The sequence below is a fragment of the Sphingomonas sp. S2-65 genome, assembly GCF_021513175.1.
GTDB lineage: Bacteria > Pseudomonadota > Alphaproteobacteria > Sphingomonadales > Sphingomonadaceae > Sphingomonas.
The window spans coordinates 3514767-3623751 of record NZ_CP090953.1 but is presented as its reverse complement, the minus strand read 5'-3'; the positions used below and the strand labels follow the sequence as shown (position 1 = coordinate 3623751).

117 protein-coding genes, 2 tRNA genes and 1 pseudogene (2 of these 120 only partly in view) are annotated in these 108985 nt (G+C 67.0%); 75 read left to right on the top strand and 45 right to left on the bottom strand.

Going from position 1 to position 108985, the window contains the following annotated elements:
* The 7 genes from LZ586_RS17095 to LZ586_RS17065 form a co-directional block, all read left to right on the top strand.
* A protein-coding gene (locus LZ586_RS17095) for an ABC transporter ATP-binding protein (RefSeq protein WP_235077512.1) crosses the window boundary here: on the top strand, positions 1-692 show its 3' portion. 85 nt of this gene lie to the left of the window's left edge; the window shows 692 of its 777 coding nt (coding positions 86-777); its start codon lies beyond the left edge, outside the window; it ends in the stop codon at positions 690-692.
* Between the two features lie 175 nt (positions 693-867).
* Positions 868-2400, top strand: coding sequence for a CoA-acylating methylmalonate-semialdehyde dehydrogenase (locus tag LZ586_RS17090; RefSeq protein ID WP_235077511.1), 1533 nt, complete (start codon positions 868-870; stop codon positions 2398-2400).
* A 4-nt stretch (positions 2401-2404) separates the two neighbouring features.
* Entirely contained in the window at positions 2405-3550 is a 1146-nt protein-coding gene (locus tag LZ586_RS17085) for an acyl-CoA dehydrogenase family protein (protein ID WP_235077510.1), read from the top strand.
* Between the two features lie 232 nt (positions 3551-3782).
* Positions 3783-4823, top strand: coding sequence for an enoyl-CoA hydratase/isomerase family protein (locus LZ586_RS17080; RefSeq protein WP_235077509.1), 1041 nt, complete (start codon positions 3783-3785; stop codon positions 4821-4823).
* 14 nt (positions 4824-4837) lie between these two features.
* Positions 4838-5614, top strand: a complete 777-nt coding sequence (locus tag LZ586_RS17075; RefSeq protein WP_235077508.1) for an enoyl-CoA hydratase — start codon at positions 4838-4840, stop codon at positions 5612-5614.
* A gap of 27 nt (positions 5615-5641) precedes the next feature.
* A complete protein-coding gene (gene mmsB / locus LZ586_RS17070) occupies positions 5642-6517 on the top strand; it encodes a 3-hydroxyisobutyrate dehydrogenase (protein WP_235077507.1) in 876 nt (291 codons plus the stop codon).
* Positions 6518-6581: 64 nt separating this feature from the next.
* On the top strand, positions 6582-7511 hold the full coding sequence (locus tag LZ586_RS17065; RefSeq protein ID WP_235077506.1) for a right-handed parallel beta-helix repeat-containing protein: 930 nt from the start codon (positions 6582-6584) through the stop codon (positions 7509-7511).
* A gap of 66 nt (positions 7512-7577) precedes the next feature.
* Here the strand turns inward: LZ586_RS17065 and LZ586_RS17060 are convergent, their stop codons facing one another.
* On the bottom strand, positions 7578-9230 hold the full coding sequence (locus LZ586_RS17060; RefSeq protein WP_235077505.1) for an alkaline phosphatase family protein: 1653 nt from the start codon (positions 9228-9230) through the stop codon (positions 7578-7580).
* A gap of 74 nt (positions 9231-9304) precedes the next feature.
* On the opposite strand from LZ586_RS17060, the gene LZ586_RS17055 reads away from it, so the two are divergent.
* The 4 genes from LZ586_RS17055 (at position 9305) to LZ586_RS17040 (ending at position 14614) form a co-directional block, all read left to right on the top strand.
* A complete protein-coding gene (locus LZ586_RS17055) occupies positions 9305-11317 on the top strand; it encodes a protein-disulfide reductase DsbD family protein (protein WP_235077504.1) in 2013 nt (670 codons plus the stop codon).
* A 69-nt stretch (positions 11318-11386) separates the two neighbouring features.
* On the top strand, positions 11387-12856 hold the full coding sequence (locus tag LZ586_RS17050; RefSeq protein ID WP_235077503.1) for a circularly permuted type 2 ATP-grasp protein: 1470 nt from the start codon (positions 11387-11389) through the stop codon (positions 12854-12856).
* A 13-nt stretch (positions 12857-12869) separates the two neighbouring features.
* Complete coding sequence (locus LZ586_RS17045; RefSeq protein WP_235079841.1) at positions 12870-13805, top strand: alpha-E domain-containing protein; 936 nt, start codon at positions 12870-12872, stop codon at positions 13803-13805.
* Positions 13805-14614: a transglutaminase family protein gene (locus tag LZ586_RS17040; protein WP_235077502.1), complete on the top strand. Its 810-nt coding sequence runs from the start codon at positions 13805-13807 to the stop codon at positions 14612-14614. The genes LZ586_RS17045 and LZ586_RS17040 overlap by 1 nt, the downstream gene beginning before the upstream one ends.
* Positions 14615-14622: 8 nt before the next feature.
* Here LZ586_RS17040 and LZ586_RS17035 read toward each other — a convergent pair whose 3' ends face one another.
* A complete protein-coding gene (locus tag LZ586_RS17035) occupies positions 14623-15405 on the bottom strand; it encodes an arginyltransferase (protein WP_235077501.1) in 783 nt (260 codons plus the stop codon).
* A gap of 312 nt (positions 15406-15717) precedes the next feature.
* Complete coding sequence (locus LZ586_RS17030) at positions 15718-16962, bottom strand: threonine ammonia-lyase (protein WP_235077500.1); 1245 nt, start codon at positions 16960-16962, stop codon at positions 15718-15720.
* A gap of 55 nt (positions 16963-17017) precedes the next feature.
* Here LZ586_RS17030 and LZ586_RS17025 point away from each other — a divergent pair, with 55 nt between their 5' ends.
* Entirely contained in the window at positions 17018-18688 is a 1671-nt protein-coding gene (locus LZ586_RS17025; RefSeq protein WP_235077499.1) for an amidohydrolase, read from the top strand.
* On the top strand, positions 18673-19329 hold the full coding sequence (locus LZ586_RS17020; RefSeq protein ID WP_235077498.1) for an HPP family protein: 657 nt from the start codon (positions 18673-18675) through the stop codon (positions 19327-19329). Before LZ586_RS17025 ends, LZ586_RS17020 begins: the two co-directional genes overlap by 16 nt.
* 150 nt (positions 19330-19479) lie before the next feature.
* Here the strand turns inward: LZ586_RS17020 and ctrA are convergent, their stop codons facing one another.
* The gene (gene ctrA, locus LZ586_RS17015) at positions 19480-20187 is read right to left on the bottom strand and encodes a response regulator transcription factor CtrA (RefSeq protein WP_235077497.1); all 708 of its coding nucleotides are present in this window, start codon (positions 20185-20187) and stop codon (positions 19480-19482) included.
* 172 nt (positions 20188-20359) lie between these two features.
* Positions 20360-21280 (bottom strand): LysR family transcriptional regulator, encoded by a 921-nt coding sequence (locus LZ586_RS17010; protein WP_235077496.1) that lies wholly within the window; start codon positions 21278-21280, stop codon positions 20360-20362.
* 98 nt (positions 21281-21378) lie between these two features.
* Between LZ586_RS17010 and LZ586_RS17005 the strand changes: the two genes are divergently transcribed.
* From LZ586_RS17005 to LZ586_RS16985, 5 genes are all read left to right on the top strand, one after another.
* Complete coding sequence (locus LZ586_RS17005) at positions 21379-22077, top strand: pirin family protein (RefSeq protein ID WP_235077495.1); 699 nt, start codon at positions 21379-21381, stop codon at positions 22075-22077.
* Between the two features lie 29 nt (positions 22078-22106).
* The gene (wrbA, locus tag LZ586_RS17000) at positions 22107-22709 is read left to right on the top strand and encodes an NAD(P)H:quinone oxidoreductase (protein WP_235077494.1); all 603 of its coding nucleotides are present in this window, start codon (positions 22107-22109) and stop codon (positions 22707-22709) included.
* A 120-nt stretch (positions 22710-22829) separates the two neighbouring features.
* Positions 22830-23480: an RluA family pseudouridine synthase gene (locus LZ586_RS16995; RefSeq protein WP_235077493.1), complete on the top strand. Its 651-nt coding sequence runs from the start codon at positions 22830-22832 to the stop codon at positions 23478-23480.
* Positions 23431-23874, top strand: a complete 444-nt coding sequence (gene arfB, locus LZ586_RS16990) for an alternative ribosome rescue aminoacyl-tRNA hydrolase ArfB (protein ID WP_413777302.1) — start codon at positions 23431-23433, stop codon at positions 23872-23874. The genes LZ586_RS16995 and arfB overlap by 50 nt, the downstream gene beginning before the upstream one ends.
* A 116-nt stretch (positions 23875-23990) precedes the next feature.
* Positions 23991-24869 (top strand): hypothetical protein, encoded by an 879-nt coding sequence (locus LZ586_RS16985; protein ID WP_235077491.1) that lies wholly within the window; start codon positions 23991-23993, stop codon positions 24867-24869.
* 61 nt (positions 24870-24930) lie between these two features.
* On the opposite strand, the gene LZ586_RS16980 is transcribed toward LZ586_RS16985, so the two are convergent.
* Positions 24931-25833, bottom strand: coding sequence for a LysR family transcriptional regulator (locus LZ586_RS16980; RefSeq protein WP_235077490.1), 903 nt, complete (start codon positions 25831-25833; stop codon positions 24931-24933).
* Between the two features lie 94 nt (positions 25834-25927).
* On the opposite strand from LZ586_RS16980, the gene LZ586_RS16975 reads away from it, so the two are divergent.
* The 3 genes from LZ586_RS16975 to LZ586_RS16965 all read left to right on the top strand — a co-directional run bounded on the left by LZ586_RS16975 (position 25928) and on the right by LZ586_RS16965 (position 28355).
* Complete coding sequence (locus LZ586_RS16975) at positions 25928-26791, top strand: aldo/keto reductase family oxidoreductase (RefSeq protein WP_235077489.1); 864 nt, start codon at positions 25928-25930, stop codon at positions 26789-26791.
* 56 nt (positions 26792-26847) lie between these two features.
* Positions 26848-27336, top strand: a complete 489-nt coding sequence (locus tag LZ586_RS16970) for a GAF domain-containing protein (RefSeq protein ID WP_235079840.1) — start codon at positions 26848-26850, stop codon at positions 27334-27336.
* Positions 27337-27446: 110 nt separating this feature from the next.
* Positions 27447-28355, top strand: a complete 909-nt coding sequence (locus LZ586_RS16965; protein WP_235077488.1) for an RcnB family protein — start codon at positions 27447-27449, stop codon at positions 28353-28355.
* A gap of 54 nt (positions 28356-28409) precedes the next feature.
* Here LZ586_RS16965 and LZ586_RS16960 read toward each other — a convergent pair whose 3' ends face one another.
* Positions 28410-29696 carry a M20/M25/M40 family metallo-hydrolase gene (locus LZ586_RS16960; protein ID WP_235077487.1) on the bottom strand — a complete coding sequence of 429 codons (1287 nt, stop codon included), beginning with the start codon at positions 29694-29696 and terminating at the stop codon, positions 28410-28412.
* A gap of 9 nt (positions 29697-29705) precedes the next feature.
* Positions 29706-30161 carry a universal stress protein gene (locus tag LZ586_RS16955; protein WP_235077486.1) on the bottom strand — a complete coding sequence of 152 codons (456 nt, stop codon included), beginning with the start codon at positions 30159-30161 and terminating at the stop codon, positions 29706-29708.
* Positions 30162-30295: 134 nt separating this feature from the next.
* Here LZ586_RS16955 and LZ586_RS16950 point away from each other — a divergent pair, with 134 nt between their 5' ends.
* From LZ586_RS16950 to LZ586_RS16915, 7 genes and pseudogenes are all read left to right on the top strand, one after another.
* Positions 30296-31621, top strand: coding sequence for a pyruvate dehydrogenase complex dihydrolipoamide acetyltransferase (locus tag LZ586_RS16950; protein WP_235077485.1), 1326 nt, complete (start codon positions 30296-30298; stop codon positions 31619-31621).
* Positions 31622-31633: 12 nt separating this feature from the next.
* A complete protein-coding gene (locus LZ586_RS16945; RefSeq protein WP_235077484.1) occupies positions 31634-31861 on the top strand; it encodes a hypothetical protein in 228 nt (75 codons plus the stop codon).
* Between the two features lie 43 nt (positions 31862-31904).
* Positions 31905-32246, top strand: coding sequence for an acyl-CoA thioesterase (locus LZ586_RS16940; protein ID WP_235079839.1), 342 nt, complete (start codon positions 31905-31907; stop codon positions 32244-32246).
* On the top strand, positions 32236-32715 hold the full coding sequence (locus tag LZ586_RS16935; protein ID WP_319938014.1) for an endonuclease domain-containing protein: 480 nt from the start codon (positions 32236-32238) through the stop codon (positions 32713-32715). Before LZ586_RS16940 ends, LZ586_RS16935 begins: the two co-directional genes overlap by 11 nt.
* A gap of 12 nt (positions 32716-32727) precedes the next feature.
* Positions 32728-34128, top strand: a complete 1401-nt coding sequence (lpdA, locus tag LZ586_RS16930; protein WP_235077482.1) for a dihydrolipoyl dehydrogenase — start codon at positions 32728-32730, stop codon at positions 34126-34128.
* A gap of 72 nt (positions 34129-34200) precedes the next feature.
* A pseudogene (locus LZ586_RS18325) lies at positions 34201-34541 on the top strand (DUF3140 domain-containing protein).
* 72 nt (positions 34542-34613) lie between these two features.
* A complete protein-coding gene (locus tag LZ586_RS16915) occupies positions 34614-34856 on the top strand; it encodes a hypothetical protein (RefSeq protein WP_235077480.1) in 243 nt (80 codons plus the stop codon).
* 14 nt (positions 34857-34870) lie between these two features.
* On the opposite strand, the gene LZ586_RS16910 is transcribed toward LZ586_RS16915, so the two are convergent.
* The 3 genes from LZ586_RS16910 to cpdR all read right to left on the bottom strand — a co-directional run bounded on the left by LZ586_RS16910 (position 34871) and on the right by cpdR (position 36418).
* Positions 34871-35803, bottom strand: a complete 933-nt coding sequence (locus LZ586_RS16910; protein WP_235077479.1) for a methyltransferase — start codon at positions 35801-35803, stop codon at positions 34871-34873.
* A gap of 103 nt (positions 35804-35906) precedes the next feature.
* Positions 35907-35981: transfer RNA gene (locus LZ586_RS16905), tRNA-Val, on the bottom strand.
* 62 nt (positions 35982-36043) lie between these two features.
* Positions 36044-36418 carry a cell cycle two-component system response regulator CpdR gene (gene cpdR / locus LZ586_RS16900; protein ID WP_319938013.1) on the bottom strand — a complete coding sequence of 125 codons (375 nt, stop codon included), beginning with the start codon at positions 36416-36418 and terminating at the stop codon, positions 36044-36046.
* A gap of 110 nt (positions 36419-36528) precedes the next feature.
* Here cpdR and LZ586_RS16895 point away from each other — a divergent pair, with 110 nt between their 5' ends.
* Complete coding sequence (locus LZ586_RS16895) at positions 36529-37374, top strand: N-formylglutamate amidohydrolase (RefSeq protein WP_235077477.1); 846 nt, start codon at positions 36529-36531, stop codon at positions 37372-37374.
* 305 nt (positions 37375-37679) lie between these two features.
* On the opposite strand, the gene LZ586_RS16890 is transcribed toward LZ586_RS16895, so the two are convergent.
* Both LZ586_RS16890 and LZ586_RS16885 read right to left on the bottom strand, forming a co-directional pair.
* Complete coding sequence (locus LZ586_RS16890) at positions 37680-38459, bottom strand: SapC family protein (RefSeq protein ID WP_235077476.1); 780 nt, start codon at positions 38457-38459, stop codon at positions 37680-37682.
* Between the two features lie 46 nt (positions 38460-38505).
* Positions 38506-39954, bottom strand: a complete 1449-nt coding sequence (locus tag LZ586_RS16885) for an FAD-binding oxidoreductase (protein WP_235077475.1) — start codon at positions 39952-39954, stop codon at positions 38506-38508.
* 69 nt (positions 39955-40023) lie between these two features.
* On the opposite strand from LZ586_RS16885, the gene LZ586_RS16880 reads away from it, so the two are divergent.
* Both LZ586_RS16880 and LZ586_RS16875 read left to right on the top strand, forming a co-directional pair.
* Entirely contained in the window at positions 40024-40476 is a 453-nt protein-coding gene (locus LZ586_RS16880) for a hypothetical protein (protein WP_235077474.1), read from the top strand.
* A gap of 314 nt (positions 40477-40790) precedes the next feature.
* On the top strand, positions 40791-41615 hold the full coding sequence (locus LZ586_RS16875; RefSeq protein ID WP_235077473.1) for an acyl-CoA thioester hydrolase/BAAT C-terminal domain-containing protein: 825 nt from the start codon (positions 40791-40793) through the stop codon (positions 41613-41615).
* Between the two features lie 210 nt (positions 41616-41825).
* Here LZ586_RS16875 and LZ586_RS16870 read toward each other — a convergent pair whose 3' ends face one another.
* On the bottom strand, positions 41826-42632 hold the full coding sequence (locus tag LZ586_RS16870; RefSeq protein ID WP_235077472.1) for a hypothetical protein: 807 nt from the start codon (positions 42630-42632) through the stop codon (positions 41826-41828).
* Between the two features lie 383 nt (positions 42633-43015).
* On the opposite strand from LZ586_RS16870, the gene LZ586_RS16865 reads away from it, so the two are divergent.
* Entirely contained in the window at positions 43016-44617 is a 1602-nt protein-coding gene (locus LZ586_RS16865; protein WP_235077471.1) for a DEAD/DEAH box helicase, read from the top strand.
* A gap of 143 nt (positions 44618-44760) precedes the next feature.
* On the opposite strand, the gene LZ586_RS16860 is transcribed toward LZ586_RS16865, so the two are convergent.
* The 7 genes from LZ586_RS16860 to LZ586_RS16830 all read right to left on the bottom strand — a co-directional run bounded on the left by LZ586_RS16860 (position 44761) and on the right by LZ586_RS16830 (position 50896).
* Positions 44761-45381: a glutathione S-transferase family protein gene (locus LZ586_RS16860; RefSeq protein ID WP_235077470.1), complete on the bottom strand. Its 621-nt coding sequence runs from the start codon at positions 45379-45381 to the stop codon at positions 44761-44763.
* Positions 45382-45463: 82 nt separating this feature from the next.
* Entirely contained in the window at positions 45464-46330 is an 867-nt protein-coding gene (locus LZ586_RS16855) for a dienelactone hydrolase family protein (RefSeq protein ID WP_235077469.1), read from the bottom strand.
* 110 nt (positions 46331-46440) lie between these two features.
* On the bottom strand, positions 46441-47100 hold the full coding sequence (locus LZ586_RS16850) for a DUF1013 domain-containing protein (protein WP_235079838.1): 660 nt from the start codon (positions 47098-47100) through the stop codon (positions 46441-46443).
* 151 nt (positions 47101-47251) lie between these two features.
* Positions 47252-48274: a glycosyltransferase family 4 protein gene (locus tag LZ586_RS16845; protein ID WP_235079837.1), complete on the bottom strand. Its 1023-nt coding sequence runs from the start codon at positions 48272-48274 to the stop codon at positions 47252-47254.
* A 23-nt stretch (positions 48275-48297) separates the two neighbouring features.
* Positions 48298-49173: a UDP-2,3-diacylglucosamine diphosphatase gene (locus LZ586_RS16840; protein WP_235077468.1), complete on the bottom strand. Its 876-nt coding sequence runs from the start codon at positions 49171-49173 to the stop codon at positions 48298-48300.
* A gap of 68 nt (positions 49174-49241) precedes the next feature.
* Positions 49242-49859, bottom strand: coding sequence for a glutathione S-transferase family protein (locus tag LZ586_RS16835; RefSeq protein WP_235077467.1), 618 nt, complete (start codon positions 49857-49859; stop codon positions 49242-49244).
* Between the two features lie 29 nt (positions 49860-49888).
* A complete protein-coding gene (locus tag LZ586_RS16830; protein WP_235077466.1) occupies positions 49889-50896 on the bottom strand; it encodes an NAD(P)H-quinone oxidoreductase in 1008 nt (335 codons plus the stop codon).
* 76 nt (positions 50897-50972) lie between these two features.
* Between LZ586_RS16830 and LZ586_RS16825 the strand changes: the two genes are divergently transcribed.
* Positions 50973-51170 carry a DUF1192 domain-containing protein gene (locus tag LZ586_RS16825; RefSeq protein WP_235077465.1) on the top strand — a complete coding sequence of 66 codons (198 nt, stop codon included), beginning with the start codon at positions 50973-50975 and terminating at the stop codon, positions 51168-51170.
* A 138-nt stretch (positions 51171-51308) separates the two neighbouring features.
* Positions 51309-53633, top strand: a complete 2325-nt coding sequence (gene clpA / locus LZ586_RS16820) for an ATP-dependent Clp protease ATP-binding subunit ClpA (RefSeq protein WP_235077464.1) — start codon at positions 51309-51311, stop codon at positions 53631-53633.
* A 193-nt stretch (positions 53634-53826) separates the two neighbouring features.
* On the opposite strand, the gene LZ586_RS16815 is transcribed toward clpA, so the two are convergent.
* On the bottom strand, positions 53827-55041 hold the full coding sequence (locus tag LZ586_RS16815) for a DUF418 domain-containing protein (RefSeq protein ID WP_235077463.1): 1215 nt from the start codon (positions 55039-55041) through the stop codon (positions 53827-53829).
* Positions 55042-55273: 232 nt separating this feature from the next.
* On the opposite strand from LZ586_RS16815, the gene LZ586_RS16810 reads away from it, so the two are divergent.
* Complete coding sequence (locus LZ586_RS16810; RefSeq protein ID WP_235077462.1) at positions 55274-55480, top strand: hypothetical protein; 207 nt, start codon at positions 55274-55276, stop codon at positions 55478-55480.
* A 33-nt stretch (positions 55481-55513) separates the two neighbouring features.
* A complete protein-coding gene (locus LZ586_RS16805) occupies positions 55514-57190 on the top strand; it encodes a long-chain-fatty-acid--CoA ligase (RefSeq protein WP_235079836.1) in 1677 nt (558 codons plus the stop codon).
* A gap of 135 nt (positions 57191-57325) precedes the next feature.
* Here LZ586_RS16805 and LZ586_RS16800 read toward each other — a convergent pair whose 3' ends face one another.
* The gene (locus LZ586_RS16800; protein ID WP_235077461.1) at positions 57326-58723 is read right to left on the bottom strand and encodes an NAD-dependent succinate-semialdehyde dehydrogenase; all 1398 of its coding nucleotides are present in this window, start codon (positions 58721-58723) and stop codon (positions 57326-57328) included.
* 83 nt (positions 58724-58806) lie between these two features.
* Here LZ586_RS16800 and LZ586_RS16795 point away from each other — a divergent pair, with 83 nt between their 5' ends.
* The 5 genes from LZ586_RS16795 (at position 58807) to queA (ending at position 62299) form a co-directional block, all read left to right on the top strand.
* On the top strand, positions 58807-59052 hold the full coding sequence (locus tag LZ586_RS16795; protein ID WP_235077460.1) for an exodeoxyribonuclease VII small subunit: 246 nt from the start codon (positions 58807-58809) through the stop codon (positions 59050-59052).
* Between the two features lies 1 nt (position 59053).
* Complete coding sequence (locus LZ586_RS16790) at positions 59054-59959, top strand: polyprenyl synthetase family protein (RefSeq protein ID WP_235077459.1); 906 nt, start codon at positions 59054-59056, stop codon at positions 59957-59959.
* A 3-nt stretch (positions 59960-59962) separates the two neighbouring features.
* Entirely contained in the window at positions 59963-60469 is a 507-nt protein-coding gene (coaD, locus tag LZ586_RS16785; RefSeq protein ID WP_235077458.1) for a pantetheine-phosphate adenylyltransferase, read from the top strand.
* Between the two features lie 81 nt (positions 60470-60550).
* Positions 60551-61243 (top strand): peptidylprolyl isomerase, encoded by a 693-nt coding sequence (locus tag LZ586_RS16780; protein ID WP_319938012.1) that lies wholly within the window; start codon positions 60551-60553, stop codon positions 61241-61243.
* A gap of 30 nt (positions 61244-61273) precedes the next feature.
* Positions 61274-62299, top strand: coding sequence for a tRNA preQ1(34) S-adenosylmethionine ribosyltransferase-isomerase QueA (gene queA, locus LZ586_RS16775; RefSeq protein WP_235077457.1), 1026 nt, complete (start codon positions 61274-61276; stop codon positions 62297-62299).
* A 7-nt stretch (positions 62300-62306) separates the two neighbouring features.
* Here queA and LZ586_RS16770 read toward each other — a convergent pair whose 3' ends face one another.
* The 4 genes from LZ586_RS16770 to LZ586_RS16755 form a co-directional block, all read right to left on the bottom strand.
* Positions 62307-63059, bottom strand: a complete 753-nt coding sequence (locus LZ586_RS16770; protein ID WP_235077456.1) for a hypothetical protein — start codon at positions 63057-63059, stop codon at positions 62307-62309.
* Positions 63060-63242 (bottom strand): hypothetical protein, encoded by a 183-nt coding sequence (locus tag LZ586_RS16765; protein ID WP_235077455.1) that lies wholly within the window; start codon positions 63240-63242, stop codon positions 63060-63062.
* Between the two features lie 406 nt (positions 63243-63648).
* A complete protein-coding gene (locus LZ586_RS16760) occupies positions 63649-65331 on the bottom strand; it encodes a TPM domain-containing protein (RefSeq protein ID WP_235077454.1) in 1683 nt (560 codons plus the stop codon).
* The gene (locus LZ586_RS16755; protein ID WP_235077453.1) at positions 65313-66026 is read right to left on the bottom strand and encodes a DUF3667 domain-containing protein; all 714 of its coding nucleotides are present in this window, start codon (positions 66024-66026) and stop codon (positions 65313-65315) included. Before LZ586_RS16755 ends, LZ586_RS16760 begins: the two co-directional genes overlap by 19 nt.
* A gap of 461 nt (positions 66027-66487) precedes the next feature.
* Here LZ586_RS16755 and LZ586_RS16750 point away from each other — a divergent pair, with 461 nt between their 5' ends.
* The 3 genes from LZ586_RS16750 to LZ586_RS16740 all read left to right on the top strand — a co-directional run bounded on the left by LZ586_RS16750 (position 66488) and on the right by LZ586_RS16740 (position 68549).
* Positions 66488-67000 (top strand): EF-hand domain-containing protein, encoded by a 513-nt coding sequence (locus LZ586_RS16750; RefSeq protein ID WP_235077452.1) that lies wholly within the window; start codon positions 66488-66490, stop codon positions 66998-67000.
* Positions 67001-67102: 102 nt separating this feature from the next.
* Positions 67103-68119 (top strand): cation diffusion facilitator family transporter, encoded by a 1017-nt coding sequence (locus LZ586_RS16745; RefSeq protein WP_235077451.1) that lies wholly within the window; start codon positions 67103-67105, stop codon positions 68117-68119.
* The gene (locus LZ586_RS16740) at positions 68112-68549 is read left to right on the top strand and encodes an HAD hydrolase-like protein (RefSeq protein ID WP_235077450.1); all 438 of its coding nucleotides are present in this window, start codon (positions 68112-68114) and stop codon (positions 68547-68549) included. The genes LZ586_RS16745 and LZ586_RS16740 overlap by 8 nt, the downstream gene beginning before the upstream one ends.
* A gap of 5 nt (positions 68550-68554) precedes the next feature.
* On the opposite strand, the gene LZ586_RS16735 is transcribed toward LZ586_RS16740, so the two are convergent.
* Entirely contained in the window at positions 68555-68710 is a 156-nt protein-coding gene (locus tag LZ586_RS16735; RefSeq protein WP_235077449.1) for a hypothetical protein, read from the bottom strand.
* Positions 68711-68721: 11 nt separating this feature from the next.
* Complete coding sequence (locus LZ586_RS16730; RefSeq protein WP_235077448.1) at positions 68722-69336, bottom strand: cupin domain-containing protein; 615 nt, start codon at positions 69334-69336, stop codon at positions 68722-68724.
* Between the two features lie 43 nt (positions 69337-69379).
* Between LZ586_RS16730 and tgt the strand changes: the two genes are divergently transcribed.
* The gene (gene tgt / locus LZ586_RS16725) at positions 69380-70519 is read left to right on the top strand and encodes a tRNA guanosine(34) transglycosylase Tgt (protein ID WP_235077447.1); all 1140 of its coding nucleotides are present in this window, start codon (positions 69380-69382) and stop codon (positions 70517-70519) included.
* Positions 70520-70541: 22 nt separating this feature from the next.
* On the opposite strand, the gene LZ586_RS16720 is transcribed toward tgt, so the two are convergent.
* The gene (locus tag LZ586_RS16720) at positions 70542-71342 is read right to left on the bottom strand and encodes a class I SAM-dependent methyltransferase (RefSeq protein ID WP_235077446.1); all 801 of its coding nucleotides are present in this window, start codon (positions 71340-71342) and stop codon (positions 70542-70544) included.
* 449 nt (positions 71343-71791) lie between these two features.
* On the opposite strand from LZ586_RS16720, the gene LZ586_RS16715 reads away from it, so the two are divergent.
* On the top strand, positions 71792-73768 hold the full coding sequence (locus LZ586_RS16715; RefSeq protein ID WP_235077445.1) for a sulfatase-like hydrolase/transferase: 1977 nt from the start codon (positions 71792-71794) through the stop codon (positions 73766-73768).
* A gap of 155 nt (positions 73769-73923) precedes the next feature.
* Complete coding sequence (locus LZ586_RS16710) at positions 73924-74907, top strand: cell wall hydrolase (protein ID WP_235077444.1); 984 nt, start codon at positions 73924-73926, stop codon at positions 74905-74907.
* Between the two features lie 100 nt (positions 74908-75007).
* On the opposite strand, the gene LZ586_RS16705 is transcribed toward LZ586_RS16710, so the two are convergent.
* The 4 genes from LZ586_RS16705 to LZ586_RS16690 form a co-directional block, all read right to left on the bottom strand.
* Complete coding sequence (locus LZ586_RS16705; protein WP_235077443.1) at positions 75008-75367, bottom strand: hypothetical protein; 360 nt, start codon at positions 75365-75367, stop codon at positions 75008-75010.
* Positions 75368-75516: 149 nt separating this feature from the next.
* Complete coding sequence (locus LZ586_RS16700) at positions 75517-75798, bottom strand: hypothetical protein (RefSeq protein ID WP_235077442.1); 282 nt, start codon at positions 75796-75798, stop codon at positions 75517-75519.
* 64 nt (positions 75799-75862) lie between these two features.
* Entirely contained in the window at positions 75863-77524 is a 1662-nt protein-coding gene (recN, locus tag LZ586_RS16695; RefSeq protein ID WP_235077441.1) for a DNA repair protein RecN, read from the bottom strand.
* Positions 77525-77578: 54 nt separating this feature from the next.
* A complete protein-coding gene (locus LZ586_RS16690) occupies positions 77579-78463 on the bottom strand; it encodes an outer membrane protein assembly factor BamD (RefSeq protein ID WP_235077440.1) in 885 nt (294 codons plus the stop codon).
* 122 nt (positions 78464-78585) lie between these two features.
* On the opposite strand from LZ586_RS16690, the gene LZ586_RS16685 reads away from it, so the two are divergent.
* Both LZ586_RS16685 and LZ586_RS16680 read left to right on the top strand, forming a co-directional pair.
* On the top strand, positions 78586-79410 hold the full coding sequence (locus LZ586_RS16685; protein WP_235077439.1) for a class I mannose-6-phosphate isomerase: 825 nt from the start codon (positions 78586-78588) through the stop codon (positions 79408-79410).
* A 98-nt stretch (positions 79411-79508) separates the two neighbouring features.
* Complete coding sequence (locus tag LZ586_RS16680) at positions 79509-80030, top strand: glycine zipper 2TM domain-containing protein (RefSeq protein WP_235077438.1); 522 nt, start codon at positions 79509-79511, stop codon at positions 80028-80030.
* 168 nt (positions 80031-80198) lie between these two features.
* Here the strand turns inward: LZ586_RS16680 and LZ586_RS16675 are convergent, their stop codons facing one another.
* Positions 80199-80426, bottom strand: coding sequence for a hypothetical protein (locus tag LZ586_RS16675; RefSeq protein WP_235077437.1), 228 nt, complete (start codon positions 80424-80426; stop codon positions 80199-80201).
* 147 nt (positions 80427-80573) lie between these two features.
* Here LZ586_RS16675 and LZ586_RS16670 point away from each other — a divergent pair, with 147 nt between their 5' ends.
* From LZ586_RS16670 to LZ586_RS16625, 10 genes are all read left to right on the top strand, one after another.
* Complete coding sequence (locus LZ586_RS16670; protein WP_235077436.1) at positions 80574-81956, top strand: DUF4139 domain-containing protein; 1383 nt, start codon at positions 80574-80576, stop codon at positions 81954-81956.
* A complete protein-coding gene (locus tag LZ586_RS16665) occupies positions 81890-83461 on the top strand; it encodes a DUF4139 domain-containing protein (protein WP_235077435.1) in 1572 nt (523 codons plus the stop codon). Before LZ586_RS16670 ends, LZ586_RS16665 begins: the two co-directional genes overlap by 67 nt.
* A gap of 49 nt (positions 83462-83510) precedes the next feature.
* Complete coding sequence (locus tag LZ586_RS16660; protein ID WP_235077434.1) at positions 83511-85376, top strand: ABC-F family ATP-binding cassette domain-containing protein; 1866 nt, start codon at positions 83511-83513, stop codon at positions 85374-85376.
* Between the two features lie 90 nt (positions 85377-85466).
* Positions 85467-86237 carry an EAL domain-containing protein gene (locus LZ586_RS16655; protein ID WP_235077433.1) on the top strand — a complete coding sequence of 257 codons (771 nt, stop codon included), beginning with the start codon at positions 85467-85469 and terminating at the stop codon, positions 86235-86237.
* 79 nt (positions 86238-86316) lie between these two features.
* On the top strand, positions 86317-87045 hold the full coding sequence (locus LZ586_RS16650) for a hypothetical protein (protein ID WP_235077432.1): 729 nt from the start codon (positions 86317-86319) through the stop codon (positions 87043-87045).
* Between the two features lie 258 nt (positions 87046-87303).
* Positions 87304-87681 carry a fluoride efflux transporter CrcB gene (gene crcB / locus LZ586_RS16645; RefSeq protein ID WP_235077431.1) on the top strand — a complete coding sequence of 126 codons (378 nt, stop codon included), beginning with the start codon at positions 87304-87306 and terminating at the stop codon, positions 87679-87681.
* A complete protein-coding gene (locus LZ586_RS16640; protein ID WP_235077430.1) occupies positions 87678-89066 on the top strand; it encodes an RluA family pseudouridine synthase in 1389 nt (462 codons plus the stop codon). The genes crcB and LZ586_RS16640 overlap by 4 nt, the downstream gene beginning before the upstream one ends.
* A gap of 49 nt (positions 89067-89115) precedes the next feature.
* Entirely contained in the window at positions 89116-89775 is a 660-nt protein-coding gene (locus tag LZ586_RS16635) for an HAD-IA family hydrolase (protein ID WP_235079835.1), read from the top strand.
* Entirely contained in the window at positions 89772-89990 is a 219-nt protein-coding gene (locus tag LZ586_RS16630; protein WP_235077429.1) for a hypothetical protein, read from the top strand. Before LZ586_RS16635 ends, LZ586_RS16630 begins: the two co-directional genes overlap by 4 nt.
* Positions 89987-90664 carry an ATP12 family chaperone protein gene (locus LZ586_RS16625; RefSeq protein ID WP_235077428.1) on the top strand — a complete coding sequence of 226 codons (678 nt, stop codon included), beginning with the start codon at positions 89987-89989 and terminating at the stop codon, positions 90662-90664. Before LZ586_RS16630 ends, LZ586_RS16625 begins: the two co-directional genes overlap by 4 nt.
* 36 nt (positions 90665-90700) lie before the next feature.
* Here LZ586_RS16625 and gmk read toward each other — a convergent pair whose 3' ends face one another.
* The 4 genes from gmk to fumC form a co-directional block, all read right to left on the bottom strand.
* Positions 90701-91351, bottom strand: coding sequence for a guanylate kinase (gene gmk / locus LZ586_RS16620; RefSeq protein WP_235077427.1), 651 nt, complete (start codon positions 91349-91351; stop codon positions 90701-90703).
* A 35-nt stretch (positions 91352-91386) separates the two neighbouring features.
* Positions 91387-91581 carry a hypothetical protein gene (locus LZ586_RS16615; protein WP_235077426.1) on the bottom strand — a complete coding sequence of 65 codons (195 nt, stop codon included), beginning with the start codon at positions 91579-91581 and terminating at the stop codon, positions 91387-91389.
* The gene (locus LZ586_RS16610; RefSeq protein WP_235077425.1) at positions 91578-91769 is read right to left on the bottom strand and encodes a hypothetical protein; all 192 of its coding nucleotides are present in this window, start codon (positions 91767-91769) and stop codon (positions 91578-91580) included. Before LZ586_RS16610 ends, LZ586_RS16615 begins: the two co-directional genes overlap by 4 nt.
* A gap of 190 nt (positions 91770-91959) precedes the next feature.
* Positions 91960-93348, bottom strand: coding sequence for a class II fumarate hydratase (gene fumC / locus LZ586_RS16605; RefSeq protein WP_235077424.1), 1389 nt, complete (start codon positions 93346-93348; stop codon positions 91960-91962).
* Between the two features lie 180 nt (positions 93349-93528).
* Here fumC and LZ586_RS16600 point away from each other — a divergent pair, with 180 nt between their 5' ends.
* A complete protein-coding gene (locus LZ586_RS16600; protein ID WP_235077423.1) occupies positions 93529-94206 on the top strand; it encodes a PilZ domain-containing protein in 678 nt (225 codons plus the stop codon).
* A gap of 35 nt (positions 94207-94241) precedes the next feature.
* Here the strand turns inward: LZ586_RS16600 and LZ586_RS16595 are convergent.
* Together LZ586_RS16595 and LZ586_RS16590 are read right to left on the bottom strand one after the other, a co-directional pair.
* Positions 94242-94316, bottom strand: a tRNA-Asn gene (locus LZ586_RS16595).
* 37 nt (positions 94317-94353) lie between these two features.
* Positions 94354-94842 carry an SspB family protein gene (locus tag LZ586_RS16590; protein ID WP_235077422.1) on the bottom strand — a complete coding sequence of 163 codons (489 nt, stop codon included), beginning with the start codon at positions 94840-94842 and terminating at the stop codon, positions 94354-94356.
* A 72-nt stretch (positions 94843-94914) separates the two neighbouring features.
* Between LZ586_RS16590 and hisB the strand changes: the two genes are divergently transcribed.
* The 9 genes from hisB to LZ586_RS16545 all read left to right on the top strand — a co-directional run bounded on the left by hisB (position 94915) and on the right by LZ586_RS16545 (position 100743).
* On the top strand, positions 94915-95502 hold the full coding sequence (gene hisB / locus LZ586_RS16585) for an imidazoleglycerol-phosphate dehydratase HisB (protein ID WP_235077421.1): 588 nt from the start codon (positions 94915-94917) through the stop codon (positions 95500-95502).
* Positions 95502-95786: a YciI family protein gene (locus LZ586_RS16580; RefSeq protein ID WP_235077420.1), complete on the top strand. Its 285-nt coding sequence runs from the start codon at positions 95502-95504 to the stop codon at positions 95784-95786. Before hisB ends, LZ586_RS16580 begins: the two co-directional genes overlap by 1 nt.
* Positions 95783-96385: an imidazole glycerol phosphate synthase subunit HisH gene (gene hisH / locus LZ586_RS16575; protein ID WP_235077419.1), complete on the top strand. Its 603-nt coding sequence runs from the start codon at positions 95783-95785 to the stop codon at positions 96383-96385. Before LZ586_RS16580 ends, hisH begins: the two co-directional genes overlap by 4 nt.
* A gap of 34 nt (positions 96386-96419) precedes the next feature.
* On the top strand, positions 96420-97175 hold the full coding sequence (gene hisA, locus LZ586_RS16570; protein WP_235077418.1) for a 1-(5-phosphoribosyl)-5-[(5-phosphoribosylamino)methylideneamino]imidazole-4-carboxamide isomerase: 756 nt from the start codon (positions 96420-96422) through the stop codon (positions 97173-97175).
* A complete protein-coding gene (hisF, locus tag LZ586_RS16565) occupies positions 97172-97933 on the top strand; it encodes an imidazole glycerol phosphate synthase subunit HisF (protein WP_235077417.1) in 762 nt (253 codons plus the stop codon). The genes hisA and hisF overlap by 4 nt, the downstream gene beginning before the upstream one ends.
* A gap of 146 nt (positions 97934-98079) precedes the next feature.
* Entirely contained in the window at positions 98080-98262 is a 183-nt protein-coding gene (locus LZ586_RS16560; RefSeq protein ID WP_235077416.1) for a hypothetical protein, read from the top strand.
* A 31-nt stretch (positions 98263-98293) separates the two neighbouring features.
* Positions 98294-98608 carry a phosphoribosyl-ATP diphosphatase gene (locus LZ586_RS16555; protein WP_235077415.1) on the top strand — a complete coding sequence of 105 codons (315 nt, stop codon included), beginning with the start codon at positions 98294-98296 and terminating at the stop codon, positions 98606-98608.
* A gap of 52 nt (positions 98609-98660) precedes the next feature.
* Positions 98661-99038, top strand: coding sequence for a histidine triad nucleotide-binding protein (locus tag LZ586_RS16550; RefSeq protein ID WP_235077414.1), 378 nt, complete (start codon positions 98661-98663; stop codon positions 99036-99038).
* A gap of 136 nt (positions 99039-99174) precedes the next feature.
* Positions 99175-100743, top strand: coding sequence for an amino acid permease (locus tag LZ586_RS16545; protein WP_235077413.1), 1569 nt, complete (start codon positions 99175-99177; stop codon positions 100741-100743).
* Between the two features lie 249 nt (positions 100744-100992).
* Here the strand turns inward: LZ586_RS16545 and LZ586_RS16540 are convergent, their stop codons facing one another.
* On the bottom strand, positions 100993-101991 hold the full coding sequence (locus LZ586_RS16540; RefSeq protein ID WP_235077412.1) for an adenosine kinase: 999 nt from the start codon (positions 101989-101991) through the stop codon (positions 100993-100995).
* A gap of 56 nt (positions 101992-102047) precedes the next feature.
* On the opposite strand from LZ586_RS16540, the gene LZ586_RS16535 reads away from it, so the two are divergent.
* Together LZ586_RS16535 and LZ586_RS16530 are read left to right on the top strand one after the other, a co-directional pair.
* Positions 102048-102737: an EI24 domain-containing protein gene (locus tag LZ586_RS16535; RefSeq protein WP_235077411.1), complete on the top strand. Its 690-nt coding sequence runs from the start codon at positions 102048-102050 to the stop codon at positions 102735-102737.
* Entirely contained in the window at positions 102734-103102 is a 369-nt protein-coding gene (locus LZ586_RS16530) for a hypothetical protein (RefSeq protein ID WP_235077410.1), read from the top strand. Before LZ586_RS16535 ends, LZ586_RS16530 begins: the two co-directional genes overlap by 4 nt.
* An 89-nt stretch (positions 103103-103191) precedes the next feature.
* Here the strand turns inward: LZ586_RS16530 and queG are convergent, their stop codons facing one another.
* Complete coding sequence (gene queG, locus LZ586_RS16525) at positions 103192-104358, bottom strand: tRNA epoxyqueuosine(34) reductase QueG (protein ID WP_235077409.1); 1167 nt, start codon at positions 104356-104358, stop codon at positions 103192-103194.
* A gap of 41 nt (positions 104359-104399) precedes the next feature.
* Here queG and LZ586_RS16520 point away from each other — a divergent pair, with 41 nt between their 5' ends.
* The 3 genes from LZ586_RS16520 to msrB are packed head-to-tail and all read left to right on the top strand — an operon-like array spanning position 104400 to position 107078.
* Complete coding sequence (locus tag LZ586_RS16520; protein WP_235077408.1) at positions 104400-105320, top strand: ABC transporter ATP-binding protein; 921 nt, start codon at positions 104400-104402, stop codon at positions 105318-105320.
* On the top strand, positions 105317-106537 hold the full coding sequence (locus tag LZ586_RS16515) for an ABC transporter permease (protein WP_235077407.1): 1221 nt from the start codon (positions 105317-105319) through the stop codon (positions 106535-106537). Before LZ586_RS16520 ends, LZ586_RS16515 begins: the two co-directional genes overlap by 4 nt.
* Before the next feature lie 55 nt (positions 106538-106592).
* Positions 106593-107078 (top strand): peptide-methionine (R)-S-oxide reductase MsrB, encoded by a 486-nt coding sequence (gene msrB / locus LZ586_RS16510; protein ID WP_235077406.1) that lies wholly within the window; start codon positions 106593-106595, stop codon positions 107076-107078.
* Positions 107079-107085: 7 nt separating this feature from the next.
* Here the strand turns inward: msrB and LZ586_RS16505 are convergent, their stop codons facing one another.
* On the bottom strand, positions 107086-107658 hold the full coding sequence (locus LZ586_RS16505) for a CHAP domain-containing protein (protein ID WP_413777301.1): 573 nt from the start codon (positions 107656-107658) through the stop codon (positions 107086-107088).
* Positions 107659-108040: 382 nt separating this feature from the next.
* On the opposite strand from LZ586_RS16505, the gene LZ586_RS16500 reads away from it, so the two are divergent.
* The gene (locus LZ586_RS16500) at positions 108041-108592 is read left to right on the top strand and encodes a hypothetical protein (RefSeq protein WP_235077404.1); all 552 of its coding nucleotides are present in this window, start codon (positions 108041-108043) and stop codon (positions 108590-108592) included.
* 36 nt (positions 108593-108628) lie between these two features.
* Here LZ586_RS16500 and LZ586_RS16495 read toward each other — a convergent pair whose 3' ends face one another.
* Positions 108629-108985, bottom strand: partial view of an extensin family protein gene (locus LZ586_RS16495; RefSeq protein ID WP_235077403.1) — the 3' portion only. 375 nt of this gene lie beyond the right edge of the window; the window shows 357 of its 732 coding nt (coding positions 376-732); its start codon lies beyond the right edge, outside the window; the stop codon is at positions 108629-108631.

Sequence of the window (108985 nt, the reverse complement as noted above, 5' to 3'; positions counted from 1 at the left end):
GGGTGACCGCGATCCTGGGTCCCAACGGTTCGGGCAAGAGCACGCTCATCCGTTCCATGGCCGGTCTGCTCGAGGCCGACCGCGGCCATGTCCGCCTCGGCCAGCGCTACCTGAACCGGGTCTCGGCGCGCGAACGTGCCCAACTGCTCGGCTATCTACCCCAGGATGCGAGCGTCCACTGGAACGTCGCCGTCCGCGAACTCGTCACGCTAGGTCGCCTGCCCCACCGCTCGCCCTTTGCGGGACCTTCGCAAGCCGACGCCATCGCCGTCGGCGCCGCCTTGGGCGCCACCGACACCCTGCACCTGGCCGAACGCGACACGCACGCGCTGTCCGGCGGCGAACGCGCCCGCGTCCTCCTCGCGCGCGTGCTCGCCGGCGAACCGCGCTGGCTGCTCGCCGACGAACCCCTCGCCAGTCTCGACCCGGTGCACCAGCTCGGCCTGCTCGACCAGCTTCGTGCGCTGGCGGCCGGCGGCATGGGCGTGGTTATCGTCCTGCACGACCTCATCCAGGCAGCCCGCGCCGCCGACGACGTGCTGCTCCTCAAGGACGGAAAGGTCGTCGCCTTCGGCACCGCCCGCGACTCGCTGGCCCACCAGCCGCTGCGCGAAGCCTTTGGAGTGGAGGTCATGGTCGTCCCAGACGAGCAAGGCCGCCTTCTCCCCGTTCCCATCGGGCGAACTCCGTGAATCTGTCCTCGCTCGACCCGGGGGAGTGCCACGCAAAGCGTGACGGAAGCGGCGCTTCCACAGCGACATCGCCCGAGGCTCTGTCCCCCAACTTGAGAACAGAAACGCCCTGTGCCATTGCGCAATAAAATTACATGACGAGTCGGGTCATCGAGCCCGCCGCAGGAGAGTTTTGATGCGCACGATCGAGCACTTCATCGTCGGCAACCCAGGCGGCGCCGCTGCCCGTACCGGCGACGTCTTCGACCCCAATACCGGCCAGGTCCAGGCCCGCGTCCGCCTTGGCACCCAGGCCGATCTCGACCGCGCCATTGCCGCCGCCCAGGCCGCGCAGCCTGGCTGGGCCGCCACCAACCCGCAGCGCCGCGCCCGCGTCATGTTCCGCTTCAAGGAACTGGTGGAGGCGAACATGGACGCGCTCGCTCACACCCTTTCCTCCGAGCATGGCAAGGTGATCGCCGACTCCAAGGGCGACATCCAGCGCGGCCTCGAAGTCATCGAATTCGCGTGCGGCATCCCCCACGTCCTGAAGGGCGAGTACACGCAAGGCGCGGGCCCGGGCATCGACGTCTATTCGATGCGCCAGCCGCTGGGCATCGGCGCGGGGATCACGCCGTTCAACTTTCCCGCGATGATCCCGATGTGGATGTTCGGCGTCGCCATCGCCTGCGGCAACGCCTTCATCCTCAAGCCGTCCGAGCGCGACCCCAGCGTTCCCGTCCGCCTCGCCGAGCTGATGCTGGAGGCCGGCGCACCCGAGGGGATCCTCCAGGTCGTAAACGGCGACAAGGAGATGGTCGACGCGATCCTCGATCATCCCGCGATCAGCGCGGTCAGCTTCGTCGGCTCTTCCGACATCGCGCATTATGTCTATCGTCGCGGCGTCGACGCCGGGAAGCGCGTCCAGGCCATGGGCGGCGCCAAGAACCACGGCATCGTCATGCCCGACGCCGATCTCGACCAGGTCGTCGCCGATCTCTCCGGCGCAGCCTTCGGCTCGGCCGGCGAGCGCTGCATGGCGCTGCCCGTCGTGGTGCCGGTCGGGGAAAAGACTGCCGACGCACTGCGCGAAAAGCTCCTTCCGGCGATCGACGCGCTCCGCGTCGGGGTCTCCACCGACGCCGAGGCGCATTACGGCCCGGTCGTGAACGCCGCGCACAAGCAGCGGGTCGAGAACTGGATCCAGACCGGTGTCGACGAAGGCGCCGAACTCGTCGTCGACGGCCGCGGTTTCCAGCTTCAGGGGCATGAGCAGGGCTTCTTCATCGGCCCCTCGCTGTTCGATCGCGTGACCCCGAGCATGCAGTCCTACAAGGAAGAGATCTTCGGCCCGGTCCTCCAGATCGTCCGCGCGCCCGATTTCGAGACCGCCGTACGCCTGCCTTCAGAGCATCAGTACGGCAACGGCGTCGCCATCTTCACCCGCAACGGCCATGCCGCGCGCGAATTCGCCGCGCGCGTCAATGTCGGCATGGTCGGCATCAACGTGCCGATCCCGGTGCCGGTCGCCTATCACAGCTTCGGCGGCTGGAAGCGCTCGGCGTTCGGCGACATCAACCAGCACGGCATGGAGGGCATCCGCTTCTGGACCAAGACCAAGACCGTCACCCAACGCTGGCCCGACGGCTCGGTCGACTTGCCCGGCGGCTCCGAAGATGGCGGGCCCAGTCGCATCCAGGATGCCTTCGTAATCCCGACAATGGGCTGAAGCGATGACTCACCAGTTCGACCTCACCGACGAGCAGCGCCAGATCCAGGAGATGGCGCAGCAATTCACCGCCGACCGCATCACCCCGCATGCCGGCGAGTGGGACGAGAAGCACATCTTCCCGCGCGACACGATCAAGGCGGCGGCCGAACTCGGCTTCGCCTCGATCTACGTGTCCGAAGAGTCCGGCGGCATCGGCCTGGGCCGGCTGGAATCCGCATTGATCTTCGAGGCGATGGCCTATGGCTGCCCCTCCACCAGCGCGTTCATTTCGATCCACAACATGGCGAGCTGGATGATCGACCGCTTCGGCAGCCAGACCGTGAAGGACAAGTACCTCCCCAGCCTGGTCACCATGGACCGGCTCGCGAGCTACTGCCTGACAGAGCCGTCCTCGGGTTCCGACGCCGCCGCGCTCAAGACCCGGGCGGTCAAGGATGGCGACCATTATGTCGTCACCGGCACCAAGCAGTTCATCTCCGGCGGCGGCGAGAACGAGATCTACGTCACCATGGTCCGCACCGGCGAGGAAGGCCCCAAGGGCATTTCCGCGCTGGTGATCGAAAAGGACATGCCCGGAGTCAGCTTCGGCGCGCAGGAACGTAAGCTCGGCTGGCACTCGCAGCCGACGGCGGCGGTGATCCTCGAGGAGGTCCGCGTTCCGGTGGAGAACCTGGTCGGCGGCGAAGGCGAAGGCTTCCGCATCGCGATGATGGGCCTCGACGGCGGCCGGCTCAACATCGGCGCCTGCAGCCTCGGCGGCGCCCAGCGCTGCCTCGATGAGGCGGTCAACTACACCAAGGACCGCAAGCAGTTCGGCACCGCCATCGCCGACTTCCAGAATACCCAGTTCACCCTGGCCGACATGGCGACCGAACTCGAGGCAGCCCGCGCCTTGCTCTACCTCGCCGCCGCCAAGGTGACCGACAACGCGCCCGACAAGACCCGCTTCGCCGCGATGGCCAAGCGCTTCGCCACCGACACCGGCAGCTCTGTCGTCGACCGCGCGCTCCAGCTGCACGGCGGCTATGGCTATCTCCAGGACTATCCGATCGAGCGCTTCTGGCGCGACCTGCGCGTCCACTCGATCCTGGAGGGCACCAATCAGGTCATGCGCATGATCGTCGGCCGCGACCTGGTGCGGCAGTGAGGTTGTTCACGCGAAGGCGCGAAGACGCGAAGAAGAGGTTCGCGCAGAGGCGCAGAGGCGCAGAGAGTGTTGCTCGCCGCGCCAGCGGCCTTCAAAACACACCCATCGCTACGGTGCTCGCCGATCGAGGGGCGGCTGACGCCGCCAAGCCGCCTGCCTCTGCGCCTCCGCGCCTCTCCGCGAACCTCTTCCCTTCTTCTCTTTGCGCCTTCGCGCCTTCGCGTGAACCAAGATGACCGACCTTCTCACCTCCACCGACGCCGCGGTAGGCCGCATCCGCCTGAACCGCCCCAAGGCACTGCACGCCCTCAACACCGCCATGGGCCAGGCGATGCTGGACGCGCTCGGCGCCTGGGAGCAGGACCCCGCCGTCGAAGCGATCCTCATCGACCACGCCGAAGGCCGCGGCTTCTGCGCGGGCGGCGACATCCGCATGATCGCCGAGAGCGGTGCTGGCGATGGCAAGCAAGCCGCCGACTTCTTCCGTGTCGAATACCGCATGAACCACCGGCTGTTCACCTACCCCAAGCCAGTCGCCACCTTCATGGACGGCATCACCATGGGCGGCGGCGTCGGCATCTCGCTTCCCGCCAGGTTCCGCGTCGCGACGCAGAATACCAAGTTCGCCATGCCCGAAACCGGCATCGGCCTGTTCCCCGACGTCGGCGGCGGCTGGTATTTGTCGCGGCTCCCCGGCCGCATCGGCGAATACATCGCCCTGACTGGCCACCGCCTCGACGGCGCGGAGTGCGTCGCCCTTGGTCTCGCGACGCACTATCTCCACGCCGAGCATCTGGACGAGGCCAAGGCGCGCATTGCCGCGGACCCAGGTGACATCCAGGCCATCCTCGACGGACTCGCCGCTCCGACTCCCGAAGCCCGCATCCTCGAACACTGCAGCGCAATCGATCGGCTGTTCGCTGCCGACACCCTCGAGGGCATCCTCGCCGCGCTCGAAGCAGACGGCGGCGAATGGGCTCAGCAACAACGCGCCACTCTCCGCACCAAGTCTCCCCAGGCGATGAAGGTCTCGCTCCGCCTGCTCGCGGAAGGCCGCACCATGCCCAGCTTCGCCGATGAGATGCGCCAGGAATATGCCGTCGCCACTCGCGTCGGCCGCCTCCCCGACTTTGCCGAGGGCGTGCGTGCGGTGATCCTCGACAAGGACAACGCGCCCAAATGGAACCCGGCCACGCCCGAGGCAGTAACGCAGGACCAGATCGACGCCATCTTCGCGCCGCTGCCCGCGCACGAAGCCTGGACGCCCGCCTGAACAAGGAACACCCCATGCCCCAGTACGAAGCCATCCTGGTCGAGCAGCGCGGCGCCGTCACGCTCGTCACGCTCAACCGGCCCAAGGCGCTCAATGCGCTCAACAGCCAGATCCTGTCCGAACTGCTCGACGCTTGCCAAGCCTTCGACGCCGACCCGAGCCAAGGCTGCGCCGTCCTGACCGGCAGCGAAAAGGCTTTCGCCGCGGGCGCCGACATCAAGGAGATGCAGGCGCAGGGCTTCGCCGACATGTACGGCCACGACTTCTTCGCCGGCTGGGATGCCTTCACCCGCACCCGCAAGCCGATCATCGCCGCGGTTGCCGGCTATGCGCTGGGTGGCGGCTGCGAGCTGGCGATGATGTGCGACTTCATCCTCGCCGCCGATACCGCCAAGTTCGGCCAGCCCGAGATCAAGCTCGCCGTCTCCCCCGGCATGGGCGGCTCGCAACGCCTCACCCGCGCCGTCGGCAAGGCCAAGGCTATGGAAATGTGCCTCACCGGCCGGATGATGGACGCCGAGGAAGCCGAGCGCGCCGGCCTCGTCAGCCGCATCCTCCCCGCCGCCGATCTGCTCGATGACGCGCTCAAGACCGCCGCGACAATCGCCGCGATGGCGCCGCTTGCGGTAAAGGCCAACAAGGAGATGGTCGATATGGCCTATGAGACCACACTGGCTCAGGGCGTCCAGTTCGAGCGCCGCCTGTTCCACGCGCTCTTCGGAACGCAGGACCAGAAGGAAGGCATGGCAGCCTTTGTCGAAAAGCGGCCCGGCGCCTGGACCGGCAAATAAGCAGAACAAGCTCCTGGAGAGGACAACATGGCACGCATCGCATTCATCGGTCTCGGCAACATGGGCGGCGGCATGGCGGCAAACCTCGCCAAGGCCGGGCATGACGTCCGCGCCTTCGACTTGAGCCAGGACGCGCTCGACAAGGCGAAAAAGGCCGGCTGTCTTCCCGCGCCGGACGCCATCGCGGCGATCGAAGGCGCCGAGGCGATCGTCACCATGCTCCCGGCCGGCAAGCATGTGGAGAGCGTCTACACCGACAGCATCTTCGAGCATGCCGAGCCTGGCACGATCCTGATCGACTGCTCGACCATCGACGTCGACACCGCCCGCCGCGTTGCCGCTGCAGCAGCCGATCACGGCCTCAGCGCCGTGGACGCGCCTGTCTCTGGCGGCATCGCCGCGGCCAGCGCGGGTACCCTCACCTTCATGGTCGGCGGCAGCACCACGGCGTTCGACAAGGCCGAGCCCTTCCTGTCGGACATGGGCAAGTCGGTGATCCACGCCGGCGCAAACGGCGCGGGCCAGGCCGCCAAGATCTGCAACAACATGATCCTGGGCGCGACGATGATCGCCACCTGCGAAGCATTCGTGCTCGCCGAGAAGCTGGGCCTCGACCCGCAGAAATTCTACGACGTCGCCTCGGTCAGCTCCGGCCAGAGCTGGTCGGTCACCAGCTATTGCCCGGTTCCCGGCGTCGGCCCCGAAACTCCCGCGGACCGCGGCTATCAGGGCGGCTTCGCCGCGCCGCTGATGCTCAAGGACCTCCGGCTCGCCATGGAGGCCGCGGCGAGCGTGGATGCCGACACCCCGATGGGGCGCCGCGCCGCCGAGCTCTACGAGGCCTTCGTCGCCGGCGAGGGTGCTGCGCTCGACTTCTCCGGGATCATCAAGACGCTGCGCTGACCGCCCGTTCGCCGCGTCCGGCGTCTTAACCCGCTGTTTGCCGGTCTGCGTGCATAGCCCTGGCATGCGCACGCTTCTTCTGCTCGCCTCGGTCGCCGCTCTCGCCGCTCCTGCCACCGCGCAGCAGCGTGGCCCCTTCGTCATTGCCGAGACCGGCCGAGGCTTCGGCACGATCGGAGAAGCGGTGGAGGCAGTCGGCGACGGCACTGCCACCATCCTGATCGCGCCAGGCACGTACCGCCAGTGCGCGGTTCAGAATGCTGGGCGCATCACCTTCAAGGCGACCGTGCCCGGTAAGGCGATCTTCGAGCATGAAATCTGCGAGGACAAGGCCGCGCTGGTCCTTGATGGCCGCGGTTCGGTCGTCGATGGCATCGTCTTCCGCGGCTATGAAGTGAACGACGGCAACGGCGCCGGCATCCGCATCGAGACCGGCGACCTGACCGTCACCAATTCGATGTTCCTCGACAGTCAGGAAGGGATATTGGGCGGCGGCGACGGCGTGCCGCGCATCACCATCGACCGCTCGACCTTCGCCGGCCTGGGCCAGTGCGAGACCGAAAATTGCAGCCACTCGGTCTATCTTCAGGTCGACGGGCCGGTCACCGTGACGCGCACGCGCTTCGAGCGGGGCACCGGCGGCCATTATCTCAAGCTGCGCGCCCGTCAGGTCCAGATCACCGGCAACAGCTTCGACGACAGCCGCGGGTCCAAGACCAACTACATGATCGACTTGTCCGAAGGCGGCGGCGGACTGATCGCCAACAACACCTTCGTCCAGGGCCGCAACAAGGAAAACCATTCCGGCCTGATCGTCGTTGCCGCGGAGGAAAAGACCTACTCGTCGGCAGGGCTGCGGGTCGAAAACAACACCGCCACGCTTGCCCCGGGCGCACCGACTGACCCGGCGTTCGTAGCCGATTTGAGCGGCCAGCAGATCCATCTCAGCGGCAACAAGCTGGGACCGGGCATCCGCGCCTTCGAACGCCGATAGTTCCACCTCCCCGCGGAGCGACTCCACCGCCCCGCGGCCATCCCCTTCACGCGCGGCGGCGTACGCTTACCGGCAGCTGTCGCCCGGTCCTGCATCCAGATCCAGGCAGCGCCCGTCGATCTCCACCGGCACCGGCACCTTGATCAGCGCGGCCAGCGTCGGCGCGATGTCCACCGTCTCGATCGACAGCGGTTGCTCGAACCCGGTCATGCCCTTGCGCCAGAACAGGATCGGCACCCGCCGGTCATAGTCCCAGAAGCTGCCATGCGTCGCCACCGATCCACGCGTCGGATCCGCGATCGGCGTCACCCGCGGCTTCAGCGCGACCACGAAGTCGCCTGACCGCGACGGCTCGTACGACTCCCGCGCACGCTCCAGCATCGTCCAGGTCTCAGGCGGCGTCTTCGGGTGCGGCGTCGCCAGGATCTGGGCACGGGTGTAGACGCCATAGACCTGCGGGTGCGCGGCATAGCGCCTGATCGCCTCGGCAAGCACGGCGTCGCGCTTCGCCTTGGCAAGCTTGGGATCGACATAGATGTCGCCCGCCGCGCTCCCGGCCAGCGGATTGGCCGCCAGCCCCATCTTCGCCGCGATCTCCGCGCCGACCGCCTTGGGGTTCAACTGCGCGTCGATCCGCGCCGCCATCGGTGCGGCATGCTCGTCATTGCGCTCGGGAAGGTCATGCCCGCCATGATCCGCGGTCAGCGCCACCGCATAATCGACGCCCGACTGGTCGAGCACCGCGAACAGCTTACCCAGCGTCCGGTCGAGTGCGAACATCTGCAGGCACATCTCGCTGCCCTCGGTGCCGAATGTGTGCCCGACATAATCGGTCGCCGACGCGCCCAGGATCAGCAGGTCGGTGTGCCCGCCCTGCCCAAGCTTCATGTCGGTGGCGACGCCGGCGGCCAGCGCCAGGATCGCCTCGTCGAACTCGGGCGACGCCCGAAAGGCCGAGGCGTTGCCCGCAGCCCGCGCGAAGCGGCCGTCGCCCACGGTCTTGCTCGCGCCCAGCGCGATCGCGCGGCTGCGTGCCTGGCAAAAGGCCGGCAGCGTCATCGGGGCCTGCGCCTGCGCGATACGCGCTGCCACGTTCGCGTTCATCTTGGTCACCATCGCGGGGGCCGCGCGATCGGCATAGGAGACGAACGCCTTGCCGTTCCACCACCAGAGTTCGTCGACCTTGTGCCCGCCCATCATCACCGCGGCGCGGTCCTTGCCTGCCACCGATACGACGCGGCTCGCCGGGTCGACGCGCTTCATCCACTCGCCGAGCGTGGGCACCTTCAGATGCTTGTCGGACACGGTGTAGCTGTCCGACGTGCTGCCCGGCACGCTTTCATCCTCGGCGCAGTAGACCGTCTTGTCCTCGCGCGGCGCGTTGAAGTCGGTCCAGTCATTCGCGACGATCCCGGTCCGCGCCGGACGCGCGCCGCTCAGGATCGTCGAGTGGCCCGGGCAGGTCTCGGTCGCGGCATGGCTCTGATAGCCCGATGGGAACACCGCGCCCGTCATCAGCCGCGCCAGCCCGCCGGTGAACTGCGCACGGTATTCGGCGAACAGGTCGGCCGAGAACTGGTCCACCGAGATCACCACCAGCAGCTTGGGCGCTGGCCGCGACGCAGGCGCGGCGGCAGGGGCTGGCGCAGCCTGTTGCGCGGCGATCGGCGACGCGGCGAACAGCGCCAGAACGGCGGCAACGGGAGGTGCGAACTTCATGGGGCCGGCTCCGGCAAAGGAAAACAGTGTCGCGCAGCTATTGTCCAAGGACGCGTACTGGGCAAGGACGGGCAATGGCCTGGCTTCGTTTCGGATTGATGTCACTGCTGCTCGCGCTCGTCGCGCTGCCCGCGGCCGCCCAGCCGATTGGCAAGGGCCCCCATGTCAGGATCACCCTGGTCGCCGAGGCAGAGCGCCCGGCGCCGGGCAGCGAGGTCACTCTCGCCTTTGTCTCGATCCCGGAGAAGGGCTGGCATGCTTATTGGCAGAACCCCGGCGATGCCGGCCTGCCGGCGCGGTACGATTGGTCGCTTCCCGAAGGCGTGACCGCAGGCGACGTGCGTTACCCCGTGCCGCAGCGGCTGATGATCTCCGGACTGATGAACTATGTCTATGAGAAGCCGTTCGCGCCGCTGGTGACGTTGAAGCTGCCCGCGGGCGCCAGCGGCACGCTGCCGATCCGCGTGAAGCTGGACTATCTCGTCTGCACCGACGCGATCTGCGTGCCCGAGCGCGCCCAACTGGAGACCGCGCTCACCATCGGCGACGGCAGCATCGCAGCCGACCGGCGCGCGCAGTTCGACGCGTGGCGCGCCAGCTTGCCCAAGCCGCTCGGCAGCCCCGCGCGCTTCCAGGTGGAAGGCGGCAAGCTCCGCCTCGCCGTCCCCTACCCGGCTTCGGCGCAAGCCGGTGAGGCGTACTTCTATGCGCTGACGCAGAACGCCATCGATTATGCGGCGCCCCAGATCGTCTCGCGCGACGGCGACCGGCTGGTGATCGAGACGGCGGCGAAAGGCGCGCCGGCCAGGCTCCAAGGGGTTCTCCAGGCGGACGGGCGCGGCTTGGCCGTGTCCGCCGCGCCTGGAGCAGTACCGCCACCTGCCCGACACACCGTCGCCAGCACCATCCTCCCGGCGCTCCTGGCATTCTTCGCCGCCATAGTCGGCGGGCTCATCCTCAACATCATGCCGTGCGTCTTCCCGATCCTGAGCCTCAAGGCGCTCAGCCTGGCCAAAGGCCAGGGCGCCGACGCGCGTGGCGAGGCGCTGGCCTATACCGCCGGCGTGGTGCTGGTCTGCCTCGCATTGGGCGGCGTGCTGTTGGCGCTGCGCGCCGGCGGCGCCGCGGCGGGCTGGGCCTTTCAGCTTCAGGATCCTCGCGTGATCGTGCTGCTGCTGCTGCTGACCACAGCCATCGCCCTGAACCTCGCCGGCCTGTTCGAAGTGAACGCGCCCGGGATCGCCAACCGCGCGGCAGCGAGCGGACGCGGCGGCGCCTTTGCTACCGGCGCGCTTGCCGCCTTTGTCGCGACGCCGTGCGCGGGCCCCTTCATGGCCTCGGCACTGGGCGCCGCGCTGATCCTCCCCTGGCCAGCCGCGCTTGCGGTGTTTGCCGGGCTCGGGCTGGGTATCGCGCTTCCCTTCCTGCTGCTCGGCTTCATCCCTGCGCTGCGCCGGCGCCTGCCCCGGCCCGGCGCGTGGATGGCGACGCTTCGCCACTTGCTGTCCCTGCCCATGTTCCTGACTGCGCTTGCCTTGGCCTGGGTTCTGGGCCGTCAGGCTGGCGTGGACGGCATGACGATCGGTCTTGCCGCCGCGCTGCTTGCTGCCGTGGCGCTGTGGTGGGCCGGCACTCGCCAGCATCGTGGCGCCACACGCGCCTGGCTCCCCGCGCTCCCGCTGCTGCTTCTTGCCTGCGCATCGGCGGCTCTGGTCCACCCGGCGCAAGCCGAGCACAGCGCGCCTTCGGGTGCGGAGACCTTCAGCGAGGCCCGGCTCGCCCAGCTTCGCGCCGAAGGACGGCCGGTCTTCGCCTATTTCACCGCAGACTGGTGCCTCACCTGCAAGGTGAATGAGAAGGCGGTGATCGAGACCGCGGCGGTCCGTACCGCTCTGGCGCAGGGCAAGGTCGCGGTGCTGGTCGGCGATTGGACCAACGGCGATCCGGTGCTCGGCCGCTTCATCGAACGCCACAACCGCGCCGGCGTCCCGCTCTATCTTTGGTACGCCCCGGGCGAGGCCGAACCGCGCGTCCTGCCCCAGATTTTGCGCCCGTCCACCCTGACCGATCTCGCCCGCTCCCGCTGAAGCCGCTTGTGCGGCGTAAACATGCGTTGCAGCATGGAACCCGAAGTCATTTCGGCACTTGGAGCGTGAATGGGAACAGGCGGGGCGTTCGACGAAATCTGGGGGCATGGCGGACCGGAGTCGCCGCGCCCCGAATTCCAGGCGCTGTCGCGCTGGGTAGCCGGCACGGCGGCCGAGGAGCTGCACCGCCGCCAGCAATCGGCCGAAGCCGCCTTTCGCCAGCTCGGCATCACCTTCGCGGTCTATGGCGACAACGACGCCGCCGAACGGATCATCCCGTTCGACATCGTCCCGCGCATCTTCCTGCACCACGAATGGTCCAGGCTCTGCGAAGGGCTGATGCAGCGGGTGCAGGCGATCAACGCCTTTCTCGAGGATATCTACGGTGAGCGCCGCATCCTCGCCGAAGGGCTGATCCCGCCCGAACTCATCTACCGCAACGACCAGTTCCGTCCCGAAGTCGCCGGCATCCGCCCGCCGCACGGCATCTGGGCGCATATCTGCGGCATCGATCTGGTGCGCACCGGGGCGGATGAATTCTTCGTGCTGGAGGACAATGCCCGCACCCCATCCGGCGTGTCCTACATGCTCGAAAATCGCGAGGCGATGCTGCGCCTGTGCCCCGAGCTGTTCCGCGAGTTCCGCGTCGCCCCGGTCGACAGCTATCCCGACCGGCTGCTGGAAACGATGCGATCGGTCGCGCCCGGCAACAACGCCGACCCGGTCTGCGTCGTGCTGACCCCGGGCCACTTCAACTCGGCCTATTACGAACACAGCTTCCTCGCCGATTCGATGGGCGTCGAACTGGTCGAGGCGGCCGATCTGGTGGTCGACGACGACATCGTCTGGGTGCAGACCATCGCCGGCCGCGTGCGGGTGGACGTCATCTACCGCCGGATCGACGACGACTATCTCGATCCGCTCACCTTCCGCGCCGATTCGATGCTCGGCGTTCCCGGGCTGATCGCCGCCTATCGCGCCGGCAACGTCGCGCTGATCAACGCGCCGGGCAACGGCATCGCCGACGACAAGGCAATCTATAGCTACATGCCCGAGATCGTCCGCTTCTACACCGGGCAGGACGCCAAGCTGCCCAATGTCGAAACCTGGCGGTGCCGCGAGCCCCAGGCGCTCAAATACGTCCTCGACCATCTGCCCGAACTGGTGGTGAAGCTCGTCGACGGCTCGGGCGGATACGGCATGCTGGTCGGCCCCACCGCCAGCCGCCAGGAAATCGCCGACTTCCGCGCAGCCCTGATCGCCGAGCCACACCGCTACATCGCTCAGCCCACCTTGGCGCTGTCCACCGTGCCGACGCTGGTCGAACAGGGCCTCGCCCCCCGTCATGTCGACTTCCGCCCCTTCGTGCTCACCGGCAGCGACGGCGTGCGCGTCGTCCCCGGCGGCCTCACGCGCGTGGCGCTGCGAGAAGGCTCGCTGGTGGTGAACTCCAGCCAGGGCGGCGGCACCAAGGACAGCTTCGTGCTGCTGGAGGATGCGCCTCCCGGCCAAAGCCAGTCGCAGCGGCAGAGCCGGTGAGCCCGTCATGCTGATGCTCTCCCGCACCGCCGCCGCGCTCTACTGGCTGGGCCGCTATGTCGAGCGTGCCGATTTCATCGCCCGGCTGGTCGAAGCGACGATCCGCCTCGACGCGCTTTCCGCCCGCCCGGCAGGCGAAGCCGCTTGGCAAAGCGCCCTCGCCGTCAGCTACACCGACGACGCCTTCGCCGCGACCGGCCGCAGCCTCACCCAGGCGGATGTCGCGCACTTCCTGACGCTCGACGCCGCCAACCCAGGCTCGATCATCCGCTGCCTGGAGCGGGCGCGCAACAATGCCCGCGCCGTGCGCACCGCGCTGACCCGCGACGCCTGGACCGCGATCAACCGCGCCTGGCTGATGTTCCAGACCCGCGCGAACACCCGAAGCGCCACCGAAACGCTGAACCTGGTCGAACAGGTCAAGGGCGAGACGCGCGGCTTCGAAGGCTCGATCCATCGCATGATGCGCAACGAGGCGACTTGGCTCATCCAGCTCGGCGCCGCGGTGGAGCGCGCCGACAACACCGCGCGGCTGGTCGACGTCAAATACCATCTGCTGCTGCCCGCCGGCGAGGCGGTCGGCGGCGTGGTCGACCGCGACCAGTGGACCACCATCCTCCAGACCGTGTCGGCGGTGAACGCCTATCGCTGGCTCTACAAGGAAGGCCTGCAGCCCGCCAAGGTGATCGACCTGCTGATCAGCCGGATCGAGCTGCCGCGCAGCCTGGCCGCCTGCGCCGACGAGGCCGTCGGGATCCTCAGCCAGCTCGCCAAGCGCACCGGCCTTCAGGGCGAGGCCGACCGCATGGCGCGGGCGCGCCTGGCCCGCGTCCAGAAAACCCGCACCTCCGATGTGATCGTCAGCGGCCTGCACGAACATCTGAATGCGTTCATCCGGGAGAATGCGATGCTCGACGCCGCGATCAGCCGCCAGTTCCGGTTCATCTGATGCGTATCGCGGTCGATCACCACACCCGCTACCGCTTCTCCAGGCCGCAGGACCGCATCGTCCAGCTGCTGCGCCTGACGCCTGGAGATACCCAGGACCAGACGGTGGTGAGCTGGATGGTCAGCGTCGATTGCGACGCCCGGCTGCGCGACGCGGTCGATGGCTTCGGCAACGCCGTCACCATGCTCTACGCCGATGGCCCGATCCAGGCGCTCGACATCCATGTCACCGGCGAGATCCTGACCACCGACACCCACGGGGTCATCCGGGGTTCGGCGGAGCCCCTGCCCCCGCTGGTCTATCTGCGCGAGACGCCGCGCACGGCGGCGGGAGACGGACTTCCCGATTTCGCCGCCGAGAGCGCGTCGGGCGCGAACGACCGGCTGGACATGCTCCACCGCCTCAACCGCGCGCTGCATCAACGCTTCCCCTGCGCCCCCGACGCGCCCGACACCGGCGCCCCCGCTGCCGAGGCGTTCGCCGCCGGATCCGCGACGTCGCGCGACGTGGCCCAGATGTTCATCGCCGCCGCGCGCAGCCTGGATATTCCCGCGCGCTATGTCTCGGGCTACCGCAGCGACAGTGTCGCGCATTGCGCACCCCATGCCTGGGCCGAAGGCTATGTCGAGGGGATCGGCTGGGTCGGGTTCGACCCGGTCGCCGGGGTCTCACCCGACGAGCGCTATGTCCGCGTCGCCATCGGCCTGGACGCCGCCGGCGCGGCGGCGGTTGCCGGCACGCGCATCGGCCATGGCCAGGAACAGATGGACGTCGACCTGCACGTGGAGCAGCTCGGCACCGACGGCTAGCGCAGGGTTCAGGCCAGCGCGCGCACCTTGGACGGCAGCGGCATCGCGAACGTCTCGTCCTCGTCGGTCAGCAGCGACCAGCCATTGGGGCCGAGCACTTCGATCGGCCGATAGCGCGTCTTGTACGCCATCCGCTCCGACCCCTTCACCCAATAGCCGAGATACACATAAGGCAGCCCGGCGCTGCGGGCGCGCAGGATGTGGTCCAGGATGATGTAATTGCCCATGCTCGAGCGCACGTCGTCCGCGACGAAGAAGCTGTAGATCATCGACAGGCCATCCGCCTGGCGATCGGTGATGCACGCACCCACCAGCCGCCCGGGAACGCCACCGACCGAAGGCTCGCGATACTCGATCACGAACGAGCTGACCGGCGACTGCTCGACCATGTCGGCATAGTCGTTCTCGTCCATCGCCGCCATGCCGCCGCCCGGGTGCCGCGCATGCAGATAGTCGTGCAGCAACGCATATTGTTCCTCGGTCGCCCAGGGCTTGCACGGAGTGACTTCCAGGTCGCCATAGCGCTTCAACAGCTTGCGCTGGGTCGCATTCGGCTGGAACTCGTTCGCCACCACGCGGACCGAGACGCAGGCGGTGCAGTTGGCGCAGCTCGGGCGATAGGCGACCGACTGGCTGCGGCGAAAGCCGATCCGTCCGAGCGCATCGTTGAGCTCGCCGGCATGCTGGCCGGTCAGTTCGGTGAAGATCTTCCGCTCCTGCCGACCCGGAAGATAGGGGCATGGCGACGGGCTGGTCACGAAAAATCGGGGGAAACGGGAAAGTGCAGTCACCGCCTGTTGGTCCTCGTTCCGGCCTCGACATCGGCCTTGCAAGCACGACTATGAAGCGCGCGAAGCGTGATGAAAAGCGCCTTTACCATGAAAGAAAGTTAACGCTACCGGGTTGAGGAATGGCTATAAACCAACAGCTTAGCGCCCTGCAAAACGCAGGTACCGCACCCCGGTTAACCAGGATAGGCGCCGAAACGGCACATCCAACCCAAAGCTGAGCCGAAGTCTATACGAAAACTTTACCCATGTGAATCGCAGCGCCGGCTCGGTTGGCCGCACCCACGATTCGTTTCATCGATTGTCCGGGAACAATCAGGCGAGCTCGACCTGGCTCACTTCATACTGCGCCCGGCGCAGCGCGGTGATCAGCCGGTCGAGATGGTTGCGGTCCCGCGTCTCGCATTCGATGTCGGTGATCAGGCCCTTGGCGGGCAACGTCGTGAACACCCGCTGGTGATACACTTCGATGATGTTCACGCCCTGGTCGTGGAAGATGCGCGCGACGTTGAACAGCGCGCCCGGCCGATCCTGCAGCCGCACGCGCAGCCGGGCCAGCCGGCCCGATCGCGCCAGGTCGCGCAGCAGCACGTTGGCGAGCAGCCGCGTATCGATATTGCCGCCGCACAGGATCGTGCCCACCGTCCGCCCCTTGAAGCGCTCGGGCTCGGACAACAGCGCGGCGAGCCCGGCCGCACCGGCTCCCTCGACCACGGTTTTCTCGATCTGGAGCAGCAGGCTCACCGATTCTTCCAGCCGCCGCTCGCCCACCAGCACGATGTCGTCGACCAGCGCCTCGACCATCTTCGAGGTGATCTTGCCCGGCTCCTTGACCGCAATGCCCTCGGCCAGCGTGTCGCCGGCGCACGGCATGTCGGTGTGGTGGATGCGGTTGTACATCGACGGGTAGAGTTCCGCCTCGACGCCGATCACGTCGATCTGGCGGTCGGCGGCCTTGGCCACGACGCCGGTGCCAGAGATCAGCCCGCCGCCGCCGATCGGGATCACCAGCGTGTCGATCTGCGGCACATCCTCGAGCATCTCGAGCGCCGCCGTCCCCTGCCCGGCGATGACGCGCGGGTCGTCGAAGGGATGGACGAAGGTGTAGCCGCACTCGGCTTCCAGCTCGCGCGAATGGGCGTAGGCCGCGTCGAAGGTTTCGCCGTGCAGGATCACGGTGGCGCCATGCCCTTCGGTCTGGGTGACCTTCACCGTCGGGGTGTTCTTGGGCATGACGATCGTGCTCGGAATGCCCAGCCGCGTCGCGTGATAGGCCAGCCCCTGGGCATGGTTGCCCGCGGAGGCGGCGATCACGCCCTTGGCGCGGGCGTCGGCATCCAGCTGCAGGAGCGTATTGAGCGCGCCGCGCTCCTTGTACGCCGCGGTGAACTGCAGGTTCTCGAACTTCAGATACACCGTCGCCCCGGTCAGCTCCGAAAGCGTCCGGCTGATCAGCGTCGGCGTCCGCACGATCGACCCGGAAATACGCGCCTGCGCCGCATGGACATCGTCGATCGATACGGGGAGCGGCGCGACCGCCGGAACTGATTTCGTGGCCATGCAAGGAGGCGTAGACCATCTGGCGCAGCGGGGGAACAGGCCCTATGCGCGGGCTATGCTCAAGACGCCTCGCTTCGCCCGCATCCTCACGCCCCTCCTTGCCGCCGGCGCACTGCTCGCCGCTCCCGCAGCCTGGGCCGACGGTGTCGTCGACAATGTCAATGGCATGACGCTCGGCGCACGCGGCGAGGTGGTCCGCTTCCGCGCGATCCAGATCGACCGCAACGGCAAGGTCGTTCGGCTGTTCTCGGCCAAGGAAAAGCCGCCGAAGAGAGTCGATTGGCGCACCGACATGCAGGGCCGCACGCTGGTGCCCGGCATGATCGATGCGCACGGCCATGTCATGGGGCTCGGGTCGCAGCTCCTGCTGCTCGACCTTTCCCAGACCCGCTCGCTCGACGAAGCGCTCGACAAGATCCGCAGCTACGCCGCCGCCAATCCCAACAAGTGGATCGTCGGCAGCGGCTGGAACCAGGAGCGCTGGGGCCTGGGCCGCTTCCCCACCGCCGCCGAACTCGATCGCGCGGTCGGCGACCGCCCCGTCTACCTGGAACGGGTCGACGGCCATGCCGGCTGGGCGAACAGCCGCGCGCTCGCCGCTGCCGGCATCACCGCCGCCACCAAGGACCCGAGCGGCGGCCGGATCGAGCGTGCCGCCGGTGGCGCGCCCGCCGGGGTGCTCGTCGATTCCGCGCGTACGCTGGTGGAAAAGGTGATCCCGCAGGGCACCCCGCGCGAGCGCAACGCCGCCTTCCTCGCGGCGCAGGACAAGCTGCTGTCGCTCGGCGTCACCGCCACCGCGGACATGGGCACCACCATCGAGGACTGGCTGACGTATCGCCGCATCGGCGACCTCAACCTGCTCAAGGTGCGCATCATGAGCTACGCGCACGGTGTCGACACCGCGCTGACCGTGGCCGGCCAGGGCCCCACGCCGTGGCTGTATGGCGACCGCCTGCGCATGGGCGGCATCAAGATCTATTCCGACGGCGCGCTGGGCAGCCGTGGCGCCTGGCTAAAGGCGCCCTATTCGGACGCGCCGGGCGAAAAGGGCCTGGGCTTCCTGAGCGACGATCAGTTGCTCAACATGATGACTCGCGGATCGATGGACGGCTTTCAGATCGCGATTCACGCGATCGGCGATCGCGCCAACCAGCAGGCACTCGACGCCATCGAGGTCCTGTCGGACACCTATAAGGACGACCGCCGCTGGCGCATCGAACACGCCCAGATCGTCGATCCCAAGGACCTGCCCCGCTTCGGCAAGTTCGGCATCATCGCCTCGATGCAGCCGGTCCACCAGACTTCTGACCGCACTATGGCCGAGGCCCGGCTCGGCGAGGCCCGGCTCGCGGGTGCCTATGCCTGGCGCTCGATGTTGCAGAATGGCGCAAAGCTGGCGTTCGGCTCCGACTTCCCTGTCGAGAGCCCCGATCCGTGGGCGGGCTGGGCGGCGTCGTTCACGCGCCAGGACGCACAGGGGCAGCCTGCCGGCGGCTGGCGCATGCAGGAAGCGGTGACGCGCGAACAGGGCTGGGCCGGCTTCACCACCGGCGCCGCTTATGCCGGCTTCGCCGAGGGCAAGATCGGCCGCCTGGCGCCGGGCATGCTCGCCGACTTCCTGATTATCGACCGCGACCCCTTGACCGCGCAGCCCAGCGAACTGCGCACCACCAAGGTGCTGGAGACCTGGGTCGGAGGATATAAGGCATGGCCGGCCAAATAGGCCGATTGCTGCTGGCCGGCGCCAACTGGCCAGACCGGCTGCTCGCCTGTGCCGGCGCGTTGTGCGGCATCGCCGTCACCGCGGCGATCGGAGGGCTTGTGCCGGCATCGGCCGCACCGTTCCTGATAGCGCCGATGGGTGCGTCGGCGGTGCTGGTCTATGCCGTGCCCGCCAGCCCGCTTGCCCAGCCCTGGCCGGTGATCGGCGGCAGCGTGCTGTCGGTGTTGGTCGGGCTCGCCTGCGCGGTGCTGTTCGGCCACGGCGCGCTGGTCGCCGGGCTTGCCGTCGCCCTCGCCATCCTGCTGATGTCGCTGCTCCGCTGCCTGCACCCGCCCGGCGGCGCCTGCGCGCTGCTGCCGGTGCTCGGTGGCCCCGCAATCGTCGCCAAGGGCCTCGCCTTCGCCTTCGTGCCGGTGGCCCTCAACGCGGTCGTGCTGGTCTGCGTCGGCCTGGCCTTCCACCGTCTCTCGCGCCACAGCTACCCGCATCGCCCGGCGAAGCCCGCCCCGGTCACCAGCCTGCAGCGCCAGGACATCGACGCGGCGCTGGCGGAAGCCCATGAAAGCTTCGACATCGACAGCGAAGACCTGGCAGCCCTGCTCGACCGAGCCGAAGCCCACGCCCAGGCGCGAGCCCGCTAACCCACAACCTTTCCTTGTCACCCCGGCCTTGAGCCGGGGTCCCGCTTCTTCTGCCGGCCTTAGGCAGCGGGACCCCGGCTCAAGCCCGAAACGACAAGGGCCGCGGTCCTTGCGAACCGCGGCCCCAACAGCCCCCGCTGTGTCCCTGCCTCAGGCGACCGCCGAGACGTCCACTTCGGCACCGTCCAGCTCGCGCAGCACATAGCCGCGGCCCCAGACCGTCTCGATGTAGTTCTCGCCGTCGGTCGCCATGCTCAGCTTCTTGCGCAGCTTGCAGATGAACACGTCGATGATCTTGAGTTCGGGCTCGTCCATCCCGCCATAGAGATGATTGAGGAACATCTCCTTGGTCAGCGTCGTGCCCTTGCGGAGCGACAGAAGCTCCAGCATCGCATATTCCTTGCCGGTCAGGTGCACGCGCGCGCCATCGACTTCGACGGTCTTGGCGTCCAGGTTCACCGCCAGCTTGCCGGTGCGAATGACCGACTGCGAGTGCCCCTTCGAGCGGCGGACGACGGCGTGGATACGCGCGACCAGCTCTTCGCGATGGAAAGGCTTGGTGACGTAATCGTCGGCACCGAAGCCGAACGAGCGCACCTTGGAGTCCATTTCGTTGACGCCCGACAGGATCAGCACCGGCGTCTGCACGCGGGCGACGCGGACCTTCTTCAGCACGTCATAGCCGTGCATGTCGGGCAGGTTCAGGTCGAGCAGGATGATGTCGTAATCATAGAGCTTGGCCAGGTCCAAGCCCTCTTCGCCCAGATCGGTCGTGTAGACGTTGAAGCCTTCCGCGCCGAGCATCAGCTCGATTGCCTTTGCAGTGCTAGGCTCGTCTTCGATCAGCAGCACGCGCATCGCCGTTTCCCCTGTCCTCAGACGCGTGGAGCCCCGCTGGCCGACGCGTTGGACGAATTCATTAACCTAAGCACCTCTGAAGGCAAAAGGTTAATTTCCGACTAACCGGCCTCGTTCCACGAGTCGTAGGGAATCTACTTACCTGCTGCACGGCCCCACCGAACGGTCGGCTTCACGCCGGCGGCGATGCTTCGACGCAGATCCGCTTGAGACGTGCCGACAGGAATTCGATCAGCGCTTCCACTCGCGCCGGCCGCAGCGTGCCGGGTGGCGTCAGCAGGTGCAGTCCGGTCGCCCAGCCCGACCAGTCGTCCAGCACCGTCTCCAGCCGCCCCGCCGCGATATGCTCCGACACCAGGAAGTCCGGCAGCCGCGCGACCCCCAGCCCCGCGCACAGCGCCGGCAGCATCGCGTCGCCATTGTCGGTCCGCATCGGCCCGTCGACCCGCACCGCCGCCTCCTCGCCCCCGGCTTTGCGAAAGCGCCACACCTCGGGCATCGCCATGTTGGTGTAGATGAAGCACGCATGCGTCGCGAGGTCGGCGGGGTGCTGCGGCCTTCCGACCCGATCGAAATAGGCCGGCGCCCCCACGACATAGCCCATCACCGGCGCCAGCCTGCGCGCGCGCAGCGAACTGTCGGGCAGTTCGGCGATGCGGATCGCCACGTCGATCCCCTCGCCGACGATGTCGACGAACGCGTCGGACAGCCGCAGGTCGATGCGGATGCCCGGGTGCATCGTCATGAAGTCGGCCAGCGCGGGAGCGAGATGGCTGATCCCGAACGTCAGCGGCGCCGCGACGCGCACCACTCCCGCCGGGGCGCTCGCCGACTCGAACGCCGCCTCCTCGGCGGCCTCGCCTTCCGACAGGATCCGCTGCGCCCGCTCGGCCAGGCCGCGTCCGCTGTCGGTCAGCGTCAGCCGCCGCGAGGTCCGATGGAACAGCGCGGTTCCCAGCCGCTGCTCCAGCCGCGTGATCGCCTTGGAGATCGTCGCCTTGGACACCCCCAGCGCATCCGCCGCGCTGCTGAACGAGCGATGCTCCACCACCGCGGCGAAGATCGCCCAGGCCTCGAAATCCGGCAGCTTCATGGGCGATATCGATAGCTCAGAAACGATCGGTTTCCAACGTTTCCATTTCGGGCACTTACCCGCGGACCTATGTCTTGGGCGTCAACTGGATGCTCAACATGATCGACAAACGCCCCTTCGAAACCCTCGGCCAGGCCGACCACGGATGGCTCAAGGCGCGTCACCACTTCACCTTCGCCAGCTACTATGACCCGTCCCGCATGGGCTGGGGCGCGCTGCGCGTCTGGAACGACGATGAGATCGCCGCCAATTCCGGCTTCCCGCCGCACCCGCACCAGGACATGGAGATCATCACCTATGTCCGCTCGGGCGCGATCACGCACCAGGACTCGATGGGCAACAAGGGCCGCACCGCGGCGGGCGACGTGCAGGTCATGAGCGCCGGCAGCGGCGTGCGTCACGCCGAATATAATCTCGAGCCCGAGGCGACGCGCATCTTCCAGATCTGGATCCAGCCCCGCACCCGCGGCGGCCAGCCGAGCTGGGGCGCCAAGCCCTTTCCGAAGGGCGACCGCTCGGGCGGGTTCGTCACGCTCGCCTCGGGCTTCGCCGAAGACCGCGACGCACTGCCGATCCGCGCCGAAGCGCGCGTGCTCGGCGCGACGCTCAAGACCGGCGAGACCGTGCGGCACACCGTTGGGGAGGGCCGTCACGCCTATCTGGTCCCCGCAGCGGGCACGGTCGAGATCGACGGCGAGCGTATCGAGACCCGCGACGGAGCCGCGCTCGCCGGCGGCCAGACCGTCACCATCACTGCGCTGGACGACGCCGAGCTCGTGCTCGTCGACAGCGAATGAACCCCAATACGCACAAGGGAGCCTCCACCATGTCCAAGATCCTGGTCCTCTATTACTCGTCCTACGGCCACCTCGCGAAGATGGCCGACGCCGTCGCCGAAGGCGCGCGCAGCGCCGGCGCGCAAGTCGATGTCCGCCGCGTCGCCGAAACGGCGCCAGCCGAAGTCGCCGCCGCCGCGGGCTTCGTCGCCGACACCTCGCACCCCGTGCTCGACGACGTGAACGAGCTCGCCAATTATGACGGCATCATCGTCGGCTCGCCCACGCGCTTCGGCCGCATGTCGAGCCAGATGGCCAGCTTCTGGGACAAGGCCGGCGGGCTCTGGTTCCAGGGCAAGCTCAACGGCAAGGTCGGCGGCGCCTTCACCTCCACCGCCAGCCAGCATGGTGGGCAGGAGACGACGCTCTTCTCGATCATCACCAACCTGCTCCACTTCGGCATGACCATCGTCGGCCTCGATTATGGGTTCCAGGGCCAGGGCGGTGTCGACGAAGTGAAGGGCGGCGCACCCTATGGCGCAACCACCATCGCCGGTGCCGACGGCAGCCGCCTGCCGAGCGAAACCGACCTGGATGGCGCCCGCTACCAGGGACGCCGCATCGCCGAGGTCGCCAACAAGCTCGCCGCGTAACCCCGACGCGCGCGACCGGGGCCGCGTCCCCCCTCCTCCACGCGGCTCCTTGAGAGGCGGCGGCCGGTCCCCCCACCGGCCGCCGCTTTTCGTTTGAGCGCAGTGCGCTATATGCCCCCCATGTTCCAGGACCGCGTACTCTTCATCGACGGCGAAGCCATCGTGATCGACAAGCCCGCCGGCTTGCCCGTCGACCGCCCGCGCGACCGCTCGCTCAGCCTTGAGGATCAGCTGCACCATCTGACCTTCGGCTTTCGCCGCGATCCCGTGCCGATGCACCGGCTCGACCGCGACACCAGCGGCTGCCTGCTCCTCGCCCGCAATCCCAAGGCGATGAAGCGCTTCGCACAGGCGTTCGAGACCGGCAGCGTCGGCAAGCGCTACCTCGCCATCCTCGAGGGCGTGCCCGAGGGGCAGGAAGGGATGATCGACTTGCCGCTCGCGAAGATCTCCAGCGCCGAAGAAGGCTGGCGCATGCGCGGCGATCCCAAGGGCAAGGCCGCCCGCACCCGCTGGGAACTGCTGGAAACCCGTGGCGCGCGCGCGCTGCTCGCCTTTTATCCCGAAACCGGCCGTACCCACCAGATCCGCATCCACGCCGCCGAAGGGCTCGGCATCCCGATCGTCGGGGATCCGGTCTACGGCGCCGGTGGTCCTGCCGTGATGCTCCATGCCGAAGGACTGACCATTCCTCGGGAAGGCAAGCCCCCGGTCGAGGCACATGCCCCCATCCCGGTGCGCTTCCACAATCTCGGCTTCGGCCGTGACTGACATCCCCGAGGAAGCGATCGTCGAGGAACGCTTCCTCGCCGCTTCCGGTCCGGGCGGCCAGAACGTCAACAAGGTCGCGACCGCAGTCCAGCTGCGCGTCGACGTGTTCAAGCTCGGCCTGCCGCTCTACGCCTATCAAAAGCTCAAACAGCTCGCCGGGTCGAAGATGACCCTGAACGGCGAACTCGTCATCACCGCCCGCAAATTCCGCACCCAGGACGCCAACCGCACCGACGCCCGCGAGCGCCTGGGCGAGCTGGTCACCGAGTCCTTCAAGCGCGACGCCCGCCGCATCAAGACCAAGCCCAGCAAATCCGCGAAGGCGCGCAGAGTGGACGAGAAAAAAGGCCGCAGCACGGTAAAAGCCGGCCGCGGCAAGGTACGGATCGACTAGGCGGGACCCGCATACGGCTCCAATTCGCCGGTTGTAGCCTGACTATGAAGGCTGGAGTTGCGCACGCGTCAGATAGCTAGTTTGATGCATGGGCTTGGCTCTAGGGAATATCGTCGATGCGCGTTCCTGCCTGCCTCTTGCCGGCATTGCTGCTCGGCGCTGCGCCGCCGCAAACGCTGCCGACGGTGCCGCTTGGCGCGTTCCAGACCTGGGGCGTCCATCCCAAGGAGCCGCTTTCCTTTGTCGCAGGCGGGGCCACGGTGGAGGTCGCTGCCACTCCCTGCGAGCAGCCGACGCAGAATGAAGCGTGTCGCTTTGACGGCGTCAGCAATCAGGCGATCGTCACCGTCAGACAGCGCGGACTGCCACCCTTCCGGATGACCAGCGATAGCCAGGCCTCGTTCGTGCGTGTCGCGGTTGTCCGCCTCGCGCCCGAGCAGGAATATCTGGGCGTAGTCGTCGACAACCAGTGGGGCGGTTCGGGCGGTATCGCTGCCGTGACCGTAATCGAGCCGATTGGCGGCGGTTACCGCGCCGTGCCGCTGGAGCATCACGGCCGCAGGGAGTTGACCGGCGAGGTGGCCATGGTTCCTCGCAATCTACTTAAGGACGGCCGCTCTGGCTTCGTGCTCGAGGCGCCTGGCTTTAACTACTCGAAGGAGTGCAACGCGTGCGTACCTCGGCCGCCGCTTGTGCTGACCATTCGCGCCGGTCGTAGCGTAGACATCTCAGCCGACCCTACCTTCCGGCCGCTGTTCGCCCAGGACCTGCGGGCGCATCGCCGCGTCTGTATGTCGAAAACCGTGGAGCGCAATGGCAACTGTGCCGCCTATGTCGCCGATGCTGCCCGGCTCGGGCAAGCAGCGTCCGCTTGGCGGGTGATGCTCTCCCACTACCGCCGCGACCCGGCCGGCTACCCCGCCGCTTTGCGCGCATTCCTGGTCGCGCAGGGCTATATCACGCCGGCGTCAGCGCGCTCGCTACCGCTTTCTTAGCTGCTGCCTGTCGAACTCTCTCGCTATCGAACGTGCCACCTCAAATCCGAATAATGCCCGTTCATACCCTCATCGCCCGCACATAATCCACGAACGCCCGCAGCGGTGCCGGCACCAGCCGCCGCCCCGGATAGTAGAGGAAGGGCCCCGAGAACGCGTCCCACCAAGGCTCCAGCAACGGCTCCAGCGCACCGCTGTCGAGCAGCGGCCGCAGCCATTCCTCGAACAGATAGACAATGCCGCTTCCCGCCACGGCCGCGGCGACGGCCAGGTCCACCGTGCTTCCCAGCTGCACGATCAGCGGCCCGCTGGGTTCGACCCGCACCATCTCCCCGTCGCGCTCGAACTCCCAGACCGGCATCGTCCCGCTGGCGAAGCGCCCGCGCAGGCATGCATGCCCCAGGAGGTCGCGGGGATGCTCCGGCCGCCCACGCGCGTCGAGATAGGCCGGCGACGCGGCGGCCGCGAACCGCTGCACTCGCGGCCCGATCGGCACGGCTATCATGTCCTGCTCCAGCCGCTCGCCATAGCGGATGCCGGCATCGCACCCGGCCGCCAGCACGTCGACGAAGCTGTCCTCGGCGATCACTTCCAGCCGGATGTCGGGATAGGCGGTAAGGAACCCCGGCACGATGTCCGGCAGCACGAGCCGCGCGACGGTCACCGGCACGTTCAGCCGCAGCGTCCCCGCGGGCCGGTCGCGAAAGCCGTTCACTACGTCCATCGCCGCCTCGACTTCGCTCAGCGCCGGCTCCAGCCGTTCCAGCAGCCGCTCCCCCGCCTCGGTCGGCACGACGCTGCGAGTGGTGCGGTTCAGCAGGCGCACGCCCATCTGCGCTTCCAGCCGCCGCACCGCGTCGCTCAGCCCGGACGCACTCGCGCCGCGCCCGCGTGCCGCATCGCGAAATCCCCTGGCCCGTGCCACTGCGACAAAGGCATTCAGGTCGCCGAGTTCGTACTTCATTGTTCGTTATCCCGCACAGCCCGTGCGGATCATGCCGGATTATCGCGCGAGCCACCAAGGCCTATCTGAGTGGGACAGCAAGCGGAGAACGCCCATGAGCACCAATCCCCAGTCCGACACCTACCTCCTCGGCGACCGCCCGGTCCGCCGCCTCGGCTATGGCGCGATGCAGCTCGCCGGCCCCGGCGTGTTCGGCCCGCCCAAGGACCGCGACGCTGCCCTTGCGGTGTTACGCGAAGCGATCGCGCAGGGTGTGAACCACATCGACACCAGCGACTTTTACGGCCCGCACATCACCAACCAGCTCATCCGCGAGGCGCTCGCCCCCTATCCCGCCGACCTGGTGCTCGTCACCAAGATCGGCGCCAGGCGCGGTGCCGACGCGTCCTGGCTCCCCGCGGAGTCGCCCGACGAACTCCGCCAGGCAGTGCACGACAATCTCCGCAACCTGGGGCTCGATGTGCTGGATGTCGTGAACCTGCGCATCATGGGCAACATTCACGGCCCTAGCGAAGGCTCGATCGAGGATCGCCTTGCCACCCTCGCGGAACTCCAGCGGCAGGGTCTGGTACGCCATATCGGCCTCAGCAACGTCACTGCCGCGCAGGTCGCGGAGGCACGCGGCATCTGTAAGATCGTCTGCGTCCAGAACCACTATAACCTCGTCCACCGTCAGGACGACGCGCTGATCGACAATCTGGCAAAAGACGGCATCGCCTATGTCCCCTTCTTCCCACTGGGCGGTTTTACGCCGCTCCAGTCCTCGGCATTGTCGGATGTCGCTGGGCAGCTCGGCGCCACGCCGATGCAGGTCGCGCTTGCCTGGCTCCTGCGCCGCGCGCCCAACATCCTGCTGATCCCCGGCACGTCCTCGGTCGGTCACCTGCGCGAGAACCTCGCCGCCGGAGCGCTGGAACTGCCCGCCAACGCGGTGGCGGCGCTCGAACAGGTCGCGTGAAGTCCACCGATGCGCCGGCCCTCGCGCCGGCGCATCGGATCGCCTACATCCGCGCCATGTACGCCTTCGACATCGCCGCCGACTCCAAGTCGGAACTCTACCGCGACCTCGCCGCCGCGCTCGACTCGCTCACCGCCGACGAGCCCGACGCCATTGCCAACATGGCGAACGTCTCCGCGCTGATCGGCCAGTATCTTCCCGATCTCAACTGGGCCGGGTTCTACCGCAACGTCGCCGACGAACTCGTGCTCGGCCCGTTTCAGGGCAAGGCCGCCTGCATCCGCATTCCGTTCGGCAAGGGCGTGTGCGGGGCCGCCGCCAGCACCCGCGAAACCCAGCTGGTCGAGGATGTCCACGCCTTTCCCGGGCACATTGCCTGCGACGCCGCCAGCCGCTCGGAGCTGGTCGTCCCCATCGTCCACCAGGGCGAACTGCTCGGGGTGCTCGACCTGGACAGCCCGCTCCCGTCGCGTTTCGACGCCGGCGACGCGGCGGGTTGCGAAGCCCTGATGCGGATACTCGCGCCGCGTCTTGCGGGACGCTGACCCGCATTGGGACATTGTTAACCAAGTCTCGCGGATTTCTTCACGGAAGCGTAAGGGTTACTTGAACGTTAAGCGAGTCCCCACGGCTTGCATGCGAAGGAGTGACCCAGGTGCGGAATCTTTGGTTGGTGACGGCGGCGGTCGCGGGTCTGGCGTGCGCTACCCCCGCCACGGCGCAGCGCGTGTGGCAGAACGGCCGCTGGGTGGTGATGCCCAAGGGTCCGGGAACGCAGGTCGGCCGAGTCAATCCGCATCGCTGGGGCGCGCCCGTCAATGGCCGCTGGAGCGCCGGCTGGCAGGCGCCGGGCGGCTGGAACGGCTATCGCCGCCTCCACCGCGGCGCCGCGCTGCCCTCCTATTGGATGGGCTCGGGCTTCCGCGTCCCCGACTATCTCAGCTTCGGCCTCGCCGCCCCGCCCCAGGGCTATAGCTGGGTCCGCTATTATGACGACGCGGTGCTGATCGACGGCCGCGGCCAGGTCTGGGACTCGCGCGACGGTATCGCCTGGGGCGACGGCAGCAGCTATTCCGAAAGCTATGCCTATGCCGACAGCTATGCCGGTGCAGGCGCCGCCTACGCCGCGCCTTCGATCCAGCCGGTAGAGCCCGACGCCTATTACGACGTGCCCGAAGCGCCGGATGGTCCTCCGCCGCCGCCGGGTGCCGGCTATGACGCGCCGATCCCCGCCCCCTATGGCGCGTATCCGCCCGCCCCGCCGGTCCACGTTCAGGCCTATCCGGCACCCGTGCAAGTCCAGACCTATGGCACCCCGCCCTGCGTGCAGGTCTGCGGCGGCGGCTATCAGGGCGGCGCCTATTATGGCGGCAGCACCTATGCGTCGGGCTATTATGCCGGCGGAACCACCACCACCGTGGTGATCACGCCCGCGCCGATCGTCACCACCACCACCGTGGTGGAAGAGCGCATCCTCGAGGACCGCATCGTCGTCGCGCCCAAGCGCGTGCTGCGCACCAAGACGCTGCGCCGCTACAAGGCGAAGCCGCGCTGCGGCTGCTGAGCCGCCACGCCTGAACCGTCGCCCCGCAACCAAGGCGGGGCGACACTCGGTTGGTCAGCGCCGCTCGCGCCCGCCAAAGGTCACCAGGCTCTCCGCGCCGTCGGCGCTCAGCGACGACACGCCGACGAAGCTGTCGTCGACGATCACTCCCTTCAGCACTGCCTCCGGCGCCTGCACATCTAGATGGTCGGTCCAGTCCTGCGCGTCCGCCCGGCGCCAGTGCACGCGGTACCCCGCCGCTCCCGGTACCGCCGCCCACTTCACCGTGGTATCGGTCGCCAATGCTCCGATCAGCGTCACGCTTGCCGGAGCCGCCGGCGCCTTGGCCAGCCGGCGCAGCGTCGCCACGTTGATCGCCGTCACCTTGGCCAGATACGGGAAGTCCATCTTGTCGACGGTATCGCCATAGACCTTGCCGCCTTCGCTGCGCAGGTCCTGGTGCTGCTGGTCGTAATTCTCGACACCCACTGAGAAGCGCACCGCCGGATAGCCGAGCTTGAGGAACGGGGTATGATCCCCGCCGCGCCCGAACCGGTCGAACCGCCGCACCACGAACGTGTCGAGCCCGCCGGGAATGCCCTTGGCCACGCCGTCCACCGCCTTGGCGAGCGCCCGCGACGGCCCGTCATCCTCGCCGCCATCCGCCGCCCGCGCCATCTGCGCGTCGAGCGGTTCGGCCTGGCGGATACCCTCGGAGAACACCCGCACCCGGTCCGCCACGCGCCGCCCGTCCTGGCCCACCGTGTTGCCGACTATGTCGTTGTTGAGCACCGCGCTGACGGTCCAGCCGCGCTCCTTGGCGGTGTCGGCCAGCAGCGTGCCGCCATACAGCCCCTGCTCCTCGCCCGACAGCGCGGCATAGACCACCGTCGCGTTCAGCTTCTCCTTCGACAGGATCCGCGCCGCCTCCAGCACCAGCGCCACGCCCGACGCGTCGTCATTCGCCCCCGGCGCGTCGGCGGTGGCGTTCATCACGTCGGTGACGCGGCTGTCGATATGCCCCATCACGATCACCACCCGCTTGGGATCGGTGCCTGCCTGGAAGCCGAGCACGTCGACGATCTCGACGCCGTTCGGCGCCCGCGGCCCGGTAAAGGTCCGCGCGACATTCGCCACCTGGATGCAGCCGCCGCACCCCTTGCCGATCCGCTCCATCTCGCTCGCGAACCAGCGCCGCGCCGCACCGATGCCGCGCTTGGGATCGGTCGGCGAGGACAGCGTGTGCCGTGTCCCGAAGCTTACCAGCTTCTCGACATCGGCTTTCAGCCGGGCGGTACTCGGCTGCTCCTGCGCGGCGGCAGGCAGGGCAACGAACAACAGCGGCAGGGCAAGGATACGCATGGGATTCCTTCAGCTGAGCCGGTCGATCGCGGCGATGTCCAGTGAACCGGGGATGATCATCACCGGCACGGAGAATGTCCCCGCGTCGGCGCCGGTGAAATGCGTGACCAGCGGCCCGGGCGCACCGCTCGGCGCGGCGCCCAGCACCAGCGCGGCGATTTCGGGATTGGCGGCGATCATCTCGCGCACCACCTTGGCGCCGTCGCCTTCCTGGACGGTGATCGCCGGTTTCAGCCCCGACTCGGTCAGCAGCGTGCCCGCCGCGCGCATCACCAGCGCCTCGGCCCGCTCGCGCGCTTCCTCCTCGATCGCCGCCATTACCCCGCCCCATTGGACGAATTCGGGCTGCGGCACGAGCGCGAGGATCTCGACATTGCCGCCGGTCTTCACCGCCCGGCGCGCGGCAAAGCGCAGCGCGATCTCGGACTCCGGGCTGTCGTCGATCACGACCAGATAGGTACGCATGCTTGTTTCCCCGTATCTTGGGACGTTTACGTGCCGTGCGATTGCAGCTTGTGCAAGCCCGAGGGCTTGACCCTAGGGAACGTCGCGGCAAAGGAAGGCGCCAACACCTACAGGTCCAAACGACGGGAACCTCCATGTCGATCGAAATCAAAATGCCGGCGCTTTCCCCCACCATGGAAGAGGGCACCCTCGCCAAGTGGCTGGTCAAGGAGGGCGACACGGTGAAGTCGGGCGACCTCCTCGCCGAGATCGAGACCGACAAGGCGACGATGGAGTTCGAAGCCGTCGACGAAGGCACGATCGGCAAGATCCTGGTCGCCGAGGGCACCGATAACGTAAAGGTCGGCACCGTGATCGCAGTCGTCCTCGCCGAGGGCGAAGACGCGTCGGCAACCCCCACCCCCTCTCCCTCTCCCACTTCAGGGGGAGAGGGTGCCCAAGGCGAAGCCGAGGGCGGGAGAGGGGGAAGTGCGACGAACGCGCCCACGCCCGCACCTGCACCCACCCCGGCTCCCGCCCCCGCCTCGGGCGATCGCGTAAAAGCCAGCCCGCTCGCCAAGCGCATCGCCGCCGACAAGGGCGTCGACCTTTCCGCGGTCACCGGCTCCGGCCCGAACGGCCGCATCGTCAAGGCCGACGTCGAGAGCGCCAAGCCTGGTGCCGCCCCCGCCGCCCAGCAGGCCGCACCCGCCGCTGCCGCTCCGGCACCCAGCGCAGCGCCGGCCCCCGCCGCCTCGCAGGAGACCAAGGCCGTCTGGTACGACGACTCGATCCCGCACGAGGAAGAAAAGCTCTCCAACATCCGCAAGACGATCGCGCGCCGCCTCACCGAGTCGAAGCAGACCGTCCCGCACATCTACTTGACCGTCGACATCCGCCTCGACGCGCTGCTCAAGCTGCGCGGCGAGCTCAACAAGGCGCTCGAGGCGCGCGGCGTGAAGCTCTCGGTCAACGATCTGCTGATCAAGGCGCTCGGCGTCGCGCTCGAGCAGACGCCCAAGTGCAACGTCACCTACACCGGCGACAAGCTGATCAAATATAGCCGCGCCGACGTCTCGGTCGCGGTCTCCACCCCCACCGGGCTGATCACCCCGATCATCCGCGATGCCGCCGGCGCCAGCGTCTCGTCGATCTCGACGCAGATGAAGGACCTCGCCGGCCGCGCCAAGGAAGGCAAGCTCAAGCCCGAGGAATATCAGGGCGGCACCGCCAGCCTCTCGAACATGGGCATGTACGGCATCAAGCAGTTCGAAGCGGTGATCAATCCGCCCCAGGGCATGATCATGGCGATCGGCGCGGGCGAAAAGCGCCCGTACGTGATCGACGACGCGCTCCAGATCGCGACCATCATGAGCGCGACCGGCAGCTTCGATCACCGCGCGATCGACGGTGCGGACGGTGCCGAGCTGATGCAGACGTTCAAGGCGCTGGTCGAAGCGCCGATGGGCATGATCGCGTAAGGCCCGCCGGCCATGCGCGTCCTCATCGAAACCGCCTTCATCGTCTCCGGCCTGATCGCGAGCTGCGTCATCGCCTGGCTCGCGGCCTGGTCCTACCCGCTCGGCAAGGACGACATCTGGCTGGTCGCGTACGGCGCGATGGTCATCATCGTGCTGATGGGCATCGGCCCGCTGCGCCGCGCCTATGCCCAGGATCGCGCGCGGCTGGACGGCACCACCAAAGGAACGCCCCGTGGCTGACCAGACCCCGCCCAACCGCCAGCCGGCGATCCGCGTCACTACCATGCCCGCCGATGCAAACCCCTATGGCGACATCTTCGGCGGCTGGCTGATGAGCCAGATGGACATGGCCGCCGGCCTGGTAGCCTCGCGCTATTCGCGCGGCCGCGCCGTCACGATCGCGGTCGAGGGCATGAAGTTCCACGCCCCGGTCGCGGTCGGCGACGAAGTCTCCGTCTTCGCCGACATGGCAAAGGTCGGCCGCACCTCGATGACCATCGACGTCCAGGCCTGGCGCCGCGCCCGCCACTCGGAGGATAGCTGCCTCGTAACCCAGGCCCAGTTCGTCTTCGTCGCGATCGACGCCGAGCGGAAGCCGCGGGTGGTATCGGAAAGTGCCGCCTGAATTCTCTTCTTTCCCCTCCCCCCTCGTGGGGGAGGGAGGGGCCCGCCGCGCAGCCGTGGGAGGGAGAGGGCGCGCGCTCGCCAGAGCGCGCGAAATGCGCACCCACCCCACCGAAGCCGAACGCAAACTCTGGCGCCTGCTCCGCAATCATCGCCTTGCCCACACCAAATGGAAGCGCCAGCAACCGATCGGCCGCTACATCGCCGACTTCGTGTGCCTAGGCGCGCGCCTCATCGTCGAAGCCGATGGCGCCCAGCACATCGACAGCGCGTATGATGCCACCCGTGACGCCTGGCTGCGTGAACAAGGCTTTCGCCTGCTGCGCTTCCACAACAACGCCATCTTGGCGGAACCCGATTCCGTCCTAACTGCCATCTTGACTGCACTCGAAGCGCCCGCCGGGGCATCGAGCCCCGCCGAGCGCAACCCCTCTCCCCAGCCCTCCCCCACAAGGGGGAGGGAGTTCTAAATGGAACCATCCATGGCTGAATCCTACGATCTCATCGTCCTCGGCTCGGGACCCGGCGGCTATGTCGCTGCGATCCGCGGCGCGCAGCTCGGCCTCAAGGTCGCGATCGTCGAGCGCGAGCTGCTCGGCGGCATCTGCCTCAACTGGGGCTGCATTCCCACCAAGGCGCTGCTCCGCTCGGCCGAGATCTTCCACTACATGCAGCATGCCAAGGATTACGGCCTGGTCGCCGATGGCATCAGCGCCGATCTGGACGCAGTGGTGAAGCGCTCGCGCGGCGTCGCCAAGCAGCTCAACCAGGGCGTCACGCACCTGATGAAGAAGAACAAGATCGCCGTGCACATGGGCACCGGCAAGCTGACCGGCAAAGGCAAGCTCAGCGTCACCGCGCAGGACGGCAAGACCACCGAGCTCGAAGCCAAGAACATCATCGTCGCCACTGGTGCCCGCGCCCGCGACCTCCCCCACCTGCCCGCCGACGGCAAGCGCGTCTGGACCTATCGCCACGCGATGACGCCGGCGGAAATGCCCACCAAGCTGCTGGTCATCGGCTCGGGCGCGATCGGCATCGAGTTCGCCAGCTTCTACAACGACATGGGCTCCGACGTGACCGTGGTCGAGATGATGGACCGCATCGTCCCCGTCGAGGATGCCGATGTTTCCACCTTCCTGGAAAAGTCGCTCAAGAAGCAGGGCATGACCATCCTGACCAAGGCTGCGGTCGAGAAGATCGAAGCCAATGACGCCGGCGTGAAGGCGACGATCAAGGACAAGGACGGCAAGCTCATCCAGGGCGACTATAGCCACGTCATCGTCGCGATCGGCATCATCCCCAACACCGCCGATATCGGCCTCAAGGAACTCGGCGTCGCGATCGACGACCGCGGCTTCCTCAAGACCGACGCGACCTGCAAGACCAATGTCGACGGCCTCTACGCGATCGGCGACATCACCGCCCCGCCCTGGCTGGCGCACAAGGCCAGCCATGAGGGCGTGATCGCCGTCGAGGCGATCACCGGCGGTCACCCGCACGCGATGGACCCCAAGAACATCCCGGGCTGCACCTATTGCCACCCCCAGATCGCCAGCGTCGGCCTGACCGAGGCCAAGGCCAAGGAAGCGGGCTATGACGTGAAGGTCGGCAACTTCCCCTTCATCGGCAACGGCAAGGCGATCGCGCTGGGCGAGGCCGAAGGCTTCATCAAGACCGTGTTCGACTCCAAGACCGGCGAGTTGCTCGGCGCCCACATGATCGGCGCCGAGGTTACCGAGCTGATCCAGGGCTACACCATCGGCAAGACGCTCGAGACCACCGAAGCCGAGCTCATGGAAACCGTCTTCCCGCACCCGACACTCAGCGAAATGATGCACGAAAGCGTGCTCGGCGCCTATGGCAAGGCGCTGCATATCTGACGCGCCACGTTCCGTGGTCCCGGGTCGCCGGGATCACGGAACGCCCGAGGCCGACCGTCGGTTTTGGCCAGCATGAGCGACGACCCCGAACAGACCTATCGTGACTTCCACGACGCAGTGAACATGGCGCCCGCGGCGTTAGAGCGCTGGCTCGACACCGAGGAAAGCCGCTCGGTCGGCATCACGCATGACGGCGACAGCGAAAGCGTCGGCCATCATTCCGGCGAGCGCATCGTCGAGATCCTGCGCACCAGCAAGGCCGACCTGCGCGACGCCGACCATGCCACATGGCCAAGGTCGTGGGCTATGTGCACCGCCATCTGGCCCAAGGCCCCGACGAAAAGGCCGACATCCCCGGCTCGCGCTGGCGCTACTCGCTGATGAACTGGGGCCATGATCCGCTGAAGGACTGACACTTTCCAAAGCGGGTGCAGCGGAACACCCTCGCCTGACCCGGCGTTAGCCCGGGAAACAGGAGAAGTCCGATGAAGCGCCTGCTGATCGCCTCGACCCTACCCGTCCTCGCCCTGCTAAGCGCCTGCGGCGGCGGCAACGACATCACCACCACGAACGACAACAACGTGGTGCTGAACGACGCCCAGGCGAACTACGCCTTCACCAATGACGGCGACATGACCGCCAACGACGCCGCGACGATGTCGAACGACACGATGGCCACGACGTCGAACGACGCGATGGCAAACGGAACCACGTCCAACGCCATGTGAGCCCGCGGGGCGCCTCACCCCCGGGTGAGGATCGCCCCGACCACCGCCATGCGCTCGATCTCCGCATAAGGCGGCTGGTCGAGCTCTTCGCCGAACACGTCCGGATCGAGTTCGCGGTAGCTGAAGTCCAGCGCGTTCTCGTCCGCCAGCCCTTGCAGCGCGTCGCGCAACACGTCCTCGCCCCGCGCGATCGCGCTGCCGGTATACAGCACCAGCCGTCCGCCAGGCGCCAGCTTCGCCACCGCCATCCGCGCCATGTCGAACGACACCTTGCCGCCGCGCATCTCGCCGCCGTCGCGATAGGCCCGGCTGCCTTCGTCCATGATGTAGGGCGGGTTGGCCAGCGCCAGGTGGATACCGTCCTCCACGCCGCTCAGGTCGCTGCCCTCGACGCACGCCGCCTCGACACCCGCGGCGGCGGCGTTGATCCGCGCGAACCGCAGCGCCTTGGGGTTGATGTCGGTGAGCACCACCGACGCGTCCGCGCACAGCCCCGCCGCGACGATGCCGCCCACGCCGCTGCCGGTGCCGATATCGACGATCCGCGCGCCTGCCGGGCAATGCCGCGTCAACTCGGCTTCGATCAGGTCGGCAAAGCGATAGCTGTCGGGGCCGAAGAACACCGCGTCCTCATCCTGAGTGGGATAGGCCGAATGCACGAACAGACGCCCTTTGAGCCACGATACCCGAACCGCGCTGCGGACCAGCCCTTCGCCGGCATCCTCCAGCACCCCCGCTGCGTCGAGCAGTTCGAGCAGTTCCGCGTCGAGCAGCCCGCGCGCGAACGGCAGGCTCCATCCCAGCACATCGGCCAGATCGCCGGCCCGCTCGCGCCCGGGCCGCGCGACCACGCGGGCATGCGTCGCCGGGGTCGGCGTGATGAAATGGTATCCGCGTTCCCGCAGCGTTTCCAGCAGGCGCAGCAGCGCGGTATCAGGCTCGTTCATCCGCGCCATGGGCCCGAAAAAACCCGGCTTGTCAAAGTCCTGGAGCAAGTACCCACGAAACAAAAAGGCCCGCCAAGCTAATGCCTGGCGAGCCTTTTTCGCGTGGTGGGCGTGGCAAGGATTGAACTTGCGACCCCTGCGATGTCAACACAGTGCTCTACCACTGAGCTACACGCCCCCCGGGGAGACGGCGCTTTAGCGGCGGTTTTTCGGCCGCGCAAGCACCCGCACGTGAAATTTTCAGCTCAGCCCGACATTCTCCGCTTCGAACATGCGGTCGACCTCCAGAACCAGGTCGCGCAGGTGGAACGGCTTTGACAGCACCCGCGCCTGCGGGACCTGCTTGCCGGCCTTCAGCGTCACCGCGGCGAAGCCGGTGATGAACATCACCCGCATGTCGGGGGCGATCTCCGCGGCGCGCTGGGCCAGCTCGATCCCGTCCATTTCAGGCATGACGATGTCGCTCAGCAGCAGGTCGAATCGCTCGGTCTGCAGCAGCGGCAGTGCCGCGGTGCCGCGATCCACGGCGCTGACGGCATAGCCCGACCGCTCGAGCGCGCGGGCGAGGTATTCCCGCATCACGCGGTCGTCCTCGGCCAGCAAAATCCGGATCATCGTCATTCCCTAAAGCGTGGGCGACACCTTATGCATCAACGCCTTAAGATTTTCCAGCCGGCACCGCTGCGCCATTGCCCGATCGCCCGCGCGTGCCTAGTCAGGGAAGCGTGACGTCGTCGCTTTCCTTCGCGCGGCACGGGCCGCCGACCCCCTCGAGCCCGCTCGTGCTCGCGGTGCCGCACGCCGGCCGCGACTATCCGCAGGCGCTACAGTCCGCCATCCGGCTGCCGCTCGCGGCGCTGAAAGGCCTGGAGGACCGCTGCGCCGACGCCCTCGCGCTCGAAGCCTGGCGCGGCGAAACGCTGTTCGTCGCCCATCGCGCCCGCGCCTGGATCGACTTGAACCGCGGCGAGCAGGAGCGCGATCCGAAGCTCGACGACGGCGCCGGCATGCTCGGCGTGCCCCTTTCCGCGAAGCTGCGCAGCGGGCTGGGCCTGGTGCCGCGCCGGATCGGCAACGCCGGCGACATCTGGAGCCGCCGCCTCTCCGCGGCCGAAGTGACCGCACGCATCGCCGAGGACCATCGCCCCTACCACGCCGCGCTCGCGGAGGCGCTGCAGGCGGCACGCGACCGCTTCGGCGTCGCGGTGCTGGTCGACATCCATTCCATGCCTCCGCTCGCCGCCGCGAACGAGCCTCCCCGCCTGGTGATCGGCGACCGTTTCGGCAAATCCGCCGATGCGCGCTTCGTTTCCCGGATCGAGGAAACCGCGCGCGCCCTCCACGTGCCGGCGGTCAACAATGTCCCCTATGCGGGCGGCCACACGCTGGAGCGCCACGGCAATCCCCGCGGCGGCATCCACGCCGTGCAGCTGGAGTTCGACCGGTCCTTCTACCTGGATCCTCAGCTGGACCGACCCGGCCCCGGCTTCGCGGCCGCGGTTCGGCTGCTGCGCGCGGTGCTCGACGCCCTGCTCGACGAGGCGCTGCCGGGCGCACTCGCCGCCGAATAAACTAGCTGCGGCATAAAAAACCACCCCGCGGTTACCCGCGAGGTGGCCAAGGTTCAGGGAGGAGACACGCCCGAGGGCGTGTCGCACGGGCCGCGAAAGGGGGGGACACGACACCGTACGGGAGTGAATATAATCGACGGGCCCTTTAGTTCAAGGGCTCCAGCGACCATGCGGGGAGCCGTGCGCTCCAGGCGGCCAGCCGTGCCTCGGCACCCTGCGCCGGATAAGAAAACGGCGACCACCCGAAGGCGATCGCCGTGATCTCCACGCTCCGGCCAAAAGGCCGAAAGCACCTACCGAACGCTTTAGACCGGCGTGACCAGCTGCGGCTGCGGCACCTTGCCCATGCGCATCTGGCGGCCGAAGATGTCGCGCATCTGCGACAGCGAGAACAGGTGCGCATAGATCAGCGGCAGCATGCCGTTCTGGACGATCTTGCGCAGCTGGTCGCCGCGCAGCTCGTTCAGCTTGCCTTCGTCGACCATCATGAAGCCCCGATAGATGAAGGGCTGCGCCGCGCCGTCCGGCTGGATGGTGACTTCGCCATCCATCAGGATACCCATGTCCTTCAGGTCCTTCATGAACATCGCCGTGCGGGCGCCGGCCTGCTCGAACTGCTCGTTGAACTGCAGGATACCCTTGGTGAAGTCGCTCGGCTGGCCATCGACGAACAGCGGCTCGCCATCCTCGAAGCGGCCGATCGTCTCCGCGGTCGGATCGAAGCACAGCGACAGCTCGTCCGATTCCGGACGCAGCCGCGCCAGCAGATAGGGATAGCGGCGGATATAGGCCGGCACATAGAAGTTCGGGTCGATCAGCTTGCCTTCTTCGTCGAAGAAGGTGTTCACGCCCTCGTTCAGGCCCATCAGCGCCAGCGGAACGGGATCGTCACCGACCGAGAAGACGATCGGCATGTAGCGCTGCACCAGCGGGAATTCTTCCACGGTCACCGGCACGGCGTGCTGGTCGGCCAGGAACGGCGCCTTGTCGCCGACACGCACGCGGAAATCGCCATGAACCTCGCTCGAAAGCGGCTCGAGCTGGTTGTAGAACAAGGGAAGCTGCTGCTGTGGCGCCGTGGCCATCCGAATCTCCTGAAACATACACTTGTGTGAAAAGTTCCGCGGGGGTCTATGGCCTGTCCGGCGCAGGCGCAAGCGTCACCAGCTTGCCCGGATTGAGAATGCCCGCCGGGTCCAGCGCCCGCTTGATCGCACGAAGCGCGGCGAGGCGCGACGCCGGCCCCAGCCGCGCCAGCTCGTCGCGCTTCATCTGGCCGACGCCATGCTCGGCGGAGATCGATCCTCCCGCCGCCACCACCAGGTCGTGCACCGCGCGCGTGATCCCCGGCGCCTCGTCGGCATACCAGCGGCTTCGATCGGCGCCGGCGGGCGCGCGAACATGGAAATGCACATTGCCGTCGCCGAGATGGCCATAAGCGACCGCGCGGGTTCCGGGGAACCGCGCCTCGATTTCGGCACCCGCCCCGGTCATGAAGCCCGGCATCGCATCGACGGGCACCGAAATGTCGTGCTGCACCGCCGGCCCGCGCGCGCGTTCGGATTCGGATATGCCGTGACGGATGCGCCAGAACGCCTCGGCCTGCGCCTCGCTCGCCGAAACCACGCCGTCCTGCGCCAGCCCGGCCTCCAGCGCCTCTCCCAGCAACGCGGCGAGCAGATCGTCGGGCGCCCGCTCCCCGGGATCGCTGGACACCGCCTCGATCAGCACGTGCCAGCGCCGCCCGGCATCCACCGGCGCGCGGGTCCCCGGGATGTGCGCCAGGACGCTGGCCAGCGCCTCGGCCGGGATGATCTCGAAACTCTCCACTGCCTCGGTGCGCCGCTCGGCATGGCGCAGCAGCCGCAGCGCCTGTTCGGGGCTGTCCAGCCCGACCCATGCCACCGCTCGCGACACCACCGACGGCACCAGCCGCAGCGTCGCCGCGGTCACGATCCCCAGCGTTCCCTCGGCGCCGATCAGCAGCTGGTTCAGGTCATAGCCGCGATTGTCCTTCTTGAGCGCCGACAGCCCGTCATGCACCGATCCATCCGGCAGCACCGCTTCGACGCCGGCGACCAGCCCGCGCATCGTCCCGAAGCGCAGCACCTGGGTTCCCCCGGCATTGGTCGACACCAGCCCGCCGACCGTGGCACTCCCCCGCGAGCCCAAATCGAGCGGAAAACGGCGGCCGATCTCCTGCGCGGCGTCCTGCAGCGCCGCCAGGATCACGCCCGCCTCAGCCACCGCCAGACTCGATTCCGCCGATAACGCGCGGATACGCTTCATCCGCCGCAACGACAGGATCACCGCCGATCCATCCGCCGGCGGCGTCGCCCCGCCGACCATGCTGGTGTTGCCGCCCTGCGGCACCAGCGGCACGCCCGCGGCCCCCGCGAGCGCCACCACCGCCTGCACCTCTTCCAGCGATTCGGGGGACAGCAACGCCGGTGCCGCGCCGTGAAAGCGATTGCGCCAGTCGGTCAGCCACGGCGCCAGCGCCTCGGGATCGGTTTCCACCATCCTCGCGCCGAAGCGCGCACGCAGGGACTCGACAAGCTCGTGCTGGTTTGGCCTCATGGCCGCGCGCTAGCATCCGCTCCGCAGTTCATCCACTGTTCAACACCTGGGCATAGAACGCATCTTGCAATGCTGAACCCGCTCGTTCCCGCCACCGGACTGCTGCTGTTGTTCGCCCCCGCCGCGCAGCCGGTGGCGTTCGGCGCCGATTCCTGGGCCAGCGCATCGCAGCAGCGGGCCACGGTGCATGTGCCCCGAGTGACCGTCACCACCACGACCATCATCCTGCGCAGCCCGCGCGCGGCCCCGATGGTCGAGAAGAAGGCGGGCGATTGCGTAAAGCTCGACAAGCTGGCGGGCTTCACGGTGAACCGCTTTGACAGCGTTGACCTCCTGCTCAAGGACGGCACCCAGATCCGCGCCCGCCTCGGCGCCCGCTGTCCCGCGCTCGGCTTCTATTCGGGCTTCTACGTCAAACCCGATCCGGACAAGAAGATGTGCGCCGGCCGCGACTCCTTCCGCTCGCGTTCGGGCCGAACCTGCAGCATTCAATCCTTCGCCAAGCTGGTCCCCGCACACTGAGCGCGCTGCGCATCAGCGTACGTCCGCTTCCGCCCAATGCCGGTCGTTCAGAGTGTCGATGCCAGTGCCCTACTCCGGTCGCTTGTTAATGGCCGGGATGCCACTTCAGGAAGCTGGGCTCACTCGCCAGACGCTTGACATGTCGCACGCCAGCTTGCGTATTGCATAGACAACACACAGGATTATCAGAAGGGCGACAGATGAGCGGTTGGAACACAGCGCGCCTTTTGTTGGTGCTAACGGCTCCCGCTTCAGTTTGCTTCGCCAGCGACGTTCCGTCAGTGCAGGTCAGTCGACCGGATTTCAGGGCCACCATGGCATATCCCCATCAGAGCACGGCCAAGGCACCTGGCGTGTTGGTGTTGGGCGGCGCAGAAGGTGGTGACAAATGGGCAAAGGCAGTTGCTGGCCGCCTTGCGGAGCATGGCTATGTCGCCCTGGCGGAGGCGTATTTCAAAAGCCCCGGCCTCGACTCCAAACTTCAGCAGATTCCCTTGGAGCGGCTAAGGCAAGGGATCGACGTGTTATCCAGTGATCCCCGCGTCGATCGGCGCCGCATCGCCGTGCTCGGTCTTTCGAAGGGAGCCGAGGCCGCACTACTGCTTGCGAGTTCGGATTCGCGGATCAAAGCTGTTGTTGCCGCTTCGCCGACGGATGTCGTCTGGCAAGGCATCGATAGAAAGGCAGGAACGGTCCGATCGTCCTGGACCGCCGGCGGGCGGCCAATCCCCTTTGTTCCTTTCGCACCCTGCAACAACTGCCGATCGCTTGGGGAGCTTTATGTAAAGAGCCGGGAGGCCTCCGGAGCTCTGGCTGCAGCTGCCATTCCAGTGGAGCGCGTACGCGGCCCTATCCTGATGATCGCCAGCAAGAATGACGCGGTATGGCCATCAGAGACGATGGCTGACGCAGTGAAACTGCGTCTCGCGCAGCGCAGGTTTCGCCATCATGTGGTGCTGCTTCGATACCCCGATGGCGGACACTTCACGCTCGGCCCGCTTGCTACCGAGGATGCCAAATCGGATGCCGAGTTCGGTGGAGGCACCGCTGAAGGCGTTGTGGCGGCAAGACGTGAGTCATGGCCGAGAATGTTGATCTTCCTCGACAAGGCGCTGGGCTACAAGGCGGCCAGGCGGTGAGCGATGCACGCTGTGGGCGATGGCAGCTATCGCTCGCCCCGCTCCCGAAAGCCGCCGTTCCGCTTTCCACCCATTTCCAGACGTTCGCGATAGACGAACCGGAGGTCCAAAGCCACTGGCAGCTGACACACCGAGCGGACGTTTGGCACGTTGCAGCCTCCGGCCGAACGCCCGCCCTTGGTTCGTCGCCTGCAAAGAAGATAGCTGCGATCAGTGATAGATCACCATCGATCGTTCGAGGCGAAGCTCGGCTAATGGCCGGCCAGTTTCGCGCCAGCGTACCCGCCAAGACTTGCCGTCCTCGCCAGACATACCGAACGACAGCTCCACGTCGTAGGGCTCCGATGGTTGGATCTGCTTACTGTGAATTATGCGTACCTGCCCGGTTCCCTCACTCTTCAACTTCAAGCCTCTGACTTGAATCGAGAAAAGTTCGTCGAGCGGCAGATTTGCTAGCGAGCGAGTGACATCGCGGCACGCGAGTTCATCGGCCGGGGAGCACAGCGCGTTGAACGGCAGAGGTTTGGCGGCCTTAGCCACCCGCATTGCGGCGACGATCTGTCGGTAAGCGTTGATGCGACGTCGATCATCCTCGGATCCACTTACCGAGACGAAGCCTTTGGTGGCAGCACAGCTTGCATCACCGGCTTTGTTGGAGGGAAACACGATTGCTTGAAGTTCGCGCCGTTCAACTGAGCCAATCAGCAGCTCAGTGGTCGAGGGCGGCACGCCTGCCCCACCGACGCCGCGCATGTGAACGTTATACTGGGTACGGGTGCATGAATCCTCCCCTAGAACCTGCGCCTTTGTAAGATAGGTCGCCAGAAACGCGTGCCCGGGCAGGAATTCACGCCGGACCTGCCCCTCTACAACGGTCGCTCTAATGTCCCCCGGCAGCACTTTCGCAGCAAGGGCCATCGCGTCGGCACCATCCACCTCCGAGAGCATGATGGTTCCAGTGTCTCCTGTGCCTAGCAACGTGGCCGCAAGGGCGCTCAGCGTTAAGATCGATTTCATGACGCTCCCCTTCGAAGGGCTTGTAAACTCCGGCAGCCGACCTTGAACTTACCGGATCATCGGTGTCCACCTTGAGGTGGTATTTGCGAGCAGAAGTTACCCTGATCCCGGGGTAGCTGCCGGGCCGCTCCCCACTCAAATTCGGACACCCGCCCCGCGCATAGCGTCGAAAAGCTGGGCCCACTTGGGCGATCAGCTTCCGCGCGCGGTTATCGGGTCTGCGATGCTTGGAATGGCTGAGGCCCCAGGAAAGGAAAACCTTCCGCCCTGCCTTCGCCTAAAGGCGCGTCTCGCTTCCGGCCGCGCTTGACATTGGCCGGCAAATCCGCAAGCGATTTTCGCTAGGTGACGTGGGTAATCGCGTCCGTTTTCCGGATGAACGCATGAGCTTTGCCGATCTCGGCCTTTCTGACGACCTTCTGCGCGCGGTGACCGCTGCAGGCTACACCGATCCCACGCCGATCCAGCGTCAGGCGATTCCGTCGGTGCTGATGGGCCGCGACCTTGTCGGCATCGCCCAGACCGGCACCGGCAAGACCGCCGCGTTCGTGCTGCCGATGATCGACGTGCTCGGCGAAGGGCGCACCCGCGCGCTGATGCCGCGCTCGCTGATCCTCGAGCCGACGCGGGAGCTCGCCGCCCAGGTGGCGGAGAATTTCGAGAAGTACGGCGTCCACCACAAGCTCTCTATGGCCCTGCTGATCGGCGGCGTGCAGATGGGCGACCAGGTCAAGGCGTTGGAAAAGGGCGTCGACGTCCTCATCGCCACGCCGGGCCGCCTCATGGACCTCTATGGCCGCGGCAAGATCCTGCTGACCGGTTGCAGCCTGCTGGTGATCGACGAGGCCGATCGGATGCTCGACATGGGGTTCATCCCCGATATCGAGGAAATCTGCACCAAGCTGCCCAAGCAGCGCCAGACCCTGCTGTTCTCGGCGACGATGCCGCCGGTCATCAAGAAGCTGGCCGACAAGTTCCTCGACAATCCCAAGCAGATCGAGGTTGCCCGCCCGGCCAGCACCAACATCAACATCACCCAGCACCTCGTTCCGGTCTCTTCGAGCGGCGTCGAGAAGCGCCGCGTGCTGCGCACTCTGCTGGAGCGTGAGGATGTCCACACCGCGATCATCTTCTGCAACCGCAAGACCACGGTCCGCGATCTCAACAAGAGCCTGAAGAAGCATCGCTTCCGCTCCGCCGAGATTCATGGCGACATGGACCAGCCCGCGCGCATCGCCGAGCTTGAGCGGTTCAAGTCGGGTGACGTCAACATTCTGGTCGCCTCCGACGTCGCCGCACGCGGCCTCGACGTGAAGGGTGTCAGCCACGTCTTCAACTTCGACGCGCCCTGGCATCCCGACGATTATGTCCACCGCATCGGCCGCACCGGCCGCGGCGGCGCCACCGGCATCGCCTACACGCTGATCACGCCGGAAGATGCCGAGAACATCGCCGAGATCGAGAAGCTCACCGGCCAGAAGATCGCCCGCGTGAACGTTTCCGGCGATCGGCCGGAAGAAGCCGAAGCGGCGCAGCCGGCGCCTGAAGGCGGCAAGCGCCGCGAACGAGGTGGCCGGGGCGAACGCGCCGGTCGTGGCGAGCGCGGATCCCGCGGCGAGCGTGCCGCGCGCACCGAACAGCCGGAGCGTCCGGAGCAGGCCGCGCCGCAAGAGCAAAGCCCCCGCCCCGAACGCAGCGAACGCCCCGAACGTCCGGAGCGCAGCGAACGTGCCGAACGCCCTGAGCGTGCCGAACGCCCGGAACGCGCAGAGCGACCGGAACGTGTGGAGCGGCCAGAGCGGAACGAGCGCTCGGAACGCGGCGATCGTGCGCCCCGTGGCCGCAATCGGTCGACCTCGGAAGATCGCTCGCCCGACATGCTCGCGCGTGAACCGCGGCGCTACGCCAATGCCGCCGACGACGGCCCCGATGAAGGCTGGAACGGCCCGGTTCCGGACTTCCTCAGCTACACCATCGCCCTCTAACTACTGCCTGTAAGCAGCATCCGGTTATCTGGCTGCGCTGCTGTACGTAAAGGGCGCTGTAAGCGGCTACCTTTCACCGCGAAGGCCAGGAACGCATCTGCGTCCTGGCCTTTGTCGTGTCGGGGCCCGTATCAGGCGCCGTATCAGGCTGCTGCGGCGATCAGCTTGTCGTCGCTCTCCGCGGCGCGCTGATAAGCGGGCCGCCCGGTCAGGCGTGCGTGATAGGCCAGGAACGCGTCGCGCTTGGGCAGCGTGCCGAACATCACGCCCCAGCCCACTTGCGACCCGACATAGACATCGGCGGCGGTGAAGCGCTCGCCGGCGATATAGGGGTGCGCCGACACCGCCTGTTCGAGCACGTCGACGGCAAGGCCGTAGCTGCCATAGCCGAACATCCGGCTCTGCTCTTCGGAGGCTTCGAACTTGGCCCAATTGTTGGTCACCGCCTGCTCGATGGGCCCGGCCGAGAAGAACAGCCAGCGGTAGTAATCGGCGCGTTCCTCGGGTAGCGGCGCCAGCCCGGCCTCGGGGAACGCCTCGGCCAAATACGCGCAGATCGCCGCACATTCGGTGACGACCTTGCCGCCGTGCACGATCGCCGGCACCTTGCCCATCGGGTTGATCGCGCGGTACGCCCCGTCCTTCATCGCCGTGCCATAGTCGACGACCTCGGTGCGGTACGGCGCGCCGACTTCCTCCAGCATCCACCGCGCGATGCGGCCGCGCGATTGCGGATTGGTGTAGAAGATCAGCTCGTCGGTCATGTCGATTCTCCTGGCCGGATTTGGGAACATATCAAGAACTTCAAATCCTACAAGTCAACCCGTCAAGTGCGCGAACCCTATGTCAGAGCGTCAACGAGAGCGTCGCAAGCAGCCGCGACCAGGCCCGCTCGGCCAGTGCCGGATTGTACGCCCGGCTATCGGGCGGACACCAGCCGTGCAGCGTCCCGGGATACACGCCGATCTCCACCGGCAGCTTGGCCGCGTCGAACGCCGCGCGCAGCTTCTCCTTGTCCTCGGGCGCCCGCGCGTCGTCATTCTCGGCCACCGCGAACAGGTACCGCCCCTTCATCTTCGGCACGAGCAGCAACGGACTATCGGGCCCGTCGCTCGCCAGTCCTCCGCCATGAAAGCTAGCCCCCGCCCGCACGCGCTCGGGCACCGCGGCCGCGGTCCGCATCATCATCGGCCCGCCCATGCAATAGCCGGTGGTGCCGATCCCGCGCCTGGTGTCCACCTCGGGCTGCGCGTCGAGGAACGCGACGAACGCCGCCCCGTCCCGCGTCGTGCCCTCGGACGTCAGCGCCTTGCGGAACGGCTCGATCCGCTGCCGCACCGCCGGCTGGTCGAACGATTCGCCCGGCTGCAGGAACGGCGCCCTGGTCGATCGGTAGAACTGGTTCACCGTCAGCACCGCATAGCCCGATTGGGCCAGCCGGTCGGCCATCTGCCGGAACGCCGGCCGCAGCCCCATCACATCGGGCCACACCAGAACCCCGGGATGCTTGCCCTTGGCCGGCGCCACGAAATACGCGTCGGCGCTGCCGTCCGGCGTCCGCACCGTCACGTCCCTGCCCTTCACCGCCAGCGCATTGGCCGGGCTCGGCAGCAGCACCGCAGCACCCGCAGCGGCGGCCGCGATGGTGAAGCCCCGCCGCGTCAGCGGGCCCAGCTCTCGGTCGTTATCGGCTGCGGTCCATTCGTCGCACATCGCTGCTCTCCCGGTCGTTCGGGAAGAGGCTAGAGCGATTCAGCACATCCGCCAACGAAAACGGGCCCCGGCATGCCGCCGAAGCCCGCTGGACGTCGTTGAAAAAGAACTCAGTGCTTGAACAGCGTCTCGGCGGTGTGCTCGACACGAACCTCGCCGACTTCCTCCTCGTCGTTGACGTGCGAGGCAGCCTCGCGCTCGGCGCGCAGCTGCTCGATCAGCGCTTCGCGATCACCTTCCAGGCGCGTGTCGGTCGGCGCCTCGATGCCGGCCGCCTTGGCAGCCTTCACCACCAGCGCGTCCAATTCGCGCTGCGAGCACAGACCCAGCGTCACTGGGTCCTTCGGCACGATGTTGGCGATGTTCCAGTGGCTGCGGTCGCGGATCGCGGCGATGGTCGTGCGGGTCGTGCCGATCAGCTTGCCGATCGCGCCATCCGACACTTCGGGATGATTGCGCAGGATCCAGGCAATGCCATCCGGCTTGTCCTGGCGCTTGGACACCGGCGTATAGCGCGGACCCTTGGTGCGGCGGACCTGATCGGGGCCCTTCAGCATCTGCAGGACGTAGTTCGGGTTCGCCTGCCCCTTTTCGATCTCGTCCATCGTCAGCTCGTGCGCGCGGACGGGATCACGGCCGGTCAGCTTCGTCGTCGCGGTATCGTCGGCGATTGCCTGCACCTCGAGGATGTGGAGACCGCAAAACTCGGCGATCTGCTCGAAGGAGAGCGAAGTGTTATCGACCAGCCAGGAAGCGGTCGCATGCGGCATCAGCGGCTGGGCCACGATAGTCTCCAGAAACAATAAGGGCCGCCCTTCACGGGCGGCCATTCATGGCAGAGACTTAATGCGCGAAGGAAGCAAGGGCAAGGCATTACGGAGCGGACGGTAGATAGCCGCCCCGCTTGCGGAGGACAGTGCCTCAGGCCGCTGCCTGCTCCCCTCGCATCGGATACAACGCCCGCAGGAACTGGCCCGCGCTCACGTCCCAGGTAAAGGTTCGGCCATAGGCAGCGCAGGCGTCCCGATCCTTGGTCAGCGCTTCACCAATGGCCGCACTCAGGTCAGTGGACATCGCCCCCACTTCTGGAGTCAGCACGTCGACCGGCCCCGTCACCGGATAGGCTGCAACCGGCACCCCGCATGCCAACGCCTCGATCATCACCAGCCCGAACGTGTCGGTGCGGCTCGGGAACACGAACACGTCGGCCGCGGCATAGGCCGATGCAAGCGCCTCGCCGAACATCGGCCCCAGGAAGCGCACGTCGGGAAATCGCGCCTCCAGTCCCGCCCGCGCAGGTCCATCGCCTACCACCACCTTGGTGCCGGGATGGTCGGTGCGCAGGAACGCTTCCAGATTCTTCTCGACCGCGACCCGCCCGACATAGAGCTGCACCGGCCCCGGCAAGCCCGCCATCGCAGGATGCGGCGCAAGGTCGGGCCGGAAGTTCGACAGATCGACCCCCCGCCCCCAATGCTTCACCTGCGCCAGGCCGTGATCGACCAGCGATTGTCGGATCGAAGGCGTGGAGGCCAGGATCGCCTGACTCGGAGCGTGAAACCAGCGAATGTAGCGCCAGATCCACTCCGCCGGCACCCCTGACCGAGCCGAGACATAGTCCGGGAACTGCGTGTGATACGCCGTGGTGAACGGCATGCCGTGCCGCAGGCACCATCGCCGCGCGGCGATGCATAGCGGCCCCTCGGTCGCCAGATGGATCGCGGTCGGGTCGAACGCCTCCAGCAACGCCCCGACAGTGGCCGTCCGCGCCAACGCCAACCGGATCTCTGGATAGGTCGGGCACGGCAGCGAGTGGAACAGGTCGGGGGAGATCACCTCGACCTGATGCCCCTGCCCTTCGAGCACGCTTCGAACGGACTTGAGCGTACGGACGACGCCGTTGACCTGGGGCTCCCAGGCATCGGTCACGATTGCGATGCGCACCGGCTCGGCCTCCGCCCCCGCCGTCACGCCGCCGCCAGTCTGGCCTCGGGCTCGGGCGCTTCTCGCGCGGCGATTTCCTCGGCCCAGTGGAGAACTTCCATGGACCCGTCGTAATGCTCCACCAGCGCGGTGCAACCCTCCACCCAATCGCCGTCGTTATAATAAGTGACGCCGGCGATCTCACGCATCTCGGCCTTGTGGATGTGGCCGGCAATCACGCCATCGACGCGGCGCACATTGGCCTCGTGCGCGACGATCTCCTCGAACTTGGAGATGAAGGATACGGCGTTCTTCACCTTCTGCTTGGCATATTTGCTGAGCGACCAATAAGGCAGGTTCATCGCTCGCCGCACGAGGTTCACCCAGCGGTTCAGCGTCATCATCCCCTCATAGGCGGCGTCGCCCAGATAGGCGAGCCACCGGTGCGACATGGTGATAGCGTCGAACTCATCTCCGTGCAGCACCAGCAGGCGCCGGCCATCGGCGGTTTCATGCACGGCCTGGCGCCGGATATGCACCCCGCCGAAGTTCAGCCCGGTGAACTGCCGAAACATCTCGTCGTGATTGCCGGGAATGTAGACGATCTCGGTGCCTCGCTTGGCGCGCTTCAGGATACGCCAGACGATGTCGTTGTGCGCGGCCGGCCAATAGAAGCGCTTCTTCATCGCCCAGCCATCGAAGATGTCGCCCACCAGGTACATCTTCTCACTATCGACATGATCGAGAAAGTCGATGAGCATCGCCGCGTTGCAGCCGCGCGTTCCAAGATGAACATCCGAGATCCAGACCGTGCGGTACTGCCGGCGTCCGGCAATCACCCGTTCCGGGATGGCCGGCTTGCTCGCCTGGAAGTCGGACAAATTCGCCGCGTCGAAAGGAAGCCTGGTGATCGTCGCCATGAGACTAGCCCCGCCTGGTTCTCAGCTAGGCACCTTATGGCAATAGATTGTTACAACTCGAATTGCGCTTAGGCGTCCATGCCGACATGCCGTGGATGGGAAGCGACACGGCCGATCCACGCCCGCAGGTTGGGAGTGCCGTCCAGATCGAACCCACCCTGCTCGGCAACATGCGTATATGGGTAGAGGACGAGGTCGGCGAGCGAGAGGCTACTCCCCCCGAAGAAGTCGCGTGTGGCGAGATGCTCGTCCATCAACGCTAGAGCCGCGGCGCCACCCGCGAATTTGACCGGCAGCAGCGCACGCTGCTGCTCGGTAAGTTGGTCCTCCCCGACATACCGGCGCCAGAAGCGCAGCGTCGCGACGTTCGGCTCGTGGCTGTACTGCTCCCAGAACATCCAACGGAGCATGTCCGCCTCTCCCAGCCGATCTTCCGGCACCAGGTCGGTGCCCTTTCCCAGGTAGAAGCAGGCGGCATTGCTTTCCGGCAGGAAGGTATCGCCGATCTGCAGCACCGGGATTCGCCCGTTTGGGTTGACGCTCGCCAGAAACGCGGGCGTTCGCGTCTCGCCGCGAAGAATGTCGTAGCCCCGCCGCTCCAGCGCCACGCCGGCATGCGCGGCGGCCAGCCGGATCTTGTAGCAGTTTCCCGAGCGCACATCCTCGTGCAGCACCAGATGTTCCATTGCCCCCATCTCCGCGAACTGCCGCTGACTTACAACGTCTCCGTCATCTGCAGCACGATCTTGCCGACATGATCCCCTGACTCCATCCGGCGGTGTGCGTCGGCTGCCTGGTCGAACGCGAAGACCTTGTCGATCACCGGCTTCAGCTTGCCATCCTCGACGTGCGGCCACACCGTACGAGCCAATTCGTCGGCTACCATCGTCTTGAAGCCCTTGTCGCGTGCGCGCAGCGTCGATCCGGTCAGTGTCAGCCGCTTGCGCATCACCGGCCAGAGCGGGATCGCCGCCTCCCCTCCCCGCTGCGCGGCGATCGAGACGTGACGCCCTTCCTCCGCCAGGCACTGCAGGTTGCGCGCCACATAGTCGCCGCCGACCATATCGAGCACGACATCGACGCCGCGCCCGCCGGTGATTTCCTTCACCCGCCGGACGAAGTCCTCGGTCTTGTAGTTGATCGCGTGATCCGCGCCGATTTCCCGGGCGGCGTCGCACTTGGCGTCCGAACCGGCCGTGACGATGATATGGAGATCGAACAGCCGCCCCAGCCCGATCGCCATCGTCCCGATCCCGCTGGTGCCGCCATGCACCAGGATCCAATCGCCCGCCGAGGCATAAGCGCGCTCGAACACGTTGGTCCACACCGTGAACAGTGTCTCCGGCATCGCGGCCGCCTCAACCATCGTCAGCGCCTCGGGCACGTGCAGGCATTGGCCATAAGGGGCAGTGGCATATTGCGCATAGGCGCCGCCGCTCACCAGCGCACACACCACCTGTCCGATCATCTCGCGGGGAACGTCCTCGCCGACCGCGACGATCTCGCCCGACAGCTCCATGCCCAGGATCGACGGTGCACCTGGCGGCGGCGGATATAACCCCATCCGCTGCATCACCTCGGGCCGATTCACGCCGGCCGCAGCGACCTTGATCAGCACTTCGTCCGCGGCCGGAGTCGGCACCTGCCGCTTCACAGGCACCAGCACCTCCGGCCCACCCGGCTCAGCCGGATCGATCGCGAGCATCGTTTCAGGCACGATCATCCGTTCGTCGCTTTCGGCTTCCGTAGAATTCCAGGGCCTTATTGACATCGACCCTGCCCCGGTCAACGCTGCCCCGATGGACGCCGACGAAAATCTTCCGCGCCGTAAAGACGATCTGCTCGACGCCTTGGTGAAACAGGACCTCGATCCTCTGTCCGTGGACGAGCTTCATGACCGCATTGCCGCGCTGGAAGCAGAGATAGCGCGCAGCCGTTCAAAGATGGATCGCGCTGTTCACCACCGCGCAAGCGCCGACGCGCTATTCAGAAAATGAGCATGGCAGCACCGGAGCTGGCGCGAGACGCCGAACCGCTCTGGTGTTGGCCGGCCCTGCTTGATGCGGGGCCCACTGATCCCGACATAGGGACAAACGGGTCGCGTATCCCTTTCGGCCCACAGGAGTTCCCCCTGAATGCCTAGTTTCGCCTCCGCCCTGGAATCGACCCTGCACAAGGCGTTGGAGGCCGCGTCCTCCCGTCGCCACGAATATGCCACGCTCGAGCATCTGCTGCTCGCGCTCGTCGATGACGAGCACGCGTCCAAGGTGATGAGCGCTTGCGGCGTTGACCTCGGCGAGATCAAGAACACGGTCGCGCATTATCTCGACACTGAGCTCGAAGCGCTCAAGGTCGACACCGCCACCGACCCCTCACCCACCAGCGGCTTCCAGCGAGTCGTTCAGCGCGCGATCCTTCACGTCCAGTCCTCGGGCCGCGACGAAGTGACCGGCGCCAACGTGCTGGTCGCGCTGTTCAGCGAGCGCGAGAGCTATGCCGTCTATTTCCTGCAGCAGCAGGACATGAGCCGCCTCGACGCCGTCAGCTTCATCAGCCACGGCGTCGGCAAGGGCTCGACGCCCGCCGAAGCCTCCACGCCCAAGGGCGCCGAGGAAGAGAAGGCCAAGGCCGATCCAAAGGGCGGAAAGAGCGAAAGCGCGCTCAAGCAGTTCACCGTCGACCTCAACGAAAAGGCCAAGAACGGCAAGGTCGACCCGCTGATCGGCCGCTCGGCTGAAGTCGACCGTACCGTGCAGATCCTGTGCCGCCGTTCCAAGAACAACCCGCTTTATGTGGGCGATCCCGGCGTCGGCAAGACCGCGATCGCCGAAGGCTTGGCGCGCAAGATCGTCGAGGGTCAGGTGCCCGAGGTGCTGCGTGAGGCAGTGATCTACTCGCTCGACATGGGCGCGCTGCTTGCCGGCACCCGCTATCGCGGCGATTTTGAGGAGCGCCTCAAGCAGGTCGTCAACGAACTCGAGAAGCTTCCGCACGCGGTGCTCTTCATCGACGAGATCCACACCGTGATCGGCGCCGGCGCGACCAGCGGCGGCGCGATGGACGCGTCGAACCTGCTTAAGCCGGCGCTGTCGGGCGGCACGATCCGCTGCATCGGCTCGACGACCTACAAGGAGTTCCGCAACCACTTCGAGAAGGATCGGGCGCTGCTCCGCCGCTTCCAGAAGATCGACGTGAACGAGCCCTCGGTCGAGGACACGATCAAGATCATCACTGGGCTGCGGACTGCGTTTGAGGGGCACCACCACGTCAAATACACACCCGACGCCATCAAGTCGGCAGTGGAGCTGTCCGCGCGCTACATCAACGACCGCAAGCTGCCGGACAAGGCGATCGACGTGATCGACGAAGTCGGCGCGATGCAGATGCTGGTGCCGCCGAACAAGCGCAAAAAGACGATCACCCCCAAGGAGATCGAACAGGTCATCGCCACGATGGCGCGCATCCCCGCCAAGACTGTGTCGACTGACGACACCCGCGTGCTCGCCAATATCGAAGGCGATCTGAAGCGCGTCGTGTTCGGCCAGGATGCCGCGATCGGCGTGCTCTCCTCGGCGATCAAGCTCAGCCGGGCGGGCCTGCGCGATCCCGACAAGCCGATCGGCAATTACCTGTTCTCTGGCCCCACCGGCGTCGGCAAGACCGAAGTCGCGAAGCAACTCGCCGAGCTGCTCGGCATCCCGCTCCAGCGCTTCGACATGTCCGAATATATGGAACGCCATTCGGTGAGCCGCCTGATCGGTGCGCCTCCAGGCTATGTCGGCTATGACCAGGGCGGCCTGCTCACCGACGCGGTCGACCAGAACCCGCACTCGGTGCTCCTGCTCGACGAGATCGAGAAGGCGCATCCCGACCTGTTCAACATCCTTCTTCAGGTGATGGACAACGGCAAGCTCACCGATCACCACGGCAAGACCGTCGATTTCAGGAACACCATCCTGATCATGACCACCAATGCCGGCGCGTCGGACATGGCCAAGGAGTCGCTCGGCTTCGGCGACATGGGCAGCCGCGAGGATGTTCAGGAAGAGGCGGTGAAGAAGCTCTTCACGCCGGAATTCCGCAACCGCCTCGATGCCATCGTGCCGTTCGGCTACCTGCCGCCCGAAGTGGTCGCCCGCGTGGTGGACAAGTTCATCCTCCAGCTCGAGCTCCAGCTGGCTGATCGCGGTGTCCACATCCAGCTCGACGACGAGTCCAAGACTTGGCTCACGGCGCGCGGCTACGACAAGCTCTACGGCGCGCGCCCGATGGGCCGCCTGATCCAGGAGAAGATCAAGCAGCCGCTCGCCGAGGAGCTGCTGTTCGGCAAGCTCGTCCATGGCGGCGAGGTGCATGTGAAGATGAAGGACGGCGTGCTCGCCTTCGAAACCACGCCGGCCGCGCCCAAGAAGCCAAAAAAGGGCGGCGGCAAGAAGACCGAACCGGTCGAGGCCGAATAACGGTACGAACCCCAGGAGGGCCGGGACGCAAGTCCCGGCCCTTTTTGTTTACCGGGCACAAACAACTCGCCACATCCGTCGTCCCGGCCTTGAGCCGGGATCCCGCTTCTTCCGACGGTTTAGCAGCGGGGCCCCGCTCAAGGTCGGGGTGACGAAGAAAAGATACCACTCCTAAGTCCAACGATCCGCGACCTCACGCCGCGCAAAGCCCACCCGCACGCGCCGGCTCCCGCCGGAACGGCACGTCGCGACGCCAATAGGTCAGCGCGCGCCACACCCATTCGATCGGCCCATAATGGAAGTGCACGAACCACAGCCGCGCGCCCCAGAGCTGCAACCCGATGGCACCCAGCGCGACGCTCAGCCGCGTTTCCTGGCTCCAGTCGTCCCACAGCCCCAATCCGAAATTGTAGAACAGCGGCACGAAGATCACCGACTGCAGGATGTAGAGCGTCAGCGTCGCACGCCCGACCGGCGCAAGCTTGTCCAGCAGGCGGATCGCCGGCGTGCGGCACAGCTCCAGGATGACCAGCCCCCAAGTAAAGGTGCCGGCAAGTTCGAACCAACTGGCGAGGATCGCGTCGAACATCCGGTTGGCGCCGTCGCCATAGCCGAGCCCGGCGAACCCGTTGAACACCCATCCGCGCCAGAAATGCGATGCCGCCATCAAGCCCACGCAGCACCCGAGCGCCACCCGCCGCGCCCGCGTGAAGCGGTCAAGCCGCTCGAAAAAGCCGACTCGCCCCAGCAGCATGCCCAGCACGAACAGGCCCAGGATCTGCACGATCCGGCCATATTCGAACATGAACCACCATTTGGGCATCTGGCCCTGCCACAAATTGGCGTGCAGCGTCTGGGTGAACGTCCCGCCCAGATACGTCGCCATGGCCGGGTCGTGCGACGAGCGCGATGGCTGATTGGCCCAATCGGCCCCCAGCGCGGCCGCGATAAGCTGGAACCACAGGCTTGGCGCCAGCAGCAGGAAGCCCGCGATCGCCGCCAACAGGCGATTGTCGCGGACCCGGTGGATCGCCAGCAGCAGCATGCCGATCACCGCCAGCACCTGGATGATGTCGCCGCGATAGATGACTCCGTGGACGACGCCGATGGCGCCCAGGATCAGCAGCCGCCAGGCGAAACGCAGCGAAAAGTCTTCCCCGCGTTGCGCCGCACGATCCATCAGGATGAAGAAGCTGAACCCGAAGCACAGCGCCAGCAGCGAGAAGCTCTTGCCCATGAACAGCAGGAACACCGTATCCGCGACCCCCGGCTGCGGGTTCGACCAATAAAGCTCATAGCTTTCCATCATGTGGACGAGGAACAGCGCCATCAACGCAAAGCCACGAACGATGTCCACTGCGGCGATCCGCTCGTTCCGCTTGCCGTGCGCGGGCAGCGTTTCGACCATAAATTATCCTTTCGTCCCCGCCCCCTAGCGTCGTTTTCAGGCGAAAAAAACCGGACATTATGCCTCGCCGCCGGCACTCTCCCTTGGGGAGGCGCGAAAGTGCTGCGCGTGCATGGCGGAGGCGACGTTTTCCGCGATCGACGTCCTCGCGCGCAGATCGCCGCCTGCACTCTGCTTCCGCCCGTTGCGATGCACGTCGTGCAGGGGTATCATCGCTCCGGGGAGAAGTGGAATGACGAAGCGTATCCGTACGCTGATGCTCACGGGACTTGGCTGCGTAGCGCTGATCGCGCTCGCGGCCCCGGACCACCGCGCCAACATCGCGATCCTGACGCATCATCAAGGGGACCTGACGCCACAGCGTATGCAGGCGGTCGTCGATCTCGGTGTGGTCGGATTTTCCTTTCTGCTTACCTGGAGCAAGCAGCTGACCCATTGACCGGTTTTCGCTCGGCTGCTTACACTGGTGTCAATGATAAACGCAGAGGAAGCCTGGCGCACCGCCTATCGTCATCCGGGAGTGTGGGACGATCCATTCCCCCCGGTCTCCATGATCGAGTTGTTCGAGCAAAGCGCCAGGGATCATCCCCAGGCACCGTTGCTCGACTTCATGGGTCGCAGATACACCTATGGGAAGGTGTCGAGCGCGGTCGACCGCGTCGCCTGCGGCCTCCGGAAACTGGGCTATGGCCCGGGTGACCGGATCGGCCTCTTCCTCCCCAACGTGCCCCATTACGTCGCCGCTTACTACGGCATCCTGAAGCTCGGCGGCACGGTGGTGAACTTCTCGCCGCTCTACACCGTCGACGAGCTTGCCGAGCAGGTCGCCGACTCCGGCACCAAATTACTCTTTACCATCTCCGCCACTGCGTTGCTGCCGAGCGCACTCAAGGTACTGGAAAAGAGCGGCCTCGAGCGCCTTGTGGTGGGATCGGTCGCCGGGGGCCTCCCCGCCACCAAGTCGCTGCTCTACCGCCTGTTCAAGGGCAAGGAAGTCACGCCCCGCCCCGCCGATCCGCGGGTCCTCGCCTTCTCCAGGCTGATCGCCAACGAAGGCAGCTGCGAGATGCCGGTGCTCGATCCCGAGCACGATGTCGCGCTGATCCAATATACCGGCGGCACCACCGGCACGCCCAAGGGCGCGGTGCTCACGCACCAGAACCTTTCGGCCAATGCCCGTCAGGTCGCCCGGCTCGATCCGGAAATGGGCCGGACCACCGATCGCATCCTCGGCGTCCTTCCCTTCTTCCACGTCTTCGCCAACACCTGCGTGCTCAACCGCACGGTGGTGACCGGCGGCGAGATCGTGATGCTGCCGCGCTTCAACGCCAAGCAGGCGCTGGCCGAGCTCCGCCGCACCAAGCCGCGCTCGCTGCCCGGCGTTCCGACCATGTATCAGGCGCTGCTCGACGCTCCGGGTATGAAGCCGAGTGACTTCAGCTCGCTCAAATTCTGCATCTCGGGCGGAGCACCGCTGCCGCAGCAGCTCAAGGAGAATTTCGAGGAGATCACCGGCGCTCGCATCATCGAGGGTTACGGCCTGTCGGAAAGCTCGGGGGTGGTGTCCGCCAATCCGTATATCGAGCTGAACAAGCCCGGCACGATCGGCCAGCCAATCGCTGGTACCCGCGTTCGCCTGGTCGACAAGGAAGATCCGACCCGGCCTCCGCCCGAGGGTGAGCCTGGCGAGATCGTCGTTTCGGGCCCGCAGATCATGAAGGGCTATTGGAACCGCCCCGATGCCGATGCCAGCGTGTTCGTCGACGACCATTGGCTGCGCACCGGCGATGTCGGGCTGATCGACGAGGACGGGTATATCCGTATCGTCGACCGGCTGAAGGACATGATCGCGGTGGGCGGTTTCAAGGTGTTCCCAAGCCAGATCGAAGCGGTGCTCTACCGCAATCCGGCGGTGAAGGAGTGCCTGGTGCTCGGCTTGCCCGACCCATATCATGGCGAGCTGCCCCACGCCTACGTCACCCTCAACGAGGACAGCACCGTCAGCGGCCCCGAGCTCTGCCTCTGGCTCAACGCCCATCTCGGCAAGCATGAGCGTGTGTCGCAGGTGGTAGTGCGCGACAGCCTGCCCAAGACGATGATCGGCAAGCTCAGCCGCAAGGATTTGTTCGCGGAGGTTATGGGGCGCTGAGCTTCTGCCCGGCTCAATTCCCCAGTCATCCCGGCCTTGAGCCGGGATCCCGCTTCTTCTCATGCCGGCCAGAAGAAGCGGGACCCCGGCTCAAGGCCGGGGTGACGGACGAGATACAACGAGGTCACCCCGGCCTCAATCCCCCGCTTTCGGCCCGGTGCGCCCGCCTTCCGCGGCGAACATCACCGCCTTCAGGTTCATGAACTCGTGCAGGCCCCATGGCCCGAGTTCGCGCCCATGGCCGGACAGCTTCACGCCCCCGAACGGCGCCTCGGGCGTCGACGCCAGCAGCGAATTCACCGCTGTCATGCCGGACTCGATGTCCCGCGCGAACCGCTCGATCTCGTCCGCCTCCTGCGTCCACACCGCCGATCCAAGCCCGTAGGGCACGTCGTTCGCCAGTTCGATCGCGTGGTCGATGTCGCGCGCCTTATAGACCGCGGCTACCGGACCGAAGATCTCTTCCTTGGCCACGTCGCTCTCGGGATCGATGTCGATCAGCACCCCCGGCGTCATCCATGCGCCGTCGCGCTCGATCTTCTCCGCCCCGACCAGCAGAGTCGCGCCGGACGCCTTGGCGCGCTCGACTTGCTCCAGCACCGTGTCGCGCTGCTCGACGCTCGAAAGCGGCCCCATTTCGATGCCGTCTTCCATGGGGTCACCGATCTTCACTGCCTGCATGCCGGCCGCGAAGCGCTCCAGGAACGCGTCATACACATCCTGGTGCACGATCATGCGCTTGGCGCAGATGCAGCTCTGCCCGGCATTCTGCACGCGCGCAGTCACGGCCGTCTTCGCCGCCTGGTCGAGATCTGCCGAGGGCATCACGATCAGCGGATCGGAGCCGCCCAGCTCGAGCACTACCTTCTTCAACGCCTTGCCCGCCGCCTGCGCCACCTTGGCGCCCGCGCCTTCGCTGCCGGTCAGCGTCACCGCCACCACCCGCTTGTCGGCGATCAGGTCCGACACCTTGTCCGACTTGATCGGCAGGTTCTGGAACAGCCCGTCCGGGGCGCCCGCGGCGCTGACCAGCTGCTGCATCAACTGCCCGCAGCCCTGCACGCTCGAAGCATGCTTCAGCAATGCGACATTGCCGGCCATGATCGTAGGGGCGATGAAACGCACCGCCTGCCAATAGGGGAAGTTCCACGGCATGATCGCCAGCACCGGGCCCATCGGCAGCCAGCGCGCCACTGCGTGCCCGGTCGCGGTCTCCACCTCCACCGGCTCCAGATAGCGCGGCCCATGCTCGGCATAATGGCGGAAGCCGGCGATGCACTTCTCGACTTCTGCCACGGCGGACTTCAGCGTCTTGCCCATCTCGCGCACTGCGACTTCGGCCAGATGCTGCTTGTCTGCCTCCCACGCGTCGGCGATCGCCGACAGCAGCTGGGTACGCTGCTCCAGCGAAGAGGTGCGCCACGACCGATAGGCGCTCTGGGCACGCTCGAGCGCGAGTTCCAGGTCGGCGGGCTCCAGTTCCTGGAACGTCTCGCCTTGCGCGCCGGTCGCGGGATTGATGCTGGTGAACATGATGTTTCCTTTGCTGTCGCCGCTTGAACTCGTGGCCGATGAGCCCGGTTGCAAGGCAAACGCCCCTGCCCCATAGCGTGCGCATGGCAGAAGAAGCGGACGTTACCGCCCTCTCGTTCGAGGACGCGTTGAAGGAACTCGAGCGGATCGTGGCGCGGCTGGAAAGCGGCGAGGCGCAGCTCCAGGAGGCGATCGACTTGTACGAACGCGGCGACCAGCTGCGCCGGCAATGCGCCGCCCGGCTCGACGCCGCGCAGGCACGCATCGAGGCGATCCGCACCGATGCCGAAGGCCGGCCGACCGGCACCACTGCGTTCAACGCTGGCTGACATGGCGCTTCCGCACGCCAGCCTCGCGCTTGAATCGGCGCTGCGAAACGTCGCAGCCGAGGTCGACCGTCAGTTCGACGCGCTGCTCTCCGTTCCCGAGGACCCGCGCCGCGGCCTTTACGAAGCGATGCGCCATGCCGCGATCGGCGGCGGCAAGCGGCTGCGCCCGCTGCTCGTCTTCGCCACCGCCCAGCTGTTCGGCGTCGACCGGACCTGCATGGCGCGGGTCGGCACCGCGATCGAGTGCATCCACGTCTATTCGCTCGTGCATGACGATTTGCCGGCGATGGACGACGACGATCTACGCCGTGGCAAGCCCACGGTGCACAAGGCGTTCGACGAAGCGACTGCGATCCTTGCGGGCGACTGCCTCCACGCGCTCGCCTTCGAATTGCTCGCGCATGAGGCGACGCACCCCGACCCCTTTGTCCGCGTCGAGTTGCTCCAGACCCTCGCCCACGCCGCAGGCCCTTCGGGCATGGCCGGCGGGCAGATGATGGACCTGGAGGCCGAGAAAGCGAGCTTCGATCTTCCCACCGTGACGCGGCTCCAGGCGATGAAGACCGGCGCGCTGATCAGCTGTTCGGTGGAATGCGGCGCGATCCTCGGCCGCATCCCCTCCGACGCGCGCACCGGGCTGCGCGGCTATGCCCGCGACATGGGCCTTGCCTTCCAGATCGCCGACGACATCCTCGACGCGGAGGGCGACGAGGCCCTTGCCGGCAAGAAGCTCCGCAAGGACGGCGATGCGGGCAAGGAGACCTTCCTCACCCTGCTCGGCCTCGACCGCGCCCGCGAACAGGCGCGCATGCTCGTCAACCAGGCCGTCGAACATCTCAAGAGCTACGGGCCCGAGGCCGACCTGCTGCGCGACATCGCCCGCTACACGCTCGAACGGGACCGCTGAGCCATGACCACCCGCACCGGCGTCTATCCCGGCACCTTCGATCCGATCACCCGCGGCCACATGGACATCATCCGCCGCGGCGCCAAGCTGGTCGACCGCCTCGTCATCGGCGTCACCACCAACCCCTCCAAGTCGCCGATGTTCTCGATCGAAGAGCGCCTGGCGATGGTGAAGCGCGAAGTCTCGGCGATCGAGGGCGACATCCAGGTTGTCAGCTTCGACTCGCTGCTCATGGACTTCGCCGAGCGCGCCGGCGCCAGCATGATCGTCCGCGGCCTGCGCGCCGTCGCCGACTTCGAATACGAATACCAGATGGCCGGCATGAACCAGCAGCTCAACGATCGGGTCGAGACCGTCTTCCTCATGGCCGACGTCTCGCTCCAGCCGATCGCCAGCCGGCTGGTCAAGGAGATCGCCCTCTACGGCGGCGACATCCGCAAGTTCGTCTCGCCCGCGGTCCAGGCCGAAGTCGTCGAGCGAGTCGACAAGCTCGGCCGCAAGGGCAGCTGAGCGCCGCCCGCGCAATCGCCCTTTGTTCGCCACTATCTGATGGTCTAGAACCGACCGATTCCATACGCGTGGGGGATGTTGATGCGTTTCGTTGCCACTTCGGCTGCCTTGGCCGCCATGTTCTTCGCCCTGCCCGCCGCCGCCCAAAAGGGTCCGCCGCCCAAGCCCGAGCCGCTCAAGGGCGTCCAGGCCGACGAGGCGACGCACGTCCCCGTCAGCGTCGCCGCCGATCCCGAGAACACCTGGGTGCTCGACCTTTCCACCGGCGGCCGCGTCACCATCCGCCTGCGTCCCGACGCCGCGCCCAAGATGGTCGAGCAGGTCAAGGCGCTCACCCGCAAGCATTTCTACGACAACACCGTCTTCCACCGCGTGATCGACGGCGGCGAGAACATGGCGCAGGGCGGCGACCCCACCGGCACCGGCCGCGGCGGATCCGACCTGCCCAACGTCCCCGCCGAGTTCAGCAACCTCCCCCATGTCCGCGGCGCCGTCTCGGCCGCCCGCGCGCAGGACAAGAACAGCGCCAACTCCCAGTTCTTCATCATGTTCGGCCCGCGCCTGGGCTTCGACCGCGACTACACCGTGTTCGGCCGCGTGACCGAGGGCATGCAGTGGGTCGACAGGATCGAGCGTGGCGAGCCCCCGGCGCGCCCCACCCGCATCCTCCACGCCTATATCGCCTCGGACAATCCGCCGGCCTATCAGCCCGCCCCGGTCAACGCCCCCGCGGCGCTCCCGGCAGGCGAGCAAAAGGCCACCCTGCCCCAATAAGCGCAGGCGCGCGCAAGCGAAGCTGACCCCGTGAACGTAGACCTGTTCGACTTCGATCTGCCGGCCGAGCGCATCGCGCTGCGCCCGGCCGAGCCGCGCGACGCCGCCCGCCTGCTCGTCCAGCGCGGCGACACGCGCGAGGACCGCCACGTCCGCGACCTCCCCGCGCTCCTCGCCCCCGGCGACCTGCTGGTGTTCAACGACACCCGCGTCATCCCCGCCCAGCTCCACGGCCTGCGTGGCGAGGCGCGGATCGGCGCCACCCTCCACAAGCGCGAGGGCCCGCGCGACTGGCGCGCCTTCATCCGCAACGCCAAGCGGCTCAGAGACGGCGACAGCATCGATTTCGGCCAAGGCGTTACCGCCACCGCCAGCGACCGCGCCGAAGACGGCAGCTTCCGCCTCAGCTTCGCCGGCGACGAGCCCGTCGAGCTGCTGCTCGAGCGCTGCGGCGAAATGCCGCTGCCGCCCTATATCGCCTCCAAGCGCGCCCCCGACGAACGCGACGCGGACGATTACCAGACGATGTTCGCCAGCGAGCCCGGCGCCGTCGCCGCCCCCACCGCCGCGCTGCACTTCACCCCCGATCTGCTCGCCCGCCTCGACGGGGCCGGCATCGGCCACGCCACGCTGACCCTCCATGTCGGCGCCGGCACCTTCCTGCCGGTCAAGGCGCAGGACACCGCGCAGCACAGGATGCACGCCGAATGGGGCCGTATCGATCCTGCCACCGCCGACCGCCTCAACGCCGTCCGCGCCGCCGGCGGCCGCGTGATCGCAGTGGGCACCACCAGCCTGCGCCTGATCGAGAGCGCAGCAGGCGAAGACGACATCATCCGCCCCTTCGAAGGCGACACCGCGATCTTCATCACGCCCGGCTACCGCTTCCGCGGCATCGACGGCCTGATGACCAACTTCCACCTGCCGCGCTCGACCCTGTTCATGCTGGTATCGGCGCTGATGGGGCTGGAGCGGATGCAGGCGGCCTACGCCCACGCGATCGCGAACGAGTACCGGTTCTACAGCTATGGGGATGCGTCGCTGCTGCTACCCTAAGCGCCCCTCAGGCGTCGTCGGCATCCACCGCGGTATCGACGTCCTCGAACACTTCCAGCGCCACGTTGACGAAGTTGCTTGCCTCCAGCTGGATCAGCGGAATGGGCGCATGCTCGGCATTGATGCGCTCCACCGTGTCCGCGCGCACCCGCACCAGGAAGCGGTCACAGCTGCTCAGCACCAGCATCTTGATCGCGCGATTGTCGTCCAGTGCGATGTTCTCGGCAATGCCTTCATACGCCACGTTGGCGCCGTCATGCTCCAGCGTGGTCACGACATAGGCGATGATGAAGCGGTTCGCCGGCCGCGCCTGATCGACCCAGCGCTTCAACCAGCCAAAGCTCGCCGTCTCGCGCAGATCCCGCACCCACCGCCAACCGCTCGCCCGATAGGCGACCGCGCCGACGATCACCGCCGGGAGCAGCAGAGATACGAACCAGCACAGGAAAGCGCCGTCGCTCGGCACGCCGGCGGATCGGCCGTTGGTCAGGATCACGCGATATACATTGGGGTCGAAGCCGACGCGCAAGCAGCGGCCACTCCAGCCGCAAGCCCCCGCCTGCACCGCGAACAATCCGGACAACAGGATGTGCCCGACCAGCGCGCCAAAGACGATCACCAGCAGGCTGAAGGTCGAGCCTGCTTTCTCCGGCGCCTGAGAGATCAGCTCGGATCGTTCGCCGGCGCGAAGCCCCGCCCACAATCCCAATCCCGGCGCCAGCAACAGCAGCGCCAGGAAGAGCGTGTAGCTGAAGCTCATTCAGCCCTTCTTGGAACCGGCCTCTTGCCCCGGCTTGCTAGTTCCGTGCTGGCCATTGGCAGCGCTGCGCACGACGAACTTGCCATCCTCGAAGCTCGCCGCATCCTTGGCAGCCTTCCAGCTACCGAAACGGGCGTGGACGGCATTCGCCGTCTCGATCGACTTGGCAGTGTTGACGCGCATGCGAACCTCCGGGGTTTAGATAGGCGGATTGGCGGGCGGCGGCAACTGGGCAGTAAGCTGACGGGCAGCTTTCGGGTACTCAGGCACGGTAAGAAGACCTTCGTTCAGCTAGCTGTAAAATCCGGAACGATCCAACTGTGCACATTCACCGATTAACCACCTCAAATTCACCGTGGCGTCGTCTGAGCGGCGCGTCCCCCCTGCCATACCTATCCGACACGTCTGGAGGGAGATCGCTGCCGGGGGGGGGGAACTGACTTCACCGAAGTCTTTGGCTACTCAGCAAGGGCTACAAGGGACGTCCGCGCCAGGGTATCTGTGCTGTTCACGGCTGAAGCGCCAAGGACCCACGCCATCAATGCGACTCAAATCGCGGGCATAGCCGCACGCTTCGGGAAGTTTTTTCCTACAGCTCGTCATAACTGAACAGCCACATCGCGCCCGCCTGCTTGGCCTTATCGCCGGTGCGCTGCAGCCGGCCGACGACGGTGTAACGAGCATCTGCCTTGATCGGCCCGGCCGGCATCAGGCCCGGAAGTTGCGGCGTAACATACAGGATCAGAGGATATCCGTCGTCCGTCGTCATGCTGACTGCCGAGTAGCCAAGCGACCCACCAAGGAGCTTGGGATTAGCTTGGCCGGGGCCATGTGGCGGATCGAGGCTGGTGATGCGGCCGGTGACGCGGACGAGATTGCCCAGCGGCTGATCAGTGATCGGATCGAACGGGCGCTTGGTTCGCTGGCGTTCTTCGTTGCGCGCTTGGTAGCGCGCCATCAGTTGACCCAGCGTCTGATACTCGATCGTCCATTTCGTCTTGGATGCATTCGACAAGGTCGGGCGGAAAATATTAAATAGGGTATCGGTCCATCCGGCGCATCCGTCAGCGTCCTCGCAATACCGCCATGCGCTGCCGATCCAATCAAGCAACTGCCGATCGGGCTTCGAGAATTCGGCTTCCTTGGCAAGGCCAGGCCCAAAGGCGACGGCCGCTTGGCGCTGCCGGGGCGCGACGACCGCCACCGCACCATTGCCGACGTCTAGCTTGCCGACGCGCAGCTGGCGCATCATCGCCCAGGCGAAATCCTGGGCCGACATGCCACGTAGATCGTCGACGATCAGGATGGTGAACTCTACGCCGGCATCCTTGGCGAGCGCATAGAGCTGCTGGTCCATCGCGTGGACGCGGGCTGGATCGAGCCGCCCGGTTTCATCAGCTACGAAGCGTCCGTATTTGAAAGGGATCGAACCGGAAACCGGCAGCTTACGGCCAATCAGGGGGCCGGTGGCCGGAGCAGGGCTGACGATAGCAGCACTGGATGACGGCTGGGGCATCTGCGCTGATGCCGAAACGGGCGCGGCCAATTGTCCTGCGCCGCCGGCGCAATTGCTGCCGCGGGTCTGCTGGCAGGATTCCATCCAGCCCTGTTTGATCGCGTCCGCGCGCTGGCCCTTTGCGGGGTGAGTCGCGCTGGCGTGATCGCTGCCGACCTTCAGGATCATCTGCGTCGCCGCATCGAGCGGCGCTCCCATCTTCTGCAGCACGAAGCCGCTGAACTTGTCCGCCTCGAGCTCGATGTTCGGCCGGCTGCCACCAGGAACGATGGTGTGGCCTGAGAGGTGGTGCGCGATCTCGTGCGCCATCACGCTTACTGGACCCCAGGGGCTGCCGCCAACCAACGCCCGCGCCTTGGCCATGAACTCGGGATTGAAGGCAATTACGCGGCGCGGCACCCGCTTGTCGTCGAGCAAGATTACGGCCGCGGCGTTATCGACGGGCCCGGACACCACGACGAAATTTGAGGGTAGGCCGGTGAAGCTCATGATGCGCTGCACCGCGACGGCGCACTCGTTAGGCGCGTCTCCGTTCAGCGCGGCCGGTTCGACGGTCATTGGGCGTCCATCGTAGGAGCAGGACTGAAGGGTCGAGGCGATGGCCTCAACCTTCTGCGCACCTGTCAGCGCATCGCCGGAAGGCGTCCCTCCCCCGCCGCAGCCGAGAAGCGTGAGCGGTGCAGCGATTGTGGATGTGAGCACGAGTGATCGAGCGCGCATGAGGTTTCCTCTCCTGATTATCGAGTCACGAGCCAAAGGATGGCGGCGGCATAGGCGCGCAGCAGTAGCCAGCTTGCCGCCGCATAGATGCCGCAGGCGAGGAGAAGCCGAAGCCAATCCCGTCGAAATTCGAGCAGGAAGAACTGTTGATAGGCCAAGCCCACAACCAGGAGCTTGAGCACCGTCATGTAATATTGCGAAGCCGCCTTGTGCGCCACAATGAAAGCAGGGTCGCGCCAGATCAGGGTGGGCAGAAGATTGGCAAGGATCAGCGCTAGCGTGATGCACTGGCAGTAAATCGCGAGCACCGCATGTTCGACAGCATTGTAGCCTAAACGGCGGCGGAATGTGATCCAGCTGCCAAGGAAGATTGCGAAGATTCCGAGCGAAAAGCTCCAGTTGGCGAAAGCCATGACGCGCTGAGACATACGATCGACATCGCTGTTGCGCCCGGCAAAGCCGAAATGCTGAAAGTATTGGTTCGCCGCAAGCATCAGAACGAGAAAGGCGACGAGTGCAAGCAGCAGCGCCAAAGGGTTCATGTGCGCGGTCCGCTTACCCCGCACATACTCGCGTGCAACCCCGCCAGGCGCGAACAGAAGGTGGCGGAGCGTGCGGGCTGATTTCACCTCAAAGAAGCGCAATCGATCCCAGCTTTCCTTACCCATGTCGTGGAAGCTCAGGCGACGCGCTATCTTCTGCCCGCACTGGCCACAATGCGGCGAATGCATTTCGACGTCGCAATTACGGCAGCGTGCGGCATCGAACCATGCATTCGCGATTTGGCCGTCCCCCTCCCTATCGCTCACGGCAGGCAAATCGCATATCGTTCGCTGTTGGCTTCATACCAGCATCAGGCAATCATCCGTTCGTCAAATGGCGACACAACGCCGAGACATAAAACAAGTTAAGAATGCGACCGTTCCGCATCTTGCCAATTGGAACTGGTGCATGATCATCTGCGTGTCCATTACAAGTGGATAGAGGCGTCTTGGTCCCATTAGCTAGCCGCCGTTTTCATCTAGGTTCCCCTAACAAAACGATGGCCGCTTTCGGCGGTGCTGCTGGACGACTGCAATTGGGCGCAAAGCGGAACTGACTGGAAGGATGCGCGCAGTTCGCACCCGTGCTAGGCTCAGCCCCATTCATTCGGCCATCGCAACGCGCCGCCCGAAGCAGTCGAAAGCCACCCATGTCCCTACTCCTCCTCGTCGCCGCTCTCGCCACCTCCGCGCCAGTCCAGGATCGCCCCGCCCCGCCCTGCGCCGCCGCCACCGCGGAATGCGCGCGGCAGGCGGGCAGCAATGCGACCATCGTCGCGGAGCCGGTCGCGATGATGATCGCCGCGTTCGATGCCGATCGCGACGGGCGGGTCACCCGGGCGGAGTTCGACGCGGGCGTGCGCCAGTCCTTCGCTGCGCTCGCCCCCGGCGGCGCGACGATGAGCACCATCAAGTACGGCGACTGGGCCGAACGATGGCTCGGCAATCGCAACGCGCTGCCCAGCCCGTTCGAGGTCGACCTGGATGGCAGCAACAGCATCACGCTCGACGAGTTGCTCGCGCGCTTCGTCCGCTACTGGGCGCAGTTCGACGCCGACAAGGACGGCACGATTCTCCGTTCGGAGCTGCTGACCGTGCGCACCAACCGGGTCCGAGACGGCGATGGCCGCGGCCGGGGCGGAAAGGATCGCCGCGGCAACTGAGCCGCCGCGCCGGACGTGCGCGCGCCTTCTTCCACAGCTTGCCCCGGTCGTGCGCGGTTGCGGGGATAGCGTTCCGCCGCGGTTTGTCGCTACATCTCGGGCATGAGTAATGCCGCGCCGCACCATTCGCACGGGCACAGCCATGCGCAGGGCCAAAGCCATGAGCCAGGCGCTCCGCAGGGCCACAGCCATAAGCACGGTCACGGTCATAGCCACGGGCATGGCCACGGCCATTCGCATGGCCCCGTGGATTATGGCCGCGCCTTTGCGATCGGCACGGCGCTCAACCTCGCCTTTGTCGCGGTCGAGGGGACGGCCGGGCTGCTGACCGATTCGGTCGCGCTGCTCGCCGACGCGGGCCACAATCTCTCCGACGTGCTCGGGCTGCTGCTCGCCTGGGGCGGGGCCAAGCTGGCGACGCGGCCGGCGTCGAAGCGCTTCACTTATGGCTATCGCGGCAGCTCGATCCTGGCGGCGCTGGGCAATGCGGTGCTGCTGCTGTTCGCGGTGGGTGGCATCGCCTGGGAGGCGGTGGGCCGCTTCGCCGCGCCGCCCAGCGTCTCGGGCGGGGTGGTGATGGCGGTGGCCGGGGTCGGCATCCTGGTCAACGTCGCCACGGCGATGCTGTTCGCGCGCGGGCGCAAGGGCGACCTCAACATTCGCGGCGCCTATCTCCACATGGTCGCCGATGCGGCGGTGTCGGCCGGGGTGGTGATCGGCGGCGGGCTGATCCTGTGGACGGGCGCGGAGTGGATCGACCCGGCGATCAGCCTGGTGGTGGTGGCGGTGATCCTGTGGAGCACCTGGGGGCTTTTGAAGGAATCGCTCACCATGGCGCTCGACGCGGTGCCGGCAGGGATCGATCCCGATGCGGTGCGCGCGGCGCTGGCCGGGCTGCCGGGGGTGGCGCGGGTGCATGACCTCCATATCTGGCCGATGAGCACGACCGAGGCGGCGCTCACCGCGCATCTGGTGATGCCCGGGGGGCACCCCGGGGACGACTTCCTGGCGAAGTTGGCACATCGCCTCGCGGACGATTTCCGCATCGATCATACCACGGTGCAGATCGAGCTGGGCGAAGGCGCCGAGTGCCGGCTGCACGGGCCCGCCAATGTCTGAGGGCGCAGGGGGGCGGGCGCTGCGGCTGGTGATCTTCGATTTTGACGGCACGCTGTCCGACAGCGGCGACTGGTTCCTGTCGGTAGCGGACGAATTGGCCCGACGCTTCAACTTCCGCCGCGTGTGTGACGCCGAAGTGGCGATGCTGCGCCACAAAAGCTCTCGCGAGGTGATCGCCTATCTGGGCATCGCCCGGTGGAAGCTACCCCTCATTGCGCGGCACACCCTGAAGAAACTCGGCATCGCTCCGGCGGAGGCGCTGGCGATCGGTGACGAGACCCGCGACATTGATGCGGCGCGTGAAGTGGGGATGCGCACAGGCGCGGTGCTGTGGGGCTATGCCAGCGAGGCGGTATTGCTCGCGCACCAGCCCGACACGCTGTTCCGGACGCCGCGCGACATTCTTGGCTACGTCGGAGCGAACCTCTGAGCGGGTCAGGCGCCGCCGATGCCCTCGATCACCTTGCCGCTGCCATTGCAATTGGGGCACGTCTCGCCGTCCAGCTCGCCGGAGCCGTTGCAGCGGGGGCAGAGATTCTCGCCGGTGCCGGGGGTGCCGGGTGCGGCGTCGTCGCCGGGATTGGTGGCCATGATTGCTCTCCTTAGTCGAAGTGGATCGCGAGCCAAACGGTTGGGCGGTCGGTTGCGGTCCACGCTACCCAATGGGGTTGGTTCTTTGCGATCAGGAGATGATCGCCGGGGCTCAGGCTGACGATTTCGGAATCTTCGATGCGGATGCCGGCGGCGCCTTCCAGGAGGAGGACCCATTCGTCGCGATCCTGGATCATCGGCTGGTCGTTGGGGGTGGACTGGCCGTTGGAGACGATGCGCTCGATGCGGAAGGTGGGGCGGGTGAGGAGATCGGTGAAGACCTCGGCCGACTTGGCGGCGGGGAGGCGCTTGAGGAGATTGGCGACGTCGGGCTTGTAGCGCGGCTTTGGCGGTGGCTGACGCTCTTGTTGACGCTGGAGCGTCTTCTTTCGCGGGCCGGCGGAGCGGGTCCAGTCGGCGTGGAGCTGGCCGCGGAGATAGCCCTCAACCTCTTCGTAAGTAGCTGATAACACTTTGCCTTTTATGCCGAGGACGGGCTTACCTTCGGCGTCCTGCAGGCCGAACAGGCCGTAATCCCCGCCTTCCTTGCGTCGCCTGGAGCGGACCAGCTTGAGACCGCGGTGCGCGGCCATTTCGCGCAGTTTTTGATCGGCTTCGCTGACCATGTTCCCTCGACTTGGATGCCTTAGCGGCGCTAGGGCAACGCGCATGCCTCGTTTCCAGTTCACCATCCACAAAACCGACGGAAAAGCGCGCCGCGGCACGATTTCCATGCAGCGCGGCGAGATCCGCACCCCGGCCTTCATGCCGGTCGGCACCGCCGCCACGGTGAAGGCGATGAAGCCGCAGGACGTGCGTGCGTCGGGTGCCGACATCATCCTGGGCAACACCTATCACCTGATGCTGCGCCCGACGGCCGAACGCATGGACAGATTGGGCGGTTTGCACGCGTTTATGGGCTGGAATCGCCCTATTTTGACAGATTCCGGCGGCTATCAGGTGATGAGCCTGTCAGAATTGACCAAGCGATCGGAAGAAGGCGTCGCGTTCAAGTCGCATCTCGACGGGTCGAAGCACATGCTCAGCCCCGAGCGGTCGATGGAGATCCAGCGGCTGCTCGGCTCCGACATCGTCATGGCGTTCGACGAGCTGGTCCCCACGACGTCGACCCGCGAGGTGCAGGCAGCAGCGATGGAACGGTCGATGCGCTGGGCGAAGCGGTCGCGCGCCGGGTTCGACGCGGGTGGCGCGCATGCCGAGCGCGCGGCACTGTTCGGAATCCAGCAGGGTGCACTGGATGAGGGGCTGCGCAAGTCGAGCGCCGACGCCCTGAAGGACATCGGCTTCGACGGATATGCGGTGGGCGGCCTGGCGGTCGGCGAGGGCCAGGAGGCGATGTTCGGCGTGCTCGACTATGCGCCCGGGCAGCTCGACGAGTCCAAGCCGCGATACCTGATGGGCGTGGGCAAGCCCGACGACATCGTCGGCGCAGTCGAGCGCGGCATCGATATGTTCGATTGCGTGCTGCCGACGCGGTCCGGGCGAACCGGCCAGGCGTTCACGCGCGGCGGACCGATCAACATCCGCAACGCCAAGTTCGGCGAGGATCAGGGTCCGCTCGATCCGGCGTGCGGCTGCCCGGTGTGCGGGACGTGGAGCCGGGCATATCTCCACCATCTGGTGCGCGCGGGCGAGATCCTGGGCGCAATGCTGATGACCGAGCATAACCTCTGGTTCTACCAGGCGCTGATGAGCGACCTGCGCGCGGCGATCGAGGCTGGGCAGTTGACCGCGTTCGCCGATTGCTTCCGGCGAGACTATCGCGGCGGACCGGCGGAGAAGGGCTGAGCGCCCTTCCCCGCCGCGCCCCTCAGCGCGGCTTGACGAACTTCAGCGTGAAGCGGTCGCTCTCGCCGATCGCGGCGTATTTCGCCCGATCCTGATCCTTGAGCTGATAGGTCGGGGGGAGCGTCCAGACCCCGTTGGGGTGATCGTGGGTGTCCTTCGCATTGGCGTTGATGCGGCTTTCATCGGCGAGCCGGAAGCCGGCTTCCTGCGCGAGCCGGACCACCGTAGAGCGCTTGATATAGCCGCTGGTCTTTTCCCGCGCGGTGTCCATGTCCTCAGGCAGCCGGTGGTCGACGACGCCCAGCACGCCGCCCGGCTTGAGTGCGGCGTAGAATGCCTTGAACACCCGGCCGGACACGGCGGGATCATCCTGCATCAAGAGGTTGTGGACGTTGCGGAAGGTCAGCACCACGTCCGCCGTCCCGGCGGGTATCGTCGACACGCCGGTGGCGAAGTCCACCGTATGTACCGGCGTGTCGCCATATTGCGCGGCCTTGCCCGCCAGCGCGGTGCGAAGCCGATCGGCCTGCGATGTCGGTACCAGCGCGACATAGTGGCCCCGCCCCTTGACCAGCGGTGCCAGGATCTCGGTGTACCAGCCACCACCGGGCAGGAACTCGACCACCGTCTGTGTCGGCTTCACGCCGAAGAACGTCAGCGTCTCGACCGGATGACGGTACCGGTCGCGCTCGCGGTTTGCCGGGGTCCGCGTCGAGGAGGCGACCGCGGCTGCAATGTCCCCGGACGGGCGCGTGGACTGCGCCGCGGCTCCCCCGGCTCCCAGGGCTGCGATGCAGGCGAATGCGAGTAGCGGGCGGGACATCAAGGGCTCTCCTGGCGGATGATGCGGGATCATGGCTCGACTTACGGGCTCGGGCAACCGGCTTTGGCATCACGGGAGATCGGTGATGATACCATGTAGCGCAGGATGATTGGAGTCGCGGAAACGGGGCGCCGTTGCGCGGGGGCGATTGCGAAAGCTGCGTCGTGGTCGATCGAACCCGGTTGGATCGGTAGGCTGACGTTGGGTTGCGCGACTTACGCCGGCAGCCCGCCTCCCTTCTTTCAACCTCCCCTGCAAGGGGAGGTGGCAGCGCGCAGCGCTGACGGAGGGGTGTCAGCCTATCGATGGCGGGATACCCCTCCACCACGCCCTGCGGGCGCGGTCCCCCTCCCCTTGCAGGGGAGGATTGGTTGGGCCTGTTCGTTTGCGCGATTAACCGAAACGGAGGGGGTGCTGGGGTAGCGTCACCTGCAAGGGGGGCGGTTGCCGTGGCTGGATCCATTCGTGGGCTGATGGGCAAGATGGCGGTGGAGCGGCTTGCAGTCGTCGTTGCGCTGTTCGTCACGCTGGGATTCGAGCTGCTGCTCGCCGAGCGGAAATACGGGTTGTTCGGCGGGGGGTTCGGACAATCGCGTGCGCTGGATGGTGCGGGTGAGGTCGCGTTGTTCCTCGCCTGCGCCCTGGCCGCGCAGGCGCTGTACGTCGCCCTCGCCTATCTGCTGATCTTCGTGCTGATGAACGGTCGCACGCGGCGGTTGACGCGGCTGATGACCTTTCTGTTCGTCACCTGCGGGGTCGCGATCGCCGTCGCCATGGCCAAGTTCGAGCTGCTCAGTTACTTCAGCGACGCGGTGTCGTTTCAGCTGCTGGCCAATCTGGGCGGCGGCAGCCTGGTCGATGCGGCGTTGTTCGGGTTGAGCGAAGGCGCACTGATCGCGCAGATCCTGGGCGGTGCGATCCTGGCCTGGCTGGTCTGCCTGCTGCTGATCCGCCGCTTCACGCCAGCCACCGATCGGATCGCCGCAGCCGCGCTGGAATGGCGCACGCTGCTGGTGCTGGCGGTGCTGGTGCCGGCGCTGCTGCTCGCGGCGAACGGGAAGCCCGATGTGCGCCACGCCGTAGGACGGATGAATGCCACCAGCACGATCGGCATGGGGCTCAACCGGCTGACCGATTTCGATGGTGACGGCTATAGCTGGTTCTCGGCGCTGCGCGATCCGGCGCCGTTCGACGGTACGCGCTATCCGTTGGCGCTCGATATTCCGGGCAACGGCGTGGACGAAGACGGCATCGGCGGCGACCTGAACCTGCTGGAGGCGGATTCCGCGCCTGCGCTCCCGCCCCTGCCCAAGCGTCCACGCCATCTGGTGCTGATCGTGCTGGAAAGCACGCGCGGCGACGTGATCGGCAAGCGCGTCAACGGCAAGGTGGTCGCGCCGAACCTGGAGGCGCTGGCGCAGGCGGGCAGCATGGCGCCCGAGGCGTATAGCCATGTCGGTTTCACCACCGCATCGCTCAAGAGCCTGTTCTCGGGGCAGTATGAGCCGCGCGTCGGCGCGCCGTCGCTGTTCCGAGACTTGAAGGCTGCCGGCTATCGGATCGGGGTATTCTCCGGCCAGCCCGAGGACTTCGGCGACATCTCGCAAGTCACCGGCATGCGGGCGACGAGCGATGTGTTCGCCGACGCGGAGACGCTGAAGGCCGACCGCGCGTTCGGCTTCGCCGCGCAAGGATCGCTGCTGGTCGATGAAGCCAAGCTGCTGGCGCAGTTCGATCAACGGATCGGCGCCAAGGGGTGGCAGCAACCGACCTTCCTCTACTTCAACTTCCAGTCGCCGCATTTCCCATATCATCATCCGGGCATGGTGGACCGGATCGAGCCGAACCCGCTGCCGCGCGACCAGATCGACGCGGCGCACCGCGCGGCACTGGCGCCGACCTATTGGAACGCAGTCGCCTATTCCGACGCGCGGATCGGCGACGTCATCGCGCGGCTGAAGGCTCTGGGGGTGTGGCAGGACACCTTGCTGGTGGTGACCGCCGACCATGGCGAATCGCTGTTCGAGGACGGGTTCCTGGGTCACGGCCACCGCATCAACCGCACCCAGACGCACATCCCGCTGGTGATCAGCGAGCCGGGCGTCGACCTGTCCGCGCCGATGGGGCTGAGCGACTATCGCGGGCTGCTGCGCCGAGTGCTGGCGGGTGACCGCGCGGGCGTTCGCCGGCGCGCTCCGGTGCTGCGCTATATCGGCACGCTGGATGCCCCGGCGGCGATCGGCATGGTCCAGCCGGGCGGGCTGAGCACCAGCTTCGACCTGGAAAATCAGACGGTGTGGTTCGAGGAACGCGGCCTGCACCAGGATTATGCCGCATTGCCGCCGGGGAGCGCCGACCGCGCGCGCGCCGACCTGTTGCTGCGGGCATGGGGAAGCGCGCGGTGGCGGCAGCATCAAGGGCACTGAGCGCCGCAAAGGCTTATCTTAACCATAGACTGTTTCGCGCCGGGACGGGCGGAAATCCGGGGGCGAAGGACAGTTGGAAGCACGATATATGGGCTGCCGTCCGCACCTGTCCGGTGCGTTGGAGATGTTGTTTGGCCTGGCGGCGATTCACGCGAATGCAGATGCGGGGGCTGGCGGCGGGACTGATGGTCTCGGCGATCGGCGCCGGCTTTTCCGCGCAGGCGCTGCAATCGCCCGAGCCGGTGGCGGTGTCCGCCGAGGCGAACCCCAGCGGATATGAGGCCGAGGATCATTTCCCCGGCGCCGCGCTGTTCAATGCCGTTGACGACGATGCCGCAGTGGCGGCGGGAACGACAGGCACCATCGCCCTGCCCGCGCTGCCGGTAGCGGCCTCCGCCGCTATAATGGGCGACGGATCGGTGCGGCCGGCACAGCCGTTTCGGCTCGCCGGCACGACGCAGGATCGCGTGCGCGCGCTGCAGTGCCTGACCAGCGCGATCTATTACGAAGCGGCGAGCGAGCCCGATGACGGGCAGCGCGCGGTGGCGCAGGTGGTGCTGAACCGCGTGCGGCACTCCGCTTTTCCCGCAACGGTGTGCGGCGTGGTGTATCAGGGGTCGGAGCGGCGCGGATGCCAGTTCAGCTTCGCCTGCGATGGAGCAATGGCCCGAGTGCCGTCGCGTAGCGCCTGGATGCGGGCGCAGGGCGTCGCCGCGGCGGCGCTGGCGGGCAGCGTGTTCGCGCCGGTCGGGCTGGCGACGCATTACCATACCTATGCCGTGACGCCGTCGTGGAACCGCAGCCTGGTGATGACCGGCGTGTTCGGAGCGCATTTCTTTCACCGCTGGAAAGGCTGGTGGGGCACGGCGGCGGCGTTCGGCCAGGCCTATCATGGCGGCGAGCCGTACCCTGCGCCGCATGCGCCGGTGGCGGTGCCGGCGATGGCCGGGCTTATCCCGGCGCCGGTGGCCGCAGTGAGCACGGTGCCGGTGGCGGTGGCCGCGAAGCCGGTGGCGACGCCGGTGGAGCGGGTACAGCCTGCCTATGCCGAGAGCGGCGCGGTTACCGACGCGTATGCGGCAGGGGGCGAGTCGCAGATCCTCGACAAGTGGAAGGACAGCGGCAAGCCGATCCGGTGATAGTCGCTCCGACACGAAAGCACCCGCCGGAGCACCGAGCCCCGACGGGTGCCGAACCTAGCCCTTGTCCCTCAACCGCGAGGGAGCAGCTCGGCTCTGATTAGTGGCGGCGATTGTGCTGGCGGTCGTTCTTCTCGACGCGGACCCGCGCCGAAAGCGCGTCGAAGCGGCGATCGAGATCGCGGCGCTCGGCCACCGTCAGGCCGGGGCGCGAGCGGCGATACTGCGCCTCGAGGCGCGACAGCGCGCGGAAGTCGTTGCGGAGCCGCGTCGCTTCGTTGCGGTTCAGCGCGCCCGAGCGGATGCCCTGGTTGATGCGCGTCTCCAGTCGTGCCTGGCGGGCGTTGATGTTCTGCCAGCCTGCCTGAGCAAAAGCGGGTGCGGGCGCCGCGATGGCGGCGGCGGGAACCGTGGCGGCGGCGATGCCGAGGCCTGCGAGCATGAGTGCGAACTTCTGCATAAAACGCTCCTTCTTGAACCGGGCCGCGTGGGCGGCCTGAAGGAGGTAATGAACCGTCGCTGTGTCGGGAATGTCCCGCAACCGGCGCTTTTATGTCGCAGTTTGTCGCATCTCCGGAGCGACCGTTCATCTTGGCCGCCGCAATTGCCTCACACCGGGTCGGGAAGCGGCTTCGTGCCGTCGGAGCGGGCGACGTAGAGCCGCTCGACGCAATGCTCGTTGGCCCAGGCGAGCCCGGCCGATTCGGCGTCGTCCGAAGAAGCATAAGGATCGCTGCCGACCATCGAGACCGATTCGAACGCGTCGGCGTCGCCGCAGCTCGCCAGCACCGAGCCGTTCAGTTCGAACTTGCCGCCGGGCAGCTCCTGGATGCGGATGCAGTCGGTATCCTCGGCGGCGGTGTGCCCTACCGGAAGCTTGATGATTTCCATGACCCACTCCTGCGTTGTCGTGCAACAACGCGCGGGGGCGCGAACGGTGCCTCGGGGCGGCGCGTCAGGCGGCGAGCAGCCGCTGGGCTTGGGCGCGGGCTTCGTCGGTGATCTCCGCGCCGGAGAGCATGCGGGCGATTTCCTCACGGCGCTGCACGTCGCTCAGCGGGGTTACGCCGGTGCGGGTGACGATGCCGTCATGGCTCTTGGCGATGAGGAGGTGCTGGGCGCCGCGCGCCGCGACCTGCGGGCTGTGGGTGACGACCAGGACCTGGGCGGTGCCGGCAAGCCGCGCGAGACGGTCGCCGATCGCGCTGGCGACCGCACCGCCGACGCCGCGGTCGATCTCGTCGAAGATCAGCGTGCGCGCCCCGCCCTCTTCGGCCAGCGCGACCTTGAGCGCCAGGATGAAGCGCGACAGCTCGCCGCCCGAGGCGATCTTGATCAGCGGCGCGAACGGCGCGCCGGGGTTGGTCGAGACGGCGAACTCGACGCGGTCCATGCCGGTGGCGGTCCATTGCGCCTGGTCGAGCGGCTCGACCACGGTGCGGAAGCGGGCGGCGTCGAGCTTCAGCGGCTTGAGTTCGGCTTCCACCGCGGCGTCTAGGCGCGCGGCGGCCTGTTGCCGCGCCTGCGACAGAGTGCGGGCGGCTTCGGCATAAGCGGTATGCGCCTGCGTCACGGCGCGTTCGAGCTTGGCGATGCCGGCGCCGCCGCTCTCGACGCGCTCCAGGCGGCTGGCGAGATCGTCGAGCAGGGCGGAGAGATCGTCGGGGTGGACGCGATGCTTGCGGGCCAGGCCGCGCAGTTCGAACAGCCGCGCCTCGTCCGCCTCGAGCGCGGCGGGGTCGAAGGCGAGCGCATCGCCGGCCTGGTCGATCGCGTCCTGGGCTAGGGCGGCCTCGGTGATCGCGCGGTCGATCGCGGCGAGCGCCTCGGCCAGGGCGTCATGCCCCTCGGCGATGCGTTCGAGGATGCGCGCGGCCTGGCGGAATTGGCTGAGGCCGCCTTCGGAGCCGTCGAGCAGTTCGGCGATCGACTGGAGTTCGGTGGCGATCTTTTCGCCACGCTGCATGGTGGCGCGACGGTCGGCGAGGCGCTCCTCCTCGCCTGGTTCGGGTGCGAGGCCGCGCAGTTCGGCGACGGCATGTTCGAGCCATTCGCGGTCGCGCTCGGCGAGTTCCTGTTCGGCCCGGGCAACCGCGAGCGCGTCCTCGGCCTGGCGCCAAGCGCGGTGGGCGATTGCGATGGCGCCGGTATCGAGTCGTGCGAAGAGGTCGAGCATCGCGCGGTGGCCGCGCGCGTTGAGCAGGCCGCGATCGTCATGCTGGCCGTGGATCTCGACCAGATGCGGGGCGAGTTCGCGCAGCAGCCCGGCGGATGCGGCCTGATCGTTGACGAAGGCGCGGCTGCCGCCATCGGCCTTGACGATGCGGCGGATCAGCAGCGGTTCGCCGGGTTCGAGCTCCAGGCCGTTCTGGGCAAGGAGGTTGGCGATGGCGCCATCCTGCGCCGGGGTGTCGAAGCTGGCGGTGACCACCGCCTGCGCCGCGCCCTGGCGAACGAGCCCGCTATCGCCGCGCGCGCCGAGCGCCAGGCCGAGCGCGTCGAGCAGGATCGACTTGCCCGCGCCGGTTTCGCCGGTGAGCACGCCAAGACCCGTCCCGAATTCGAGGTCCAACGCCTCGATCAGGACCACGTCGCGGATGGAGAGCGCCGTCAGCATCGCCGCGGCTTATCGCAGGAACACAGCGCGAACGGAAGCCGTCACGCCCGCTTTTCAACCGGCCGGTGTCACCTGAGGCTGCGCGGGGGTGGGTGTCGGGGCGGGCGTCGGCGCGGGAGCTGGCGCCGGAGCGTCCGCCTCGGCCTGCGCCTGGGTCAGCTTCTCGCGGTTGTCCTGCATCACGTCATAGGCCCGCTTGTACCAGTCGGTGCCAGGATAGTTGGCACCGAGCACGGCGGCCGCCTTGTTCGCTTCGGTCGGCAGGCCGAGGTTCATGTAACTCTCGGTCAGACGCAGCAGCGCTTCGGGCACGTGCGTGGTCATCTGGTAATTGTCCACCACGGCGCGGAAGCGGCCGGTGGAGGCGAGCCACTGGCCCCGGCGCTGGTAGAAGCGACCGATTTCCATTTCCTTGCCGGCGAGGTGGTCGCGGACCAGGTCCATCTTGAGCCGCGCGTCGGCGGCGTAGCGGGTGTTGGGATAGCGGCGGGTCAGCTCGCCGAGCGAGTCGAGGGCCTGCTGGGTGATCTTCTGATCGCGGGTGACGTCCGAGATCTGCTCGTAATAAGAAAGGCCGATGAGGTAATAAGCGTAAGGCGCGTCGCGGTTGCCCGGGTGAACCGCCAGGAAGCGCTGCGCCGAGGCGATCGCCTGGGCATAGTCCTGGTTCAGATAGTAGCTGAACGCCCCCATCAGCTGCGCGCGGCGCGCCCAGATCGAATAAGGATGCTGGCGCTCGACTTCGTCGAACAGCGCCGCGGCCAGCTTGTACTGGCGGCGATCCAGCCGGTCCTTGCCGGCCGAATAGAGCGTGCCGACGTCGCGCGCGACATAAGGCAGGTCGGCGTTGCTACCCCCGCGGCGGGCGCAGCCGGCGGCGGAGAAAGCGAGGACCGGGAGAAGCACGAGCGCGGCGGCGCGCGACAGGGAGGTACGCATGGGTTTGGGTCTTAGCCGAGGGCCATGGCGTCAAACAATCCTTTTCAGGGCCGGATTGCGGCGGAAGGTCCAGAGAGGCTAGGTGGCGGGCGAAACCTGCGCTCAGAACCCGGAGAACCATCGTGACCGCGACCCTGCTTGCAACTCATCGCGTCGAGAAACCGTGGGGGCGCCACAAGCTGTATCCCGGCTTCACCGATCCCGCTGCCGATGGCGAGCCGGTGGGCGAGGTCTGGTTCCAGACGCCCGGCGACAGCACCCCGGACCTGCTGATCAAATATCTGTTCACGTCCGAGAAGCTGTCGGTGCAGGTGCACCCCGATGACGCGCAGGCGCATGCGCGCGGTCTGCCGCGCGGCAAGGACGAGTGCTGGGTGATCCTGGCGGCCGAGCCCGATTCGACCATCGCGCTGGGCACCAAGGCTCCGGTCGACGCCGAGACGCTGCGCGCCGCCGCGCTGGACGGGTCGATCGAGGAACTGCTCGACTGGAAGCCGGTAAAGGCCGGCGACTTCTTCTACGCGCCCTCCGGCACGGTGCACGCGATCGGCGCGGGCATCACCCTGATCGAGACCCAGCAGAACAGCGAGACCACCTATCGGCTGTACGATTATGGCCGCCCGCGCGAGCTGCACCTGAACGACGGCGTCGCGGTGGCGGACGCGCGGCCGTTCGTGCCGCACCCGATGCCGGGCAAGGTCGCCGACGACCGCACCATCCTGGTGGAAGGCCCCAAGTTCGTGCTCGAGCGCTGGGAAGGCGGGCACCGCAAGCTCAGCCTGCCCGCAGGCAAGACCGGCTGGCTGATCCCGGTGACTGGCGAAGGCGTGGTCGACGGCGTGGCGTTCCGAGCAGGCGAATGCGTGACGCTGCAAGGCGAATGCGAGCTGCATGCCGAAATGGGCAGCGACTTGTTGTTCGCCTATCCGGGCGACACGCGGATCTGATGCTGCACGCACGGTGAACGGGAGGTAGTTTCCCGTTCACGCAACTGTCCGCGCGGACGGCACGTTCATACCGCATCGACAACGACAGGAGCCGCACGATGCGTTTCATTCTTGCCGCCACGCTGGCTGCCATCACCATGCCCGCAGCCATCCCTGCCGCTTCGGCAGGCACCGCGACGATGGTCAGCGCCGCTGCCGTCACTGCCGCCGCTCCGCAGGACTGGCGTGACCGCGACGACCGCCGCGATCGGCGCGACCGTTATGACCGCCGCGACACCCGCCAGGGCCGCGAGGATTGGCGCCGCTACCGCAACTACGATTACAATCGTCCGGGCCCCGGTCAGCGCGCTTATTATGCCGACCAATATTATCGCGACGGCCGCTATTATCAGGAGCGCCGCCTGAGCCGGAACGACCGGATCTATCGCGGCCGTAACGGGCAATATTACTGCCGCCGCAATGACGGCACCACCGGCCTGATCGTCGGCGGCGTCGCGGGTGGCCTGCTGGGCAACACCTTGTCCAACGGCCGTTCGGCTACCCTCGGCACGCTGCTGGGTGCAGCCGCCGGTGCGGCGCTGGGCTCGTCGGTCGACCGCGGCAACGTGCGCTGCCGCTAAACGCTCTGCCACGCAGGCGAGAGGGAGCCCGGCGGGAAACCGCCGGGCTTCTTTGCGTCGGTCTATGGAAACGCACAGGAGCGGTCGAAACTCTCTGTCCTACCAGGTCAGCGGGACCCCGGCTCAAGGCCGGGTGACGCGGTGGCTAGGTACGATCCGCGGCGTTGCCTAGATCAGGCCGCCGGTCAGCATCACGCGCAGGCCGCTGACCACCAGCAGCACCAGATTGAAGTTCCGGCCGGCGTTGCTGCGCGACATCATGCCCACCACCGTGCCGACCACCGCGATCGGCAGCGCGACCCAGTTGAACATCGGGATCAGCGGAAAAGGGATGATACCGACCAGCGTGAAGGGCAGCGCCACGAGGCCGATGAGGATCGAAAGGATATTCAGCATGACCGGGATATGGCCCCATGGGGGTGTACTGGCAAGATAGGACGCCGACTGCCGCGTTGCCAGCATCGGGTCTACGCGGCATGATGCCCGAAACAGCGTAGGGGGAATGCGATGCGGCGGTCGGTCGGTGGGCTTTGTGCGGCATTGATGCTTCCCCTGCCCGCAGTCGCTCAGGAAGCGCCGCAAGCAGCGACCGGCCCTAACGCTCAGGGCGACGTGTCGGTTACGATCTACAACAACGATGTCGCGCTGGTGCAGGACGTGCGGACGCTGAACCTGGCGAACGGGCGGGTGCAGCAGAGCTTTCCCGACGTCAGCGCCGCGATCCGGCCCGAGACCGTGTCGCTGGCGGTTCCGGACGCGCAAATCGTCGAGCAGAATTTCGACTATGACCTGCTCAGCCCGTCGAGCCTGATGGAAAAGGCAGTCGGCGAGACGATCACGCTGGTGCGCACCAACCCCGCGACCGGCGCCGAGACGCGCGAACGGGCGCGGGTGTTGGCAGTGAATGGCGGCGTGGTGCTCGACATCGGCGGCCGTATCGAAGTGCTGCGGGACGACGGGCTGCCGGTGCGTGCGGTGTTCGATCGGGTGCCCGAATCGCTGCGCGCGCGCCCTACCCTGTCGGTCATGCTGGCAAGCACCCGCGCCGGCGCGCGTCCTGCCGCACTGTCCTATCTCAGCCGCGGACTGGGGTGGAGCGCGGATTACGTCGCCCTGTTCGACGACAAGAGCGGCAGGATCGACGTCCAAGGCTGGGTGACGCTGCGCAACACCAGCGGGACGACCTTCAGCAATGCCAAGACGCTGCTGGTGGCCGGCGAAGTCGGCAGCAGCGAAGGCATGAACCAGGGCATGTACCGTCCGCGCCAGCCGCGGGTGATCACGCGCGTAAGGCCGGGCACGGAGAGCGCCAATCGCGAGCAGCTGGGTGATTTCTATCTGTACCCGCTGGCCGAGCGCACCACGATCGCCGACAAGCAGACCAAGCAAGTCAGCTTCCTGGACGTGAAGGGTGCGACGGCAAGTTCGGCCTACCGCTTCGAGAATGGCTGGCTGGGCAGTTCGGAAGAACCGCGCAGCGCCCAGTCGGTACTGCGCTTCGCCAATTCGGGCGCGGCCGGCCTGGGCGATGCGCTCCCCAGCGGCACGGTGCGCGTCTATGTCCGAGATGCGCGTGGGCAGCCGCAATTCACCGGCGAGAACGTGATCGGCCATACGCCGCAGGGGTCGACCATCGCGCTGCCGACCGGCGACGCCTTTGACGTGAAGGTGCAGCCGACCACCGTATCGCGCACCCGGATCTCGGGCGACCGCTGGCGCACGCAGATGCGGTACCGCCTGACCAATGCGCGGGCGCGGTCCGTGACGGTAGAACTGGTGCAGAGCGGGCTGCAATGGGGCGATACGCGCGTGATCGAGGATAGCCGCAAGGGCGAGCGGACCGACGCCGGAACGATGACATGGCAAGTGCCCGTACCGGCAAATGGGGAAACGGTGGTCACCGCGACGTTCGACACCCGTTTCTGAGCATGTGGCGGCGAGCCCTTCAGGCGCTGATCGCCGTCGGGACGGCGGCGGGAGGCGCGGAGGCGCAGACCGTCACGTCGCCGGCGCCCGAGCGCGTGTCGCTCACCGTGTACCGGGCGCCCAATGGCGGCGGAGCGATCGACCTGCGCTATCTGGCTGGCTTCGCGATGGTCACCGAAACGCGGCGCGTGAAACTGCCGCGCGGACCATCGGTGGTGCGGTTCGAAGGCGTCGCCGAAGGGATCGTCCCGGTCAGTGCCGTCGTGGACGGGCTGCCGGGGGGCACGATCGAGAAGAACAGGGACGCGCGGCTGTTGTCGCCCGCCTCGCTGATCGACGGGACGCTGGGGCGGCAAGTGACCCTAACCCGCACCGACAAGGCAACCGGGCGGCAGGTGCGCGAGGAGGCGACGGTGGTCGCCGGCCCCTCCCCCGGCGTGATCCTGCGCACGAAGAACGGGATCGAGGCGCTGCGCTGCTCGGGCCTGCCCGAGAGGCTGACCTATGACGGCGTGCCCGCAGGGCTGTCGGCCAAGCCGGTGCTGAGCGTGACCACCACCAGCGCGCGGGCGCAGACGGTGACGGTCAAGCTCAGCTACCTGGCCTCCGGCTTCGATTGGCGGGCGAGCTATGTCGCAACGATGGCCGCGGACGGGGAAAGCTTCGGGCTGTTCGCCTGGCTGACGCTCGCCAATGGCAATCCCGAGAGGTTCGCCGGTGCGGAGGTGCAGGCAGTGGCCGGGCGGCTGAACCGCGTGGCGACTCCTGTGCTGGAGCGTGCGGTGTCGGCCTTGCGGCTCACCTGCTTCCCGCTGGGCACCACTACGTCGGACTTGCGCGAGCAGCGGTTCGAAGAGGCCGACGAAATCGTCGTTACCGGCAGCCGGATGGTCGCCGAGCCGGTGACGATGTACGCTCCGCCCGCACCGACGCCCGAGCCGGCCCCGCCACCGGAGGACCTTGGGGACCTGAAGCTATACCGCGTGCCTGAGCGGGTGACGGTCGCCGCGCGTGCGCAGAAGCAAGTGGCGCTTTTGTCGCAGCCGCGCGTGCCGTTCGCGCGGCGCTATCGGCGGGCGGTCTGGCCGGGGCAGAAGATCGACGCGGCTACTACCGAGATCGTGCTGGTGCTCGCGAACCAGAAGGATGCGGGACTCGGGGTGCCGCTGCCGGCGGGTGACACCGCGCTGTATGCGCCGCGCGGCGACCAGCGGCTGTTGCTCGGGCTTGGGACGATGAAGGACCGCGCAGTGGGCGAGACGCTGCGGCTGGCGGCAGGGATCAGCAGCCAGGTTCTGGTCGAGCAGACGGTGCCGGGCGACAACCAGGCGGTGCTGCGCGTCACCAACGCCAATCGCTTTGCGGTGACGGCCGAGCTGCCGATCGGTGGCGCGGGGCAGAAGATCACGGGCGAAAGCCAGGAGCTGCGACTCGTCGACGGTATCGCCACCTGGACCGTCATCGTGCCGCCAGGCGGGCAGGCGGAGTTGCGCTATCGCTACTGAAAGCAGGCGGCGCTTGGGCTGAGGGCGCTAGCCTGCTAGGGGCGCGGCCATGCTCAACCTGACCGACATCACGGTGCGCCTCGGCGGACGCACGATCATCGACAATGCCACCGCCAAGCTGCCGCCCAAGGGCCGGATCGGGCTGATCGGCCGCAACGGCGCGGGCAAGTCGACGCTGGTGAAGGTGATCGCCAGCCAATTGGAGCCCGATACCGGCAACGTCGAAATGCCGCGCGGCGCCAAGCTCGGCTATATCGCGCAGGAAGCGCCGTCGGGCGACGTGACGCCGTTCGAGACGGTGCTGGCCGCCGACACCGAGCGCGCCGCGCTGCTGGAGGAGAGCGAGACCAGCCAGGATCCGGACCGGCTGGGCGACGTCTATGAGCGGCTGATGGCGATCGACGCGTACACCGCGCCGAGCCGGGCGTCGCAGATCCTGGTCGGGCTGGGCTTCGACGAGGACATGCAGCACCGGCCGCTCGACAGCTTTTCGGGCGGGTGGAAGATGCGCGTGGCGCTGGCCGCGTTGCTGTTTTCCCAGCCCGACATGCTGCTGCTCGACGAGCCGTCGAACCACCTCGATTTGGAAGCGGTGCTGTGGCTGGAGGACTTTCTGAAGTCCTATCCCGCGACGATCCTGCTGGTCAGCCACGAGCGCGACTTCCTCAACAATGTCGTCGACCATATCCTGCATCTCGATCGCGGCAAGCTGACGCTCTACCCGGGCGGCTACGATTCGTTCGAGCGCCAGCGCGCCGAGCGGCAGGCGCAGATCGCCTCGGCGCGGGCCAAGCAGCAGGCGCAGCGCGAGCATTTGCAGGCCTATATCGCCAAGAACAGCGCGCGTGCCTCGACCGCAAAGCAGGCCCAGTCGCGCCAGAAGGCGTTGGCCAAGATGCAGCCGATCGCCGAATTGCTCGACGATCCGACGCTGAGCTTCGACTTCCCCAATCCCGACGAACTGCGCCCGCCGCTGATCACGCTGGACCTGGCGAGCGTGGGGTATGATTCGACGCCGATCCTCAAGCGGCTGAACCTGCGGATCGATCCCGATGACCGCGTGGCGCTGCTGGGGCGCAACGGCAACGGCAAGACGACGCTGGCGCGATTGCTCGCGGCGCAGCTGACGCCGATGGAAGGCGAGATGAACGCCAGCGGCAAGATGCGGGTGGGCTATTTCACCCAGTATCAGGTCGAGGAGCTCGACCGCGACGAGACCCCGCTGCAGCACATGACCAGCCTGATGAAGGGCGCGACGCAGGGCGCGGTGCGCGGCCAGCTGGGGCGGTTCGGCTTTTCGGGGCAGAAGGCGACCACCGAGGTCGGCAAGCTGTCGGGCGGCGAGCGGGCGCGGTTGGCGCTGGCGTTGATCACGCGCGACGCGCCGCACATGCTGATCCTCGACGAGCCGACCAACCACTTGGACGTCGACGCGCGCGAAGCGCTGATCCAGGCGCTGAACGAATATACCGGCACCGTGGTGCTGGTCAGCCACGATCGTCACATGCTGGAAATGACGGCCGACCGGCTGGTGCTGGTCGACCAGGGGACCGCCAAGGAGTTCGACGGGTCACTCGACGATTACATCGCCTTCGTGCTGAGCAAGGATGGCGCGGGTCCCAAGCTGTCCAAGGCCGACAAGAAGGAAGCGCGGCGGCTGGCGACCGAGGCGCGTGAGAAGGAGGCCGAACTGCGCAAGGCGGCCAAGTCGGCGGAGGCGGAGCTGGCCAAGCTTACCGAGCAGCGTAGCGCAGTGGAGCGGGCGATGTTCGATCCCTCGACGGCGGAGGGTGCGCTTGCCAAGCTGAGCATGACCGACCTGATGAAGCGGCGCTCGGAGTTGAGCGACAAGATCGACGCGGCAGAGGCGGCGTGGATGGAGGCGAGCGAGGCGCTGGAGGGAATCGAGGCGTAGCGCCCGCGCGCTCCGGCCTGTTTTTCATCTGCTAATCAATACTTTGTTATTGGCTGAGCGGTACGGAGAAACCTGGGAAAAGGTTCTTGCATGGCTCAAGTCGGTTGCGAAGGTTGCAGGTCGGGTGCCGAGGATTTCCGGCTGGCCATGGCGTTCCAGCCGATCGTCGACGTCGAGACCGGCCGCGCCTTCGCCTATGAAGCGCTGGTGCGCGGTCCGGCCGGCGAGAGTGCCGGCGAAGTCATCGGCGGGGTAACCCCGGCCAGCCGCTATGCTTTCGACCAGCAATGCCGGGTGGCGGCGATCGAGCAGGCGGTAGCCGCCGGCATCCTCGACACCGACGCGCGGCTGTCGATCAACTTCCTGCCCAACGCCGTCTATTCGCCGGTCGCCTGCATCCAGCTGACGCTGAAGACCGCGCGCGCGACCGGCCTGCCGACCGACCGGCTGATCTTCGAGTTCACCGAGAATGAGGAGATGGTCGATACCGATCATGTCGCGACGATCATCGATGCCTATCGGCGGCTGGGCTTCGCGACCGCGCTGGACGACTTCGGCGCGGGGCATGCGGGCCTTGGCCTGCTGGCGCGGTTGCAAACCGACCTGGTGAAGCTCGACATGGAACTGATCCGCGGCATCGACGCCAGCCTGCCGCGGCGGATGATCGTCGAAGGCATCATGCGCATGATGCAGGGCCTGGACATCACCGTGATCGCCGAGGGTGTCGAGACCGAGGCCGAATTCGCGGCGCTGGCTGCGCTGGGCGTCCGCTACCAGCAGGGTTTCCTGTTCGCGCGGCCCGGGCTGCGGTCGCTGCCGGCGATCTTGATGCCAGCGAACGCCGCGCGGCATGCCGCCTGACCTGGCGGCGCGAAACACGGCGAACGCTTCCTTAACCGTGCGCGTGGCACATTGCGCAGGCTCTAGAGGAACGCTCGTGATGGTTCGCCCCGCCCTTCTGCTTGCCCTGCCCCTGATGCTCGCCGCGTGCGGGAAGAAGGACGAGCCGGTGCCCGTCAACGACACCGAACTGGGCAATATCGCCGACCCGCAGGTGACCAGCGCGCTGCAGGGCCAGATCATGGTCGATCCGCAGCTGACCCAGATGTCGAACAAGGATGCGCTGCGTCCGCCCCCCCAGCCCTATTCCGCCATGGTGCCGAGCGATGCGATCGCCACCAACAACGACAAGATCGACATGCGAGGCATGCTGAAGGCGCCGCCGGCGATCGCCGCGGGCAAGGATTGCCCGCAATGCGCCGCCGCCCGCGAGAGCATTACCCTGGACGGGCTGGCGTCGCGGCAGAAGAACGCGCGCACCAGCCAGTGCGCGAGCGCTCTCAATTATTCCGCGCGCTGGGCGACTCGCCTACCCGCCGACCTGCCGCTGTTCCCACAGGCGCGGGTGATCGAGGCCGCGGGCAACCAGAGCGGCAAATGCGCGCTTCGAGTGGTCACCTTCTCGACCGCGCAGCCGATGGAACTCCTGCTCGACTGGTATTACACCAAGGCCAAGCGCGGCGGGTACACCGCCGAACACCAGGTCGACGGCAAGGAACACATATTGGGCGGCACCCGCGCACGCGACGACGCCGCCTATGTGCTGTTCCTCACGTCGCGCCCCGATGGCGGCACCGACATCGACATGGTCGCCAACAACGGCATCTGAGCTGCTTTCGGGTTAGAAGAGGGTTTCACGCGGAGGCACCAGGGGCAGAGGGGGCACGCCCCGCCGCGCCAGCGGTCCTCAGCCATCAGCCTTGTCCATTTCCGGCCGCTGATGCGGCAGATGCAGGCGCCACAAGCTACCGCCCTCTGCGCCTTTGCGCCTCCGCGTGACCCCTTTCTTCACGCCCTTGCCCGGAGCGCGGCGTTGCAAGATGACGCGGGAATAGGCAAGGCGCTGATTTCCCGCTACCGGCCCATAATGCCAAATCTTTTTCTCGTGATGCTGGGCGGCGCCGTCGGCGCCGGTGCCCGGCACCTGGTCGGTCGGGCGACACTCGCCTGGTGGGGACCGGGCTATCCCTGGGGCACGCTTGCCGTGAACGTGCTGGGCGGGTTCGCCATGGGCCTGCTGGTGGGCAATCTTTCCCGCTTCGGCAATGGCGGCGAGACCTGGCGGCTGTTGCTCGGCGTCGGCGTGCTGGGCGGCTTCACGACCTTCTCGGCCTTTTCGCTCGACGTCGTCCTGATGATGGAGCGGGGCGCCTTGCCGATGGCGCTGGGCTATATTCTTATTTCCGTGCTGGGCGCGCTCGTCGCGCTGATGGCAGGTCTTTCGCTGACAAGGGCGGTAGCATGAGCAACGATGTACGCCAGTTTACGGTCGCTCCCGACGATGACGGCATCCGCCTGGACCGATGGTTCAAGCGGCACATGGAGGATGTGAGCTTCAACATCGTGTCACGCTGGGCACGCACGGGACAGCTGCGCGTCGATGGCGCCCGCGCGACGCCTGCCGACCGGCTTGCCGCCGGCCAGGTGCTGCGCCTGCCCCCGGCCGAAGCCCCCAAGCCGGCCAGCACGCCCCGGCCCAAGCGCGATCGTCCGGCGCTGAGCGCGGAGCAGACAGAACTGGCCGAGAGCATGGTGATCCACAAGGACGCCTCGGCGATCGTGCTCAACAAGCCTCCCGGGCTCGCCACGCAGGGCGGCACCAAGACCTTCGAGCATGTCGACGGTTTGCTCGACGCGCTCCAATACGAAGCCGAGGGCCGGCCCAAGCTGGTCCACCGTCTCGACAAGGACACGTCGGGCGCGCTGCTAGTCGCCCGCTCGGCAAAGGCGGCGGCGTTCTTCTCCAAGTCGTTTTCGGGACGCACTGCCAAGAAGATCTACTGGGCGCTGGTGGTCGGCGTGCCCGACATCGCCGATGGCTTTATCGACCTGCCGATCGGAAAGCAGCCGGGCACCGGCGGCGAGAAGATGCAGGTGGACGAGAAGGAGGGCCAGGCGGCCCGCACTCGTTATCGCATGATCGAACGCGCGGGAAACACCGGCGCATGGGTCGAGCTTCAGCCCTTTACCGGGCGCACCCACCAGTTGCGCGTGCACATGGCGGCGATCGGCCACCCGATCGTCGGCGATGGCAAATATGGCGGCCCCGAAGCATTCCTGACCGGTGGTGTGTCGCGGAAAATGCATCTGCATTCGCGGCGGCTGCGCATCGACCATCCCGATGGCGAGAAGATCGACATCACCGCCGAGCTGCCGAGCCACTTCGCCGAATCGATGAAGACGCTGGGCTTCGACCTGGCATTGGGTGAGATGACGGCGTTCGAGGACCGTCCGCCGCTCAGCCGCGACGAGCTCAAGTCGCAGGCGCGGGCGCACGCGAAAACCGTTCGCAAGGAGCGCCGGGGCGAACGCCGCGGGCGCGCGGAAAGCAATAGTGCCCGCGCCGAGACGGCGCGCAGCGGCAAGCCTTCCGCGAAACCGCGCGCGCCTGCGGGACGTGCCGCGGAGGGGCCGCGTGCGGGCGGCAGCGGCGCACGGACCGGAGCACCCGGCCCGCGCACCGGCGGCGCTGGCCCACGAACCGGCGGCCCAGCCGGGCGGAGTGGCGGCACCGGCCCGCGGACTGGCGGTCCCGCAGGAGGCAGTCGAGGTTCCGGCCCGCGCACCGGCGGCGGCGGCAGCGGCGGCGGTTCCGGCCCGCGCGGTGGGGGCGGCCGAGGCGGTCGGTGACCTTCAACTCTGTTAAAACCTCCCCTTTCGGGGAAGGATTCTTCTCGTGGTGAACCGGCTCGCGATCTTCGATTGCGATGGCACGCTGGTCGACAGCCAGGCGAGTATCTGCCTGGCGATGGAGCAGTGTTTCGAGGGGCAGAAGCTGGCGCCCCCCAGCCGCGAAGCGATCCGGCGGATCGTCGGGCTGAGCCTGGTGGAAGCGATCGCGCGGCTGCATCCGGATGCGGAGGCGGACCTGCACGAAGCGATGGCCGAGGCGTACAAGCAGGCCTATTTCGCGCTGCGCAGCGCCGGGCAGATCGAGGATGAGCCGCTATATGACGGCATCCTCGAAGCGATCGAGACGCTGGACGCGCGGGGCTGGCTGCTCGGCGTGGCGACGGGCAAGTCCGATCGCGGCCTGATCCGGGTGCTGGAGCATCACGGCCTGCGGCACCGCTTCGTGACGCTGCAGACCGCGGATCGGCACCCCTCCAAGCCGCACCCGTCGATGGTCGAGACGGCGATGGCGGAAGCCGGTGCGGCGCCCGCGACTACCGTGGTGATCGGCGATACCAGCTTCGACATGGCGATGGCCCGGGCGGCGGGCGCGCACGCCATAGGTGTTGCATGGGGATACCACACCCGGCATGAACTTCTCGACGCCGGCGCGCGGCATGTCCTGGAGCATGCCCGCGAACTGCCGGCGCATCTGGAGGATTTATGACCGAGGCGGATCGGCTGGCGCGCAAGCGCTATTACCTGATGAGCGGCGTCAACCTGGCGGCGGCTGCGGGCGCGGTGCTGGGGCTGTTGATCATGGGGCGATCGCAGGCGACGGAACATACCCTGCTGGGCGGCGCGTTGATCCTCGCCTCGCTCTACGTCATGGCCGTGGTGCCGCGTGCCATGGCCCGAAAATGGAAGACCCCCGCCCCGTGAGACGATTCTGGAAGGACGTACGCGTCGAGAACGGCGAAGTCGCGCTGGACGGGAAGCCGGTGCGCACGCCTGGCCGAGTGCCCTTGGCCCTGCCCACGCCACAGCTTGCCGAGGCGGTCGCCGAGGAGTGGCGCGCGGTGGGCGACACGCTCAATCCACGGGCGATGCCGCTGACCGGGCTGGCCAATGCCGCGATCGACCGCGTGTCGGCAGCGCGCGAGGCGTTTGCCGAGGGGCTGGCGGCTTACGGCGAGACCGACCTCCTTTATTACCGCGCGGGCGAGCCCGAGCCGCTGGTAGCACGGCAGGCCGCCGCCTGGGACCCGCTGCTCGACTGGGCACGCGGGCGGTATGACGTACATTTCGAAATCGCCACCGGCGTGATGCACCGCGCCCAGCCCCAGGCGACGGTCGCACGGCTGCGCGAGGCGGTGCTGGCGCTCGACGCGTTCCGGCTGGCGGGACTCTCGCCGCTGGTGACGATCAGCGGGTCGATCGTGGCGGCGCTGGCGCTGCTGGAGGGTGCCGCCGACGCCGAGACGGTGTGGCGCGCGGCGCGAGTCGACGAGGACTGGCAGGCCGAGCAATGGGGCGAGGACGTGCTGGCGGTCGAAGCCGAGCAGGCGCGGCGGCGAGACTTCGATGCGGGGGTGCGGTTTCTCGGGTTGCTGTGAAGCTTCATCCTCCCCTGCCAGGGGGAGGATTGGGAGTTACTTGTTCAGGCCGCGGATGAAGCCGATCAGGCCGGTTTGGCGGGAGCGGCGGAGGCGTTCGGCCTTCAGGATCGTGTGGACGCTTTCATAGCACTGCTCGACTTCGTCGTTGACCAGAACATAGTCATAGCCGTCCCAGTGGCTGACTTCGTTATTGGCCCGCGACATGCGCGCGTCGATCACTTCCACCGAGTCGGTGCCGCGATTGATCAGCCGCTCGTGCAGCACCTTCAGGCTGGGCGGCAGGATGAAGACACGCACGACGTCGCCGCCGGCGAGCTGGAACAGCTGCTGCGCGCCTTGCCAATCGATGTCGAACAGCACGTCGCGGCCCGAGGCGAGGATCGCGTTTACGGTCTCGCGCGGCGTGCCGTAGCGATGGTCGAACACGTGCGCCCATTCCAGGAACTCATTATCCGTGACCATCTCGCGGAAGCGGTCGAGGTCGACGAAGTTATAGTCGACCCCGTCCTGTTCGCCCGGGCGCATCGGACGCGTAGTGTAGGAGACCGACATTTCGAGAAACGGATCCGCCGCCAGCAATTTGCGCGCGATCGTCGACTTGCCGGCTCCCGAGGGCGAGGACAGGACGAAGAGAACGCCGCGACGGCGGAATTTATGCGGATCGTTTTCGGTGCGGTGCGGCATGGGGGCTAGTGGCGTGGAGACTATGCCCCGTCAAGTCACACCCGGCGGTTCCGCCGGTCCTTGAGCATGCGGTACACGCCATAGCCGCCGGCGAGCACCAGGCCGGGCGCGCCCATGCGAGTCAGCGCGCGCTGGGCGGCATAGCCGAGCACCGCGCCCTTGACGCCGCCGCGGCCGTCGCGCCGATCGATCTGGCTGCCGATCACGGCGCCCAGGATGTTGCGGATCATGCGTCGTCGCCCTGATTGGCCAGATAGTGGATGCCATAGGCGATCGCGCCGAAGAACAAAGCGGCGGGGATCACGGCCTTGGCGACCTTCCAGACGGCCACGCCAGCCACCGCGCCGACCGCGCCGCCTTCACCATCGCTGGCATCAATCTTGTGGCCGATAAGGCCGGCAATCGCTTCGCCGATCATGTGTGTCTCCTTGTGCGAGGACAAGCGAAGGAGACGAAGATGGGTTCCGTGTAATCCTCCCCGGCACAGGGAGGGGGACCGCCCTCACAGCGAGGGGTGGAGGGGGCTTCCGCGAACTACTCGCCTGTGGCGCTCCCCCTCCACCATGCTTCGCATGGTCCCCCTCCCCGTGCCAGGGAGGATTTATAGATTACCGCCCGACCATGGTCTCGGGGCGGACGTACTGATCGAAGGTCGCTTCGTCGACCAGGCCCAACGCCAGCCCGGATTCTTTGAGGGTCAGGCCCTTTTCATGCGCGTTCTTGGCGATCTTGGCGGCATTGTCATAGCCGATCGCGGGCGCGAGCGCAGTCACCAGCATCAGCGAACGGCCGACCAGATCGGCGATCTGCTTCTCGTTGGCCTTGGCGCCGTCCACCGCGCGCTCGGCGAAGCTGACCATGCCGACCGACATCAAGTGGATCGAGCGCAGCACGTTCGAGCCGATCAGCGGCTTGAACACGTTGAGCTCGAAATGGCCCTGCATGCCACCGACAGTGACGGCCATGTGGTTGCCGATCACCTGCGCCGCGACCATCGTCAGCGACTCGCTCTGCGTCGGGTTGACCTTGCCGGGCATGATCGAGCTGCCCGGCTCGTTCGCCGGCAAGTCGAGCTCGCCCAGGCCCGATCGCGGGCCGCTGCCCAGCAGGCGGATGTCGTTGGCGATCTTGTTGAGCGACACGGCCAGCGTGTTGCAGACGCCCGACAGGTTAACGAGCTGGTCCTTGGTCGCCAGCGCCTCGAACTTGTTGGGCGCAGTGACGAACGGCAGGCCGGTGATGTTGGCGATCTCCGCCGCGACATCCTCGGCATAGCCGGCCGGCGCGTTGAGGCCGGTGCCGACGGCGGTGCCGCCCAGCGCGAGCTTGAAGATGTCGAGCTCGAGCACGCTGGCAAAGCGTGCGCGCGCCGAATCGAGCATCGCGGCATAGCCGGAAAATTCCTGGCCCAGCGTCAGCGGCGTCGCGTCCTGAAGGTGCGTGCGGCCGATCTTGACGATGTGATCCCAGGCATCGACCTTCGCCTGAAGCGAGGCGTGCAGGCGATCGAGCGCCGGGTAGAGCTGCAACGTTACGGCGCGCGCCGCGGCGATATGCAGCGCGGTCGGAAACGAATCGTTCGACGACTGCGCCATGTTGACATGGTCGTTGGGATGGATCGGCGACTTGCCGCCCTTGTTGCCGGTCAGGATCTCGTTGGCGCGGCCGGCGATGACCTCGTTCACGTTCATGTTGGTCTGGGTGCCGCTGCCGGTCTGCCAGATCACCAGCGGGAACTGGTCGTCGAGCTTGCCGTCGACGATTTCCTGCGCGGCCTGGTCGATCACCTTGGCGATTTCGGGGTCGAGCCCGTGCTTGACGTTCACCCGCGCCGCTGCCTGCTTCACGATCGCCTGGGCGTGGACGATGCCCAGCGGCATGCGCTCGGTCGCGCCGAACGGGAAATTCTCGATCGAGCGCTGGGTCTGCGCGCCCCAATAAGCGTCGGCGGGAACTTCGATGGCGCCGATCGAGTCGGTTTCGGTGCGAGTGGTCAAGCGGTCCTCCAGTGCCTCGGAATGCAATTGGCCCGGCTCTAGCCCCGCTGCCTGGCGGATGCCAGCGCAGCCGAGATGTCAAAATTGCTGAAGCGCGCGGCGCGGCATTTACCAAGCGTTGTCAGAAGCCGGGTATGGCAGGCGCGGGGCACAACGCTCGGGGGTGGAGTGATCGCGACGGTGGGTACCGCTATACCGACAGATCCAGGCTTTGAAGGACAGGTTTCGCGCGCGCCGCGAAAGAACCTGCTGCTGGCCGCGACGATCGAGGCGGGAACCCTGTCCGCAACCGTCCGCATCCGCAACCTGTCCCCGGGCGGAGCGATGCTGGACGGCGTGGCGCTCCCCAATATCGGCACCAGGCTGGTGCTGCGCCGCTCGGTGATCGAAATGCCGGCCACGGTGGTCTGGCAAGCGGCTGGCCGCTGCGGCGTCCAGTTCGAAGCCACCACCATCTCGGTCGACGAATGGGTGGCGGGACTGCTCACACCCACTTTCAACGGCCACAAGGGGCAGCAGCGCGTCGATGCGATCCAGCGGGCATTGCGCGCGGGGGCGGCGTTGCCGCCCGAGCCGAGCCCCGCATCGCCCTCCGCACCCGGCAAGGAGGCGATCGAAGCGCGAGTCGCCGAGGAGATCCTGTACGTGCAGCGCCTGCTCGACAGCCTGGGCGAAGATCTGGTCGAGGACCCGATCCTGCTCCAGCGCCACGCACGCGCGCTACAGAACCTGGACCGCGCGAGCCAGATGCTCGAACATCTCGGCGCGATCCTCAACGCGCCCGACCGCGCCGCCGCCGCGGGTCAAGTGAAGATGGAGGATCTGCGGATCCGGCTCATGCGCCCGGTGCAGGCCTGAACGCCTTCATCGCTGCAAGGACAGGGTGAAAGAGATGGCTCCCCGGGCCTGATTCGAACAGGCGACCATTCGATTAACAGTCGAACGCTCTACCGCTGAGCTACCGGGGAACACGGCCGTTGGGCCAGGGGCGATCGCCCGTAGCGGTTACTTCTTCCGCTTGAAGTCCACCGAGACGACGTTGGAGCCGTCCTCTGCCGGCTTCACGACGACGGTGTCGCCGTCATTCTCCGCGGCATCATGCTGCCCTGGCTCTTCGCCCAGTTCCGTCACGTGGAAGCGCAGTTCGAAGTTGACCGCGGGATCATGGAAACCCGTGATCGCGGAAAACGGGACGGTCAGGATCGACGGCACGCCGCCAAAGCTGAGGCCCACCGAAAACCGCTCGTCATCGACCTTCAGGTCCCAGAAACGGTGCTGGAGGACGATGGTCATCTCGTCAGGGAAACGCTCGATCAGCCGTTGCGGGATGTCCACCCCCGGCGCATGCGTCTTGAACGTGATGTAGAAATGATGCGCGCCCGGCAGTGCCTGAGTCGCGGCCACCGAATTGAGAACGCGGCCGACAACGGCGCGCAGGGCTTCCTGCACGATTTCGTCGTAGGGAATCAGGCTATCGGGCACGGTGGCGTTCATCCCCTCTGGGTAGCGGCTGGAGCCCGCTGGTCAAGATTGCATGCGCCGCCCGCGTCGCTATGTGAGGCGGACATGCGCACCGCCACGATCAGCCGCAAGACGAGCGAAACCTCGGTAGACGTCACCGTCAACCTGGATGGTACGGGAACGTACAGCATTTCCACCGGGGTCGGCTTCTTCGATCATATGCTCGAACAGCTGAGCCGCCATTCGCTGATCGACATGGACGTGAAGACGGTCGGCGACCTGCATATCGATCAGCACCATACCGTCGAGGACACGGGGCTCGCGATCGGCGAGGCGGTGGCCAAGGCGCTCGGCGACAAGAAGGGCATCCGCCGCTACGCCGATGCGCTCTCGCCGATGGACGAGACGCTCGCACGCGTGGCGATCGACATCTCCGGGCGCCCTTACCTGGTGTGGAAGACCAGGTTCAGCCAGAAGAAGCTGGGCGAGATGGACACCGAGATGTTCGAGCACTGGTTCCACAGTTTCGCGCAGACCGCCGGCGTGACGCTGCACGTCGAGACGCTGTACGGCACCAACAACCACCATGTCGCGGAGGCTGCCTTCAAGGGCCTGGCGCGGGCGCTGCGCGAGGCGGTCGAGATCGACCCGCGCAAGGCCGGCGCCATTCCGTCGACCAAGGGAGTGCTGTGATGATCGTCGTGCTGTTGTCCTACAAGGTCGACATCGCCGAGATCGACCGGCTGCGGCCTGCGCATGTCGAGTGGCTGAAGCAGGGGCTTGCCGATGGCCGCTTGTTGCTGGCGGGCCGCCAGGTTCCGGTTACCGGCGGCATGTTGATGGCGCGCGGGAGCCTGGACGAGGTGAAGGCCTGGGCCGCGGGCGACCCGTTCGCGGTCGAGGGCGCGGCGGACTACCAGTTCGTCGAGGTCGCGCCGAGCATCCTCGCCCCGGGGCTGGAAGCGCTGGCGCAGTGACGCTCGCGCTGATCGATTATGGCGCGGGCAACCTCCATTCGGTGCACAACGCGCTGAAGGCGGCGGGCGCGCAGGACCTCGTCATCACCGCCGACCCCAATGTCGTCGCCAAGGCCGACCGTATCGTGCTTCCTGGAGTGGGCGCGTTCGGCGCGTGCGCCAACGGCCTGCGCGAGATCGACGGCATGGTCGCCGCAATGGAGCAGCGTGTCCTAAACGAAGGTGCGCCGTTCCTGGGCGTGTGCGTCGGCATGCAGCTGATGGCGACGCGCGGCGAGGAACTGGGCGTGCATGGCGGGCTGGGCTGGATCCCCGGCGTAGTCCGGCAACTGCCCCCTTCCCCCGAAGTCCGAGTGCCGCACATGGGCTGGAACGACGTCGTGCCATGTGGCGACCATCCGCTGCTCGAGCCGGGCGAGGCATATTTCCTGCACAGCTTCGCCTTCGAAGGCGAGCATGTGCTGGCGACCACGCAACACGGCGCGCAGGTCACCGCGGCGATCGGCCGCGACAATCTGGCCGGCGTGCAGTTTCACCCCGAAAAGAGCCAGCGCTACGGTATCGCGCTGCTGCAAAGGTTTTTGGCATGGAAGCCGTGATGAAAACATTCCTTCCTGACATGGGGAGGATTTGATGCCGCTCATCATCTTCCCCGCGATCGATCTCAAGGGCGGTCAGGTCGTGCGGCTTGCCGAAGGCGACATGGACCGAGCGACGGTCTATGGCGACGATCCCGCCGCGCAGGCTCAAGCGTTCGCGCAAGCCGGCGCCGAGTGGCTGCACATGGTCGACCTGGACGGCGCCTTCGCCGGTGAGTCCGTGAACGGCGCCGCGGTGGCGGCGGTGCTGGAGCGGTTCGGCGGCAAGGTCCAGCTGGGTGGCGGTATCCGCAGTCGCGAGTCGATCGAGCGCTGGCTGGATCTGGGCGTGCAGCGGGTGGTGATCGGCACCGCCGCGCTGGAAAATCCCGAGCTGGTCCGCGAAGCCGCCCGCGACAATCCCGGGCGTATCGTCGTCGCGGTCGACGCCCGCGACGGCATGGTGGCGACGCGCGGCTGGGCCGACGTGTCCGACGTGGCGGTCGCCGACCTCGCCCGACGCTTCGAGGATGTGGGCGTCGCTGCTTTGCTGTTTACCGATGTCGGCCGCGACGGTCTGCTCAAGGGTTGCAACGTCGCGGCGACGGTGAAGCTCGCGCGTGACGTCGCGATCCCGGTGATCGCCAGCGGGGGCGTCGCGAGCATCACGGACGTGCAGGAACTCGCCGGCCATGTCCTTGACGGAGTCGAGGGCGTGATCACCGGCCGTGCGCTGTACGATGGCCGGCTCGACCTGGCCGACGCGATCGAGACCGCGCGCCTGCGCGCCTCTCCCGCCGACTTCGCATGAGCGTCCGCGCCCGCGTCATCCCCTGCCTCGACGTGGCGGAAGGCCGCGTGGTGAAGGGCGTGAACTTCGTCGAACTTCGCGACGCCGGCGATCCGGTCGAGCAGGCGCGCGCCTATGACGCGGCCGGCGCGGACGAGCTCTGCTTCCTGGACATCACCGCCAGCCATGAGGCGCGTGGGACGATGATCGACGTGGTGCGGCGGACTGCCGAGGTGTGCTTCATGCCGCTGACCGTGGGCGGCGGGGTGCGGACGGTGGAGGATGCGCGCGCGCTGCTGCTGGCCGGCGCGGACAAGGTGGCGGTGAATTCCGCGGCGGTAGCCCGCCCTGAAGTCGTGGCGGAGATCGCCGACCGCATGGGCAGCCAGTGTGTCGTCGCGTCGGTCGACGCGCGCCGCGTCGCCGAAGGTCGCTGGGAAGTGTTCACGCATGGCGGCCGCCGCGCCACCGGCATCGATGCGGTCGCACACGCATTGCGGCTGGCGGAACTTGGCGCCGGCGAGCTGCTGGTGACGTCGATGGACCGTGACGGCACCCGCGACGGCTATGACCTCGCGCTGATCCGCGAGATTGCCGACCGAGTGACGGTGCCGGTCGTGGCAAGCGGGGGCGTGGGCAATTTGACGCACTTGGTCGAGGGTATTCGCGACGGCCATGCCTCGGCGGTGCTGGCGGCGTCGATCTTCCATTTCGGCGAGGCTACCGTCGCCGAGGCGCACGCGGCGCTGGCGGCGGCTGGGATACCGGTGCGCCGGTAGGTTCTTTTTCTTCGTCACCCGGCCTTGAGCCGGGGTCCCGCTGCCTTGCTCCACAGAAGAAGAAGCGGGAGCCCGGCTCAAGGCCGGGATGACGAGGGAAGGCGCGCATTAACCCTTCGCCAACTCCGGGACCTTACCCTGCGCGCATGCCCCGCATCGCCGCAGCCCTGCTCCTCATTGCCGCACCGGTGGTCGCCCAGCCGCACAGCGGCGTGGCCAGCAGCCGTTCGATGCCCGAGCTGTCCGATCTTGCGCTCGCCGCCTGCGCCGCAGCCGGCGTCTGGTTCGCGCGGGCAAAGCTCCGCGCCCGCTTTCGCCGCAAGGATTGACAGCCGCCCGCCGCTCCCGCAGCGGCACGGCATGGATACCCTCGACGCGCTCGAACAGACGATCCGCCAGCGCCGCGCGGCCGATCCCGACACCTCCTATGTCGCCAAGCTGACCGCAAAGGGCCGCGCCAAGATCGCGCAGAAGGTCGGTGAGGAAGCCGTCGAGACGGTGATCGCGGCGATCGCCGACGACAAGGCCGGAATGGTGAGCGAGGCGGCGGACCTGATGTTCCACCTGCTGGTGCTGCTGGCGGACGCAGGGCTGAGCCTGGACGATGTGCGTGCGGAGCTGGCCCGGCGCGAGGGGTTGTCGGGGCTGGAGGAAAAAGCGGGGCGAACGTCGTAAATCCTCCCCGGCACGGGGAGCATTGGGTAAGGCTGGCTCGAAGGAGTTCACCATGCCGATCGACGCCACCCAGCCTTATGACTCGAACAACATCTTCGCGAAGATCCTGCGCGGCGAGATCCCGGCCAAGGCCGTGTATGAGGATGACTTCGCCCTCGCCTTCCACGACATCGCGCCCCAGGCGGCCCATCATGTCCTGGTGATTCCCAAGGGCGCCTATGTCAGCTGGGACGATTTCTCCGCGCGCGGCAGCGATGCCGAAATCGCCGGCTTCGTCCGTGCGGTCGGGCATGTCGCACGCGCGGCGGGGTTGGTCGGCGAGGGGTACCGCCTGCTCGCCAATGTCGGGGGACATGGCGGCCAGGAAGTCCCGCACCTGCACGTCCATGTGTTCGGCAGCGAGCCGCTCGGGCCGATGCTTGCGCGCTAGGCCTTTCGCGCGACGGCTTGCGCCGGTCCGAGGCGTGGGCGGCGCACTAAAGGATTGCACGCACCGCGTTTGCGGCTAGGCTCGCGCCTTTCATCAAGGGTGCGGCGTCAACGAGCGCCGCGTAGGGGACAACTCAATGATATTCGGGCGCGTAAAGCCACTCGATGCCATTCTAGCGACAGCCGAAAAGAAAGCGCTCCACCGCTCGCTGGGTGCGTTTCAGCTGACCATGCTCGGAATCGGTGCCGTGATCGGTACCGGCATCTTCGTTCTCACTGCCGAGGCTGCGCAAAAGGCCGGGCCGGGCATGATGGTGTCGTTCATCATCGCCGGCGTGGTCTGCGCCTTCGCCGCGCTCTGCTATGCCGAGATGGCGGCGATGGTGCCGGTTTCCGGCTCGGCCTACACCTATAGCTATGCCGTGATGGGCGAGCTGATCGCCTGGATGGTCGGCTGGGCGCTGATCCTCGAATATGCCGTCGCCGCGGGCGCGGTGTCGGTGGGCTGGTCGGGCTATGTCGTCGGGCTGCTCGAACATACCTTCGGCATCGACATACCCGATACGCTGGTGCTCGGGCCGTTCGATGGCGGGCTGATCAACCTGCCGGCGATGGCGATCTCCGGCCTGGTCACCTGGTTGCTGGTGATCGGCACCAAGGAGAGCGCCACGATCAACGCGGTTCTCGTGACGATCAAGGTGGCGGCGCTGACGCTCTTCATCATCCTGGCGGTGCCGGTGATGAACAGCGCGCAGTTCTCGCCGTTCGCGCCGACCGGCTTTGTCGGCATCTCGATGGCGGCCGCGTCGATCTTCTTCGCCTATGTCGGCTTCGACGCGGTTTCGACCGCCGCCGAGGAAACCAAGAACCCACAGCGCAACATGCCGATCGGCCTGATCGGCTCGCTGGGCATCTGCACGATCTTCTACATCCTGGTGGCAGCGGGCGTGATCGGCGCTCCGGGTCTCAGCACCCAGCCGGTGGTCGACGCCGCCGGCGCGGTGCTCGAGCCCGGCAGCCGCGACCTGACCGCGCAGTGCGTGGCACGCGCGGCACAGGGCTTCAAGGACGTGGTCTGCTCGAAGGAAGCGCTGGCGTTCACGCTGCGTGAGATCGGCTGGCCGCAGATCGGCAATTTGCTCGGCCTCGCCGCCGGCCTGGCGCTGCCGTCGGTCATCCTGATGATGATGTTCGGCCAGACCCGCATCTTCTTCGTGATGAGCCGCGACGGCCTGCTCCCCGCCGCCTTCTCGAAGATCCACCCCAAGTTCAACACGCCGCACGTCATCACCATCCTGACCGGGATCGCGGTGTCGCTGTTCGCGGCGTTCTTCCCGGTGGGCCAGCTGGCCAACATCTCCAATTCGGGCACGCTGTTCGCCTTTGCCGCGGTGTCGATCGCAGTGATGGTGATCCGCAAGACCGATCCCACCCGCAAGCGCCCGTTCCGCACGCCAGCGGTATATGTCACCGCCCCGCTCGCGATCCTGGGCTGCCTGTATCTGTTCATCAGCCTGGATCATAAGAGCATCATCCTCTTCCTGATCTGGGCGGCGATCGGCCTGCTGGTTTATTTCGGCTACAGCCGTTCGCGCAGCCATGTCGGGCGCGGCATCATCGATGTCTCGGAAGCCGATCCCGACGCCCCGCCGCAGCCGGTGCCGCCGCTGCCGGGCGCACCGACGCCGGGATACAAGGACGCCTGAACTCTTTCGGGAGTTCGGATACAGAAAGGGCCGGAGGAGCGATCCTCCGGCCCTTTGCTTTGTGCAAATCCTCCCCGGCACGGGGAGGGGGACCGCCGTCGAAGGCGGCGGTGGAGGGGGCTCTCCGCAAGCGTTTCGCCTGTGGCGCTCCCCCTCCACCAGCCTGCGGCTGGTCCCCCTCCCCGTGCCGGGGAGGTATAAAAAAGCCGGGAGTTACCCCGGCCTCTTCCTCTAATCGCTGGCTTCAGCTCAGCCGAGCTTCTCGGCGGCGAGCTTCTTCAGGTCGACCTCGGCGCGGGCGCCGTAATGCTGGATGATCTCCGCCGCGCAGATCGCGCCGAGGCGAAGCGACTCCTCGATGCTCCGGCCCTGGGCCTGGCCGTGGAGGAAGCCGGCCGCGAACATATCGCCAGCGCCGGTGGTGTCGACCAGCTTGGCGATCGGCTCGGCAGGCACCTGGACGCGCTCTTCGCCCGATACCGCCAGCGCGCCCTGCTCGCTACGAGTTACCACCGCCAGCGGGACTTGCGCGGCGATCGCGGCGATGGCTTCCTCGAAACCGTCCTTCTGGGTGAGCGCGAGCAGCTCATTCTCGTTGGCGAACAGGATGTCGATCAAGCCATCCGCGATCAGCGCGCGGAAATCGTCGCCGTGGCGCGAGATGCAGAACACATCGGACAGCGTGAAGGCGACCTTGCGGCCATTGGCACGCGCGATGTCGATCGCCTTGCGCATTGCGGCGCGCGGCTCTTCGGGATCCCACAGATAGCCTTCGAGGTACAGGATCGCGCCGGCGGCGATCACCGTCTCGTCCAGCGCCGCCGCGGGCAGGAACTGCGACGCGCCGAGGAAGGTGTTCATCGTCCGCTGGCCGTCCGGCGTCACGAAGATCAGGCAGCGTGCGGTGGTCGGCTGGCCTGGACGGACCGCGGTGTTGTAGTCGACGCCGGCCGCCCGCAGATCGTGGGCGAAGACCGCGCCAAGCTGGTCGTCGGCGACCTGGCCGATGAACGCAGTCCTGCCGCCCAGTGCGGCGATGCCGGCGACGGTGTTGCTGGCCGAGCCGCCGGAGACTTCGCGGCCCGGGCCCATCTTGGCATAAAGCGCATCGGCTTCTTCGGGCGAGAACATCAGCTGCATCGACCCCTTGGCGACGCCGATCTCCTCGATGAAGCTGTCTTCGGCCTGGGCAAGGATATCGACGATGGCATTGCCGATCGCGACCACGTCATAGGTGGGGCTGGTCAAGTCTGGGCTCCAATTGGGTTGCGCCAAAGCCCTAGGGGCGGGCAAGGGAGAGCGCAATGATCCAGGCTTTCTTCCTGTCGCTGGGGCAATTGTCCGACCGGCGCATCCTGGCGGTGTTCGCCAAGTCGTTCGCGCTGACGCTGGTGCTGTTCGCCATCGCGGGCGTCGGGCTCTGGTACGCCCTGCACGGGCTGCAAGGTATGCTGGCTTCCTGGACGGGAGCGGCTGGCGGGGGCTGGATCGCCGATGTGGCGACGGTGCTGGTGCTGGTACTCGCCTGGTGGCTGCTGTTCCGCGCAGTGGCGGTCGCGGCAGTGGGAGTGTTCGCCGATGAAGTCGTCGCGGCGGTCGAGGCGCGGCATTATCCCCAGGCGCATGCCGGCGCCCGCGACGTGCCGTTCACGCGGTCGGCGGCGATGGGGCTCGGCTCAGCGGCGCGCGCGATCGGAGTGAACCTGCTGCTGTCGCCATTGTATCTGTTGCTGCTGGTGACCGGCGTCGGCACCGCGGCGCTGTTCTTCGTGGTCAATGCCTGGTTGCTCGGACGCGATTTGGGCGACATGGTCGCGGTGCGGCACATGGCTTATTCGGCACTGCCCGACTGGCGGGCACGAACCCGCCCGCGTCGCTTCGTTCTGGGTGCGATCGGAACAGGGCTGCTGCTGGTGCCGTTCGTCAACCTGGCCGCGCCGATCCTGGGAGCGGCGATGTCCACGCATATGTTCCACCGCGGGAGACGCGCATGAAGTTCTGGTTCCTCGTCTCGGCGCTTGCGCTGGGTGCGTGCAGCAGCGGAGCGATCCCCCCTGCCCGCCCGGCCGGCCACGTCCCGGTGCCCAGCGGCCCGGTGCCGGCCAGCGTCAGTGCGATTCAGGGCCAGACTGCCAACTCGCTGCTAGCCCAGTTCGGCAAGCCGCTGCTCGACGTCACCGAAGGCGTGGCCCGCAAACTGCAATTCGCCGGTCCGATCTGCGTGCTGGATGCCTATCTGTACCCGCCGCAGAAGGGGCGCGGCGAGCCGGCGGTGACCTATATCGACACGCGGCAGCGCGACGGCAGCCCCATCGACCAAGCGAGCTGCCTGGCAGCGCTCGACGCGCGGCGGAAGTAGCTTAGATCCTCCCCCGGAGGGGAAGGGGGACCGCTCGCGGTAGCGAGTGGTGGAGGGGTATTTGCCCCGAGCCATATCGCTTGCGGAGACTACCCCTCCACCAGCTTCGCTGGTCCCCTTCCCCCTCCGGGGGAGGATTGAAGCCACTCCTCCCTCACGGTTGGATCGGCTTCAGCCGTTTGCCGCCCTTCGCGCTCCGCGTCCCAACGGGCGGCATCCAATCGCCGCAGCGCCCAGACAGCCGCTCCGCGCACCTCAGGCGCCGAGTCGTCCAACAACTCGACGACCCTCGGCACCAGTTCCAACCGCGCGCTGTTCCCCGCCGCGATCAGGCAGTTCCGCACCATCCGGTCGCGCCCGATCCGTTTGATCGGCGATCCCGCGAATACCTGCCGAAAAGCCGCATCGTCGAGCTGCAGCAGGTCGCCCAGTTCCGGCGCGACGAACTCGGCGCGGGGCAGAAAGGCCAGGTTCGCCTGCGCCGCCGCGGCGAACTTGTTCCAGGGGCACACCGCCAGGCAATCGTCGCAGCCATAGATGCGGTTGCCGATCGCCGCCCGGAACTCGCGTGGGATCGGCCCCTTGTGCTCGATCGTCAGGTACGAGATGCAGCGCCGGGCATCGAGCCGGAACGCCGCCGGGAATGCATCGGTCGGGCATGCCGCGAGGCACGCATCGCAACTGCCGCAGGTCGTACGCCCAGCCTGGTCGGGCGTCAGATCCAGCGTCGTGTAGATCGCGCCTAGGAACAGCCAGCTGCCGTGATCGCGGCTGACCAGGTTGGTGTGTTTGCCCTGCCAGCCGAGCCCCGCCGCTTCCGACAGCGGCTTCTCCATCACCGGCGCGGTGTCGACGAAGACCTTCACGTCCGCACCCGGCGCCGCCGCGACCAGCCAGCGCGCGAGTTCCTTCAGCCGCCGCTTGATGACATCATGATAGTCGCCGCCTTGAGCATAGGCCGAGATCCGGCCGAGCTGCCCCTCGTCGGCCAGCGCCAGCGGGTCGGTGGCCGGTGCATAGCTCATGCCCAGCGCGATGATCGAGCGCACCTCGGGCCACAGCGCGGCGGGGCTCTCGCGGTGGTGGGCGCGCTCCTCCATCCAGATCATCGACCCGTGCGCGCCGTCGGCCAGCCACTCGCGCAGCCGCACGCCGGCCTTGGGCGCGGCATCCGCACGCGCGACCCCACATGCGGCGAAACCGATTTCCGCAGCCTTTGCCTTGATTTGCGCTTCGAGTGGGTTGCCGTGGTCCACGCCGACCCGCTACCACGAACGCTCGTCACGGGGGACCCATTTTGAGCAGCGGACCGGCGGTAAGCGCCGCCAACCTCGTCAAGCGCTTCGGCGACCGGCGCGCCGTCGACGGGGTAAGTATCGCCGTTCCCGAGGGACTGATCTATGGCGTGCTCGGTCCCAATGGCGCGGGCAAGACCACGACGCTGCGCATGCTGCTCGGCATCATCGAGCCCGACGAGGGCGAGCGCATGCTGCTCGGCCACCACCGCCCGCGCGACGCGAGCGACCAGGTCGGCTATCTGCCCGAGGAACGCGGGCTCTACCCCAACATGAAGTGCCGTGAGGCGATCGCGTTCATGGGCGCGCTGCGCGGGCTGCCGTGGAAGACCGGCCGCAAGCGCGCGGTGGAGCTGCTCGACGCGGCCGGGCTCGGCCACGCCGCCGACGACAAGATCCGCAAGCTGTCCAAGGGCATGGCCCAGCTGGTCCAGCTGCTCGGCTCGGTGGTGCACGAGCCTGCGCTGCTGGTGCTCGACGAGCCGTTTTCCGGGCTGGACCCGGTCAACCAGGAGCGGCTTGAGGCGCTGATCCGCGCCCAGCAGGCGCGGGGCGCGACCATCCTCTTCTCGACTCACGTGATGGCGCATGCCGAGCGGTTGTGCGACCGGCTGTCGATCATCGCCGGCGGCAAGGTGCAGTTCGAAGGCACGGTGAACGAGGCGCGCGCCACCCTGCCCTTCAAGGTCCAGTACACGCCGCATCATCATCCGGAGAGCGCCCGCGCGCTGCTGCCGTCCGATGCCGAGCGCGACGGCGAAGGCTGGCGCTTCACCATGCCCACCGAGGGCGTCGAGGCACTGCTCGTCCGCTTGATCGAAGCGGGCCATGGCATTTCGGGACTGTCGATCGAACGCCCCAGCCTGCACGACGCGTTCGTCCGCATCGTCGGGCGCGACGCGCTGAAGGAGACCGCCGCGTGACCCGTTTCCGGCATGCCGCGCGCCAGGCGCTGACCGTCGCCCGCCGCGACTTCACTGCCACTGTGCTGACTCCGACCTTCCTGTTGTTCCTGCTCAGCCCGCTGCTGATGATCGGCTTCGGCGTGATCGGCAGCCTGAGCGCCACCACCGCGGCCACCGGCGGCGACGCCAAGCAGCGCATCGTTGTGATCGCGGGCCCCCAGCAGGCGCGGGTGGTGCAGGCGGTCGATCGCCGTTTGCGCGCCGTTTTCTCCGATCTCTCGGCCCGACCCGAGCTACGCATCGACATGCCCGCCGGCGACCCCGCCGCTCAGGCCCGCAAGCTGTTCGCCAGCGACCGCGTCGACGTCGCCGCCGTGCTCTATGGCCCGTTCGCGCGACCCCATATCCTGCGCGCACCCTCCGCCGGGGTGGAAACCAGCTATCTGGAACAGGTGGCGGAACAAGTGGCGCGGGCGGAGCGGGTCGGGATCGCGCCACTCAGCCGCGCGCAGGTAGAGGTCGTGCAGCGTGGCAAGCTGACGTCGACCGGCCGGAGCCAGGCCGCCTATTTCGCCGCTTTCGGCATCTTCTTTCTCACGCTGATGCTGTCCGGACAGGTCGTCGGCGCGATGGCCGAGGAGCGCTCGAACAAGGTCATCGAAGTGCTCGCCGCGGCGGTGCCGCTGGAAAGCGTGTTCTTCGGCAAGCTGATCGGCGCGTTCGGATCGGCGCTGCTGTTCGTGTGCTTCTGGGGAACGCTGGTCGCCAACATTCCCCGCTTCCTGCCCGACGGTATCGCGGCGGATGTGGGCGAGATCGGCACTGCCGTCGGGCCAGTGTTCGCGTTGCTGTTCGTCGCTTATTTCACCATGGCGTATATGCTCCAGAGCGCGGTGTTCCTAGGCATGGGCGCGCTCGCCGGCACCCAGCGCGAGATCCAGATGCTGTCGCTGCCGATCACCGTGTTCCAGTTCGGCATGCTGGGACTCGCTTCTTATGCCGCGGGGCATTCGGACAGCTGGATCGCGACCTTGGCCGAGATATTCCCGTTCAGTTCGCCGCTGGCGATGGCCGCGCGCGCCGCGAATTCGCCCGAGCTGTGGCCGCACCTTCTGGCGCTTGCCTGGCAGGCATTGTGGGTCGGCATCACCGTGACGGTAGCCGCCCGCCTGTTCCGCCGCGGCGTGCTGAAGTCAGGCGGGCCGAAGCGGCGCAAGGCGGCGAGCGCGCGCTGATCCCCCCCCGGGCGGGAGGATTGGAATCGCTCGGCAAGCCCCCACATTCGCGTGCATGCAGACCAACCGCCGCACCTTCCTCGCCGCCACCACCCTCGGTGCGCTAACCGCAGCCTGTGGCGGTGCGCCCGCGGAAGCGGCGCAGCGTTTCCCGTTCACGCTCAGCAATGCCGAATGGCGCAAGCGGCTGTCGCCCGCCGCTTACAACGTGCTGCGCAATGAAGGGACCGAGCGGCCTTATTCGAGCGCGCTCAACAAGGAACACCGGGCCGGCACCTTTGCCTGTGCCGGCTGCGGCCTGCCGCTGTTCGCGTCGAAAACCAAGTTCGAAAGCGGCACCGGCTGGCCCAGCTTCTACCAGCCGCTCGGCAATGCCGTGGTGACCAGGAGCGACCGGACGCTGGGGATGCTGCGCACCGAAGTGCAGTGCCGGCGCTGCGGCGGGCATCTCGGCCACGTCTTCGACGACGGCCCGCGCCCGACCGGCAAGCGCTATTGCATGAATGGCGTGGCGATGACGTTCAGGCCGTCGCCGGCCTGATCCCCGCTCAGTTAGCGACGCCGTTGGCGGTCAGATCGCTGAGGTCGAGGTCGAGCGAAGCTACCTGCACCCGGTCGGACTTCTTGGCGATCTCAGTCGCCGGAAGGTCGCTCTGCGGCGCGCCGTTGGCATAGATGAAGCCGTTGACCGGATAGCTCGAGGTGCCGAGCCCACCGACCGATGCGAACCACACGCGAACCTGGCTCCAGTCGCCCGCCGCCGACACATCGATCGCCCGCACGTTGCGCTCGATCCCGCCGCGGGTCGACCAGTTGGCGTGGGTCAGCAGGACCTCACGGTCGCTCACGACCTTGGATACCATCGCGACATGGCCGAACGGCATCTTGCCGGTCTTCTGGAAGGACATCACCGCGCCTGCCTTGGGTGCGTTGCCGCGGGCATAGCGGCCGGCAGCCTGGCTCCACCAGGTCCAGGCATTGCCGCGGATGTCGACGCCGGACACCTGGCGAGCGAAGGGCACGCATTGGAGGATACCGCCCTTCGCCTGGGCCGGGATCACAGTCATCAGGGCGCAAGCCGCCGTCAGCGCGAAACGCGCTGCAAAAATTCGGAAATTCATGTGACCCCCCGGTCAGGAAGCGTTGTTGGAGTGTTGCTACACAGATCATAGGACGGGGGTATACCCCTGCGGCGCACCGATCGGACGAAGCGTGGGGGCGAGCCGATGAGCCGACGGAACCCTGTAGAAGCCCGTAGGTAGCGTGCCTTTCGCTGCTCCGCGCTTTCCCGGAATGGCGGGACGCAGCAATGTTGCTCAAAAGCGACGCTGCGACGACATATTCGTGTCGTCGCTATTCGCTTCGTCGCAAGCAATGTTGCGGTGCAGCAGCTTCTGGGTTCCTATCGTGAACGGGAACCAACGGGCGCTTAAGCATCCGGTTAACCAAACCGGCGCAGGATGTTCGTGGCAGAGGGACTCGAGCGGGTGGGAGTTTAGGACGATGGCATCCAGAATGAAGCCGGCGCAGGGCGCGATGACGCTGGCCGAGATGAAGGAATTCGCAGGGTTCAGCGCTGCCACGCAGCGCTATATCCGCCGCTCGCTCGATATCGGGCTCGAGCGTCAGGATGCGATGGACCTCTGGTCGCGCGACATTGTCGAGGCGGCGAGCATCCGCGCCCAGGCGCGCATCTATGAACGCCTGCACGACGTGCGCGCGATGCTTCCCGAGGAGCCCGACTTGAGTTCGGTGGAACCGTTCCTCGCGCCCCTGGCGATGCTCACCGCCTTTGATCTGGGCCAGGGCAGGATCACCACCTTCTCGGCCTATCGCTTCCTGTACGAACGGTTGATCGGCGCCGAAGTGCGGCCATGGCTCCCTTCCGCCTTCTGCGCCGCGGCTGCGTTGCCGAGCCTGCACCCGGACCTGCGCCGCAAGCTGCTCCAGTCGATCAGCGAAGCCGCGGCCACCGCTTCGGGCTGGTCGAACCGCCAGCCGGCCTTCTTTCCGCAATGGGTGGAAAAGGTAAGCGCCGCCGCGCTGCCGAACTGACCCGCACGCCCCTCCCCGCGGCGGCGGCGGACGGGATCAGCGGCACACCCGCCAGCCCATCTCGCCTCGGCTGGCTTGATCCAGGTGAAAGTGATCGCGGTGCGCGGCATTATAGTCGGGCGAGAGCACCGTCGCGAACAGCTTGCATCCGCCGGTACGCACCTCGCGCAGGAACGCGGCTTTGTCGCCGCCCTTCGCCCAGTCCTTCACCACGCTGATGCGAGTACCGTCGGACAGCCTGAACGCGGCGATGTCGACCGCGTTGGCGGTGGCGTGCTCGCTCCAGTCGCCCGCGCTGCGGCCATAGATGCGGCGGCACGAATAGCTGCCGAAATGCTCGATCGTCTCGACCCGCGCGCCGAACAGCCGCTGCGCCGCTGGCTGGACGACGTC

What these genes read in the sequence shown, in the direction of transcription:
- LZ586_RS17090 (WP_235077511.1), top strand. Translation starts at nt 868, where the DNA reads ATGCGCACGATCGAGCACTTCATCGTCGGCAACCCAGGCGGCGCCGCT.
- LZ586_RS17085 (WP_235077510.1), top strand. Translation starts at nt 2,405, where the DNA reads ATGACTCACCAGTTCGACCTCACCGACGAGCAGCGCCAGATCCAGGAG.
- LZ586_RS17080 (WP_235077509.1), top strand. Translation starts at nt 3,783, where the DNA reads ATGACCGACCTTCTCACCTCCACCGACGCCGCGGTAGGCCGCATCCGC.
- LZ586_RS17075 (WP_235077508.1), top strand. Translation starts at nt 4,838, where the DNA reads ATGCCCCAGTACGAAGCCATCCTGGTCGAGCAGCGCGGCGCCGTCACG.
- mmsB (WP_235077507.1), top strand. Translation starts at nt 5,642, where the DNA reads ATGGCACGCATCGCATTCATCGGTCTCGGCAACATGGGCGGCGGCATG.
- LZ586_RS17065 (WP_235077506.1), top strand. Translation starts at nt 6,582, where the DNA reads ATGCGCACGCTTCTTCTGCTCGCCTCGGTCGCCGCTCTCGCCGCTCCT.
- LZ586_RS17060 (WP_235077505.1), bottom strand. Translation starts at nt 9,230, where the DNA reads ATGAAGTTCGCACCTCCCGTTGCCGCCGTTCTGGCGCTGTTCGCCGCG.
- LZ586_RS17055 (WP_235077504.1), top strand. Translation starts at nt 9,305, where the DNA reads ATGGCCTGGCTTCGTTTCGGATTGATGTCACTGCTGCTCGCGCTCGTC.
- LZ586_RS17050 (WP_235077503.1), top strand. Translation starts at nt 11,387, where the DNA reads ATGGGAACAGGCGGGGCGTTCGACGAAATCTGGGGGCATGGCGGACCG.
- LZ586_RS17045 (WP_235079841.1), top strand. Translation starts at nt 12,870, where the DNA reads ATGCTCTCCCGCACCGCCGCCGCGCTCTACTGGCTGGGCCGCTATGTC.
- LZ586_RS17040 (WP_235077502.1), top strand. Translation starts at nt 13,805, where the DNA reads ATGCGTATCGCGGTCGATCACCACACCCGCTACCGCTTCTCCAGGCCG.
- LZ586_RS17030 (WP_235077500.1), bottom strand. Translation starts at nt 16,962, where the DNA reads ATGGCCACGAAATCAGTTCCGGCGGTCGCGCCGCTCCCCGTATCGATC.
- LZ586_RS17025 (WP_235077499.1), top strand. Translation starts at nt 17,018, where the DNA reads ATGCTCAAGACGCCTCGCTTCGCCCGCATCCTCACGCCCCTCCTTGCC.
- LZ586_RS17020 (WP_235077498.1), top strand. Translation starts at nt 18,673, where the DNA reads ATGGCCGGCCAAATAGGCCGATTGCTGCTGGCCGGCGCCAACTGGCCA.
- ctrA (WP_235077497.1), bottom strand. Translation starts at nt 20,187, where the DNA reads ATGCGCGTGCTGCTGATCGAAGACGAGCCTAGCACTGCAAAGGCAATC.
- LZ586_RS17010 (WP_235077496.1), bottom strand. Translation starts at nt 21,280, where the DNA reads ATGAAGCTGCCGGATTTCGAGGCCTGGGCGATCTTCGCCGCGGTGGTG.
- LZ586_RS17005 (WP_235077495.1), top strand. Translation starts at nt 21,379, where the DNA reads ATGATCGACAAACGCCCCTTCGAAACCCTCGGCCAGGCCGACCACGGA.
- wrbA (WP_235077494.1), top strand. Translation starts at nt 22,107, where the DNA reads ATGTCCAAGATCCTGGTCCTCTATTACTCGTCCTACGGCCACCTCGCG.
- LZ586_RS16995 (WP_235077493.1), top strand. Translation starts at nt 22,830, where the DNA reads ATGTTCCAGGACCGCGTACTCTTCATCGACGGCGAAGCCATCGTGATC.
- arfB (WP_413777302.1), top strand. Translation starts at nt 23,431, where the DNA reads ATGCCCCCATCCCGGTGCGCTTCCACAATCTCGGCTTCGGCCGTGACT.
- LZ586_RS16985 (WP_235077491.1), top strand. Translation starts at nt 23,991, where the DNA reads ATGCGCGTTCCTGCCTGCCTCTTGCCGGCATTGCTGCTCGGCGCTGCG.
- LZ586_RS16980 (WP_235077490.1), bottom strand. Translation starts at nt 25,833, where the DNA reads ATGAAGTACGAACTCGGCGACCTGAATGCCTTTGTCGCAGTGGCACGG.
- LZ586_RS16975 (WP_235077489.1), top strand. Translation starts at nt 25,928, where the DNA reads ATGAGCACCAATCCCCAGTCCGACACCTACCTCCTCGGCGACCGCCCG.
- LZ586_RS16970 (WP_235079840.1), top strand. Translation starts at nt 26,848, where the DNA reads ATGTACGCCTTCGACATCGCCGCCGACTCCAAGTCGGAACTCTACCGC.
- LZ586_RS16960 (WP_235077487.1), bottom strand. Translation starts at nt 29,696, where the DNA reads ATGCGTATCCTTGCCCTGCCGCTGTTGTTCGTTGCCCTGCCTGCCGCC.
- LZ586_RS16955 (WP_235077486.1), bottom strand. Translation starts at nt 30,161, where the DNA reads ATGCGTACCTATCTGGTCGTGATCGACGACAGCCCGGAGTCCGAGATC.
- LZ586_RS16950 (WP_235077485.1), top strand. Translation starts at nt 30,296, where the DNA reads ATGTCGATCGAAATCAAAATGCCGGCGCTTTCCCCCACCATGGAAGAG.
- LZ586_RS16945 (WP_235077484.1), top strand. Translation starts at nt 31,634, where the DNA reads ATGCGCGTCCTCATCGAAACCGCCTTCATCGTCTCCGGCCTGATCGCG.
- LZ586_RS16940 (WP_235079839.1), top strand. Translation starts at nt 31,905, where the DNA reads ATGCCCGCCGATGCAAACCCCTATGGCGACATCTTCGGCGGCTGGCTG.
- lpdA (WP_235077482.1), top strand. Translation starts at nt 32,728, where the DNA reads ATGGCTGAATCCTACGATCTCATCGTCCTCGGCTCGGGACCCGGCGGC.
- LZ586_RS16915 (WP_235077480.1), top strand. Translation starts at nt 34,614, where the DNA reads ATGAAGCGCCTGCTGATCGCCTCGACCCTACCCGTCCTCGCCCTGCTA.
- LZ586_RS16910 (WP_235077479.1), bottom strand. Translation starts at nt 35,803, where the DNA reads ATGAACGAGCCTGATACCGCGCTGCTGCGCCTGCTGGAAACGCTGCGG.
- cpdR (WP_319938013.1), bottom strand. Translation starts at nt 36,418, where the DNA reads ATGATCCGGATTTTGCTGGCCGAGGACGACCGCGTGATGCGGGAATAC.
- LZ586_RS16890 (WP_235077476.1), bottom strand. Translation starts at nt 38,459, where the DNA reads ATGGCCACGGCGCCACAGCAGCAGCTTCCCTTGTTCTACAACCAGCTC.
- LZ586_RS16885 (WP_235077475.1), bottom strand. Translation starts at nt 39,954, where the DNA reads ATGAGGCCAAACCAGCACGAGCTTGTCGAGTCCCTGCGTGCGCGCTTC.
- LZ586_RS16880 (WP_235077474.1), top strand. Translation starts at nt 40,024, where the DNA reads ATGCTGAACCCGCTCGTTCCCGCCACCGGACTGCTGCTGTTGTTCGCC.
- LZ586_RS16875 (WP_235077473.1), top strand. Translation starts at nt 40,791, where the DNA reads ATGGCATATCCCCATCAGAGCACGGCCAAGGCACCTGGCGTGTTGGTG.
- LZ586_RS16870 (WP_235077472.1), bottom strand. Translation starts at nt 42,632, where the DNA reads ATGAAATCGATCTTAACGCTGAGCGCCCTTGCGGCCACGTTGCTAGGC.
- LZ586_RS16865 (WP_235077471.1), top strand. Translation starts at nt 43,016, where the DNA reads ATGAGCTTTGCCGATCTCGGCCTTTCTGACGACCTTCTGCGCGCGGTG.
- LZ586_RS16860 (WP_235077470.1), bottom strand. Translation starts at nt 45,381, where the DNA reads ATGACCGACGAGCTGATCTTCTACACCAATCCGCAATCGCGCGGCCGC.
- LZ586_RS16855 (WP_235077469.1), bottom strand. Translation starts at nt 46,330, where the DNA reads ATGTGCGACGAATGGACCGCAGCCGATAACGACCGAGAGCTGGGCCCG.
- LZ586_RS16850 (WP_235079838.1), bottom strand. Translation starts at nt 47,100, where the DNA reads ATGCCGCATGCGACCGCTTCCTGGCTGGTCGATAACACTTCGCTCTCC.
- LZ586_RS16840 (WP_235077468.1), bottom strand. Translation starts at nt 49,173, where the DNA reads ATGGCGACGATCACCAGGCTTCCTTTCGACGCGGCGAATTTGTCCGAC.
- LZ586_RS16835 (WP_235077467.1), bottom strand. Translation starts at nt 49,859, where the DNA reads ATGGAACATCTGGTGCTGCACGAGGATGTGCGCTCGGGAAACTGCTAC.
- LZ586_RS16830 (WP_235077466.1), bottom strand. Translation starts at nt 50,896, where the DNA reads ATGATCGTGCCTGAAACGATGCTCGCGATCGATCCGGCTGAGCCGGGT.
- LZ586_RS16825 (WP_235077465.1), top strand. Translation starts at nt 50,973, where the DNA reads ATGGACGCCGACGAAAATCTTCCGCGCCGTAAAGACGATCTGCTCGAC.
- clpA (WP_235077464.1), top strand. Translation starts at nt 51,309, where the DNA reads ATGCCTAGTTTCGCCTCCGCCCTGGAATCGACCCTGCACAAGGCGTTG.
- LZ586_RS16815 (WP_235077463.1), bottom strand. Translation starts at nt 55,041, where the DNA reads ATGGTCGAAACGCTGCCCGCGCACGGCAAGCGGAACGAGCGGATCGCC.
- LZ586_RS16810 (WP_235077462.1), top strand. Translation starts at nt 55,274, where the DNA reads ATGACGAAGCGTATCCGTACGCTGATGCTCACGGGACTTGGCTGCGTA.
- LZ586_RS16805 (WP_235079836.1), top strand. Translation starts at nt 55,514, where the DNA reads ATGATAAACGCAGAGGAAGCCTGGCGCACCGCCTATCGTCATCCGGGA.
- LZ586_RS16800 (WP_235077461.1), bottom strand. Translation starts at nt 58,723, where the DNA reads ATGTTCACCAGCATCAATCCCGCGACCGGCGCGCAAGGCGAGACGTTC.
- LZ586_RS16795 (WP_235077460.1), top strand. Translation starts at nt 58,807, where the DNA reads ATGGCAGAAGAAGCGGACGTTACCGCCCTCTCGTTCGAGGACGCGTTG.
- LZ586_RS16790 (WP_235077459.1), top strand. Translation starts at nt 59,054, where the DNA reads ATGGCGCTTCCGCACGCCAGCCTCGCGCTTGAATCGGCGCTGCGAAAC.
- coaD (WP_235077458.1), top strand. Translation starts at nt 59,963, where the DNA reads ATGACCACCCGCACCGGCGTCTATCCCGGCACCTTCGATCCGATCACC.
- LZ586_RS16780 (WP_319938012.1), top strand. Translation starts at nt 60,551, where the DNA reads ATGCGTTTCGTTGCCACTTCGGCTGCCTTGGCCGCCATGTTCTTCGCC.
- LZ586_RS16770 (WP_235077456.1), bottom strand. Translation starts at nt 63,059, where the DNA reads ATGAGCTTCAGCTACACGCTCTTCCTGGCGCTGCTGTTGCTGGCGCCG.
- LZ586_RS16765 (WP_235077455.1), bottom strand. Translation starts at nt 63,242, where the DNA reads ATGCGCGTCAACACTGCCAAGTCGATCGAGACGGCGAATGCCGTCCAC.
- LZ586_RS16755 (WP_235077453.1), bottom strand. Translation starts at nt 66,026, where the DNA reads ATGCATTCGCCGCATTGTGGCCAGTGCGGGCAGAAGATAGCGCGTCGC.
- LZ586_RS16750 (WP_235077452.1), top strand. Translation starts at nt 66,488, where the DNA reads ATGTCCCTACTCCTCCTCGTCGCCGCTCTCGCCACCTCCGCGCCAGTC.
- LZ586_RS16745 (WP_235077451.1), top strand. Translation starts at nt 67,103, where the DNA reads ATGAGTAATGCCGCGCCGCACCATTCGCACGGGCACAGCCATGCGCAG.
- LZ586_RS16740 (WP_235077450.1), top strand. Translation starts at nt 68,112, where the DNA reads ATGTCTGAGGGCGCAGGGGGGCGGGCGCTGCGGCTGGTGATCTTCGAT.
- LZ586_RS16735 (WP_235077449.1), bottom strand. Translation starts at nt 68,710, where the DNA reads ATGGCCACCAATCCCGGCGACGACGCCGCACCCGGCACCCCCGGCACC.
- LZ586_RS16730 (WP_235077448.1), bottom strand. Translation starts at nt 69,336, where the DNA reads ATGGTCAGCGAAGCCGATCAAAAACTGCGCGAAATGGCCGCGCACCGC.
- tgt (WP_235077447.1), top strand. Translation starts at nt 69,380, where the DNA reads ATGCCTCGTTTCCAGTTCACCATCCACAAAACCGACGGAAAAGCGCGC.
- LZ586_RS16720 (WP_235077446.1), bottom strand. Translation starts at nt 71,342, where the DNA reads ATGTCCCGCCCGCTACTCGCATTCGCCTGCATCGCAGCCCTGGGAGCC.
- LZ586_RS16710 (WP_235077444.1), top strand. Translation starts at nt 73,924, where the DNA reads ATGCAGATGCGGGGGCTGGCGGCGGGACTGATGGTCTCGGCGATCGGC.
- LZ586_RS16705 (WP_235077443.1), bottom strand. Translation starts at nt 75,367, where the DNA reads ATGCAGAAGTTCGCACTCATGCTCGCAGGCCTCGGCATCGCCGCCGCC.
- LZ586_RS16700 (WP_235077442.1), bottom strand. Translation starts at nt 75,798, where the DNA reads ATGGAAATCATCAAGCTTCCGGTAGGGCACACCGCCGCCGAGGATACC.
- recN (WP_235077441.1), bottom strand. Translation starts at nt 77,524, where the DNA reads ATGCTGACGGCGCTCTCCATCCGCGACGTGGTCCTGATCGAGGCGTTG.
- LZ586_RS16690 (WP_235077440.1), bottom strand. Translation starts at nt 78,463, where the DNA reads ATGCGTACCTCCCTGTCGCGCGCCGCCGCGCTCGTGCTTCTCCCGGTC.
- LZ586_RS16680 (WP_235077438.1), top strand. Translation starts at nt 79,509, where the DNA reads ATGCGTTTCATTCTTGCCGCCACGCTGGCTGCCATCACCATGCCCGCA.
- LZ586_RS16675 (WP_235077437.1), bottom strand. Translation starts at nt 80,426, where the DNA reads ATGCTGAATATCCTTTCGATCCTCATCGGCCTCGTGGCGCTGCCCTTC.
- LZ586_RS16670 (WP_235077436.1), top strand. Translation starts at nt 80,574, where the DNA reads ATGCTTCCCCTGCCCGCAGTCGCTCAGGAAGCGCCGCAAGCAGCGACC.
- LZ586_RS16665 (WP_235077435.1), top strand. Translation starts at nt 81,890, where the DNA reads ATGGCAAGTGCCCGTACCGGCAAATGGGGAAACGGTGGTCACCGCGAC.
- LZ586_RS16660 (WP_235077434.1), top strand. Translation starts at nt 83,511, where the DNA reads ATGCTCAACCTGACCGACATCACGGTGCGCCTCGGCGGACGCACGATC.
- LZ586_RS16655 (WP_235077433.1), top strand. Translation starts at nt 85,467, where the DNA reads ATGGCTCAAGTCGGTTGCGAAGGTTGCAGGTCGGGTGCCGAGGATTTC.
- LZ586_RS16650 (WP_235077432.1), top strand. Translation starts at nt 86,317, where the DNA reads ATGGTTCGCCCCGCCCTTCTGCTTGCCCTGCCCCTGATGCTCGCCGCG.
- crcB (WP_235077431.1), top strand. Translation starts at nt 87,304, where the DNA reads ATGCCAAATCTTTTTCTCGTGATGCTGGGCGGCGCCGTCGGCGCCGGT.
- LZ586_RS16640 (WP_235077430.1), top strand. Translation starts at nt 87,678, where the DNA reads ATGAGCAACGATGTACGCCAGTTTACGGTCGCTCCCGACGATGACGGC.
- LZ586_RS16630 (WP_235077429.1), top strand. Translation starts at nt 89,772, where the DNA reads ATGACCGAGGCGGATCGGCTGGCGCGCAAGCGCTATTACCTGATGAGC.
- gmk (WP_235077427.1), bottom strand. Translation starts at nt 91,351, where the DNA reads ATGCCGCACCGCACCGAAAACGATCCGCATAAATTCCGCCGTCGCGGC.
- LZ586_RS16615 (WP_235077426.1), bottom strand. Translation starts at nt 91,581, where the DNA reads ATGATCCGCAACATCCTGGGCGCCGTGATCGGCAGCCAGATCGATCGG.
- LZ586_RS16610 (WP_235077425.1), bottom strand. Translation starts at nt 91,769, where the DNA reads ATGATCGGCGAAGCGATTGCCGGCCTTATCGGCCACAAGATTGATGCC.
- LZ586_RS16590 (WP_235077422.1), bottom strand. Translation starts at nt 94,842, where the DNA reads ATGAACGCCACCGTGCCCGATAGCCTGATTCCCTACGACGAAATCGTG.
- hisB (WP_235077421.1), top strand. Translation starts at nt 94,915, where the DNA reads ATGCGCACCGCCACGATCAGCCGCAAGACGAGCGAAACCTCGGTAGAC.
- LZ586_RS16580 (WP_235077420.1), top strand. Translation starts at nt 95,502, where the DNA reads ATGATCGTCGTGCTGTTGTCCTACAAGGTCGACATCGCCGAGATCGAC.
- hisA (WP_235077418.1), top strand. Translation starts at nt 96,420, where the DNA reads ATGCCGCTCATCATCTTCCCCGCGATCGATCTCAAGGGCGGTCAGGTC.
- hisF (WP_235077417.1), top strand. Translation starts at nt 97,172, where the DNA reads ATGAGCGTCCGCGCCCGCGTCATCCCCTGCCTCGACGTGGCGGAAGGC.
- LZ586_RS16560 (WP_235077416.1), top strand. Translation starts at nt 98,080, where the DNA reads ATGCCCCGCATCGCCGCAGCCCTGCTCCTCATTGCCGCACCGGTGGTC.
- LZ586_RS16555 (WP_235077415.1), top strand. Translation starts at nt 98,294, where the DNA reads ATGGATACCCTCGACGCGCTCGAACAGACGATCCGCCAGCGCCGCGCG.
- LZ586_RS16550 (WP_235077414.1), top strand. Translation starts at nt 98,661, where the DNA reads ATGCCGATCGACGCCACCCAGCCTTATGACTCGAACAACATCTTCGCG.
- LZ586_RS16545 (WP_235077413.1), top strand. Translation starts at nt 99,175, where the DNA reads ATGATATTCGGGCGCGTAAAGCCACTCGATGCCATTCTAGCGACAGCC.
- LZ586_RS16535 (WP_235077411.1), top strand. Translation starts at nt 102,048, where the DNA reads ATGATCCAGGCTTTCTTCCTGTCGCTGGGGCAATTGTCCGACCGGCGC.
- LZ586_RS16530 (WP_235077410.1), top strand. Translation starts at nt 102,734, where the DNA reads ATGAAGTTCTGGTTCCTCGTCTCGGCGCTTGCGCTGGGTGCGTGCAGC.
- msrB (WP_235077406.1), top strand. Translation starts at nt 106,593, where the DNA reads ATGCAGACCAACCGCCGCACCTTCCTCGCCGCCACCACCCTCGGTGCG.
- LZ586_RS16505 (WP_413777301.1), bottom strand. Translation starts at nt 107,658, where the DNA reads ATGAATTTCCGAATTTTTGCAGCGCGTTTCGCGCTGACGGCGGCTTGC.
- LZ586_RS16500 (WP_235077404.1), top strand. Translation starts at nt 108,041, where the DNA reads ATGGCATCCAGAATGAAGCCGGCGCAGGGCGCGATGACGCTGGCCGAG.